The organism is Dyadobacter sp. HNCC25DJ183, from assembly GCF_056895175.1.
In genome coordinates this window covers 230,686-346,028 of record NZ_JBXHAP010000002.1, presented here as the reverse complement: position 1 = coordinate 346,028, position 115,343 = coordinate 230,686, and the positions used below count along the sequence as shown (strand labels likewise).

Here is a 115,343-nt window from a genome sequence, read left to right as displayed (position 1 = left end):
AAAACATTCTTTTTACCCAAGAAAATGGTATTGCGCGACTAAGCCTTAATCGGCCTGAGGTATACCACGCCCTGAATCCGCAGCTCATGCAGGAAATAACAGCGGCGATTTCGATGGTAGCGACCGACGAGCGGATCCGCGTTTTAATCATTACTGCGGAAGGTGAAAAGGCATTTTGCTCCGGCGCGGATTTGAAAGAAACTATGGCAGTAGGCACCACGGCCGAACAGCTGTTGAAAGACTATTACGAACCGATGATAAATGCGATCCGCACACTTTCCAAGCCGGTGATATGCAGATTGAATGGCGTGGCAGTCGGCGCTGGTTGCTCTCTGGTGCTGGCTTGTGACATGGTGATAGCCAGTGAAGAAGCGTATCTGAGTCTCGCATTTGTGCAAATCGGCTTAATGCCCGATGCAGGCGCTACATTCTTTTTGCCGAGACTGATTGGAATGGCCAAAACCTTTGAACTGGCCTCAACGGGCAGGAAAGTAGGAGCAAATGAAGCAGCTGCAATCGGCTTGATCAATAAGGCGGTACCAGCTGCTGAGCTCGATCAAGAAGTAGACAAACTCGCCCGTTTCTACGCCACCGCCCCTACCCTCGCCATTGGCACGATGAAGAAAGTATTGAATGAATCGTCGCATTCGGACCTGGCGCGCATGCAGGAACTCGAGAGAGTTAACCAGGAGATCTTGTTCCAAAGTGCAGATTGCCGAGAAGGAATTTCAGCTTTTTTACAAAAAAGAAAGCCTGATTTTCAGGGCAAATAGCCTTATTATAGAATTTAATGCAAGATTTTTATTACAAATGTGTATTGTATTTTAAGACGCTTTTCTATCTTTGCAGTCCGAATACGGAAGGGTTGCGTAGCTCAATTGGATAGAGCACCTGACTACGGATCAGGAGGTTTGGGGTTCGAATCCCTACGTGACCACTTAGTTCAATACTAAAAAGCATCAAAGGCCTGTAAATCAATGATTTACAGGCCTTTTTGTTTGTCAAAAAACACCAAAAAATACAGGTTTTCGTAGTGTTTTAGTGAGCATTTGGTGAGCAGGGAAAAGCGGCCTAAAAAGTGCTCACCAGAATCGCTGTAAGTGGCTGTTTTATACCTGTTTACAGCGTGAAAATCTTGATTTTTAGGTGGTTGTAATCGTAGTTTTATCCACCATTAAAACAGATTGCTATGTTGACAAACAGGTTTTCGATGCTTTTTTATCTTAAGAAAAGAAGCAACTACGTATCCGGCCCGCTGCCTATCTACATTCGGGTTTCTATTGGAAGTAAAAGATTTGAGCTGGCTACAAAGCGGGAATGCGAGCCAGAGAAGTGGAATGCGGCTGCGGGCAGGAAGAACGGAACGCGAGAAGACACACGATTGCTCAATGCATACCTTGATACCTTCCAGGCAAAAGTTTATGAGGCGCACCGGCAATTAATGGCCACAGGTAAAGAAATTACCATTGAAGCGTTGAAAGCATCAGTCACGGGTGTTGCTGAAAAGAAGATCATGTTTCTCGAACAGTTTGCTAAGCACAATGCACGGCTTGTGGAGTTGAAAGGCACCGACTATGCGCACGGCACCATTTTGCGATACAATACTTCGTACCAGCATACCAAGGAATATATCAAATGGAAATTTAAGTCAGAGGACATTGAGATTGAAAAACTGAATTACGAATTTATTACTGACTTTGAATTCTGGCTTAAAACCCAAAAGAAGTGCGGGCATAACACTACAATGCGCTATTTAGGCTATTGCAAGAAAATTGTTCTCGGTCTGATCAAAACGGGATCGTTGCCCAGAGATCCATTCTTTGGATACAAGGTGCATAAGAAAGAAACGAACCGCGCGGCACTTACAGAAAAGGAACTCAAAGTGATCGCCAACAAAAAATTCCCATCTGCCAGGCTTTCACAAGTGCGGGATATTTTTCTTTTCAGTTGCTACACCGGGCTATCCTACGTGGATGTGCAGAAACTCCCGTTCCGAAATTACGATCGGTCAGGATGGCGAGCAATGGTTGATCATCAACCGGCAGAAAACAGATTCTCAATCCAGAGTACTACTCTTGCCAGTGCCTTTGCAGATTATCGCTAAATACGAGAATGAACCGCAATGCGAGATTAGTGGCAAGCTACTGCCTGTATCGAGCAATCAGAAAATGAATGCTTATTTAAAAGAGATTGCGGCTGTTTGCGGCATTGACAGGAATATTTCATTCCACATTGCGCGGCATACATTCGCGACTACGGTTACGCTCTCAAATGGCGTTCCTATGGAGAGCGTGTCAAAGATGCTGGGGCATTCGAATATTCGGACGACGCAGATTTACGCTAAAATCGTGGATCGGAAGATTAGCGAGGATATGAGGTCGCTGAGGAAAAAATTGTCCAAATGATTTTTCTTGGAAGCCAGGGCATAAGCAATTCATTCAAAGTAGAAAGTGACGGGGTTCACCCCTTGGCTGCAAAGCCGGGAGGCGGTTTAAGGAGCGAGAACCGCGGTAAATAGCCTCTTGGATTTGAAGTCGTCACTTTTTGCTTTGTAACTTTCGTTGCGCTGCAAGCGTATGTACCTTTTAAACCAATGGAAAAAACACTTCAGTTTTCCTTTCGGCGGGCAATCTGAACTACTTCATTCCAATTATTGGAGGTTTCTGCTGATGAAGAGAAAAAGATCTGCTGTTACTTATTTCGTCAAAATCTTTCAAATTAAGCTATGAGCCGTGAGGCGAATAGCAGGGGTCCAGGGGGTTTCCCATGGCCAGCCGCCGGGGAGTCGCTTTTTGCGACGTACCGGCGATAGCTGGCTGTGGAAAAACCACCGGAGTTCTCGAGAATGTTTGAGTTTGTTTGTCTTTGTTTGAAAATGTTCGAGATTCTCTAAAAGATAATTTCATGCGATACATAGGAAAGCATACCGCTCTTCGTTGCGTTTATCATGCCTATTTCTTGTATACACTTAAAACCTATGTCATAGAAGTCTTTCGTGATTTATTCTTCCGATTCTTTCAACATCAATGTAAGATACCCTGGCTATCCTAGCTGAGTAATTTTACTAAAAAGCGTCTCATAAACATCATTAATCCAATGAATAACAATTGGTTTCGATTATGGGTCATTTCTTGCATTATATTTAGGTTATCTTTAGCCTTTCTTATGATATGGCTTCTTATTACCTAAGTAGTGATCTTGAACTGGCTGCATCAGTAGCAAATGACGATGATCAGGCATTTGCCGAAATCTATCGTCGCTATAAGGGTGTGCTCTTTTTGCATGCTTACAAGATGCTGGGGGATCAGGAAGAGGCCAAGGACATTTTGCAGGAGCTTTTCACTACGCTCTGGCTCAACAGAAAAGAGATCAAACCGCATACTTCCTTTTCATCTTATTTATACAAGGCGCTCCGGAATCGTATCTTTGATGTCATTTCCCACAAGAAAGTGGAGCAGAGATACATCAGTTCCCTTGCTGCGTTCATTGATCAAGGTGAATGTGTTACAGATCAGCAGCTAAGAGAAAAGGAACTCACGGCACTCATCGAGCAGGAAGTTTCCTTACTACCTCCCAAAATGCGTGAAGTGTTCGAGATGAGCAGAAACACAGACCTTTCCTACAAGGAAATCGCTCAGGAGCTGCATATATCAGACAAGACTGTCAAAAAACAGGTTAGTAATGCGCTCCATATTCTCAGGCAGAAGCTGGATCTTGCTTTCATTCTAATGTTTATTTCGAGAGACCTTTAAAAAAAATTTTTTTTTTTACGCTAGTCTACTACTTCTGCCAGCGTAGCCCGTCTTATATACATAACCAGAAAACATGTATAATGGACGAACCTCTGGCAAAGGAGCTATTTCAAAAATATAAGGACGGAACATTGACCGAGCAGGAAATGGCGCTGCTGGAAAGCTGGTATATCGCTCACGCAAAATCCTCAACGTTAACCATTAGTACCCAGGAAATGGAAAAGCACCTGGATGAGGTTTGGGAAGCTCTTCCGGTAAATAAGCAGGTAACGGCATCTAACATTAGCCGGGTAAAACCTTTACGCAAATGGTTTGCAGTCGCCGCTTCCATTGCTATCATTGGTACAATCGGCCTGAATTTTTTTCTTAGACAAAAAAATGAGCCGAAGATCAAAACTGTTGCCATCGTTCAGGATGCGGTGCCGGGAGATAACAGGGCGAAGCTTACATTGTCAAACGGGCAAAGTATTATGTTGCATGAAGCAGGCAACGGTAAACTAGCGCAACAGGGACAAACTGCTGTTATTAAAACAAAGCAGGGAGAAATTGTGTATGAATTTGATATGCAGGAAGTGCAAAGCCGTGCACAAAAGTTGACCTACAATACCATTTCCACGCCAAAGGCGGGGCAATATCAGGTAAAGCTGCCCGACGGGACGCGGGTATGGCTTAATGCGGCTTCATCTATACATTTTCCTACTGTTTTTCCGAAAACGGAACGGGTGGTTGAAATTGCCGGCGAAGCCTATTTTGAAGTGGCCAAAGTGACAAAAAATTCAAAGCGCGTTCCATTTAAAGTTAAAGCCGCCAACCAAGTTGTGGAGGTGCTCGGCACGCGCTTTAATGTGAACAGTTATGCCGATGAAGCCATCATTCAAACAACCTTAATGGAAGGCAGTATCAAACTGGAAATAGCAGGGAAAGAAACTCAAGGAGTATTGTTGAGGCCAGGAGAACAGGCTTTATTAGCCAGAGATCTGAGAAAAAATAGTCAAATAGCTGCTGGGTTGTTTAAAGTCAAGCAGGTGGATACCCAAACCGTAATTGCCTGGAAGGAAGGGTATTTTCGCTTCAACAATGTCGGCTTGCCGGAGTTGATGAGACAACTTTCTCGCTGGTATGACATGGAGGTAGTTTATGAAGGGCCCATAAAAGAATACGAGTTTGTTGGGCAGATCCAGCGGAATACCAATTTATCAAAGGTGCTGCAGATACTCGAAATGGGCGATGTGCACTTCCGGATTGAAAATAAGAAAATAGTAGTGACTAATTAACCCTCTGACTTACACCTAAACCTGTCGATTATGGATAAATAAAAATTCGAAACTGATACTGAAATTCCTGAACAAAAAAACCGTCTCAGATCTGACCTGAAACGGCTGATGTCCGGAATGTCCCTAGCCGCAAAGCGGACCAGGAGAGAACTGCCCTTTTTTGATGGAAAAAACAATCTTACAATCCAAACCCAAACAAAAATATGCAAATTATTTTACACAGGAAAGTGACGTGTATTAACATCCGTTACTTCATTAAATCGATTTTGATAATGAAACTGATAGCGCTTTTCATAGCAATCGCTTGTGTTCATGTATCAGCCGACGGCGTTTCACAGAAAATTGTACTTTCTGTCAAAGACGCAACGCTTTCAAACGTGTTTAACCGGATTGAACAACAAAGCGGTTATAAGTTTTTTTATGACAATAAAGTCGTAAAAAGAGCTAAGAACGTGACTGCCTCCCTTCAAAGCATCTCAGTCAAGGAAATCATGGATGAGGTATTGAAAGATCAGCCGCTTATTTATACCGTCGTGGATAAAACCATTGTAGTAAAGAAAAAAGAGGAGAAGCTGCCTGCGCCACAGTCCAGATTATCTCCGGATCTCTTCGCGCCCGCGGAAAGTACCTATGCCGACGTGCAGCAGGATATCGAAAAAAGAATACAGGGAATGCTCATCGATAAGCTGAACCGTGCTCAACAAAAGGATATTGCCGTGCGGGGCATCATTACGAATGTAGCTGGCGAAGGCCTTCCGGGAGTTAGTATCCTGCTGAAAGGCGCACAACTTGGGACAGCCTCGGATGAGAATGGGAAATTTCAGCTGGATGTGCCGGATCAGAATGCAAGATTGGTTTTTAGCTACGTGGGATACGTGTCCCAGGAAATTGCTGTGGGTGCAAGGACTGTTTTTGAGGTCAGGCTGGCAGAAGACGACAAAGCCCTCGAGGAAGTAGTAGTGGTAGGGTACGGTACGCAAAAGAAAACCTCAGTTACAGGAGCCATTGCCACGATGAAATCCGACGACGTAAAAAACAACCCGGTACCCAACCTGTCCAGCTCGCTGGCGGGAAGATTAAGTGGGGTGTATGTAAGCCAGGCATCTGGTGCACCGGGGTATGCGCCGCCGATCAGGATACGGTCTGTTAACACCTGGAAAACTACCGGTAACGACCCGTTATATGTGATCGATGGTGTGATCATGGATAAAAGAATGTTTGACGCCCTGGATTATTCCGAAGTTGAAAATATTACTGTGCTGAAAGATGCGGCGTCCGGCGCGATATACGGTGCAAGGGCTGCCAATGGAGTGGTGCTTGTAACTACTAAAAGAGGGACATCCGGTAAGTTTCAGCTCAATTACAATTATTCGTACAGTTTTGACAATCCATCCAAAATACCTAGTTATGTAGATGCCCGCGACATGGTCAGGCTCAACAATTATGCACGTACAAGCAGAGGCATTGCACCGGCCTATGACGCTGAAGAAGTTGCTTTTTTTGAAAATAATGATCCGGGACGGGGCTGGTATAAACAGGCTTATATAGATCCTGTATTACAAAGGCATTCGCTTTCGGCGAGTGGGGGAAGTGACAAGGTGAAGTACTTTGTAGCTGGCTCTTACTTTGACCAATCGGCGTTCATCAAAAATGCAGATTTTAAGAAGTACAATTTCCGCTCTAATATCGACGTAAATCTTACCAAGAACCTGACGGGGACCTTTAATGTGGCCTACAATGAGGGTAAAAAAACGCGGTTTGCCATGCAGGAAGACCTTGATGGTTTTGATACAAATCCGACTTTTGGCAGTTTGTGGGGAAGGCTGCTCTACTACTTACCCAACACGGGACCAAAAACATCGGACGGCAAGTTCATCAATCCTGGCTGGATAGGCAATCCACTTGCCTTTGTGGAAGAAGGCGGCTCAGTCACCCGTATAGAACGTAACATTGCAATGGTTTTAGGGTTAACCTACAATGTTCCGTTTGTACAAGGGTTGTCTGTGTCGGGTAAATTCAGCCCGAATTATGAGGCCAGGACTATGAAGCTTCATGAGCTGAAAACAACTTTGTATGATGTAGTGAAAAAGGGAACCAATGGTGCCATTTTCACGGACGAGATTATCGGCAGCATAAAATCCTCTTATCCCAATAAAGAGCGGCTGGTGAAAACCCAGGAAGCAACCAACAATTATCAGTTGAACTTCAGCGCCAATTTTACCAAACAGTTTGGTAAACATAACATAGACGCAATCGCCGTTTATGAGCAGAGCGAAGGCAAATACGATTATTTCTACGGTGTAAGAGAAAACTTCCCGCTCGTACAAAAGGACCAGTTCTGGGCAACATCCTCGGCCAGGGCTGACTCCTATGTAGACGGTACAGAATCGGAAACCGGCCGCGCATCCTATATTGGCCGGATCATATACAGTTATGACGACAAATATTTCCTTAATGCAACTGCTCGTCGTGATGGATCCATGCTCTTTGGGCCTGAATATCGTTGGGGTTTATTTCCTTCAATATCGGCTGGGTGGGTATTATCTAAAGAGAATTTTTTCAAAGTACGGCACATTGAATTTCTGAAACTGCGCGGATCATGGGGTTTAGCCGGTAATGATGCTGTCGGTGGATGGAAATGGAGCGAATCGTATGGGGTAAATGGCGACTATCTGTTTGGAACTACGCCCCAGCCGCGAGTAGGTTACAATGGAATTGTGAACGAAAAACTTACCTGGGAGAAAACCAGCGAGCTTAACCTGGGCTTTGATGCACAGATATTTGATCGTTTTTCACTATCCGGGGAATATTTCAAAAGACACAATTACGATATCCTCGATACCCGGATCGCCTCTCTGCCTAACTCTTTCGGAGGAAGTATGCCGCCAGAAAACTACGGGATTGTCGATGGCCACGGCTACGAAATAGAGCTCGGCTACAATGGTAATGCCGGTGATGTAACGTATGGCGTTAAAGGCAGCTTCTCGTATTCTAACAACAAGGTGAAGGTGCGCGATGTTGCTCAGAACGCACAGGACGTAGATAACCCGAACGGGCGCCCAACGGACTATATCAGAATGCTCGTATCCTCTGGCATCATCCGTACAAGCGAACAATTGGACGCATTGCCATCAGGCTATACTATTTATGGAAAGCCGGCTGTTTTGGGTATCATCAATTTTGAGGATGTAAGCGGTGCACAGGGAGTTCCTGATGGTAAGATCGATGATTATGACAGGCAGGTTCTGAAAGGTAAGCATTCTCTTAACCCTTATACATTTGGATTAAACCTTAAAGCCAGTTGGAAAGGCATTGGACTGGACGTGTTCGTGCAGGGGGTAACGGGCGGCTCGAAGCTCTATGACGATGGATATAGCAGAAGATTTTTCGACGGCGCGAGACCGCCATCATTCTGGCTTGACTCATGGTCGCCTGAAAATGTGGATGCGGCCTATCCTCAGCCGGTCACCTGGGACGCATCGAATGACCATTTACCATCCACTTTCTGGTTAAAGAATGGCAGTTTCCTGCGCTTTCAGAACATTAACCTGAATTATTCCATACCCAAAACTTTGACTAAAAAGATCGGGATGTCAGCAGTTAGTTTCTACTTGTCCGGGGCCAACCTGCTTACGCTTTCAAAATATGATTTTCATGACCCAAGCGTCGCCAATATGAATGCATATCCGACGATGAAAACCTACACGATGGGCGTAAACCTTTCATTTTAATCAGTTTGCAACTTTCTTATAGAAATACAGATATGAAAAAAGCATATATATTTTTGTCGAGCTTGTTTTCCTTGATGATGCTGGCCGGCTGCGATCCTTTGGACAAGACCAACCTTGCAGCACTCAGCAGCGAGGATGTTCTAACAAATCCCAAGGTGGCTGAGGCTTATGTGAATGACATGTATGCCAACTTTATGCCGTCCTCTTTTTCAGTTGGGCGACTTACGGATGAAACTATGGTGATTAACGGAGAGTACGCAGCAGGACTCAGTGATTATCTGAAAGGAACCCTGACGGCCGACACTTACAATGATTTTCCTTACGAAAACATCAGGAAAATTAATATTTTTCTTGCTCAGGTGGATAATGCAACCTTTGATGAAAACATCAAAAAATCGTTGAAAGGCGAGGCGCTTTTCTGGCGTGCATTTGCTTATTTCAGAATGGTCAAAGCTTATGGCGGGGTTGAGCTGATTTTAAAGCCCGAAGCGCCGGCTAACAAGGAGGCTATTTTTGTTCCAAGAAGTAAAACCTCCGAGTGTATTGCACAGATTGTAAAAGACCTGGACGAAGCAATCCCGCTGGTAGAATCACTCAGCACGATCGGACGGATTGATAAGGGCGCGGCTATGTCTTTCAAGGGACGCGTTTTACTGTACTGGGCAAGCCCGCAGTTTAACCGTACCAATGACCTTGCACGCTGGACAGCTGCTTATAATGCAAGCAAAGATGCGCTCGCATTTCTGGATGCAAATGGAAAGGGACTTTACGCAAATTATAAAGACCTGTGGACGGACGAGATGAACAAAGAAGTAATCATGGTCAAAAGATTCCAGTATCCCGGGTTTTCAAACGGTTATTCCCAGGCAGGTATGCGCCCATTGCTTTACTCACGAGGTGCAGTAGGTGATAATGTTCCTTCTCTCGAACTGGTAAATGCATATCCAATGAAAGACGGATCGAAATACAATCCGGCTACGATGGATTACAGAACGCTATATAAAGACAGAGACAAGCGCTTTTATGCCTCTATCGCCTACAATGGAGCCGATCCCTACTTGGCAGAAATGTTTGGAAAGGAAAATATGTGGACTTATTACTATGATGCCGATGGTAATGCTGCTACCGGGATTAATGGGAAAGAAGCCAGGGCGGATAACAGCGAAAACCTTTTTTCGCATTCAAGTTTTTATCCTGCTAAAATGCTGGACAGGAACATTACTAGGACAACTGTCGAAGATGGTCAGGTAGACTGGATTGAAATCCGGTATGCAGAAGTACTTATGAACATGGCAGAAGCCGCTAACGAGATTGGAAAAAGTACCGAAGCACTGGCTGCCATGTATAAAATCCGCAGTCGGGCTGGCATTGATCCAGGAGCAAAGGCGAACTATGGCATCACCGCAGGAACACTTCCCGAGATCAGAAAGGCAATTATGGACGAGCGATTGGTCGAATTTGCTTTTGAAGGACAGCGCTTCTGGGACCTGCGCAGATGGAGGGTGTACACTTCGACATTCAACAGCTTCAAGGATAAATTTTTCCATGGACTAAGAGTGGAGTGGAATGGTACCGCAGCCGACCGGCCAAAAGGTCTTGTTGACATCAATACCATCGCTAATAAATTTACAATAACAGAAGTCCGGGATTACCAGCCGATTGTCATGCTGGATGAAGAAAAGTATTCTTTTTTTGGTATTCCAAAATCAACACTGGATCGCAGCAACAAAATCGAGCAAAATAAAAGTTGGGGAGGCACATTTGACCCATTGCAATAGAAACTATCCTAAACCCTTAATGAAATACATTCTTTTAAGTGTGCTGCTGTTTTTGTCAGCGGCCGTAACCGGGCAAGGTACCGGCGAGCAATATATCTCTGTCGAAACTGCCAAGAAGGAGTACGAAAAGCTGGCAAATCAGTCGCATTATATTTTTGCTGAAACCAGGGAAAACCCGATCCGGTGGAATGATTCGCTGAAAATATCGTGGTTAAAAAACGATTTTATCACAAAGAGTTTTGAATTGACTGCCCGACCCGGTGAATACTTTGTGTATCAGATCGGCGTGTGGGCTGGCAGTGGTAAGATTCAGAACCTGGAAATCAAGTTTTCGGATTTGAAAAGCACTAGCGGGAAAGTAATTCATTCCAGAAAGATAAGTTGCTTCAATGCAGGCGGAATTGATTATTTAGGAAAGTCTTTTTCTAAAATAACTAATATCCAGGCGGAGAAAGTACAGGCATTGTGGGTTGGTGCAGATCTCTCCGGTGTTGTTAGAGGAATTTATAATGGTACCGTAACAGTGCTGGTCAAGGGTGAAAAACAATCTATAAAAATACAGCTCACCGTTGACGGCAATGCTGTTGAAAACCACGGCTACAACGAGGGAAAAGGTTTATCGCGCATGAACTGGTTGAACAGTACAGTCGGCATCAATGAGGAAATCGCGAAAGGTTACCAGCCTGTGACCCGCAAAGACAAAACCCTGCATATCCTGGGAAGATCTTTTGTGATCGGAAATGACGGTATGCCAGCAGAAATCAACAGTTTTTTTACGAGTTCCAATCAAAGCATATCTGAAAAAGGCGAGCCGATCACTGGTGGCGCATTTCGTTTTGTAGTGGAAAAAGCAAATGGCGAGATTATAAGGCTAACGCCAGGAGCTGTGAAGTTTATCGAGGAAAAGGAAGGCCATATCAATTGGCAGGTAAAGAACACATCGGCGGAATGCGAGCTGATGTGTTCCGGCAGCCTGAACTACGATGGATTTGTAGATTATAAAGTCTCTTTGAAGGCATTGAAGCAATTAAAAATCAAAGACATCCGTCTTGAAGTGCCGCTAGCCAAGGAAAAATCAACCTACATGATGGGTCTCAACCGGGAAGGTGGCTTGCGGCCTGATTCCTGGAAATGGCAATGGGATACCACTAAAAATCAGGATGCACTCTGGCTGGGTGCGGTAAATGGCGGGCTGCGCCTGAAATGGAAAGCGGAGAACTATAAGCTGCCGCTAGTTAATATTTATTACAAGTTCGAGCCACTGCGTCTTCCTCCCTCCTGGGGAAATGAAAATAAAGGAGGCGTAAATGTGGAGCAGAAAGGCAATTCCGTCGAGGTGATGGCCTACTCCGGCAGCCGGGACATGGCCGCGGGCAGCGTGCTGAATTATGACTTTGAGCTTTTGATCACGCCCTTCAAAACCATCAGCAATGAAAAAAAATACGGCGACCGATACTTCCACGGTGGAGGCACTAATGCGATCAGTAAAATTGACAAAGCCGAAAAGGCCGGGGCCAACATCATCAACATCCACCATGCCGAAGACATTTATCCGTTCATCAATTATCCCTATCTCGATGAAAATACGACCGAACTGAAAACGCTGGTGGATAAGGCCCACAGCCAGGAAAAGCGATTGAAGTTGTATTACACAACCCGCGAGCTCACCAAAAATATTCCCGAATTTCAGGCATTTTACAGTCTGGACGGGGAAGTGCTTTTTCCCGGACCAGGCAATGCGAGCCGGACGGAAGCATTGCACCCCAAAGGCCCCAATGAATGGCTGGTTAAGAATCTAAGGGAAAAATACGTTCCGGCCTGGTATAACCCTGTCAGCGAGGGCAAGTTCAAAGGCTCGTTCGATCTGTCGGTGATCACCACGCCTAACAGCAGGCTCAACAATTTTTACATCGCGGGGCTCGACTGGATGGTTCAGAATTTAAAGATTGACGGCATCTATATCGACGACGCCGCGCTCGACCGCTTTACCTTGCAGCGGGCCCGAAAAGTCATTGACCAGAACCGCCCGGAAGGCCGGATCGACCTGCATAGCTGGAACCATTTCAACAGTTGGGCCGGATTTGCCAGTTGCCTGAACCTCTATATGGAACTACTTCCGTATCTAGATCTGGTGTGGATTGGAGAGGCACGAGACTATAACCGGCCGCCGGACCATTGGCTCGTGGAAGTATCAGGCATTCCTTTCGGCTTGCCGGGACAAATGCTGGAAGGCGGCGGTAATCCATGGCGGGGAATGGTTTATGGCATTACCAACCGGTCGGGCTGGACCGGCAATACGCCCGACGAGCTATGGAAATTTTGGGATGAACACAATTTTAAAGATAAAGAACTGCTCGGCTGCTGGGACAAAAACTGCCCGGTTACGACCAATAACGAGCACATCATGGCTTCGGTTTTCAAAGGAGAAAACGAGAGCATTATTGCTATTGCCAATTGGGATAAAGAAGCGCAAAGTACATCGGTTTTGATCGACTGGAATGCGCTGGGTTACGATGCATCCAAATGCACGATCTCGATGCCATTTATCAAGAACTTCCAGGAAGAGCAGCCTCTCCAATCGCTGAGTTCCGTACATGTTCCCGGAGGTAAAGGGTTCATGATTGTCCTAAAAGAAAATAAATAACAGACTTATCAAGAATCGGTAAATGAGAAATAATATGCGTGCCATTATAACATTTGTGATTGCCATGTGTCATTTGGCAGGCACCCATGCACAGACCATTAATATTGACAACCTGCCTATTTACAATAAGCAAACATTGCGCAGCAAAACCGACTGGCTTATCACCGGCAATGCCCAGAAATCGGTTATGTACAAGACTCGGGAAGGGCACATGGTTTTGAGTAACGGGCTGGTGTCGCGAACATTCACGATTAACCCGAATGGTGCCACCATTGGACTGGACAACTTGATTACTAACGAAGCGCTGGTAAGAGCAGTGTCGCCGGAAGCTGTGATTTGGGTTAACGGACATGAGATTAATGTGGGCGGGCTTACCGGCCAGCCCATTGGAAACTATCTGCTGCCCGAATGGATCCCCGGCATGAAAGCCGACCCGTATAGCCTGAAATTAATGTCTTATACTTCGTCGCCGATCAAAGAACGTTTCGAATGGAACCGCCGTAATGAATGGTCGTCGCAGCAATTGCCCTGGCCGCCGAAAGGGATAGAAGTAGCATTCACTTACAAGGCCGACGAGGACGTGATCAGGAATTTTAAGAATCTGAAAGCACAGGATTCGAAAAGGGAAGTTTTGCTGAAAGACGATTTCATAAAGTTATCACCGGATTGGAATATTGCTTCGTCCCATACTTTGGCCAATGCTTTTAATAATGAAGGTAAGGCGGGAGAAATCCTCGCACCGGCCAACGCGGTGGTTTTCGGAGAACGCGCACTGCCGCAGCAAACCAAAGTGATCATTTGCAAGCTCAATTCGGGAACGGACCAAAGCAGCGGATACGGTCCGGGCGTTGCATTGCAGTTTGAGGGTGACAAATCTTCTAAATTTCATCTGTCACCGGGTAACAAGCGTTTCCGCGTGTATCACGATGGTAAAAGCCAGGATTTTGAAGGTTTTGATACCGGCAAATCCTATTTTCTAAAAGTACTGCTGGCAGAAAAAAAGATGATCTGCTCGGTTTCTGAGGATGGAAAAACTTACCGGGTACTTACAGAGTTGCCGACCAGCACCTTTCCGACGCATATTCGGCTGGGGAAAACTGATCCGCGTGGGGGTAAAGTGAAAGGTAATGGTGCAGACGGGGCGGTGGGAAGAGGCAAAATAGAGCAATTACTTTTGTTAGGTGGAAATCAAGGATCGGATGCCGATTTTGACTTTCTCGAAAGCCTGAAAGTGACGGTACACTACGAGTTATATGACGGACTGCCCATGATCAGCAAATGGGTGAGCGTGGCAAATGAAGGAAAATCAGAATTTATCGTCAACAATATTAAAAGCGAGCACCTGGCTGTGACTGAGGCAGAAAGTGCCGTGGAACACAAACAGCGCTGGGAATTGCCGCCCATATTTGCAGAAAGCGACTTTGCATTTGGCTCTATGTCGCCCAATGCCGCACAAAATGCCTGTGTGGAATGGAAGGTAGACTCGACTTATACGACGCAGGTCAACTATCTTTTGCAAACCCCCTCGCTGCTGGTATGTATGCCCAAAACCGGCATGGGACAGGAAGTTACCGCCGGAGCCTCATTTGAAAGCATGCGGCTCTGGGAACTGATCTATGATAGCTACGACCGGGAACGCAGAGGCCTAAGTGAAAGGAAAATGTACCGAACGATATCGCCCTGGGTGACCGAAAATCCGGTGATCATGCATGTAAGCAGTGCCAAAGATCAACCGGTGAAAACGGCGATCGATCAATGTGCTGAGGTAGGTTTCGAGATGGTGATCATGACATTCGGCAGCGGGTTTGATATCGAGAATACGTCGCCCGAAAACTTGCAGCGAATGAAGGCATTGAAGGACTATGCCAAATCGAAGGGTGTTGCGCTGGGCGGCTATTCGCTGCTGGCAAGCCGGGCCATTAACAAAGAAAATGATGTGGTAATGCCTGCTGGAAAAACGCCTGCATTCGGGAATTCTCCTTGTCTGGAAAGTGAGTGGGGAAAAGATTATTTTAACAAACTCTACAACTTTTACGAAACAACGGGCCAGGATCTGCTCGAACACGACGGCTCCTATCCCGGTGATGTGTGCGCCTCCACCACACATCCTGGCCACCGCGGGCTGGAAGATTCGCGCTGGAAGCAGTTCGGGGAAATTCAAAAGTTTTACCGCTGGTGTAGAAGCAGAGGCATTTACCTGAATGTACCGGACTGGTATTATTTGAACGGCAGTACCAAAGGCGCCATGGGCTACCGTGAAACCAACTGGTCATTGCCGCGTGAACTGCAGGAAATCATTGAACGCCAAAATATTTACGATGGCACCTGGGAAAAAACGCCGTCGATGGGCTGGATGTTTGTTCCATTGGTTCGATATCACGGCGGAGGAGCAGCGGCAACCATTGAACCCCTCAAAGAGCATCTGCCACATTACCAGCAGCGACTAGCCAATTTATTTGGCGCGGGCGTGCAGGCCTGTTATCGCGGCCCGCAATTGTATGACGCCCCACAAACCAAAACAATGGTGAAAAATTGGGTTGATTTTTACAAAAAGCACAGAAGAATACTCGACTCGGATATCATCCACATCCGCAGGCCCGACGGCAGGGACTACGACGCAATTATGCACGTGGATCCGTTTGGAAAAGAGAAGGGTCTGATTATGGTTTATAACCCGCTCGACCAAGCCATCACGCGGGAGATTGATGTAGACCTCTATTATACCGGGCTGCAAAAGCAGGTCAGTATTTCGGAAAATGATGGGGCTGCCAAGACAACGGCATTGAACGGCACCAAAATGACTTTGAAGGTGTCAATCCCGGCCAAAAGCCAGAAATGGTTTTTGCTGACACCTTAGTGCATTTACTTTTACTCACATTATCTCACCGACATGCGATTCTTGATACTTAACACACTGGTTTTAAATGCATTAATTTTATTCTTCACTCCGTACTGCCATGCCCAGCATGACTTTGCTACTGACTATTTTAAAATCCATATCAACAATAAGGGATGGATTACGAGTATGAAGAATGTAACGGGGAAAACTTCTCAGCGGGAATTTAGCCCTGCTGACAAACCTTCGCCATTGCTTTCTCTTTACGATAGTAAAAAAGGGAAATATTACCAGCCAACGAAGGCCACGTATAGTAAGTCAAAAAACACTTTTGCGCTGCAATATCCCAATGGTTCGATTGCCACTGTCGCATTGGTTTCTAACAAGAAGTATTTCAAGTTGACTTTGCAATCGCTTGGTCCCCAAAATGGTATCGACAACATTCAGTGGGGTGCCTATCATACCAATATCACCAACCTTTTTGGAGAAATTATCGGGGTTGTCCGCGATACCAGCGATGCGGTTAATTATGCGATTGGCATGCTGGCGCTGAACGATAATACTCTGGGCGGAACCTCTGAAACAATAGCCGACGCGGCGCCTTTTCAGTATATCATTCATAGTCCCGATAAAAAGCGCTTTCCGCTGCCTTCGCACCTGCAAGAAGGTCAGATTTTTCCCATTGGCGGAGACGGTATTAACGACGTCGCTTTCTACGCGCACAAAGAACCTTATTATCGGATTTTATATGGAAACGCAGCCCAGATCGATAATCAGGGCAGAATCTCCATTGCGTACAGTTCGAGAGACCGGGCCCCGAAGCGGGAGGTTTACTTTTCGCTGATACCGAATATGGAAGTCAACAAACCAAATCACCTGGAAGTACAGCCGTTGCCCGGTATTAATTATAATGGATCTTCGGTTGCGTTTTGGGGAAGTCCGGATAGTACGGCATTGCTGGATGTCGTGCAAAACATTGTGCTGTCAGAAGGCCTGCCTTATCCTACAATCAATGGAAAATGGGTAAAAGATCCGGCCGCATTTGTTCCCGACGTCATCACTGTTGGTGGGGTGTATGATAGCATTGTACCGTATGCTCAGCATTTGGGTTTTAAAGCAATCAGCTTATATGATCAGGGTTTCATCAGGCCTGACCGAGCGAATGCGGGATATCTAGACGGAAAAAACTTTGAAAAGAAACCATTGAAAATGGCGTCCGGTGACAAATCGCATAAAGAATTTGCTGAAATCGCTGCCAAATCCGGATTAATCATAGGCCGCACGCCGATTACGACTGCGTTGGCTCCCGGAACACAGGATGCAAGCCCGGTCCCCGGTGATAGTTTGTGTTATCAGCAAAAACGATTGCTCGTGAAGAGTATAGTGCCTGGCGATACGATTATTCTTGTCAATGATCCTAGATATCTGGACGAAATCGCCAGCTGGGAAGGTCACGCCAAAAGCCTTAATATAATCAAGATCGGCAAGGAGCTGATTCATTATATGGGGGTTTCTGATTCAGCACCATTCCGACTGCTCAATGTGAAACGTGGCTACTGGAAAACCACCGAAGGCAGTCATGCAGCCGGGGATACAATCTACAAATTGCAGGTGACCATCAATTATGGCTACGACGGGCTCATTCCCAACATGCAATTGCAGGACAAAATAGCGGAATACTATGCCGATGTTTGCAAGATCAATGGACTGGCATACTATGATTTTGACGGTCAGGAATTTTTGTTCAACAATGGTCACGGTTATTATTCCGTCAAACGGTTTTTCCATAAGATGTTTGAGCGGACGAATAAGCTTGGTGTGCCGTATATCCGTTTCACTGGATCTACCTTGTCCGAAGGTTCCTGGCATTATCAAAGCATCTGGAATGTGGGCGGCGGTAAAAATCTTTACGACGTTGAAACCAGGGAATGGGGCAGTGCCACCAGCCAGGGCAAAGATCTGAGAGATGTAACTTACGCCAACTTTTTTCCATCCGGAATGGGCGCAAACTTTCCAATCAACGCAAAATCCACCGTCGCCGAATACGAGCATATTCAAGCAATTTCGGTAGGGATCGGCTCTACTTATAGTCTAAAACTTGATCAGAAAGAAGTCGAAAGCTGCCCACAAAAGGACGCCATTTTTAAAGCGATTCGTACCTGGGAAAACGCCCGTGCTGCAAATGCTTTTCCACGCTGGCTCAAAAAGGAACTTGCCGATCCTGTCAATCAATTCCACCTGGAAGAACGTAGTGTTGATAGCTGGCAGCTGTATAAAGTAGACTTTGATGGTAAGAATAGAAAGCAATATCGTATGCTCAAACGAAACTAGAATGACAGGAAAAAAGGTAGGATATCCAGGATCTTATAGTTTTTTCAATCCGGATAGTATGCTGAATGTTCAACCACTGATGCTTGGTGACGAGTCGTAGCGATCAGAAGTCGATTTAATGCTGCCTGGGAGATATCAAAACTAGGTTAAAGGCTTAAGATTACGCGACACTTGTCTGTATTAAAACCCCCAACCGCTCCGAACCCCCAACCTTTCGCATCAAAAAATCAGTCAAATTCTTGTCAACGAGCAACTTAAATTTTATCTTTACCTATCGGTTGCACCAAACCCAAAATCAGGTGAGCAGTCGGTGAGCAGCCCTTTTGAGCTACATTTAGGCGTTGAAAATCAATAAGTTACAGCGTTGGTTCGAATCCCTACGTGACCACAAAAAGTTAAAAAGCATCTGAGAAATCAGGTGCTTTTTTTGTTTTGCTAACTAGTAGCATTCTGGTGAGCACTTTTGTTGACCTCGTTACCTGCTCTCTAGCTGCTTCTGGCGGGCTTGCCGCAACGTTATGGAAAGAGACGATTGCTCTATGGAAGCGCATGTGCTACTTTTCCTAAAAAACTAGTAATTACTAGTCGGATCTGACAAAACTTATTTTTTTGAAGAAATATCACTACAAAGGAGTGGATTTCATTGTCGCGCAGGTTAATGTGTCTGTGCCGGTGAAGGGAATGGCCAAGCGCTTGCTTATTTGATGGTGTTTAATCCCTAACTCCATCATTGTAAGCATCAATTCTATCGTAAAGCTCCCTCATTTCTTTATACATCTTTTCATATTGTTGAACTGTCAGTCTAAGCACTTTTACTAGGGTTTTTCCGGAATTAAGAAATGCTGATTGAATCGGTCGATTAGGGATCCAAATCCAATACTCGCCCGCTAAAATTTTGAGAAAGTCCGGTGTTGGTTCTATGAATTCATACATAATTTCTCCTGAGGTGACTATCTCCGTCATAGGACAATAAAGCATATACGGAGTAAAGAACACATTACTACCATTGTACGTTTTGCATTTGTCCAGAACCTCATTGTAGGCTTTCGATTTAAACGTCAACAAGTTAATTCTTAGTTGTTTTACAATTTCCGAGGTGAAAGTTGTATATGCAAAAGTCGATTTGCTCGCAATATGAATCCGAAAAAGTATTGAATCAATCAATAATTGTGTCATTAAAGGCTGCGCTTTAAAGCACACGAACGCTGTTTGCACCTTAGTAATATTATCCCCAACCTCCTGTATTTGCTGCAATGGAAAAAAATCATCTCCAATTCGATTTTGTTCAACGAATTTTTTAATCGCCTGTCCAAAATGAGTTTCAAGGAACCCAATGTATGTTTCGCAGTCATCACATAAAATGTATCTCTCTTTGCTTACGTCCTGCTCAATTAGCGCTCGTTTATCTCGTCTTGAAGCATCAACCTTCCAGACTTTGCCGCGAGACTTGCGAAGTCTTTTAACCATCGAATCAGGAATAATATGCGATTCTCTACTGCAAGCGGGATTTTGTGCACATAGTAAGCAGGTGTCTTTCTCCGATCTCATAAGTGAAAATTTGGGATTTTTAAGTTATCACCAGGCGCTTAGCTATCCTATTCTCCTAGCAACGCGGCAATCTCCTCTCGCAAAATGGGCAAATGCCGTACTACAATCCCCCAAATAACTTCATCGGAAACTGAATCGTACCCGTGAATGATCCTATTTCGAGCATCAACCAGCTTTCTCGAATTGGTAATCTGAACAGTACTATCCTTTTTGATAATGCGGCTCATCGCCTCACCAATGATTTCGATATTTCTTTCGACCGCTCGTTTTGTCCGTAAATCAGCTTGATAATTGGCAAATTGCATCGGCTGATCCGAAAAGAAACTTTCAATTTCGGCGATCCCATTTAACATGTCGTATAGCCAGGTTTTGATCTCAACGTCCATATACAAGCTGCCGGTGCTGATTTACATTTTCAAGAAAATAAGGGTTCTTGATTGCTTTTTCTTCCAGTAAATCCACTGGCCGTTTAAAAACTTCCTGTAATGAAAATTTTAAATCAAAATAGTTGTCAGCATAATCTTCGACTTCCATCGTCGTGAAATCTACAATCAGATCTATATCACTTTCTCCGTCAAAATTGTCAGTCAGCACAGAACCAAAAGCATATAAGCTTCTCACTTTGTGCGTTCTACAAAGTTTAACAATGGCCTCTTTATATTTTTCCAATATCTCCATTTTGATATTCTATTTATCCCCAATCAACCGCTCCAGCCTCCCCATCATCTCCTCCTTCTCCTTCAACATCCGCTCATAAAGCGCAATCTTCTCATTATGCAGCTGAATTATCTTTTCCATCGGATGTAAATTGAAGGTACCGAAATTGAAAGAGTTTTCAACCTTGTCAAATGTATTGGCGATAATATTCACTGCCTGTTCCTCATCAAAATTCCGGATCGCCTCAGCAGGGATTTTCAAGATCGCGGCTACCTGCTCCAAAATACCAGACTCGATCTTTTCCTTTTGTTCCAGTAAAGAAACTTTCTGCTGGTTCCAGTCTTCACCGAGCTCGAAAGCGAGGAAATCCTGCTTAATTCCGAGCATTTCGCGGAAGCGTTTCAGGTTGCGGCCTTCGTGGATCTTCGGATTGGAGGTAGTATGTGTCATTGCGGAAAGGTTTTTTGTTGAACCGACAATTTATATAAATGCCGCCAAAAGTTTCCAGGTAATTTACAGACTTGCCCGTGTAAGTTAACCGTCTCGCCAACACGCCTTTCCCAATTGATTCCAGAATTGACCTTTAACATTGTATTAAAAAACAATTAAAAGGCATGAAAAACTTCATCATCACAACACTACTGATTGCAACAACAATGCTGCCCGCCGCGGCGCAGGTTGACTCTGTTCAAAAACCAAAACCATTGAAAATCCGCCACGCGGAGCCGCTTTACATGGACCTGATCCGTGACCTCGGTGCACGAAAAGGTGAAAAGGAATGGAATGTCGGTTACGGCATTGAAGGTCACAAGGATTACACCGCCAACCATGCATTTGTTGAATATGAATTTTCGCCTGTCAACCGCCTTGGGCTGGAAGTGGAGGTTCCTTTTGCTTTATACAGATCTGCCCAGCCGCAGGAAGGTGCCTCGCTTCCGCGAAACCGCATCGAAGGCTTGAAACTCGCTGCTCAATATACCTTTCTGGTTTCTGATCAACAGCAAATGTCGATGGCGGCGGGTTATATGCATGAATTTCGCGCGCATTCATTTTATTCGATCAATCGTGGCCGGGGCATGTTAAAAGGCCATTCCGTCAGCCCGTTTTTAATCGTTGCCAAAAAGTGGGGAGAGCGGGTCCATTCCATGATTTACACCGGTCCGGAGTGGGAGTTAACACCTGAGGAATCAAAACGGGAGTTATTTTATCAAACCAATGCGAGTATGCATTACGTGCTTCCAGGTGGGCATTTTGTGGGGGTTGAGGTCAATGATGAATCTTCGGCAACGAGCAGTCACACCGTCATTCGTCCGCAAGTGAAACTGGTACTGGCCTCTAATCTGGCACTCGGCCTTGTTACGGGCATCCCTACCCATTTCAGGGATAATGGTATGAGCTTCATGGCCAGGATTATATTTGAGCCAAAACGAAAGAAGTAATTGTTCTGGTGGAATGGAGCAGCAAATACTCCCGGAATTGCAAGCACCAACTTTTTTCACCCCACATGCAACCTCCCGCAGCAACTATCCTGTCTAACACACAGAACTCAAAATCTCAACTGCTTAACCTTCACAAAGAATGTATCTGCGTAAAAATGTTTTTCAGGCGCTGCTTGCTTGTATGTTTCTGGCTTCCTGCGATCAGGGGCTGATGGATAAACAAGATAACCTATTGGAAGACAAGCCAATTCCTGCTTCTATAGATTATAATGAACAAGGTGGCGCACTGTCGTATTTGGTGTACCGCGCGAAGTTCCGTTACAATCCTGCCAATCAGCTGTTATCAGTAACAGACACCTTGCTCACGCCAATAGCGAAGCCATCTGGAACTGCTCGGCCTTGGGTCAACTTCTACTATCAGGAAGGCAGATTGGCAGAAGTTGTATTGCGATCCGATTATAGCCCTGGCACAAAGTACGATCCTCAAACCGATCAGAAAGCTGCGAGGTTCTATTTTAGCTATGAAGGAGATTCCGTCCACACGCGCCAGGTAATTGGCGGTCAGCAAAAAGGCACATTCAACTTCAAAACAGATGGAAATGGATTTCCGGTCAGGCGAAATGTACGGTACGGGTTGACATACCTGGACGCAGCAGGCCATATTGACTTCGAAGCGGAAAACAAAGCAGCAGAAGCGCGCAATCCGCTCGGTTCATGGGAAACCTTGGAACAAACATATGACCAAAACAAGAATATCTTCGAAAACAGCAAAGAATTCCAAATGCTTGGCGTGTTGCTGGCTGCGTATAATTGGGATATGAACACGAGCTTTGTGCCTTACCTTGGAATATTGCCTTCCAATAACGAATTGAGCAAGACCCTTCGGTATTGCAGCAAATCAGAAGGGTGCCGGGAGGCTGGTACTGTCCTGAGTGAAACTTCGTCTGTCAATGCAAAAGGATATCCTACCCGCCGCCTCACGCAGGTCGGAGCAATGGGGCGTCACCAGTTTCTTATCAAATACAAGGAAAATTAATCCGGTCAGATCAAACCAGAATTACCTTCCACTTATGAAACCTTTATTCATTTTTCTGATATCGACAGTTGTTTTATGCAGCTGTAATAAAGTCGCAGATCCCGTACCTGACGAGCCACAAATTCCGGCGCAGGTCATGCAGCTGGTCGAAAGTACCTACGAAGACCCGCAGAATATGGTTTTTACGGAGATCCTCGACAACAAGATCTGGAATGTTCAGCTGGAATCCCGGGCCAGAAAGTATAGCTCGACATTGAGCCCCAACCACATCCTGGTTACATACAGACTTGCCGGGGCAGACGCACCGGACAGCCTCAAAAACCTGCTTAGTAAAACGGTTATTACAGGCGGTGAATTTTCGAATTTCAAGGAGCAGGAATATACATTATTCGATCAGGGTGGTTTTGAAAAAGTTTATTTAGCCGATTATGTCTGGAAAGGCAATCCTTATTTATTAAAGTGGCGGGCCACGGTTTTGCCTGGCCAAAAGCCGACTTACACCGTAGAGATGGCGCCGGTAACTGCTAAATTCCCGGTGGCCGGGTTAAGCGATTTGCCGGAAGCTTTGCAGCAATACATTCAATCGAGAGACTTTCAATTTTCGCGGGCAATAATCTCTGTTGATGCACATTCCCGGAAATCTTACCAAATCTATCTTCGTAAAAACAACATTGATTTTGACCTTCTGTTTGATCAGGATTGTAAACTTTTAGCTGGCTCTGACAAACCTGCTTACTTGGGGAATGCGGGAGACTTGTCGGAGAAAATAAAAGCGCACCTTGCTGCCGGAGACGAATATAAAGACTTTGGCTTTACAGGACAGTTTTCAGGAATTATCAGAAATGAAATGGATGGTGTGCTGAGCTATATAGTCCGGGCGCAAAAGCACAGTGGGACAATAGCTGGAACCGAGGTCTGGCTAATCACTTTTGGTCAAAATGGAGACCCGGTTTCACGTGACTATTTTGCTCTTTTAAATTGATGTTTCTCAACAAAATGAAGGGTCGGCTGACCAGGATTTAATGCACCCCTGATGAGATTTTTTAAATGGCGTGATTACGCTTCTCTGACACAGCTAGTTGAAGGATGCCAGCGGGAAGAGCGGCGGGCGCAGAATGTTTTTTATGATCGTTACAAGAACAGCTTGAAAGGGGTTTGTCTCAGGTATGCCAAAACAGAAGCAGAAGCAGACGATATCTTACAGGAAGCTTTTATCAAAATTTTCAAAAACATACAACAAATTAAACAACCCGAATCAGTGGACAGCTGGGTCAAGTCTGTTGTGATCAGAACAGCTATCAATTACTATCATAGTACCACTAAGAAAGAGTTACTGCATTCGTCCATTGAAGCCTCCGAAGGCGCAATGGACGTGAGTAACTCTTTCCGAATTATTGAACAGTTAGATACAGATTTTTTACTTGCCGTCATCAGCAGCCTGCCGGATGGATACCGTACGGTGGTTAACCTGCATTTGATCGACGGCTATTCGCATGCGGAAATTGCACAGATGCTATCAGTTGCAGAAGGGACTTCAAAGTCGCAGCTGCAGCGCGGGCGCACATTATTGATAAAAAAGTTACAAGAATTAGGAGTCGAATCTTATGAAGTTACCGGAAGAAGAAGCTGATAACGAGCTTGGGAAAAGACTGCGGGAGAAGTTTGAAGGTTTTAATGCGCCGGTGAAAGACCAGGTGCGTATAAACGTTTTTGCGGCTTTAGGTAAATCTTCCAATATGCTTTACTGGATTTCCAGAGGCGGCGCATTGCTTCTGGTCTTCGCGCTATTAGGTGGTCTACTATATAACCGCTCACTTGATGATAAGGCGCCTGTTTCTGTTGTGAAAAACCATGAAAATGCAGCTGGTAAGTCCAAAGATTTGGCAGCTACTTCAAAGAGCAAAAACAGTGTTACTGATCCATTTGACCAAAAACATTCAAATGGAGACGCTGGCCAGCCAGGTAAGCCGGAAAATGAAACCAAACGACCAACTATTCAAAGCCGGATAGTGGAGAAAGCAAGTATTGAAAGAGATAAAACAAACAGATCAAAACTGTTTGTAAACCGCTCTTCTAAGGATAACCCAAATGTAGTTTTCGGAAAAATGAATAAAGATTTTGATGCAGATAAAAACACGAAATCAGATCCTGAAACTAATAAGAACTCTGCGAATACAGTAGCGGAACATTCCGTGAATCTCGCATTGGTATCTCCCATTGATTCTATCCATTTTGGCACTTTATCAAAAACGCTCACTATACCACGCTTTGTTACAAATACGATTGAAGAAGCGGCTGCAAAGCCAGGAACTGCGCTTGGAATAAAAGGTATTTTTTCGGCTTCCGTCCTTCAAACCTTTCAGATTGTAAACCTGAGCCAATCCGCTTCGGACCGGATTCAGAACTTTCAGTTTGCTCCATTGTTATCTTCCAGATCATTATCGTACAAGCTGACAGCCGGCATTGAAAGAAAACATACGCAGCTTCTTTTGAGCTATGCATATCTCAGAAACTGGAACGAATATGAGATTGGCACCAATCAGGTAATTGTCACGCGCACTGCTGCACAGCAATACAATATGGTGAGGATCGGAGAGAAACATGTGGAAGATGACCGTTCGCATTTGATCGGCATTGGTGTGCGCCAGCGTTTCGATATCCCGCAGGATATTCTAAAAAATTACAGTGTCAATGTCGGTATGGAATATACGCGACTGTTACCAAATGGACAGGACCTGATTTGGGGTAATCTGGGTTTTTATAAGCAGGTATACCAGACAGGCGGAATGCAATTACAAATCGGACCCTATCTGCAATATAGCTTCACAGAGCGCGAAATAACAGGACAAACCTGGAAGTCCAGGCCTTACCAGGTTGGTGTTTCATTAGGGGTTAAAATGAAATAATTGATTCAGCAAAAACAATCTGCGATCCATAAACAAGCCCGTCTCGGTTCATGAGACGGGCTTTTCATTTCACAGCTAATTTATAAATGCATTTTAAAAGTTCTCCCAATCGTAAGTGAGCACTGCGCCTGAGCTTACATTTTTCTTGGTTAATGGAAGCCCTTGTTCATTGTAAGTGTACTCTGTACGTTGCGGCTCACTTCTACTGGTCCTCGCGCTGATGATGTTATTCCGGCTGCAATTCAGCACAGGGTTATACATGTACGTCCACTTATAAAATGGATTCACTTTGTCGTCGTATTCATAGTAAAGGGTACTTTCTACCTGCCCGTATTTATCGGTGGTTTCAGCCTTCACAACGTTGCCGTTTTCGTAAGTATACTTGCGAAGCAATGTGGTTTCACCACCCCAGATAACAGTACCTTCTACAAATTCTTCATAAACAAGCCCCTCCGCATTCAGCCGGTAAGTAACCTTGTAATTGGGTTCCGTGGGATACGGTGATAAATTCCCTTCCGCATCTACACGCGAAACCGTTTCGATTATCGTGCTGTCCGTGTATTTGTAATTTGACTGTGAACCTCTGAAATTATTATCGTCAGGACTTTCACGCAGATACCTGCTGGCAGTTATGCGCCCCTGATCGTCGTAGGTATACAAATAGCTGGTCACGCCTGCATACGTGTCAGTAGGAATAGTTACCTTTTCCAGCTCACGTCCATTCTTGTAAGTGAAATAGGTATTGACGAACATAGGCCCGAGGCCACCATTGTTCCCGCTGACCAGCGTCTGTTTGAGCCGCAGATTGGTTGCGGAAACCCGCTCCGCATTAGCAGTAGATACCCCTTTGGGCAAGAGCGTTTCATTTTCTGTCTGACAGCCAAGTGCTGCTAGCAGCAGCAGGCAGGTCGTGAATCGGTGAGTAAGCTTCATACAAAAACGGTTAGAATGTTGGAAATTAATTGACCGGGGATTATCAGAATGGCAATGTGCTGGCGACCAGCCAAATTGAAGCGCCCCCTCATTCCTACCGACAGGTTTTGAAGCCTTCCAAGTTGCATTGGTGAGGATGATTTTTTATATATGTGGCGGCTTCACCAGCATTTACCGGGATGGATTTGGGCGGCAGGCACAACTTTTCTCCTGAGTAAAATCTAACATCTTAAACCACTTCTGTATATGACCCTCCACAGATACTATATTTTTGCAGTCTTGCTCGCCTTGGGCTTATCGGCCTGCGAGGACAACAAAAAGCAGCAGGAGCTCGATGTACGGGAACAGCGCATTAGTCAGCGGGAAAGGGAGTTTGCCCTGAAAGAAGCCGATTACAAATCACTCCTCGAAATGCGCGACAGTCTGCTTGCCAAAAAAGACACCGCCATTATTCTTCAATGGCCCGATGAAATCGCCGGGCTGTGGAATGCAAAATCGGTATGCCGCGAATCCAACTGTGCCGAGTATGTGATCGGCGACCAGCGTTTTAACTCGTGGGAATTTATCAGCGACTCCACCGGACTGTACACGCGGGTGATGAGCAATGACAATCAGCTCGTTCGGGTTTATAATGCGCGATTCGACAGCACAGGCATCGTACTCAACTTCGCAAGCGACTCTTCCGCCACAAAGAATATGGTGCTCAACGTGGAGCTCGCGCGTGTTAACCAGGCGCTGATGAAGGGGCAGCAAACGATGAATATCAATCAGGCCTGCAACTCCAAATTCTCACTCGAGCTGACCCGCCCGACAACCAAATAGCTTATGCAGCTTCTGAATATTCATATAAGCAGCCTGCCGATCGAAGATCCGGTGCTGAAATTCCTGATCGAGCTGATCATTATCCTGGGCGCTCCGCTTTTGCTTAACAAAATCAAAGTGCCGCATTTGCTCGGGCTCCTCATTGCAGGTGCATTGGTGGGCCCGAACGGACTTAACTTGCTCTCCCGCGACAGCAGCGTGGTCGTGACAGGTACCACCGGATTGCTATATATCATGTTTCTGGCCGGACTGGAAATTGATATGGGCGACTTCAAGAAGAACATGGGCAAAAGTGTGACCTTCACTGCGTATACATTTGCCGTTCCGTTCATTCTGGGAGTTCTTGGCGGCTATTATGTGCTGCATTTTTCCATGCTCACGTCGGTTCTTTTCGCCAGCCTGTTCTCGTCACATACGCTGATTTCCTATCCGCTGGTCAGCAAACTGGGTATCTCAAAAAACCTGTCGGTCAACATCACAGTCGGCGGAACTATGCTCACCGATGTACTTTCGCTGCTTGTACTGGCGGTGGTGGTAGGTATGACGCAGGGCGAGGTGAATGGCGCTTTCTGGTTCCAGCTCGGCTTTTCGGTGCTTGCATTCAGCCTTACAGTACTGCTGGTTTTCCCGATTATCGGCAGGTGGTTTTTTAAAAAAGTGGATGATAAAATCTCGCAGTACATATTCGTGCTGGTGATGATTTATCTCGCCGCAGTCCTTGCAGAACTGGCGGGTATCGAAGCAATTATCGGCGCATTCTTTGCCGGTCTCGCACTCAACAGGCTTATTCCGCATACCTCCGCATTGATGAACCGCGTAGAGTTTGTGGGCAATGCGATCTTCATTCCCTTCTTCCTGATCAGCGTGGGTATGCTCATCGATTTCACCGTTTTCTTTAAAAGTCTTGAAACCCTGGGAGTGGCCGCGGTGATGCTCGTTGCATCCATCGGCGGAAAATACCTTGCTGCGGTGCTGACGCAAAAGACATTCAGGCTGACCAAGGATGAAGGAATGCTCATTTTTGGATTAAGCTCTGCCTCCGCCGCTGCTACACTTGCGGCGGTGATGGTAGGTTACAACATTATCGTTTCTGAAAATGCGAATGGAGAAACGGTCCGCCTGCTGAGTGAGCACGTTTTGAATGGGAGTATCTTACTGATCCTGATTTCATGTACGGTCTCCTCATTTGTTTCAATGGCGAGTGCGCAGAAGATTGCGGCGGTAGACAAGGAAGCTACGGCGTCGGGTATCAATCAGGAAACTGAAAATATACTCCTCGCTGTCAATTATGAGGATACAGTGGAGAAAATGGTGAATCTGAGCCTGCTGATCAAGGCTTCACATAACCGCGACAGACTGTTTGCATTGAATATTATTAATGATGAAAAGAATGAATCTTCTGTCAAGAATGCTGAAAAAACGCTGCACACTGCTGTGACTACTGCCGCGGCGGCCGATGTCCGGATCCAGCCGCTTACGAGATATGACAGCGATGTTGCTTCGGGTATCAGCAATGTGATCAAAGAGCAGAAGATTACCGATCTCGTTCTGGGTTTACAGCCAGGTAAAGGCTTTACGCCCTCGCTGGTTTACAATCTCACCAACGCATACCTGCAAAACGACAATGTCAATACATTGATTTACCATTCGGCACAGCCTATTTCGACCATTAAAAAATACCTTGTACTGATCCCGCCCCGGGCTGATAAGGAGCCGGGATTCTTTCAGGCATTGCTGCGCGTCTGGAACATCGGGAAAACTTCGGGCGCTGTCATGGCATTTTACACCAGCAGCCAGATCATCCGCATTATTGAACGGGTTGCCAAAAAATCAAACATCGAACTGACGCTCCATCCGGTGGAATATTGGGGTGAAGCCGAGCAAATAGCCACGCAAATTGCAGAAGATGAGGGGTTGATCATTTTTATGGCTAAACGCGGAATGGCCTCTTATTTTCCCAGAATGGGCTTGTTACCCGACTTCCTGAACCAGCATGCATTGCAAAACAATTTTTTGCTTATTTATCCATTCTCCCAGCAACCCGAGGATGAAACGGAAAAACGCTCCGTCAGCAACAACGACGATTTTGTCGAAATCAGCCGCATGATCAGCAAGATCTTCCCGTCATAATGTAAAGTTGACCGACAAATATTTCAGCCAGAAAAACGGTAAATGCCCGATTGAAGAAAAAGCATCCGGCCGCAAAATGATGAGGAACAATATTTTTATATTGAACCGCTTCATGCCCTTTTACCCAAACCAAGCGCAATATCGTGTCGTCTGATCACCAGGATTTAATGTATGAATTCGATAATATCATTATCGGGTCTGGAATGGGTGCGCTTTCTGCGGCGATTTGCCTGGTGCGTGAGGGGCAAACAGTGCTCATTCTGGAACAACATAATGTGCTTGGTGGCTGGTGCCACAGTTTTCGGATCGGCGGACAGCGTTTTTCTCCCGGGGTCCATTACATAGGTCAGCTCGGCGAAGGTCAGTCAACCCGGATGTTGTATGAAGGTTTGGGAATTGCCAATGAGCTTACCTTCTTCGAAATGAACCCTGCTGCCTACGAACATTGCTGGATAGGCGAAGAGCGGGTTGATATCCCCGCAAATTTCGACGAGCTGCGTAAAGTGCTTTCCGAACAATTTCCAAAGGAAAAGAAAGGCATTGACGAATACCTGACAGCAGTTCAAAACGTCAGCAGCCAGCTGGACCTGATTTCAGAAATGAACGGATTTATGGATCACCTGACCATTCCCTGGCGCACACGGCATTTGGGAAAATACGGTTTGTTCAGTGTAAAACGTGTAATCGACTGGCATATCAAGGATCCGCTGCTCAAAAAGATACTAAACATTCAATGGGGTAACCACGGACTTCCCCCCGGCAAAGCCAGCTTTCCTTACCATGCAGCGGTAATGGCGCATTATGCAAAAGGCGGATTTTACCCGATGGGCGGCGGTGCGGCCATTGTAAAAGCAATGTCCAATGTGATCAAAAAACATGGGGGCCAATGCAGGACGGGACAAAAGGTGAAACGCATTTTGGTACAGGGTGAAAAAGTAAAGCAGGCGGTGGGTGTAGAGCTTGAAAATGGGGCAACTATGTATGCGAAAAGAATCATTTCCAATGCAGATCCGGCTACAACTTATTCCCGTCTGGTAGGCGAAGAAAATCTCAGTAAGCCACTTTTAAATCAGCTTAAAAACACGAAATACTCCTGTACTTCACTGATCCTGTTTCTAACTGTCGATATGGATCTGCGTAAAGCCGGTCTGGATTCAGGGAATATCTGGCTGGTACCGGATGCAGAAAGTGAAGAAACTTACGGTCAGCATGGAGGTGCGGACATTGCTTCGGAAGCTGAATTCCCGGCGCTTTTTATCAGTTCCAGTACCTTAAAAGACCCCACGAGTTTTGACGGAATCCACCATACGCTGGAAGTGATCACGCTTATCAACAATCAGACATTTAGTCAGTTTGAGGGCGAAACCGGAGCGCATTCCCAGGCATATCTGGACTTTAAGGAGCAGCTGAGCATGAAAATGATCAGAAGTCTTGAAAAAGCATTGCCGGGAATAACGGAATGCATTGTTCAGAAAGAAATGGGCACGCCGCTGACCAACAAGCATTACATTGGCTCAACCGAAGGTTGCGTATATGGAACCGAAAAAAGCTTCTGGCAAATAGGCGCATTTGCTTTTAAAGCGCAGAGCGAAATTGAAAATCTATACCTGTGCGGGGCGAGCATTCTGGCCAATGGAGTCGCCGGCGCCAGTTATTCGGGTGTTCAAACCGCCGCTCGCATCCTCGGCAGCTCCCAGGCCGAGCTGTTGAAACCGGATCCAGCCCAGCAACTCCACGTGTACCCGGCGGAAGACCCGACGCACTATCCTGGATGGATCAAAACGAAAATAAATACGCGGAGGAAGTTGAAAGTAAAGGATACTGCGCGGCCGAATCCTGCCTGAATTATCTGCACCAGCGCGAATACTGCTTTTTTGTGGCATTCTTAACAGGTTTGCTTGTCATCAAGCTTATCACATTGTAAGTTTGCTTAGGATTGCGGCGCTTTCAAAAATGAAGTGCGCTTCCGTCGAACAGCCTGCTTTTCAATACAAAATTTGAAAGCGGGTAATTACAAATCAGAATCAAATCACATATTGCCAAAATGGGACCGCTGCAAATTAAAGAGATATTACAAGCTTCTCCGGAAAACCAATCCGTTACCCTCAAAGGCTGGGTACGGACAAAAAGGGAAAGTAAGAATGCAATATTCATCGCATTAAATGACGGTTCCACCATTCACAATATTCAGGCAGTTGCGCTACCAGGGCAATTTCCCGACGAGCTGATGCAAACTGTCACAACCGGCGCCTGCCTCAAAATCGAAGGCCAGCTTATCGAATCACAGGGTTCTGGTCAGACTGTGGAAGTGAAAGTAGATGATATCTTCGTTTATGGTGCTGCCGATCCGGAGCTTTATCCATTACAACCTAAAAAACACTCGCTGGAATTCTTGCGTGAAATCGCGCATTTGCGTCCACGTACCAATACTTTCAGCGCTATTCTGCGCATTCGCCACGCGCTGGCCTTTGCTGTGCATCAATATTTTAACGATGGTGGCTTCTTTTACCTCCATACACCTGTGATCACCGCCTCTGATGCGGAAGGCGCAGGCGAAATGTTCCGGGTAACTACACTGGACCTCAACAAATTGCCCCGCACTGAAGAAGGAGCGATCAACTTTAAGGAAGATTTCTTCGGAAGAGAGGCTAACCTGACTGTTTCCGGGCAGCTGGAAGGCGAGCTGGGTGCAATGGCACTTTCCAAAATTTACACATTCGGACCTACCTTCCGTGCCGAAAACTCCAACACAACCCGCCACCTTGCGGAGTTCTGGATGATAGAGCCTGAAATGGCATTTTATGAGTTGGAAGACAATATGGACCTTGCTGAGGATTTTGTCAAAAAAGTGATCACTTATGCATTGATCAACTGCAAAGACGATCTCAACTTTTTACAAAACAGGCTGGCAGAAGAAGAAAAGAGCAAGCCGCAAAACGAGCGTTCGCTGCCTTTGCTTGCAAAGCTGAGCTTTGTAGTGGATAACCCATTTGAGCGACTGACTTACACGGAGGCCATTGAGATTCTGTTGAAGTCGAAGCCACATAAAGAGAAGAAATTCCAGTATCCTGTGGGCTGGGGCATCGATCTTTCCAGCGAGCACGAGCGGTATCTGGTAGAAAAACACTTTAAAAAACCGGTTATCCTCACCAACTATCCGAGAGAGATCAAATCCTTCTACATGAAGCTGGACGAAGACGGAAAGACCGTACGTGCAATGGATGTACTTTTCCCGGGAATCGGCGAGATCATTGGCGGAAGTCAGCGTGAAGAAAACTACGAAAAGCTGCTTGGCCGCGTGCATGAAGTGGGCATCGACCCTGAAAACCTCTGGTGGTACCTGGAAACACGCAAATTCGGTACAGCGCCGCATTCCGGTTTCGGCTTAGGCTTTGAACGTTTAGTACAGTTCGTTACAGGAATGGGCAACATCCGCGACGTAATACCTTTCCCAAGATACCCAAAAAGCGCAGAGTTTTAAGTGCATATATTTTTCCAGAAAACCTCCTCTCCGGGAAACAGGTATGTTTCGGAGAGGAGGTTTTTTTTAAGATTTCACCCCACCCTTATCCATATTGATCGTTTTCAGGCACCGGCTGAAAGTGGCGGCGGTGGTACCCAGGTAAGTGGCAATGTAATGGTCAGGAATGCGGCGCAGCAGGGAAGATGGCTGACTAATATAGTGCGCGATCCGTTGTTCTACGGACAAATATTTGAAAACCTTGACGCGATCAGTGAAATTAATGAGGTGCTGTTCCAGGAGCTGCACTGCCAGTCCCGCCATGTAAACGTCTTCCTGCACCAGTTTCCGGTAAGCTTCGTAAGAAAGGGAGTAGCCTGTCGTATCTTCCAGCGTTTCCAGAACATCATTGGAGGGTTTTTGCAAAAGAAAGCTTTCAGCAATGCAAACAATGTCGCCGTCTGAAACAAGCAGCGACGTAATGTCCTCCGAGCCCCGCAGATAGTAGGTCCGCATTGCGCCTTTTTCAATGAAGTAAAGGCATTTACTAACCTGTCCCATATCCACCAACACCCTGCCTTTCGGGATCATAAACCGCGTGAGGTTCTCCTGAAAACGTTCTTTAACCTGCTCCGACAGGATGAACCTGGAAGCGTCAAGGATTCTTTGAAGCGGCTTAATGTCTTCGGAGGGTTTCATAAATTCAATTAGGGGCTTACGATTTCTCAAAACTTTCAATGGGTGACAAAATCTTGTCGGAGCGCAAGACAAATCCGTGTTGCAGAACAACTCAGATCCGTGTCGCAGGACAAGATATAAACTTCTGCCATGTCACTTACTTTGTGCTGTGCAAAAACACACAATCCAGCCTGCCTCACCTAACCTATATTGCCATGCAAAAGCTCAATTCTACCATTCTCTCCTTTGCAGTTGTCGCATTGTTGCTCGCCGCGGGTACGCCGGCACATGCACAGCGGCCTTCCCAGCACGAAGTCCAGCTTAGTTACGGACCTCTGGCCAGGGAGCGGCTGCTGGATGATGCGCTCATCATCTTTCTAGGGTCTGTGTTCAGCGAGCCGCTGCCGCAGATGGACTTTTCAAGCTCATTTGCTATTACTTACCGGTACCAGGTAACCCGCCGCTTTGCCATTGGCGTAACATCCGCAACAAGCAATGGTACCTCCTATAAAGCGGATTACTACGACTATCAACGGGCGTATAAGCACACCAACCTGATCATGGCATTTGAACCCAAAATCACCTACGCCGACACGCCAGATGTTACCTTGTATGCTGCCGCAGGCATAGGCGGGCTCTTTGTCCGGCTCAAAGACCAGCGGCTTGCGACTGACGCTAAACTGTATGCAGTGCCCACTTTCCAGGTTACGCCATTTGGAATCAGGGTCGGGAAAAAGGTTGGTGGCTTTGCTGAGATTGGCTACGGCTACAAAGGCCTTGTCAGTTTTGGGATCAACACGCGCTTCTAGCCAGACTTGCCATTCGTTTTCACCGCCACATTTGGTAATTACAAGACTATCCATTTATCTTTGTCACTAAGATATTTAGTTGATGAGATAATATGAACAAGGACGAACTCAGGCGGATAAGAAAGCTTAGCCAGCAATATGCATTTACCTCCATTCAGCTGCACGAAGCGGTGGCCAGGAAAGCAGGACTCCCGGGTACGGATCATAAGTACCTGGGTTTTCTGATGGAAAAGGGCCAGATGACGGCGGGTGAACTATCGGCGCTTACAGGTCTTACGACCGGCGCTGTGACCGGGCTGGTGGATAGATTTGAAAAGAAAAATCTAGTCAAAAGACGTTTTGCGGCGGACGACAGGCGGAAAGTGATTATAGAGCCGCACACCGAAAACATTATGAAGCTCCTGGTACCGCTTTACGAGGATTTCCGGAGCAAAACAGAAAATCTGATCGCTTCATTTTCAGAGGAGGAAAGCAAAGTCATTGAAGCCTATTTTTCAAAAGCCATTGAAATCATGAACGAGGCCACGAATGCGCTGACTTCCGACACAGACACAACCAGCGGGACTTCCAGCCGGACTGCCAGCCGGGCTTCCAGCGGAGAGAAAAAGTAGTTGTCAAACCTCTAACATTGGATAAGATGGGAAAGTACATACTGGGTTTGGATCAAATTGACAAAACTACAACTGACCTGGCAGGAGGAAAAGGCGCAGGCCTGGGCGAACTCGCACGAATAGGCGGAATTAAGGTACCAACAGGCTTTTGTGTTTCAACAGAAGCTTACAAAACGATTGTTAAAGAAATACCTGGAATAACTGACTTGCTGACTCAGCTTTCGACATTAAAAGCAGAGCAAAGGGAGCAAATCAGTGTATTAGCCAGCGAAATCCGGCGTGTGATTGAAGAGGTTTCTATCCCAAAGAGCATTGAAAATGAAGTAAGCAGGTACCTTTCTGCTTTTGGCGCAGAGAGTGCCTTCGCGGTTCGTTCCAGTGCAACCGCGGAGGATTTACCAACAGCATCCTTCGCAGGGCAGCAGGATACTTACCTGAATGTGGTTGGTGAAAAGGCAATTCTAAAATATATCAGCAAATGCTGGGCTTCCCTTTTTACCGATCGCGCGATTACCTATCGCATTCAAAACGGCTTTGATCATCGGAAAGTCAGTCTTGCCGTAGTTGTTCAGAAAATGATCTTTCCGGAAGCAGCCGGCATTCTGTTCACTGCCGATCCGGTTACGGGCAACAGGAGGACGCCCTGCATTGACGCAAGTTTTGGATTGGGCGAGGCGGTAGTGTCCGGACTGGTGAATGCAGACCATTACAAAGTGTGCAAGAACGGGCGCATTGAAAAGAAGGTATCTTCCAAAAAGCTGGCTGTTTGCCCTGCCGAGCAAGGTGGTACAACGCAAATGGACATTACGCCCGAACGTCAGGATCAGCCGGTGCTTACCGATTCGCAGATCCTGGAACTTGCATCCCTGGGAAAACAAATTGAGGCCCATTTCGGTGGTACCACAGAAGATGCGCCGCAGGATATTGAATGGTGCCTGGCCGACGGCACGTTTTACATTGTCCAGAGCAGACCGATCACTACCCTCTTCCCGGTTCCCGAGTGGAATGCGCAGGATGAAAAAACGCGCGCCTACGTGTCTGTCGGTCATGGACAGATGATGACCGATGCAATGCGACCGCTGGGATTGTCTTTCTTTCTTCACGTAACCCCGGCACGAATGCGGACTGCCGGCGGCCGGTTGTTTGTGGACGTAACGCCACTGCTGGCCTTGCCCTCCAGGAGGGAAACGCTCCTGGATACCATGGGAAAATCGGACCCGCTTATTAAAGATGCGCTGCTGACTGTCATCGAAAGGGGCGATATAGAGACCATACCGGAAGAAAATGCGAACGAAAACGGCAAGACGCCGCCTGCGAAGTCACCCGCGCCCGAAGAAAATGAGCTTGCTGCCTCCATTGTACCTGAATTGATCAGCCGTAGTGAAAGGTCGGTGCAGGAGCTGGAAGAACGCTTTCAGGAAAAATCAGGTGCTGACTTGATCCGGTTTATCCTCGATGATATTGTCGAATTGAAGAAGATACTGTTTGATCCGCAGAGTCACCGCGCGATTATGGCGGGTATGAATGCGGCTGAGTGGATCAATGAGAAAATGTACGATTGGCTGGGTGAGAAGAGCGCAGCGGACACACTTTCACTGTCTGTCCCCAACAACGTCACGTCTGAAATGGGGCTCGCGCTTTTGGATGTTGCGGATGCAGTGCGCCCTTTTCCCGAAGTGATTGCGTACCTGGAAAGTGTGCGCGACGAAAACTGGCCGGACACACTCATTGCATTAAATGGCGGGCAACAAGCCTGGAATGCGATCGATGCATTTCTCAAAAACTATGGAATGCGCTGCCCCGGAGAAATTGACATCACAAGAACCCGCTGGCTCGAACAACCCGCTTTAATAATCCCGCTTATCCTGAGTCACGTCAAAAACTTCGGACCTGGTGCGGGCGGGGACAAGTTTGAGCGTGGATTGCAGGAAGCTTTAAAGAAGGAAGAGGATTTACTATCCCGGCTGAGCCAATTACCCGGAGGAGAAGCGAAAGCAATGGAGGCAAAACGGATGATAGACCAGCTTCGCAATTTTGCAGGCTATCGGGAATACCCAAAATATGGAATGATCAGCCGTTATTTCGTATACAGGAAAGCGTTACTCAGAGAGGCCGAAGCATTTTTAAAAGCAGGTATAATTCGCGATAAAGAAGATATCTACTACTTCTCGATTGAAGAGCTGGCTGAGGTTTTTGAAACGCAAAAAGCAGATCAGCAGCTTATTGAGAATAGAAAGGAGGATTTCAGGAACTTTGAAAAACTTAATCCACCCCGTGTCATTACCTCCGAGGGCGAGATGATTTCAGGCGCATATCAATCAAAAAACCTGCCGGCAGGCGCTATTGCGGGACTGGGGGTTTGTTCCGGCACGATTGAAGGACGCGCGCGGGTTATCCTGAACATGAAAGACGCAGACCTGGAAGAGGGAGATATACTGGTTACCACTTTTACCGATCCCAGCTGGACACCGCTGTTTGTATCTGTTAAAGGTCTTATCACCGAAGTCGGCGGGATGATGACACACGGCGCAGTGATCGCCCGTGAATACGGATTACCGGCGGTGGTTGGTGTTGAAAACGTGACCAAGATAATCAAAGACGGCCAGCGGATCCGCGTGAATGGAACAGAAGGTTATGTGGAAATTTTGTAGGTTACCGCAAAAACACCAACAACTATCCTATACCCTATGATCAGGTACAACCTACTCTTCCTTTTTCTCCTCTGCTGGTTTGTAACACAGGCGCAGAACAAAGCCCCGTTCGAAAATGTGGTAATCACCTCAGAGAAAGGCAAAACGCTGGTTTCCGTGAATGAAAATGGAGACCTCCATGTAAATGTTGCTCCAAAAGATGGGACTAAGTTCAAAGCTGCGCGCCTGGTGCATTACAGCGACTTGGGTGCCCGGGGCGATGGCAAAACCGACGATATCAATGCCATTGCAGCCACCCACGCCTTTGCCAACCTGCACGGACTTGCCGTGAAAGCCGACGATGCAGCTACCTACTACATTGGCGGGAAAGCGCGCACAGCAGTGATCCGGACGGATACTGACTTTGGAAAAGCCGCTTTTATCATTGATGATACGGACGTTGAAAACCGCAATGCTGCTGTGTTCACGGTAAGTTCAGGCCTGAAACCTTTCAAGCTGGAAGGGGTATCATCACTCAAAAGAAACCAGGAGAAAATCAATGCGACATTGCCGGCGTCTTGCCTGGTTACTGTCACAAATGCAAACGTAAAGCAGTATATCCGGTTTGGATTGAATCAGAACAATGGTTCTTCGCAGACTGACATTTTTGTGGTTGATAAAAACGGCAAGGTAGATATGAATGCGCCCATTATCTGGGATTTTGATGAGATCACTGAGATAACTGCACTGCCGATAGACGAAAAGCCGCTGAGCATCAAAGGCGGGCGCTTTACTACAATAGCCAACAAAGCCGAATCAAAATACACTTACTACAACCGGAACATCGCAATTCGTCGCTCAAATGTAACCCTCGAAGGATTGGAACACCGCATTACCGGCGAAGGTGAGCAGGGAGCGCCTTACGGAGGGTTTATCAACATCGGTGAATGCGCCTACGTGACCGTCAGGAACACGGTACTGACCGGGCACAAAACTTACAGCACCATCGGCGCGGCGGGCAAGCCGGTTACAATGGGCACCTACGACCTGTCGGCAAACCGCGCATTGAATGTATCTTTTATCAACTGTACCCAGACGAACGACATCAATGACAATACATACTGGGGTATTCTGGGTTCGAATTTTTGCAAAAACCTGCTCTATGACCATTGTACCCTCTCCCGCTTCGACGCGCACCAGGGAGTGGCCAATGCGACTATCCGCAATTCGACGCTCGGACATATGGGCATCAATGCGATCGGCAGCGGATTGTTACTGATTGAAAATTCCACGATCCGCGGCAGAAGCATCGTCAATCTACGCTCTGATTACGGGAGTACCTGGCAGGGAGAAGTAATCATTCGTGACTGCGTATTCGTGCCTGCCAATGGGAAGCCGGTGAATGCGGCACTGATCAGCGGCTCCAACTCCGGTCAGCACGACTTTGGTTATACCTGCTACATGCCGGAAAAGATTACGGTTCAAAACCTTCGGATCGATGATTCGCAGCATCCTGAAAATTACCAGGGACCTGCGATTTTTACCAACTTCAATCCGGCCATGAAAGACGATTCTTACCAGGAAAAGTATCCTTATGTAAAAACGAGGGAGGTTGTGCTTCAGAATGTCACTACGACCAGCGGCAAACCTGTGCGGGTAAGTGATAATGACTTTATGTTTCGGAACGTGAAGGTGCGCACTGGTCAGTAGCTACGCAATACATTTAACTTATAGCCTTCAAAATCAACTGATCACTGGCATGTTCCGTAACTACTTCAAAATAGCCTGGCGAAATCTGACCGGGAATAAGACCTACTCGGCAATCAACATTGGCGGACTTGCGGTAGGAATGGCTGTGGCGATGCTGATCGGGCTGTGGATTTATGATGAGCTTTCTTTTAACAAAACACATCAGCACTACTCCCGCATTGCGCGGGTAATGCAGCAGCAAACCCTCGACGGAGAGGTAAATACCGGCAATAATGTACCTGCGCCATTGTTCAAGGAACTGCAAACTAGCTACGGCGCAGCTTTTGACCGTGTGGTAATTACCTCCTGGCTGCAAAGGCACGTACTGACTTACAACGGCGCAAGTTTTACGCAACCCGGCAACTTTATGTCCACAGGCGCCGCCGAAATGCTTTCCCTGAAAATGATCAGCGGCAGTACTGCCGGGCTCAAAGATCCTGCGACTATCCTGCTTTCAGCGTCGACCGCCAAAGCAATTTTCGGAGACGCTGACCCGGTGGATAAAACGTTGAGACTGAACAAAGATCTGGATGTGAGAGTAGCTGGGGTCTATGAAAATATCCCCTTTAACTCAGAGTTTCACGAACTTGCCTTCATCGCACCTTTTGACCTGTTTGTCTCTTCTACCAATTGGGTAAAAGCAGCGGTGGAGAACAATGAATGGGAAAGCAGTTCTTTTCAAATACTGGTTCAATTGTCGGCAAACAGCGATTTGCAATCAGTTTCTGACCAAATTAAAAATATCGAGGTCAGGAAAGCGGGAGCAAACGAGCTGAAATTCAACCCGGAGATACTGCTGCATCCTATGAGCCGCTGGCACCTCTATTCTGAATGGGAGAATGGACGCAATGCGGGCGGGCGCATTCAGTTTGTCTGGCTTTTTGGCATTATCGGTGTATTTGTGCTGCTGCTTGCCTGCATTAACTTCATGAACCTGAGTACCGCACGGTCCGAAAAGCGCGCCAAAGAAGTGGGTATCAGAAAGGCGATCGGCTCGGTGCGCCTGCAATTGGTGGGTCAGTTTTTCAGTGAGTCTTTCCTGGTTGTTGGCCCGGCTTTTTTCCTTTCGCTGGTGCTCGCCAGGCTTGCTCTTCCGACATTCAATGAGATTGCAGATAAACAAATGCAAATGCCGTGGCAAGATCCGCTTTTTCTGGTCAGCGGCCTGTTATTTGCGCTTTTCACCGGTTTTGTAGCGGGCAGTTACCCGGCATTTTACTTATCTTCATTTCAGCCCATTAAAGCATTAAAAGGTAAATGGACGCCGCTGGGCTTGCGTGCTACATTGCCCCGGAAGATACTGGTAGTGCTGCAGTTCACCGTTTCGATCACGCTGATCATTGGTACTGTGATTGTGTATAAACAAGTCCTTCACGCCAAAAGCCGGCCGATTGGCTATAACAGGCAGGGGCTTGTAACCATGCTCGTCAATACGCCCGACATTCACAGGCATTTCGATGCTGTTTTGGATGATCTTGTTAAAACAGGAAGCGTGGTTTCGATGGCAGAGTCGGCGGGACCACCTACTGAGGTTTTTTCGGCCAATGTAGGTTTCAACTGGAAAGGGAAAGATCCCGGGCTGCAATCTGAATTTGCGACAATCGGTATCTCACACGATTTTGGAAAAACAGTCGGCTGGGATTTTATTGCCGGGCGGGATTTTACCAAAACCCTGGCCAGTGACTCGGCGGGATTTGTTGTAAATGAAGCCGCTGTGAAGTTCATGGGACTGGCAAAGAAAGACTTGGATGATGCGATCGGAGAAACCGTCACCTGGGACGGTAGGTCTTTTAAAATCATCGGGGTGATCAGGGATATGATCATGGAATCGCCTTACGATCCTGTCAAGAAGTCAATCTTTTTCATTCCTCCGAGAGGCGGCCGGTTTATTACTGCCCGGCTCAATCCCGGCACGAATTCAAGTTCCGCATTGAAAAACATTGAGGCGGTTTTCAAAAAACATGCGCCTGACTCTCCGTTCAGCTACCAGTTTGTGGACCAGGAATATGCATTAAAGTTTGCTGCCGAGGAAAGGATCAGTAAGCTGGCGGCAGTATTTACTATACTGGCCATTTTCATCAGCTGCCTCGGACTTTTTGGAATGGCATCTTTCATGGCAGAGCAGCGCACAAAGGAAATCGGGATCAGAAAAGTGCTCGGAGCTTCCGTCACAAACCTCTGGCGGCTGCTTTCCGTAGATTTCGTCATGCTGGTAGCCGTCTCCTGTCTGCTGGCGATACCCATTGCCTGGTATACCATGGATCAGTGGCTAGAAAAGTACACTTACCACACCCGCATATCCTGGTGGATTTTCGCAGCAGCGGGCATTGGTACACTTGTTATCGCACTGGTAACAGTAAGCTACCAGGCGATAAGGGCAGCTTTGCTTGATCCGGTGAAAAGCTTGCGGGGAGATTAGCGCAGGCTCACTTTCCTTCCGTTACCTGCCGGATCACGCGCAGCCAGTTCAGGCCCAGGATCTTTTTAATCCGCTGATCCGTGTAACCCAGCTTTTGCATTGCGATGGTAATCTGTGGAAAATCGCTGATGTCTTTGATCTCGCGAGGCAGTTCAGGCCCGCCGTCAAGGTCAGATCCCAGCGCGATATGGTCCTCTCCTACCAGCTTCACGCCGTAGTCAATCACCTTTGCAAGCTGGTCCACATGCATCCAGTATTCATCCGGTATGGTTCCATTGAAAGTAAACGGGAGCTCGCGTGCAAACTCTTTGTCCACATCCTCAATGGTCTGCGTGGTAACCTGGGAGGCAAGTATCCTGGGTGTTTTAGGCTGCGGATCAGGCTGCACTCTGACCGGATTATTAGGTTTTTGCCACGCCCAGTATTTGGGATTGTTAAACAAGCTGCCGAAATGGACACCGATCACGCCGCCTTTTGAAGCAATTGCCTTAGCTGCTTCATCGGAGATACAGCGCGGGTGATCCACGATTTTGTGAAAGCCGCCGTGACTGTAAATGACAGGATGCCGACTCGCAGCAACCGATTGCAGAATGGCGTTATTGGAAGCGTGGGCCACATTGATCACCATTCCAAGGTCATTCATTTCTTTGATTACCGCTTTCCCGTGCGCATTGATGCCGCCCCAGGTATACACATCGTTACAGGCATCGATAAACGCATTGGTAGTACTGTGTGCCGTCAGCTGCATGGAGCGCAGTCCAAGTTTGTAAAGCGCCCGCAGCAGGTCGAGATCGCCGTGCAGGTCGTAGCCTCCTTCCAGATCAAGGAAGGCTGCCATTTTTCCTTTTTTGTTGATACGTTCAATGTCGGAAGCGGTAAGTGCCAGCTCAATTACCGCATTGTTCTTTTTGATTTGTTCCAATGCAAGATTTACAACACGGAAGGTATTCTTCATCTCGAACCTTCCCGGGTAATAGTTTTCAGGAGTATAAACCGAAAAGAACATCGCGTCCAATCCACCTTCCTTCGCCCTCGGCAGATCGACGGTACCATCGGGATAACGCTGCCCGATATCCGTCTTGAATATCAGCTCGCGACTCATCACATGCGTATGTCCATCCATAACGAATGCATTGCGATGCAGGTCCGGCATTGGTTTGTCTTCAATACCAGGAGCAGCAGAAAAGGATTGTTTTTCAAAAGCAGCACCTGCTACTGGTAAAAGGGTCAGGGATTTTATAACGTCTCTGCGTTTCATATACAAACATTAATTTTTGCGAAAGTAGCTTACAAACTCCCCTATTCATCGAATCCGCGCACGTAGGGCATTTTGGGCGGGCGTTCGCCTTTGCTGAATTGAGGCCCGCGTGTGGAGCGGTATTTCATGTTCATGAATGGCGTTTCAATGCGGCGGCCAACTGGTGAGTAGCGACCATTTTCCCAATTCGATTCCATATTGAAGGCAGTGATTCCGGTGGATAACAGCAGCCTTTCTGCATTGAATGGCTCCTGCTTTGTTACCATCATTTCGGTAATCCAATGGGGCTGAGAGTTGGAGGCGTGGTATTGGTCAAACGGTCCCGGCCAGCCCAGCATGGAGATCACTACCGGATCCTTTTGTCCATTGATTTCTCCGGCAAATGTCCAGCCTACATCCCGTGCATTGTAAACCGCTGCTTTTGTACCGTCATTATATTCCACAATGCAAACATTCGGCTTTTCAATCTCCTGAAAATGTCCTGCTTTCAAGCCGAAACTGACGCGTACCGCTTCAAGCAACTTCCCGGCCCAGGGATTTTGTCCTGTCCACTTCCAGGTTTCCTGTCCGCGGATGCATTGTACCGACTTAACACCCGTTTCGCCGCCTTTCCGGCGTTCCACAAAAGCCTGCAGCACGTCAACGGAATGAAAAAGAGCCCCTTCGTCCAGTGTGCCGCCAAGTACAATTGAATGTTTCAGAGGTGTATCGACGGCAAGTTCTATCTCAGGCTTTCGGAAGTAGGTTGGAATGGAAGAACCGCCCGTCAACGGAAAATTCAGCTCGCGCGATTTGTCGAACATCCATTTGGCTTCATCCCAGTTGTAAGAAAGGTGTTTATCATTAAAAATCGGCACTGCACGCTTGCTCTGCTCAAATACCCGGATTACTTTTTCGTAAATCCACCAGCGCGGCAAGAGCCACTGCCCTTTCAGATTCGTCGGATACTCTCCATGTTCTCCAACAATCACGACCCCGTCTACGGCTAGCTCCTTCCCTCCCAGCGTAACCGCCTCTCCCGCCGTTTTGAAGATTGGGATGTTTTTCGATTTACAAATCTTCTGCGCCAGCAAACTTGTATCAAACTGATGAATGTAAACCGAAACAACCTCTACCCGCGAAGGCGTATGGGCTCCCTCCCACCAATAACCGTCCAAAAGCTTCGTGATAATCCAGTCCGCATGCGATCTCGTAGCTCCCCAGTAAGTGACCAGACAAGCGATACGCGGTTTTGCCGAAGCACTTTGCGGCGCAGCTGCTGCGTTGCCGGTTAAAGCGGCAAGCCCGGCCAGACCAGTTACACCGAGCATTTCACGCCGCGTCAGTGTTAGCTTATTTTCTGTTTTCATCATGATGGTTAAGGTTCTGTGATTTAGGAATGGAGGATGCTGGAAAATACATAGAATCACAGACATCTTCTTGCCTTTTTGCAGCTCTGACGTATTTAAACCGCATTTTGTTGAAAGTAATCTTGAATGTGAGGGATCACTTGACAGTAACCTTCCTGATTTCTTATTTTTGCATCGCGCTACTCAACCTATCTCCGCGTAGCACAATGCAGGAGGACGACCTCCCCCGTAGTGGGAACCAAATCGGGACGGCCCGGCCTAAAAAGGTCTTGTTATGTCCTGGATTTATTTGGTTGCCGCCGGCCTCCTTGAGGTTGTCTGGGCCTACTTTATGAAGCAGTCGGAAAGTTTCACCCGGCTTGTCCCAACTTCCATTACCATTGTTGCGATGATCGCAAGCTTTTCCCTGCTTGCTTTGGCAATGCGGACTTTACCGCTCAGCACCGCCTATACGGTTTGGACGGGTATCGGTGCGGTCGGCGCTTTTTTGATCGGCACTTTTATCCTCGGGGAGCCAGCAAATGCCATGCGGATCGCCGCCGCCCTGCTTATCATGGCGGGACTGGTACTTATGAAACTTTCGTGAACATGAAACAAACGCATCAAATGGATCAGGTAACCATAGTGAAAGCCGGCGCTGACGATCTGGCGACAGTTCAGCAAATCAGCCGCGAAACCTTTTTTGAAACATTTGCAGAGGCTAATACCGAGGCAGATATGAACAAATACCTCACTGAAAATTTCAGTGAGGCAAAAATGACCGCAGAGCTCAACCATCCCGATTCGCAGTTTTACATTGCCTGGCTTGATGAGAATCCTGTGGGTTATATGAAGTTGAATGCGGGGCAGGCACAAACGGAACTGCAGGATCCCACGTCCCTGGAAATTGAACGCATTTACGTAAAAAGCGCCTTTCACGGGAAAAAAGTAGGTCAGCTATTGTACGACAAAGCACTCAAAGTCGCCCGGGCGACACAGAAGTCCTATCTCTGGCTGGGCGTCTGGGAAGAAAATCTGAAAGCGATCCGGTTTTATGAAAAGAATGGTTTCGTGGCTTTTGATAAACACATTTTCAAATTCGGCGAGGACGAGCAGACTGACATCATGATGAAAAAGCAGCTATCAGCTGCGGATCATTTGCCTGATTCCTTCCGCATAGCTGACGGGCTTATATGAGAACCTTTTCTCGAATTTGCTGCTGTCGAAAACGTAGTCACGGTCATATTGATAGGCCATTTCTTTCAGTTCTCTCAAGATCGGCACAAAAAGCCCGAGCAGCTGCATCATCCATCCCGTAAAAATGTAATAGCGTGGCTGCACATTCATTTCCGTGGCGATCATTTCAATGAATTGCTTTCCGGTCAGCCGCTCCGCCGATGTGGGCAGGTGCCAAACTTCCCCGTAAGCGTCGGGTGTATTACCTAGTAGTGCGAGGGATTTGCCAATGTCAGGCACGTACGTGAATGAATGCACTTTCGACGCGTCTATTTGCCAAAATGCTTTTTTGCCTTTCTTGAACTCATCATTTACTGAAATGCTGAGCGGACTGTTTTTAACATCAGGTCCGTAAAAATCAGCACTTCGGGCTATGAGCATCTGCAATCCCTGTGATTGGGCATCGAGCAGCATATCCTGCACAGCCGCCCGCACCTTCCCTTTTTCACTCGGCGGATTGACACGGGAACGCTCCGTCATGTGCGGAATTTCGTCTGCCGCATACATATATACATTGTCCAGAAATACCAGGCGCGCCTTTGCCTTTGTACATGCATTGATCACATTGCGCATCAAAATGGGCCAGTCACGTCTCCAAACGCGAATGTTATATTCCAAACCTGCTGTAAGATACACCACCTCAGAGCCTGCCACTGCGGCTTCAACTTCCGATGCTTTCAACAGATCAGCCGGAAAAAGCTCGTCGCCGGCATTGACCCGCGCGGGTTTACGGGATACCAGCCGGATATGGTCCGTGTAGTTTTTCAGTTCTTTGGCCAGTACAATGCCGGTTGCACCACCAGCGCCTAGTATCGTTTGCATGATTGCTTTTTTTGATACAAATGTATCGCTGTGAGCCAGATCCAAATGTTGATCTGTGTTAAGATTTTGCCTCCACAAACAATCTTTTTCGAATGCGGCTCAGACTTTCAGGCGCTATGCCGAGGTATTGCGCGATATAACGTTGCGGCACGCGCAGAAAAATGTCCGGACGGGCTTCGGCCAGCATCAGAAAACGTTTTTGAGGGGTGTAAGCAAGCAGGGATTTGGTACGTTCCATACTTTCAGCCGCAATGCGTTCCACCAATATGCGGAAGAACAAAGCAACAGAGGGCACTTCCCGTAAAAGCATGCCCATATCCTTACAGGTCAGGGAAAGTACCGAAGTTTCAGTCAGCGCTTTGATGTGGGACGTGGCAGCGTTCTGTTTGGAGAAGCTGTCCAGGTCTGTGATAAATTCATTTTCAAATGCGAAGTTGCACGACTTTTCAACGCCGGATTCGTCGAGGTAAAACTGGTGCAATGCACCATTCAGCACAAAAAACACCTCAGATGCCTGTTCTCCGGCATTGAGCAGGATAGCGCCGCGTTTGAAGGTGCGCTTTTTGAAGAAGGAAGAAATATATTCCGCCTCGGCATCGTCGAGCTGCACATCTTTCCGCAATATCGAGATCAGTTCCGGCGCCATATTCTACTCTCTTTAAAATGTTGAGTTGTTTTAAAGATTCAATATACATCAAAAGCCCTTACTGTTGTTCCAGCGCCAAAAACCCCGCCCTAAAACCCGACGGCGACTCACCCGTTTTGGACTGGAACAGCCTGCTGAAATACGCCGGATCCTGATATCCCAAGTCATAAGCGATTTCTTTGGCAGTGAGCGAAGTATGCACCAATAAGCGCTTTGCTTCTAGAATAATGCGGTTTTTGATCACCTCGTTGGGTTGTGGTAACCGTAGCCGGTTGAATTTGTGGGTGATCGTTTTTGGCGCCATGCACAAGAAATCGGCGTAATCGGCGACGGTGTGTTTGGATTTATAATGTTCTTCTACGAGCCTGGTAAACTTGCGGAAAAATTCGAGATCGCTTTGCTGCTCGGTGACGTCGTGCGTCAGATGCTGCCTTTTCCAGGAGCGCGTGGCGCGGATGAGGAGTTGTTTGAGATACGTGCGGACCATTTCTTCCAGCGAGCTGTCGTTGAGATTAAATTCCTGGATCATCTCTTGAAATAACCCTCCCAGAAACGCAATTTCTGCATTCGAAAGCTCTACTTTGGGCATATTCCGGATGTTATTAAACAGCAACCCATCGCACGCAACTTCCTGATCGTGAATCTGAATGCAGTAAAAATCGCGGTTGTAAAAAATGAAATATCCGCTGTCTTCGCCTGCTTGTTCCAATTCGAGATATTGATTGGGACTGATAAAAAACAAAGTCGGCTGCTGCGTTTCATAACATGCAAAATCCACTCTAAGCTTGTAGCCGGCAGGCAGATACAGGATTTTGATATATTCCTTATAAGCAGGCCCGTTGATTAGTTCCGTTTGCTCCTGACTTACCTGAAGCAATCCCAGCGTCTTTAAATTATTGTTGAAAACAGTTGAACTCATGGCTATATACGCTTGTGAATTTCGGGATTATTTTTTGTTTCAAAATAGAGAAAAAACCTGTGAAGCAAATCATCGCTTCACAGGTGGAATCGTTTATTTAGTTTCTTGCGAATTTTTCAAGCTCGGTGTTGAATTTATCCATTTCTTCAATGAAAAACCCGTGGCCGCCTTTTTCAAACTTAATGATGTGCGAACCTTTGATGGCTTTTTCAAGCTGCTCAGCACCTTTGAAATCACACAGTTTATCGTTCACACCGTGGAATATCGCCACCGGGATTGTAATTTTCGACAACACCGGGCGCAGGTCCAGATCTCCCAATGCGCTGATTGCCTGAGTGGTAGCGTAAGGTGAAGCATTCAGGTTAATGTTTTCCAACCATCTCATCGTCTCTTCGGAAAGTCCGCCTTCTTGTCCCTGAAATGCTTTTCCGAAACCAGAAATCAATTGTTCGCGGTTGGTTTTGGTCTGCTTGATGAGGTCTTTTGCACCCTGTTCAGTGATTCCAAGCGGATAACCTTCGCGCTGTTTCCACGACGGACCGGTGGCGCCGAATACGGCCAGCTTGCTGATATGCGCGCTATTATATTTGGTCACATAGTGCAGCACCACCGCGCTTCCCATCGAAAATCCGCCGAGTGTTGCATTTTCAATTTTCAGTTTTTCCAAAACCACTTTAATGTCGTCGGAGAAAGTATCGAAGTCATATTTTCCATAAGGCCGGTCCGATTTTCCGAAACCGCGGAGTGAAATGCCGATCACCCTGAACCCTTTTTCAACCAGATATTGGTATTGATATTCGTACATCTCATTATTGAGCGGCCATCCGTGAATGAGGACGACAGGCTGGCCCTCGCCCAGGTCGATCACGTGGAGTTTTACATTTTTTTCTACTTCAATGTATTCTTCTCTTCCGAATGCGGCAGGCTTGCGGGATTGTGCAAATGTCACTTGGCTTAGGATCAATGTGAATGCGAGGGCGATGGTGAAGGCAACAGTTTTCATGTGAGCAGTACGTTTGATGTTTGAGTTAATTTGCTAACCGTTAGCAGATTGTCGTTTTCGTTTCGACATTACAAAGGTTGCCTCTTTAACCCGGCAGAAGAATGGATAAAATGCCAAGCAACTTGTACATTTTTCCCGCGACTCAAAATTATGGCTTGTAAAACGTCGCCAACTGCCCTAACCGCTGCCTTGCCAGCTCATTTTTCATCGGCTCAAACCGCGCTACTTCCGAGTTGTCCTTGGTAACCACGATATAAAACGGCTGCTTCAACTTATTGGTCATGTGGTAAATTGACAAAAGCTCTGCAATGTCCTCAAACCAGGCCGCAGTTGCATATAAAGAAGGGAAAGGCGTTTTCGAAAGCTTTGCATAAACATCAGGCGCCAGGCTGATGGAAACCGGCTTCCCACTTCGAAATCTCGTTTCTAACAATGAATCAATGTATGGCTCGGCGGGCTTGTTCATCAACCGCCAAATGTCTTTGGTAAAAGGCGTCGGTTCCACGACTGCACTGGCATTGTCGGGATGCGGCGTGATGTTCGTCACCGCATCCACAACATGCGTAGCTTCGTGCAAAAGCACATAAATGATAGCATCCATGTTGCCGCCTTCGACGTGAAGGCTATAACTGGAATCCGCAGCGGGAATGAAGCAGGATTTCTCTTTCCAGGTCGCCCACTGCGAAATGTTTTCGTTCAGCAAACTCGCGCGAAATGTAATGTTGAACATTTTCTTTCCGCCAACCGAATCGACTGGTGAGGTCAATGCCGTGTTCGGCATATGGTCCATGAAGCTGATGCTGAGCAAATGTCCTTTCAAAATGTGCTGGTGCAGCGGCGGCAGGAGTTTGAATGCTTTTGTTACCTTTTCTTTCTCAGCCGGGGTGAGTTCGTGGTTGACCGGCTGCATTCCGGCTTCGCGGAACATTTTGAAGACGCTTTCAGGGGCGGGTTTGATGCGCCGAGAAAGCGCGTTAGTATTTAAATGAGTCTTATTTTGCGCCTGGGAGCAGGTTGTAATAAACAGGACAAGTACGGCAGCAATTCCAGTTTTAAGTCGCGGCAGGATCATCGTTTAAAAGGTCAATTACAGATAGTAAAAAGATTAAAAGTTGCTAAAAAGCTTATATATAATTTATTTATATATTTGAGTCAAACATTCACACGGAAATGAAACTACACATTGCTCCGCTTATTTTGATCATAACAGTACTCGAATCTTACGCCTCTGCCCAGCCAGCGCCGCTGAAAGGAACCTGGCTCAGCCCCTTACAGGAGCTGATCGAAATCCACCACCTGGGTCGGGATTCGAGTAATGTTTTGGCTAACAAATTGTTGCAGGAGGATTATTTCCATTTGTTCATTTTCGGCGATACACTGAGTTATCAGCATATTTATACAAGCTCTGAAACTGATTTTAAAATAGAATATACGGATCGCTATGATTTGAAAATTGTCAGCAGTAATGATTCAACATTAATTGTAGAGCCTGTTTCCAAATTGTCAAAAAGCTATTTTCAAAACCGCGCGCTTTTGAAACTCAGCAGAAAAGAGCATTTGATTGACACGACAATTGTTTTTGAAAAGCTGACTTATCACGCTACGCCTGCCTGGTTTAGTCCAACAGTTACCGTGAAATTGGATAACCGCAAGAATTTAGCGCTGGATATTACAAATGATTATCCTCCTGGAAATGGTGAATTGCCGACCGGGAATTATACCGCAGTTCTCGACGACAGTACTTACCGACAGTTTATTGAGATTCTGCAAAAAAGCAGTATCAGAAGCCTGAAATTTGGCACACAGATGGTAAAGGATTCACCGGAAATTACGCTCGATATTTACTTTAACGGCCAGCGCAAATATTTGAAAGCCACAGATGTGCCGAAATTGGCTTCTGATCTTCTTTCATTTATAAGTCGCCGTTTGCAGGCCTATCCCGGCCTCAGGTCAATAGACACCACTGATCTCCCATTGAAGCATTGAAACTTAGCTCGTGGCTATTAGCCGCTATTGATTCCTATTCAAAACACTAACAATCAACTTCTTCACAGTCTCCATTTCCTCTGGCTTGCTGGCGGCGGCGAAAAGTGTCAGGCTTGCGAGTGCTTCGTTGCTGATAATTGGGTTTTCGTTCGCTTTCAATAAGCCATTTACTTCCAGAAAAAGTAGAAAACACGCCGCGGCAATTCGTTTATTCCCGTCGACAAATGAATGGTTTTTGATAACCAAATAAAGCAGGGTAGCCGCTTTTTCCTCGATTGACGGATAAAAATCTATTTCCCCAAACCCTTTACTGATCTGCGCAACTGAGCTTCGGAAACTATCATCTTTTTCCTTTCCAAACACGAAAGAGTCGAAATCGCGCCGCATGGCTTCAATAATATTTTGATAAGATGATAAATCGGGGTATGTCGCTGCTCGCTGGCTGATTCCTTTCTGATCCAATGCTTCATGATCGTAATCATCAAGCAGTTCCAGTCCTTTGGCAAAATGTGCTAGCCAGGGGGTGTCTGCTTCACTAGCCTTGTATTCAATCGCACGGCTCAGAATCCGGATCCCGTCTTTCAGCGTTTGCACTTGCTGGTTTTTCTGAGCAAGTCGCTGCTCGTTAATGGAATAGCCCTGGACAAGATATTCTTTCAGCCGCTGAGTCGCCCAAATGCGGAATTGGGTCGCTTTACCGGAATTGACACGGTAGCCAATTGACAAAATCATATCCAGATTATAGACTTCAAGTTCCCTGGAAACATGCCGTTTACCTTCCACTGCAACTATTTCCATTTTGGAAACAGTTGCTTCTCGCGCCAGTTCGTCACTATTAAATATGTTTCGGATATGCTTGCTAATTGCAGGGACTTCGGTTCCAAACAATGTGGCAATCTGTTTCTGGCTTAGCCAGGCAGTTCCATCTTTTACTGAAACTTCCATCTGAACTCCACCATCGGCACTTTCATATATCTCAATCTGCTTCTCCATCTTTTTAAATCATTTTATTTAGCCCGAATATAGAAGTAAGCCGGGCAAATAATTTGGTGGATTATCCTTCGGTAAAAGAGATGGACGACTTTCTGCGCGTATGGAGCAAGCTTGCACTTTGAAGCTGTAAACAATTATTTAAAAGGTCGCTGTTGTCTCTTTGCAGGCGTTGTATTCCAGCAAATGAATGCATCTGAAATCATTAGCCTGTAATTTTCAGCGAACTGATCAGCTCGCCATCAAACTCTATATGATAATGCATCACCCCCGGTCTGCCGGGAAAATCGCCGCTTGCTTCTACGATCAGCGAACCTTTTGAATCTGTTTGTGTGAAATCAATGATTTTCGATTGCATTTTATATTTCTCTACTGCCTCCTCAATCCACTGTTTGATTTCACCTTTGCCTGTGTGGGTCGCTCCTTCGTCGTGAACAATGGCGTTCTCTGTGAAATAATTGGCAAATGTGGTGCTGTCTGATTCGTTTTGTGCTTTAATTAAGCCTTCTATATTTTCAGGAAGTTTCATGATTCTTGATGGTTTATGCTGATTAAAAAATGGTTTTTACTGATTGAAGCTTTTGACTGAATGTTGACTACACCGTCCGAACTGTGCCTCCGTCGATGATGTATTCAGTGCCCGTGAGGTAACTTGCTCTTGGCGAAACCAGGAAGCCGACCAACTCGGCAACTTCTTCCGGCCGGGCTGCTCTGCCGAATGGAATGCCGCCCAATCCGTCCATGACGCTTTTTTCAGCTTCTTCCATCGTGCCGCCTGTGCTTTCGGCAATGCGTTCCATCATCCGGACCGATGACGTGGTCATGATCCAGCCCGGCGAAACGGTAAGTACGCGGACGCCTTTCGGGGTAACTTCATTCGATAAGCTCTTGCTGTAATTGACCAAAGCCGCTTTCGCTGCTGCATAAGGCAATGTGGATTCGTACAATGGCAGCCTCGCCTGAATCGACGCAATGTGAATGATCACTCCTCCGTGCTGCTCGATCATCCCGGGCAGAAAGCCGCGATCGAGTCGCACGGGTGCCAGCAAATTGGTTTGAAGTGTCTCTTCCCATTGCTCGTCGGTCAGTACTGCAAAGCCGCCGCCGGGCGTTTCCGATGCGCCCAAATTGTTTATCAGAATATCCAGTCGACCGAATTGCTTGTAAATTTCATCCACCACTTTTTGCGTCCCCTCGGGTTTGCTCAGATCGGCCGCTATAAAATGAACGCCATTAATTTCGTCATCGGGCTTGTTTCTTGCGGTAATGATCACTGTTGCGCCTGCTTTTACGAGGCGGTCTGCGATGGCTTTTCCGGCGCCTTTTGTTCCGCCTGTTACCAATGCAATCTTGTCTTTCAGTTCGTTTTCAAAATTAAATTCCATGTCCTTTTTGTTTTTGTGTAGGACAAATTTCAGCACAATGCTTCCTGCTGACAAGTACGGATTTACGATTCAGATAGGGATAAATTTGTCCCTATTGAACTACTGGGGGCATATATTTACCTTTGTAATATGTATGAAAGAAAGACAATGCCCAACCTGAATTGCGGGCTCGACCTGATCGGAGAGGTGCTGTATGGCAAATGGAAAATTCGGCTTTTGTGGTTTATCCACCAGGGCTTTCAACGCCCCAGCGAGCTGCAACGGAAAATTCCGGATGCCTCCCGCCGGGTGTTGAATGTGCAGTTGAAGGAGCTCGAAAATCACGCGCTGGTCGGCAAAATCATTTATCCCGTCGTACCGCCAAAAGTCGAATATTATCTCACCGATTTTGGGAAATCACTCATTCCGGTCATCGGCGCCATCGGGCAATGGGGCGACGAGAATGATCAGCGCTTGCGGGAGCTTATCGAAAAGAACATACTGTCTTCGTAACCACATTTTCCTGACACGCTTTTTCAAGTATTTGCTCCATTTCCAGAAGCAACCCGGGAACTGGCGTGTCGCTGGTGTTGGTGAGGCAGAGCTGGCCATTGGTAGTTAATGCACCAATCGTCTGTTCCATCCCTTTGCCGGAGCGCACCATCGGGCCGTACAATGCTTCCAGTTTCAATGGCCCGAAATCCGTTTTGTATCTTACCCTGACGAGGTTGGTAAACATAATGTGATGGTTAAATGCCTGTTTCAACGCATCCAGCATTTGCTGCATATCATTGTGGCCGAAGACAATGTCACGGAAGAATGACAAATAACCGGTTGTATATTCAGCGGAACTTGTGCCGCCGAGCCCGGCCTTCGCCAATCGGGCCAGATCCCAAAAGGATAGGTAACGCTGGTTTTCGAAAAACACGGATTGCGTGGTAATGTTTAGTCCGAAATTATCATCCAGATCCAGCGCTCCCCGTGTACACACGGGCGAAACCAACTCCATGCGTGTCTCGTCCCACTCCGGGCGTAACTTCCTGGAAACCATAAGTACCGCAGCACAAATGGCGCCATGAACACTTGTGTTTTCCTGCCGCGCACGTTCCAGAATGTCCTTTGTCAGGGTTTCAGAAAAACGGTGTGAGGTAACCAGCGGATGGACCACATCCGTCTTCATTTTCAATTCCAAAACGTGTTCTGCGATCTGTTCTGGCAGATCTTCCGGCATATCGAGCGTCTCGTCATTGGACACTTGCGGCTCCATGAGTGCAAGCTCGTTGCCGGTAACAGCCAGCAAAATGTCCCGCGTTAAACAGCTTAATGATGTGCCGTCGGCGACGGTGTGGTTTGCGGCCAGGATCAGGACGGTGCGATCGGTCTTTTGAACCAAAACAATGCGCAAAAGCGGGCCTTCCTGCGTGTTGAACCTTGTCGAAAGCTCTTTTTCAACCTCCTGTTCCCAGCGGTAATGCTGCTCGGCGTGCACCACGCGAAGCGGAATGTGCAGGTTATCAACGTGCTGCAAGGTTGGTCTCCCCAATTCATCCAGCGCAACGCGCACCGAAAGGTTCGGGTGCCGATGCTGCGCCAGGTCAATGGCTTTTCTCCATTGGTCAACAGGTTGTGTTCCTGAGATGTCGGCGGCCAGACAAAAGTCCTTGGAATCGATCTGATCCAGCAGCCAAAACGTTTTTTCGAATGCACCTAATGTGCGGTTCTGTTGTCTTTGCATTTGCATTTAGTTAAAATGACAGGAGCGGCATTAAACCGCTTCCCTTGAACTGAATGCAAAATTGGAAGACTGAACTGCGGGAGAGAATGGACAAAAGTTGATGAGTCAGGTACATTTCTCCCAAATCGGACACCTTATTCTTGGCAAGCTTTTATAAGCTTTATGAAGAACCAAGCTGCCCCATTAACAAAACTTCATGAAGATTGCCGCGTTGAGTACTTTTGAAAGCCGGAATTACAGATTATTTTTTGCAGGACAAACCATTTCACTTTTAGGAACGTGGATGCAGAAAACGGCTGTCAGCTGGGTGATTTACTCGCTGACGCATTCCAAGTTTATGCTCGGTGTTAGCATTTTTGCAACCCTGTTCCCGTCGGCAATGCTTACTTCGCTGGGCGGCGTGGTTTCAGACCGTTACAACCGGTATCGCGTATTACTGATTACTCAGGTACTATCTATGGTTCAGGCGCTTACACTAACGCTCGTGGTGTTTTTCAAGCATTATGCCGTTTGGGAAATCATTGCGCTGAGTGTGGTACTGGGACTGATTAATGCATTTGATGTGCCCGCGCGGCAGTCCCTGGTGTACGAGCTGGTGGACGATAAAAAGAACCTTCCCAATGCGCTGGCGTTGAATTCTTCCATGGTCAATCTTTCCAAACTGATTGGTCCCGCTATTGCTGGTGTCGCTATCGAGCGTTTTGGCGAGGTGGTCTGTTTCGCGGCCAATACATTCAGCTTCCTTGCCGTGATCGGTTCGCTGCTGTTGCTCAGGTTACCTAAGTTCACACCTATAAAACATACCAAAAATATTCTCAGCGAGCTGGGCGAAGGTTTGACATACATCCGGCAGACACCCGAAATCCGCTACATTATCATTATGCTGGCGATGGTAAGTCTGCTGGTACTTCCTTTCACCAGCCTGATGCCCATTTACGCAAAAGACATTTTCCGGGGCACCGCCTCCACATTCGGTCTGCTCGACAGTGCAATTGGTTTCGGCGCATTATGCGGGGCGTTTTTCCTGGCGACTTTGCCGCCCGGAACCAACCTTAGCCGGATACTCGCGATCAACACATTCGTTTTCGGTACGGGACTGATCCTCTTTTCTTACACCAGTCTGTACGCGCTCGCGCTCGTGTTCATTGCGATTGGCGCATTCGGGATGATGTCGCAAACCACGATCAGCAATACGCTGATTCAAACCCTGGTGGCTCCTGCCATGCGCGGCCGGGTGATCAGCATTTTTGTGATGGCCTACTCGGGCGGCGTTCCCATCGGCAGCCTGATCGTCAGCTATCTATCGCAGCACATCGGCGTGCAGGCCACCGTGCTGGGGCAGGGAATTTTGGCATTGCTCATTGGCATCATGCACGTAAGATATCTGAAAAAGAACAAGCCCAAACAGCGCGTGGTACCTACGAATAGCTTAAATGCGGAAATTCCGCAGGTTTGAACCTGGGTATTACAAAACCCGAAACTTCGTACCTTTCAGCCCGATTTCAACTTCAATTTGACATTTTACTCCCAATATGTTCCTTTTCAAAGCAGCTCCTATTTTTCTATTTTCTTTACTTTTTTCAGTCACATTCGCTCAGCCATCTTCCAAAGGTATATCAGCAAAAGAAGCTGCTGCTGAGGCGGAAAAGGTGATTTTAGATTACAAAACAAAATACCAGTCAACCGCCAAGGCAGATTGGGAAAGTGGTAAGATTCAGATTGGACCCGATAGCCTGTTGTTTACAGTAAAAGTTTTTGGTGAAAAGCCGGCGGATGGCCGCGCTATGTTCATTTCCCTGCATGGCGGCGGCAATGGGCCTGCTTCTATGAATGATCAGCAGTATAAAAATCAGCAAAGACTCTATAAACCGGCCGAGGGCGTCTATTTTGTGCCGCGCGCACCATCGAATACCTGGAATATGTGGCACCAGGAGCCGGTAGATGGTCTGCTCGAAAGGGCTATTCTGGATGCTGTAATAATAGAAGGTGTTAATCCGAATAAGGTATATATCATGGGCTATTCGGCTGGTGGTGACGGTGTATATCAGCTCGCGCCACGTATGGCAGACCATTGGGCCGCAGCAGCGATGATGGCTGGGCACCCGGGCGACGCGGCGATTCTGAACCTGCGGAACGTTCCATTCTTCCTGGCCGTGGGCGAAAAAGATGCTGCTTACAACAGAAATGCATTATTAACCGAATGGTCCAACCGCCTCGACTCACTCCAATCGACCGACAAAGCCGGCTTCGTGCATGATGCGCATTTAATGGCCGGGATGCCACATTGGATGAAGCAGCAGGATACGATCAGCGTGGCGTGGATGGCGAAATTCAAGCGCAATCCTTATCCGCAGAAGATAAACTGGGTTCAGGATGATGCAGTACGGAAACATTTTTACTGGCTCTCTGTTCCGCAGAGCTCTGCCGTGAAAGGCCATACCATTTTTGCATCTTACCAAGGCCAGGAAATTGACATTCAGCGCAATGATACCGATACCTTATACATTCACCTGAATGACAACATGATGAATCTGGACAAACAGATCACGATTAAGCAAAACGGAAAAGTGATTTTTAAAGGAAAAGTAATCCGCAGAAAAGAACTGATGCAACAGTCTTATGCGGATCGAAAAGATGCGGATTATGTGTTCAGCAGCCGCGTAATGGTCGTGAAAGATCAGGCCCGCGCATATTGATGCGCCACGCATCCGTTTTGAAATTGAATGGTATTCACCAATTTTAAAACAAGCTTGTCGCCGAGCAAATCAGTATCGAGCAGCCGCCGGCCCTTTCCCGCTATGACGGGGTGAACAACGATATTGAATTCATCAATCAACCCCGCCGCAATCAAATCCGGAAGCAGACTTACACTATCTACTGAAATCTTCTGTCCGGGAAGTTCTCTTAGTTTCAAAAGCTCTTCCACGGGGTTCGAGCGGATGATGCGCGTGTTATAATCGGCGGATTCTAATGTTTTTGAAATCACCACTTTTTCAATGGCTGTGATTTTTTCACCAAACCGTATTTCGTCCGCAGAACCGGTTTGATTTTTCGCCACATCAGACCAATAGGGAAACATCAGCTCATACATGACCCGCCCGAAAAACAATAGATCCACATCGTCCATCAGGTGTGTGAAATAATCATGTAACTCCGCGCTCGGAATGCCCAGCGTATGATCGCAATATCCGTCGATGGTCACATTCATGCTGAATGATAGCGTTCTCATGGTTTGTTGGTTTGTTGTAGATCAAAAGTAGGGGTTGTCTATGTAAACCAGGGAGGTGATCCGGGACAAAAGTCAGGGCTTATCAGGCCAAATTCGTAGCGGTTTTGACAGCCGAATAATAGTGGTTCTCACCTTCATCCTCAAACTCTTCAGTCACCGTAAGCCCCACCGCTGTCAGCAACTCCTTATACTTTTCCGAGCCAAGCGAAAAGGATTCTTGCAATGTAATCACATCCTCCCAGCGCGCCTTCTGGGCTGGCGCGGTGAACAAAAGTTTTCCGCCCATTTGCAAAGCGTCCGCCATTTTCCGGATTGCTACTTCCTGAATTTCTTCCGGCAATAAAAACAGCAATCCCCATGCAAGGATCGCATTGAACTGCCGGCTGAAAAATGAAGAATCTTCCACCGCTTCGCAAGCAATGGGAACGTGCGGAAAGTTTTGTTTGAAAGCCTGCACCAAAGAAGGCGACGCATCCAGCGCATAGACATTCAAACCTTCGTCTACCAATACCTTGGTAATGGGCAACCCCGGCCCGCATCCAACATCCAATACTGTGGCATCAGCAGGCAAAGTTTTGGCCCAGTGACGGACGGACGTGGTACCAGTAGCATTGCCGGCCCGGGCGCGGTTGGTGATGAAGGTGGCAGCGTTTTCTTCGTAGCCGTTTGCTTTGTGCATATGGTTATTGTATTCAAGATTCGAACTTCGATAGATACTGATTACCAGCTTCATTTTTTCTGTGAGCTTCCGGAAAGCCACGGTTTAAGCAACTTCGTCACCTGTGGCATCACCACCCACGTCAGCAAGCCCACCATACACGCGGCAATGATCAAAGTCCTGAGCACCGGGTGAAGTCCCTGGATGTATTGACCAATGGTGTAAAACAGCAACAGACTGGTAGGAAACACGCCGCAAAGCGTAGCTACCGCCATTTTCCACCTTGGCGGGGGAACCGGTGAACGAAACCAGGCTTCCAGTCCGGTAAGCTCGCGGTACACCGGCTCTTCCGTCAGTGTCGATGCATAAGCCTCCCAATCTCTGAAAAGCTGCGAATTGTAAAAAGCATCCCGCTCGGCTTCATCCGCGAAAGTGCGCAGTATCCCAACTTCCCGGCTTTCGCTGCCCGGAAGCGCCGTCATCATGGATGCGCCATGCACACCGCCATGCAAAAACGAATCGCCCAGAAAACGCCGCAGCGCATCTTTGAATTCCTCTTCTTTTCCGGGAAGTACTTTGCGGGTAATGGCTACGTGAATGGGCATGGGTGGTGTTTTGTTTTGATTAATACGTAAAAATAAACACAAAGAAATGAATCAGATCGTGACAGTACAATGGCGCAGAGCAATGTCCATTATCGAACAGCCTATGTTCCTTGCCGGACAGCCGATAGCGCAAATTTGGACGCTTTCGCAGCTTTTTTAAGTGGTACACATTTGTTCAGCTTCGCGGTAATCTTATCGCGCGAACAATGATCAAAAACTACTTCACCGTCGCTCTCCGCACGCTTGTCCGGAACAGGCTTTACACCGCTCTGAATGTGGCCGGCCTTACTTTCGGGCTGACTTGCTTTCTGCTCATCGGCCTCTATCTTTTTGATGAACTGACATTCGATCAGCAGCATACCCATGCGAATCGCATTTACCGGGTTGTCGAACACAAGAATGTGAAAGGTGAGGAGACCACCATCGCGGCGGCGAGCTTTAAACTCGCGGAAGTGTCCAAGCAAAGTATTCCCGAAGTGGAAAACACAACGCGCATGAGCCGAATCGGGAGAGCGAACCTGGTGAACCCGCAGAACCCGGTCAACTTTCAGGAAACGATTACCATAGCCGATGAAAACTTTCTTGAAATATTTGATTTTCCATTGATTTCCGGTGATAAAAGAACCGCATTGAAAGAGCCGAATTCGATTGTTATCAATGAAGAACTGGCAACGCGGCTTTTCGGGAGCACGCAGGTACTGGGCAAACAGCTTCAATGGAGTTACCTCGACACGCCGCACAGGATCACCGGTATTCTGAAAAATCATCCTAAAAATTCCAGCTTTACATTCAACAGTCTTATTTCCGAAAATACCAACTCGGACGAGTTCAAGAATATAGCCGCCACCGACTGGTTATCCAACGGTTTTTCTGTTTATGCTTTACTGAGAAACGGCGCGATGCCGGAAACTGCCGCCGCTAAGATGACCAATATGGTCCTCGCCAACTTCAAACCCGAACAAGGTACGCGGCTGCATTTCAGCTTGCAGGCTTTGAAAGACATGCACCTGCATTCGGAAAACATCGTCGACGGCGCCAGAAACTCGAATGTCGAGCCGATACCGCAGGGAAATCTGGGCTATGTGAGGATGTTTTCATTTGTGTCGCTGTTTGTGCTGTTCATCGCTGGCATTAACTACATGAACCTTTCCACCGCCCGGGCGTCCAACCGGGCTAAGGAAATCGGTGTGCGTAAGTCGATCGGTGCAGTACGGCATAATCTGGTTTATCAGTTTCTGTTTGAAGCCTTGTTAATTACCAGTCTGGCGTTTGTATTGGCTGTTCTTTTTCTAAACCTGCTGCTGCCGCCATTTAACAATTTTGTAGAAAAACAGCTTTCCTTCGATTTATCCACCAACTATCGTGTCTGGTTGTTGGCCGTCAGCGCGACAGTGTTGATCGGCCTTATTTCGGGCAGTTACCCGGCCCTGCTGCTCTCGGGTTTCAAGCCGGTGGCTTTATTAAAAGGCATGAAAATCAACCAAAGCGGCAGTTTGGGATTACGGAAAGGATTGGTTGTGTTTCAATTTACGGTTTCGATCGTGCTCATTATCGGGACGATCGTGCTTTATCGTCAGGTGAAGTTCATGAACAACACTAACCTTGGCTTTAACAAGGATTTGCTCGTGGTGATCGACGTCAACACGGGCAAGGCCAGAAGCGCTTCCGAAGCGATCAAAGCCGAAATGGCCGCGATACCGACTGTGAAAAGCGTGTCGCTCACTTCCCGGGTGCCCGGCGAATGGAAAATGTACCAGCGCGTAAAGGTCAATGCCCAGGGCAACCGCACCGAGCCGGAGGTGGCTTACTTTTTCGGGGCAGACAGGGATTTCCTGAACACTTTTGACATAAAACTGGCACAGGGCCGCAACTTCGATAACCTTTCCGACTCGTCTTCGGTACTGCTCAACGAAACCGCCGCCAGGCTGCTGAACATCACCAACCCCGCCGGTCAGTTTGTCGAAATACCCGTCGCTTCGTCGAATGGCACTGATTTTGAAGCTGTCTTTTCTAACGGAACGCCATTTAAGGCAAAGGTGGTGGGCATTGTTAAAGACTTCCATTTCCAATCATTGAAGGAAAAAATCGCTCCGCTGGTTTTGGGTTATAATCGAAATCCTGTTCACCCCATTGATTACTATACTGCCCGAATCGAACCGGCCAACATTCCGGCCACGCTGAACAAGTTGAAGTCCGTTTTGCTCCGCGCCGACGCGGACGAACCATTTGAATACCACTTCCTGGACGAGCAGCTCGCCCGGTTTTACATGGAAGACTCCCGCCGCCAGACGCTGATGATCTGGACCGCCCTCGCCGCCATTCTCATCGCCTGCCTCGGACTGTTCGGCCTCGCTACCTATTCCGCCGAGCAGCGCGTCAAAGAAATCGGGATCCGAAAAGTACTCGGCGCCTCCTCATTCAGCCTCGCCACGCTCCTTTCCAAAGATTTCCTGAAACTGGTACTGATCTCCAACCTGATCGCCTTCCCGCTGGCCTGGTGGTCGGTGAACCAATGGCTGCAGGAATACGCCTATCACGTGAATCTTGAATGGTGGGTTTTCGCCCTGGCCGCATTGTTGGCAATTGTAATCGCGGTGCTGACGGTGAGCTACCAGTCGGTGAAGGCTTCGCTGGTGAATCCTTTGGAAAATTTGAAGGGGGATTGAAGGGGGCATTTTGGATAGCGTCGCCTTATAGTGCTCGAATGCAGTTGTTCAAAAATTTCGAATAACTTACATCGCTCACTAGGCACAAACGAGATTAATTCTATTCACACTAGCATTTATGAACAAAGACAAAGTAAGCCCACTTAGCTTTAACGAAGCAGACTACAAGGAAATACTTGACCAGGCAATCAGCCAGATTCGGGCGGCGCGTATACACCTCGCACGTCAGGTTAATAGCAGCAGACAATCTGTTTATTGGAATTTAGGAAAGTTGCTTTCGGAAAGGCAGCTGGAAGAAGGTTATGGCAGTGGAGTTGTCAATCAATTATCTACTGATCTGAAAAACGAATTTCCGGATATGGGGTTGTCCCCGCGGAATTTGTGGAATATGAAACGCTTGTATGTGCGCTATTATCAGGCAGATACAAAACTGCTACAAGCCGTAGCAGTTTTGCCGTGGGGACATAATTTGCTCCTTCTCGATAAATTACAATCTCTCCAAGCCGCAGAATTCTATGCCAGTGAAGCCGCGAGCAAAGGATGGTCGAGAGATTTGTTGCTGAATGCCATTAAAATGGACACTTATAGTCAGGCGCAAAAGCAACTTAAAACACACAATTTCAATCAGACGCTGCCCGAGGCGCACGCCGACTATGCCAACGAAGTTTTCAGAAGCACGTACAATCTCGGATTCCTGGGTGTAACAGAGCCCATAAAAGAGTTAGAGCTGGAAAACAGGCTGATTGCCAAAATCCGAGCGTTTATACTGGAACTGGGCAGAGGATTTAGTTTCATTGGCAACCAATACAGGCTTGAATACAATGGCAAGGAATATTTTGTAGATATGCTCTTCTTCCACCGCGGCCTGCGTTCACTCGTGGCGATTGAATTAAAAATCGGCAGTTTCAAGGCGGAATACGTAGGGAAAATGAATCTATATCTTTCCTTGCTCGACCGTCTGGAAAAAAGTGAGAATGAAAATCCTTCTATCGGCATTCTCCTTTGAGCAGATAAGGATCATCTTGATGTCGAAATAGCTTTGCAAGATATTAACAAACCGATTGGCGTGGCGGAGTATCAGCTTTTGTTGCCGCAGGCTGAGTTGCAGAGGTTGATATTAGACGAGTTCAATTCGTAGACCTATTTCGGCTATTTGTCTCTATAACTGATTCATTGGAGGAATGTCTAGATTAAAATCCTTTTTCATTTCAGTAAAATTCAGTTTCCATTGATCTCCTAACGACCGATGTTTTAGGTAAGCAGAAAAAGATTTGTTTGAAACGTAATAATGATGCATATGATTCTCGACGTCATACTTTTTCCTGTTCTTTCGTGCAAATGAAAAATAATCTGAAATCAAATTTGTAAGCTGTGAGGGGCTCTTTTTGAAAAGTGCAAAGTATTCAATTAAAATATTTACGTTAAGTAACGTCACTGGCTTGACTATGTGCTTTTTTGTATCAATGCCCGAGAGCATTGAACTGGATTTCTGATTTACATAGTAGTTAACACCGCTAACATCAAAAACACTTTCTGAATATATTATCATAGGGAAAATTCTTAACTGGGTATTAGGTTTAATTTTCAGTTTTTTTGTGAGTTCTGAGCCATCCTCAATCAAGTTGTTAATCTGAACTACCAGCTGCGGCACACCTTTATTTTTCGAATCTGTACCTTTTGCCGAAAGTAAATTCTCATCGATAACGGATTGGAATGCAACAAAATCCATGTCTTCCAATGTTTTTGCATGAATCTTCGTATTTTTAACTTCAATTATTAAAACACAATTATTCGACGACTTTATAATAAAATCTTGATACTTTTCTGTACTAACAATAATTTGATTTTGTCGATAAAATGTTTGAGTTAAGTATTCTTTTACTAAATATTTTTCAAAATACATTAGCCCTATGTATCCCTGAAATGTATCGTATGAAGCAAACATACGATCATTCTTTAAGGAAGTTCGTTTATATAGGAGATAAAACAATCCTTGGTCAATAGGGTATTGGAAAAAATTGTAATCTATTATTATGACATCCGAACCAATGCGATAAAAGGGCTTTGGAATTATATCCATATTAACTGATATGTCTTTCTTCCTACTTAGTGTTGACATATTCATTGTAAACTCTGACAATAACTTTGCGGGCATTCCTTCGACGTTTAGTATGTGATTCCCTAATTGCTCCTTGGATGATATAATCCTAAAAATATCCAAGAAAAACCTACCAAATAACCAAGGATTAGCTATCTCATAGTATTCGCAGAATTCAGTGCATGATTTTCTGAAATCTTGACTGTCACTTAAAAACTTTGCGATGAAGGCGAATCTAATCATAGAAAATATTTTGAAAAAATCCGATCTTATGTAATGTTGCTGCTGGATATCTAATTTAAAAATACCTGCAAAGGTATCTAGCTGAGTTCGTGGATTAGTTAGAAAATATCTTTCATTGAAGATTAGTATGGTCTTAAACAGATCGCTGCCAAATTGAATATTATAAAAAGCAAGCTTGGCGTCAACTTCTACAAAATTTTCCAAACAAGCTTTAATTAATTGACTAATTGCGGGCGATGCAAAGTAAGCTCCACCTTTAAGATTTGTAGCTGATGAAAGTTTTGTATGATCCTTGCCCGGAAATATGACATCTAGCACTGCAGCAGTGTGATGCTCTATCCTTGGTTCCTGATATAGCAATGCATTTATTTTAGAAAGGCAGAGTATGAGATAATCAGTGGGGTATTGCCTAACAAATATCAAATCGTCCTCTGGTAAACTTTCTCCCATCTCATCCGTATAGGTCCGGATTAGTATGTATTGGTCAGATAAGTTCATTATAATAAGCAGTTTATTTCAACGCTTTGATACGTTTTTGGGAATACAAGATACGCTGTTTCAAAGTACTTTGATCACAACATGCTCTTGTTAAAGTCATCTACCGATGATAGGCTTATTACTTTTGGAAAGCGGATGTTTGAGTATTGTCGCTCTGATCCGCATTATCTTCCCACAGCTCTTAGGAAGTACTATTTCGTTTAAATCTTTCTCCTATATTTGCCCCGCAAACGTTTACAAAATTTATATGAACAAACAACCAAAACGCAGGCCAGAAATGGCACTGGAGAAGCAAAGGGGTGAAAGTCCCTCGACCTGCCAAAGTTCGCTTTGTAGACGTTTGCGGTGACTTCTCCTTTCTTTTCATCCAATCCATTTTCACAATGCAAACGTCTAATGGAAAAGGAGTTGACTCGAATGCAGATTCAGTCAACCCAACGCACGATGCACGTCACGCATCAAACGCTAGCACTCCGCTGACAGATTCACAAGCCGAGTTTTGGTACCTCATCGAATGTCAGGGCTGCAACGAGCTGGCGCATTCGCTTAAAATGGTGCACGATCTGGCGCTTTATCATTCGGATGTCCCGTTTAATGGGGCCGAAAAGTCGGCGCTGTTTGATGTGAACTTACTGGTGGAAGGGTTTCAGAAAATGGCTGGGAAAATTTAGGAATTGGAGGACTGTTGGCGACAGTCCTTTTTGGTTTTTAGATCATCCGCCGAGCATATAAATCAGCTCATCTTTTTGGTTTACTAAGAAGTCTTTCAAATCTTGCATTCACATGAAAAGACTCTTACTCCTGGTTATCGTAAGCCTTGCACTGTACGCATGCGGCCGGTCTGAACAATATTTTCTCGATGAATCTATTCCTCGGTTGCAGTCGCCAATTAATCAAATTGCTCATTTACGTACCAAATGGCGGGACGGTAACCACATTGAGACGGTTTTTTATGACCATCGGGGCCGGGTCATAGAGGCATTTACTTTTGGACAGTCGTCTTCGAAAGAACTGCATTATTATGAAGGCGATCAGAGGAAGAAAAGCATCTACTATTCACATGGCGAGAGCTCAACACCCGGTTATGTATCCATTGATACCGTGCGCCGTGATTTTGACGCAAACGGCAGGCTGATACTGGAATACCACGCGACGGCTTCATTGCCCGAATCAACAGCAGGCTCTAACCAAAGTTCTTACAAGCGACATTTCAAGTATACTGCGAGCGGAGATACACTAACCAAGCTGGAACCTCAACTGACCGAGATTGATACTCCCTTAGTAAATATTGATCATTGGGAACGGAACATGAAAAGTCAATTGGTGCGCCATTACCAGCTCTATGTACTTCGTGGGCCTGATGCTACACACCCGCATACGGTCAATCATTATTCACAAAGGTTTGCCTACGACCCGAAGGGAAGATTAAAACTTGCGTGGTTTGACAGTATGTACCTTGGCACATTCTACTTAGCCGCGGGTCCGGATACTATTTGGTACTATTATAATGCACAAAATCGGCTAACCGAAGAGCGGCATTTATACTCGACCGATATGCGAAATAAGCGGGAAGTGGACACAACCAAGCTGTCGCGCCGAGATAGTGAAGTGGTTAACTTATATAGAAAGAACTTCATTAACAATGAATATGGATGGAGCAACCGGAAGTATGTGATTAAGTACAAATACGAAAAGTTTGATCCTGCAAAGCACGGGCGGCTCATTATACCTACCAGCTAAATGGAAGACAACACTTCTTCACGGGTCTTTTACCGAAATCGCATACTTTACAGCTTCCTCACAGCCAGCGTCATGCTCGTCGGCTTTTTGTCACGCCGCCTGCTCGGGCAGTATGCATTCGTTAAGCTGTATGTCGGCGATGCATTGTGGGCGATAATGGTGTTTTTTGGCTTTGCATTCGTTTTTCGCAAGTGGCCTACGTGGCAGGTGGCTGCTGCGGCGCTTGGATTTTCGGTGTGCATTGAACTCAGTCAGCTGTACCACGAGCCGTGGATCGATGCGATCCGAAATATGCCGCTGGGCGGATTGATACTCGGTTTTACGTTCGTTTGGAGCGATTTGGTTTGTTATAGTATAGGAGTTGGGCTTGGCGTGATGGTGGAAATTTTAATAATTAAGCCTGTAAAGAAACTTGCCTGAACCAACAATGCGGACCCTCACCGCCTGGGAATGTGCAGATTGATCTGCTTTCCATTTTCGTCATAATCCCAGGACCTGGTAGGGTTACCGTCCCAGTCGTATTCCTGATAGTGGCCTCGTTCCTTGTCGCCTTTGTGGTGCTGGATATTCTGAACCTGCCCGTTTTCGTGGTAAAACACGGATGTATAATTTTTATCTTCCAGGTGATAAATGTTTTCGTGCTGTATCACACCCGATCTCGAATATTCCCGCGACAATACGATCTTGCCATCGTAATCATAAAGTGCCTCCATCCAAACCTGAACACGGCTGTGCGCCTTGCGAAGCGAATCCTCCGTTTTGTAAAATTCCCTAATCAGGAATTCTTTCTCCCGACCGGTGATCGTGGTATCGTAATAGAATCGCGACATGTTGATCAGAAAACCTTTTCGGTAGAAGGCTTGCCCCTTCAACTGGCCTGAAGGATAATACCATTCAGACTTCCCCTGCAAAGAATCGTTCACAAAATTTTGCCTGCCCCATATCTTTCCGCTCGGGTGATATACCGTCTGAATGCCATTTTTAAGGTTATTCTGGTATGTTTCTTCTACTTCAACTTTGCCGTCGGGATAATACGCGCGGCTTATTCCATCGCGCTGCTGCTTTTGGCTGCGACTGTATAATTGCCTCAAATCTTCCAGTTCCTGAATGCCGCGTTTGTAATGCCAGTCGCGAACGCCCGCCTTGTCCCGGTACCGGACATCCCGGTCGCAAGCGGAGATTTTCAGCTTACCGTTATCTGTTTTTGCAAATATCACCCATTCGTCCCCGACCTCAATACCCATGTCACAAGACGATTGCACGTTGCTTTCAATCACATTCGCAATGTCCTTCCCCTTAAATTTCTCTATAATACTGAAACCCAGGATCGCGTTCCGAAAAGGAGTTGAATCCGCGGGCGGATTAATGGTTTCAGAAGTGACTTTTACCAGCGCAACAAACTCGTAGTCTTTTAAATCCTCAACGGACTTAATTCGTTTGAAATCATTGATGCAACTACATGCCATTAAGCTTGTATGCAGGCTGAAAAAGATTAGAGTCAGGGATATGCAGCAGTTTTTTAACATGGTACTTTCGGAATTCTTTTACCAAAAACTAAACGATACATCGAGTTTCACATTAACGCCGATGGAAGGCGCTAATTCAATGAGGCCAGTTTGTTTTTTGGTACAAGTAAAAATTGATTAGAAACTCAGTGAACCGCAGGCTCCAGCATAACGTACAAATGCGCGGCTTGCCATTTTCAATGATGAAGAAATCCATACTCTGCATTATATCCGGCTTTTCTTTTGTACCAATATGTCCATACAAACGCGCTCCATTTTGCGTGAAGTTCATGGGCTGCGCTGCACTGAAAAGAAAATCGGGATCTTGCGCGTAAAGTTTTCCGATGAAATCTGAAACTTCGGCCAGGCTCTGGAAAACAGTATCCTGATCGTACATTTTAATGTCGTCTGCGTAGATCGTTTTCAAAAGTATATCTCTCTTTTCACGATCTCTTTCGTTCCAGGCCGAGACGTGGTTTTCCTGTAATATCTCTGCGAATAGGGTATCCATAAGTGAAGGTTTTTTGTGTCCTCGCCGCACCTTTTGTAATTGCATGGACCAGCTCTGCAAGGTTCTCCGGATCCAGTGCAATAAAGTTAACTACCAATCACAGCTGCTAACACCCAGAATACTCCGGCCGGAACATGCCATTAAGGGCAGCGATTGTTTTTTCTACAATCTTCGTCCCGTCTCTTAGTACAATGTAAGGGTTCGGATCATCAGCGTGGATTTCCTCTATCACTCCCTCAGCCCGTTCCAGCCCATTGATATCCAGGATCATTTCTGCTTTTGCTCCACGGTTTTTGATATCTGTCAGCATTTCCATGAAGCTCTCATTTACTGATAATGTCGTGCGTAAGTCCATATTTTAAGATCGCTGTTTATTTAAAAGAAACATCATATTCCTGTTTAAAAAACATCCTTAAATAACAATTAATTCAATGCAGTTGGTCAATAATCCTATCATCGTACCTTTGCGGCTTCAAAAAATGAGACGATGATTACAGTTGAGAATTTGGCCGTTGAATTTAGCGGTTCTACGCTTTTTAGCGAAGTTTCTTTCGCTATTAATCCTACCGATAAAATTGCCCTGATGGGCAAAAATGGAGCAGGGAAATCTACGATGATGAAGATCATTGCGGGCGAACAAAAAGCCAATCGCGGCCACGTTCGCGCACCCAAGGACGCTGTAATCGCGTATTTGCCGCAACATTTACTGACCGAAGACAACTGTACTGTTTTCGAGGAAGCGGCCAAAGCATTCAAGCAGGTGTTTGAAATGCGTACCGAAATGGAACAACTCAATCACGCGCTCGAAACCCGCACCGATTACGACAGTGACGAGTACATGGCGATCATTGAAAAGGTGACCGAAATCGGTGAGAAATATTACCAGCTCGAAGAAGTCAATTATGACGCAGAGGTAGAGAAAGCATTGAAAGGACTGGGCTTCCGGCCCGAAGATTTTCAGCGGCAGACCAAGGAATTCAGCGGAGGCTGGCGGATGCGCATTGAGCTGGCCAAGATACTCTTGCAAAAGCCAGATTTGATTTTGCTCGATGAGCCTACTAACCACATTGACATTGAATCTGTGATGTGGCTGGAAGATTTTCTGGTGAATAAATCCAATGCAGTAATGGTCATTTCCCACGACCGTGCATTTATCGACAACATTACCAACCGCACCATTGAAGTGACAATGGGACGGATTTTTGACTACAAAGCCAACTATTCGCATTACCTGGTATTGCGTGAAGAACGCCGCTCTCACCAGATCAAGGCATATCAGGAGCAGCAAAAAATGATTGCGGACAACATGCAATTCATCGAACGCTTCCGCGGGACTTACTCCAAAACCAACCAGGTATCTTCCCGCGAACGCATGCTGGAAAAACTGGAAATTATTGAAATCGACGAAATCGATAATTCAGCGCTGAAATTACGTTTCCCGCCTTCGCCACGATCAGGCGATTATCCCGTAACTGTGAAAGATGTTTCCAAATCCTACGGTGATCAGGTGGTGTTCAAAACCGCGAGCATGACGATTTCCAGAGGTGAAAAAGTGTCTTTTGTAGGACGAAATGGAGAGGGTAAATCGACGATGATCAAAGCCATTATGGGGCAGATCGATGTAGAAGGTACCTGCCAGCTGGGGCATAATGTCAAAGTAGGCTACTTCGCACAAAACCAGGCCGCATTGCTGGATCCAAACCTGACCATTTTCCAAACCGTAGACGAAGTCGCAGAAGGCGACGTAAGAACCCAGATCAAAAATATCCTGGGCGCATTCATGTTTCAGGGAGAGGATATTGATAAAAAAGTGAGCGTATTATCAGGAGGAGAAAAAACGCGGCTTGCCATGGTGAAGCTGCTTTTGGAACCTGTAAACCTGCTGATTCTCGATGAGCCTACGAACCATTTGGATCTAAAATCAAAGGATGTTTTAAAAGAAGCACTAAGGAACTTCGACGGCACATTGGTGCTCGTTTCCCACGACAGGGACTTTTTACAAGGCTTATCTCAAAAGGTTTTCGAATTTAAAGACAAACGCGTGATCGAGCATTTTGAGACGATCGATGCGTTTTTGGAAAGGAATAGAATTAAGAGTATTGCGGATTTGCAGTTGGCGAAGTAGCTGATATCAATGGGTTAATCCTTCGTTTCAACAAGGTCCTCCCGGACTCACTGGTAACTTGCCTTTCAAAGCAATGCAAAAACAGGTAGATCCATACTTTTGCAGGCCAGAAGTTGGCTGCACGTTTCTTTCCAGACCAAGTGGGCGCGAGGATGCATTAACCAATGCGAGGTTCAAGCAATGCAATTCGATCTGCACGGGTTTGCGGCCTGCCAGGTTGGGGAGCGCGAATGTGGCATGACCGTCGCCGCCGAATGTCGTGCCCAACAGTTCAAACAAGGCGGGATGCTCCGCGATACGCATTTCCCGGCCGTCGCACCAGGCCCAGCCTTCCGGTGCGACTCGGGAAGAGATGAATTTGATTTCAGCTATAAAAGGCTCTTCCATTTTGAGACTGTAATGTTACTGGAAAGACGTTTTTATTACTGGCTTTTGGGGGAATAGATCCCGTAAAGTGAAATGATGTAATTGACGTACAAATAAGGCTCATCGCTGCTAAATGGCCTTTCTCCATTTCCCGGGCCTTCGTCCTGATGGATTGGCAGGCGACCGCGGAGATCGGGCAAACCGAATGTTTCCCGGCCGTCGCCGCCATAAGTAGTTCCGAGCAGGTTGAAAAGAAAATGGTTTTCAGCAATGGAAAGCAGCGACCCGTCGCAGAACATCCAGCCGTCGGGAGCGGATTTGCCAGCGAACATTTTGATCTCACCCACGTAAGGATAGTTCATCATGAGTCCCCTACTCTTTAACCACTTTCAAAACCGCATTCCCCTCTGTTTTCAAGAAGAACAAGCCGCCCGGCAAGCCTGATATATCCACTTTCTGGACTCCGGACGATTTCTTAATTGTCTTTAAAATCCTCCCGTTGGAATCGATGAATTCGGCGGATTGTGCATTGGTCTTTTTCCAGTCAACCCAGAGCTCATTTTTGGCTGGGACCGGATAAGCGACGATCCCGGCATTGTGCGAAAGTTTCAGGGAAATTAATTTGCTATACCCTGTTTTGCCATCGAATTCGAGGATTTTCAGGCGGTAGTAAGCCCGGTCGCCGGCATGCGTGAGTGAGTCTGTGTAGCTGTATGCTGTGTTCGTCAGGATATTTGCATTTACCTCTCCGATCTTGGCAAAATTTTTGCCATTTGCACTGTACTCGATCTCATATATCTGAATGTTTTCCTGCTCGGCAACCTTCCAGTCGAGCTTTATTTGCTGATCATCCGTCTGTCTTCCTTCAAAACTGATCAGTTTGACAGGCAATGGATTCTGACCAACTGTGCCCCCAAAAAAGCCACTAAATCCTTCAACTGAAAAGGTTACTTCCCAGCGATTAAGCTTCGCATTCCATGTAATATCATTGTCATCCGGGTCGATAACAATCCGCGAGTCTGTATACGACGCAGGACTTCCGCTGCCGTCGGAGCTAGATCCGTGAAACTGGTAAATCCTGAGATTAGCCTTTCTCTCGTCTTCGCCTTCCGGCTGTCCTGTCGGTAAATAGTCGGGCGGGGATAGCTTTGCATTCAGCGCATCAAATTCTGCCTGGGTGAAGTAAACAGTTACGCGCCCCGATGAAGACGCCGGGTTTTCGGAAGGAGTGATATCAAAATGCCTCTGGAGATACACTGCGCCGCCGTATGAATTCACCTGCGCATCAACCCACACAGTGGCCGTTACCTCGCCACTTACATTGTCTGGCATCAATGTCAGAAGGTCTGCGTCACAAGTGGCGCCTGCTGCGGTGAAAGTATGTGGCGCCATAATTTCTTCGTCGAATGTAAAAGAACTGGTTTTTGCATTACCAGCCAATGCATCTGCATTTGGCGGCCTCACACCTTGAAACTCGAATGCGCCAATATCGATTTGATCGTTGAATACCCTGCTGTTGCCGCCCAGATCTGTCTTTGGAAGGATATTCGAAGGATACGGACTTACATCCCCTGCATCAATCGCCCTGCTGCATGCAGCTAGTGAAAAGTCACCTCCATCCATGTCAGCAAACTGCGGATCTGTATCCAGGTTCCCGCCATTGTCATGGTATTCGTCGTCATCGCTAAACAGCCAGTTTGCACTTCCTCCGGTCCCCTCCACAATACTATTGGTAATAGCAACCAATGCGCCGTCAATCGAAAGGCTGCGCTGGTATGGTCCATCGGCACCCCGAGCGATATTTTTAGCTATAATACTGTTGAATATCCCCGTACCTATTCCGTCGATTACCACAACACCAAGCCCATTATAATTCGATTCTGACAGGTTCTGCGTCACGGTCGTACTTAATATTGCAATTCCCTCCGTATTAAACCCGTCCAATATGCCACTCCCGTATCCTTTATCATAATTGTGGTAGATAAGACAATTCATGAACAACGAACCGGCAAGAAACCCCATACACCCTCCGCCTATATTTCCGAGATTGTTCCTGATAATCAGATTTTCCAAATAAACTGGCTTTCGCGTCTGGTAAATAAAAATGCCTGCACCAAAGGCGTTGGGAACTGCTGTTTCAAGTATAAGAGTCGTTTCATCCTCACTGGAAGACATATTATTCGCCCCTTCAATCGTAAATCCATCCAAGAGATGATCCGAGTTCAGGTACAGTCCATAAATCACATGGTGGGCGTTTTCGCTGAATTCATTCCTGGCTCCATTGTTATAGAAGTCCATAAAATCAAAATTGTCATCCTGATTGAAATCGCCGCTCAGAATACTGGCATTTTCTTTAAGCCGGAGGTCCCGATCTGCCAGCGAAGATTCAGTTCCTTTAAACCCACCGTATAACTGAATCTCGCCTGTCAGCAGGAAGCTGTTCAAAGGGCTTTTAGGATCCGCATTCGAAAGATTATCAGGACGGTAAAGTGGATGATAAGTGCCCCCGGCAACCCATATCTGCTTGATATCCTTGATATAGGAAGCAACAATGGCGTCGGCTACTTCGGCGGCTGCATTGTTCCAGTCGCTTCCGTTTTTCGACCCGGAACCACCCTTTTTTACAAACAATATTCCATTTTCGTTTGGTATAAGTGTGGTTGATAAGGTTTCGTACACACTTTCCAGCGCGCCGATATCTACGGTACTTTTTGTAATGCGCGGGGTTCCTCGAGGATCGGTTGTAATGGTTGACAAATTGGGTATCTGGCCGGATTGAAGAAAGAGATTATTGCCTTTGTTGACAGCCGGGCTGCCCGGCCTCAATCCCAAAACGCCCTTGCTTTCGTCAAAAAAGCCGGGATCTACGTCGAGGTTCCCGCCCTGATCTTTTCCATATGCCGCATTCCAGGACCCGCTTCCGCCACTTCCGGGAACGATGCTGTTAGAAAAATAGGGAACTGTTCCGTCACCCACTTCTACCGCAACGCCCGAAGTACTGAGACTGCCGCTGATGATCGTATTGCGGATTTTCGGGGCCGCGCCTTCAAGCACCACGGCGGCGCTGGTCTGTCCTGCGATTGCCGAAATAGTAGTATTGGTAAAAATGGCAGAAGAATTCAAAAGATAAACAGCACCTTGTCCATTTACCGGATTAGCACTGACGATCGCATTCGTTAAAGCCAAACTGGACCCAGAAGCATAAATACCACTGCCGTCAGCCGCATAGTTGCCCGTAATCAGCAGATTGCGCAAGGAGGGTGATGAATAAACGGCGACAATCCCTCCTCCGACATTCCGCGGAATACTGCGTCCATTAATGGAAGCGCTCGATTCACCATTTGCATTTCCACCCCTGATGATAAATCCGTCCAGGATCGCGTCGCCTGCCTCACCGGCATAGGTGACCACGTGATATGATGTATTACGTCCGTCGAGAACGGTGACAATTTCTTCATCACTTTCAAAATCTGCTACCTGGTTACCTTCTGCAATGTTGAGCTCGCGCTCAGCAGGTGATTGTTCATCGCCCCTGAATCCGCCGTAGATCTTGATATCAGGCGGCAACAGGAATGTGCGGTTTACTGCGTCTTCGTCGTATTGAAATTCATAATTGCTATCATAATCCGGGTAGTAGGTTCCGTTAGCGACCCAGATTTGCTCCACACCGGAATTATCATGCACATATTTAAGGGCTTGTGCCAAATCCCAGAATGGATTTTCCCAGCTGGTGCCACTATTGTCTCCACCTGCGTTACTATTTACATACACAATGGGAGGTACTGCCGCCAAAGCTGATTTTCGCGCTGCGTCCTGCGCCCCGTATGTTCTTTTTGGAGCCTCACGCTTCACCAAGCTCCGCTTTCCGGGTGCGACAAGCATCTTTTTAAACAAGCTTCTTGAAAGACTGTCTGACGATAGTAAAACTGCACTGCTTGTCTTCCTCTGTGACCAGCCAGCCGTCATCTGCTTGAAAACATCATTCTGCTCTAAATTACCCGCGGGCTTTTGCGGCAGTTGCACGGCGCCGAATGCTTTGAGCAGGGGTTGGATTGTTAATATTGTACAAAAAAATAGGAAAAGCGCGCCGTTGCCGGAAGTGTAGAGTTTCTTCATTTGTTGAGACTTAGACATTGAGTAAATTCAGGTATCAGACGGGCGACATGCTTTGAAAAATGATCAAAGCCGTACTCGATCCTTACAGATACCGGATTTTGTTTAGGACAAAAGAAGAGAATGCAGCAGCAGTGCGCAATGGCAAATTCCTGCTATACGTTACTGATATTTTAGGTGAAAGTATTTGAATATCAAACTAGTTGGAATACTATTTATAATTCATTTGAAGCGATCTCTTTAATTAAAGTATAGGAGATAGTGCCGGCGCGATAATAGAGGTTTGTTTTTACAGACCAACACAAAGAAGCCTTTGACTAACATTGAAGTTAATTGTAAAAACATGCAGCATTACGAGGAAATAGCAACCACCATTTTATCCACTGCAACACATCGCGGCGCTGAGAAAAGCACCTGTCCGTCCGAAATTGCACGCATGCTATTTCCCGACGACTGGCGAAATCATATGCAGGATGTGCGCGAAGTAGCAATTGATTTGCATAACAAAGGCAGCGTAGTGATAACGCAAAAGGGAGTACCTGTTGATGTGGCGCATATGAAAGGGCCGGTGAGGATTAAGATATTAAAAATTAACTAATTGCAAGATGTACGTTTACTGGCTTCTGATGAGCTTTTTTACACAATTGGGATTTGCCCAATCCACCGCGGGACCTTCACTGACCCCCGTGATGGACAAACGTATAAAACGATCAGCTTTCTCGGTATATTCTGGACGTCGACATCCAGCAAAACTGGCAGCGCCTGGGCCTGGAACTTTCATTACGGCGGTCCTCCGAGTAGCAATAAAAAGAATTTAAAGAAAGCATTCCGCTGGGAATTGGGTTGAAGGATTACCTGACTAGCCTACACCAAATTGTATGTGTTCCTTACAAACCGGGTATTTATCCTCACGCTGCCCGCGGCACGATTATGCTACAGATCAAAGAAACTGACATGGAGACGATTGTCCCTGTCGCTTGCTTCCGATTTTCCGGGAGCGGGCTTTCAAAATTCTATTCGCAACAAAATGAGCCAATTTAAAGTAAAAGTATTGTCTTTCTCACAAATACAGAAGTTGCCGGGATCTTGGGAAAAAACCGATCTGATCAATCTCCTGAATGCTATGGATTACGATAATCCCGCCGAAATCAAGGATTCCGAGCTGAAAGAAATGTGTATGATGTCATTGACGGACTTTGAGCCCGAAGAAGCTGCCAAAATCGTTTTGGATTATACAATTGCTGATCGCCTTACAGACGGCCAGATCCAGAATCTGTCACACGAGATACTGACTGAAAAACTTTGGGAAGAATACCCCGAGCTGCATCTGCATCCCGATCTTTTCCGATCGACCCAATTGCTTTACGAAGCCTTTAACGGCAAGTTCCCGCGTGTCGAGGCGGTCAGGTTCTCCATAGAGATTGAGGGCGATGTGGCTATGTTTGACAAAGACCCCGAAGCTCCGATCCTGAGGATCCTGGCTGCAGGAATGTCGGACCGGAGTTTGGTAAGGCGCCTTTTCCCGGATCAATTAGAGGGCGATCGTTTTGAAGAAGCAAAGGATATTCTCTGGCAGTTGAACCTTGTTTCCAGAAGTGAAACCGCTGTTACCTATGACATTGTAAGCTCAGAATATTGGCTCGGCGACATCAAGTACGCGGATAGCTACGAGGCAGAAGCCCACGCTGACGTGGTGGCAGACGAGGATGCTGACTAGTTGAGGTCACCAACACTCCGACGCTCTAACCGACTGAGTAGAACACACACCTCAGCGGTTAGAGCTAATTAAGGTCAATCGAGAACGTATATTACTTATCGTTCTTAGTTGAGACTTTTGCGGATCTATCCTGATATTAACTAAGTGCTTACGTAGCAAGCAGGGTTTGTGCATATAGTAGTTTTTTGCAACTTTATCGCAATATTCACATATGTAACTACCTTAACAGAAGCTCTTTGAAATCCTCCCAAATTGCTGCGCTACTAGCCGGACCGGCTGCGTTTTTTCTTGTTCTATTTTTTGCTGACTTAAACCCTGGGCATCCCGAGGTTATCAGTATGGCCGCCGTGACATTATGGGTCGCCATTTGGTGGCTCACCGAGGCTACTGACCTGGCAGTGACAGCGTTGCTGCCTTTCATACTGATGCCGACACTGGGCATAGCCGATTCGCAAACGGTGGCGGCGCAATATATGGATCAAACTATTTTTTTGTTCATCGGAGGTGTATTGCTGGCCTTCGCTATTGAGAGGTGGAACCTTCACCAGCGGATTGCATTGTCCATTTTATCGAAACTCGGCGCCAACCCGGCCACCATGCTCGGGGGCGTAATGGTCGCTACTTTTTTTATCTCCATGTGGGTGTCCAATACGGCTACCGTCATGATGATGCTCTCTGCGGTGCTGGGCATTATCGTTCAGGTGGAAAAACACGACATATCTGTTACTCAAAAAAATGCGATCGCTAAGGTAATGCTGTTGGGGCTTGCCTATTCGGCCTCCATCGGTGGCATGTCTACATTGGTGGGAACGGCCACTAATCTTGCTTTCTACAAGATATATTTAGATGCTTACAAAGATGCCGGCGACATGAACTTTGTCAGTTGGTTTGTCCTTGCCTTTCCTGTTGCATTAATGCTGTTGGCGGCGGCGTTTTTTATCCTGAAATTCACATTTCTCCGGCATGCAAAAAATGTCGTATTCGACCGCAGTTACTTCGTTGTCTCCCTGCGGCAATTGGGGAAAATGGCTTTTGAAGAATAGGTCGTATTTGCGGTTTTTGTCATTACCGCATACCTGTGGTTTGGTAGAAAAGATATTGATTTTGGATCTTTTCATTTAAAAGGTTGGGGCCGACTGTTAGGTACACAGGCATCGTTTATTACGGACAGTACGGTGGCCATTGTAATGGCAATTTTGCTGTTTCTTATCCCTTCGAAAAACGAGAAAGGAAAAATGCTGCTGAGCTGGGAAGAAGGAAAGAAACTTCCGATAGGCATTATTCTCTTGCTGGGCAGTGGTTTTGCTTTGGCAAAAGGCTGCGATCAGTCGGGGCTAAGTACCTGGCTGGCGCAGGAACTGCTGTTTTTAAAGGATGCGTCCCCAGTTTTTGTTATCGCGGGCATGTGCGTTATCATTTGTGTTATAAGTGAACTAGCTTCAAATGTGGCATGCATACAATTGGTGCTGCCTATCTTAATAGCCATTCAAAAAGTAACTGGCATGCCCCCGCTGATGCTGATGGTGCCGGCCACGCTGGCGGCGTCGCTAGGGTTTATGCTCCCGGTAGCAACCCCGCCTAATACGATCGTGTTTGGAAGCGGGCGGCTCCGTGTGGCTGATATGCGCAATGCAGGGCTATTGCTCAACATCGCAGGCATTGTGATTATCACAGTTGCATCGTTGATTATCCGGGTGTTTGTTTGGGGATAGAGGCCGGGGGGTTATCAATTGCAAATTGCAGGCCTATCATTAACAGTACTTTTTCGTTTCGTCGACAGTTCACAGCCTTCTGTCGACGGTCAGAACAAAATGGCCATTACCCGAATTATCATACCAAAATGGTTCATTAATCACTAGATAATATGGCGGGTAAGACGATCATACGCAGCGACTGGTACGCTGATCAACAGCTTATTATTACACAAATCAGTGGCGACGTAGCAAAGCAGGATGTGTTACATTGGGAGCAAACATTTCATGCCGCGCTGGATCAGGTGGCTGAGTCGGGCGTTTTCAAGATTTTCGTAAACCTGCATGGTTTTAATGCGGTGGACCTGGAAGTGCACAAGTACTTTCGCAGCATTGTTCCACTCACGCTCGCGCAGTACGGCTGGAAAGTCGGTTACGTAGCGATGTTTCCCGAGGAGGCCGAAAAGTTGGTCATCACCAGGAACAGGAATATTCAATGCATCGCAGCGGCACATTGCCATCAGGATGTTACAAAAATGGAGAAATACGAATCGCTGTACAGCAGTGAGAGTGAGCACTTTTTCGCTGATGCCGGAGAGGCAGAAGCGTGGATACGAGGGGTAAACGAAAGTATTTGTTGAGCAGCAAAAAAGGGCTAATGCGATTATCCAAATCACTGGCATTTGGTATATTTCTCGAATACTATTCTGGATCAGGCATCATTACATTTGACTTTGTGAGAGGATTTGTATAGGCCCGTTTTCCACTTTTTAGCGAAGTTGCGACCGAGTATTTTAAGCGGATTGATGCTTTTTTGGAGTGGAAGCGGATGAAAGTATAGCAAATCTTCAACTTACGAAAGTAGTTAAGGATTATAGCCGAATAATTTCCATCAAATCACCTAACTAAAAATAAAAATCGAAACAATACATAAACCAAATATGAAAACAGATTACATAAAATTTACTTTACTGTTATTAATCTTAGCTTCTTGCTCTAATGGTTTGACGACAACATCTCCTGGAAAAAAAATTGACAATAGACTTGTAGGAGTTTGGACGGGATCAGAGCAAGATCAACAAATTGAAGGAGCTCAAAAAATATGGGAAATGACGAGAAATAGTGATGGCACCTTCTTACTTAATTTTAAAACCATTATTAAAGGCGAATCTGATGAACATACTGAAAAGGGAAACTGGTGGGTAAAAAATGGTAAATTTTACGAATTTCATGATGATTCCGGTGAAACAGATATTTACAAATATGAGGTACTGGATAACAATCGTATAAAGTTTATTTCAAAACAGATCAATGTTGAAATGAATACTGAAAGTTATGAATTCATTGACACAAGAAAATGATTACAGTAGATGTGGGGTCAATTTTTACCAACCCATTTATGATACCCTGGAAAAAAAATACATTGAACGTAGCACCACTACCCAACAGGCAACAGATTTTGGCAGAGACCAAGTAAAACTGGATTCGCTTCACAAGCAGGTAAAGAAGGAAATCAGCGGATTTTTGTAAAACTTGTAAACCGCCGAAACGTAAGAAGCAAAGATCTGCCGAATAATAGTATTGGACTTGTCCAGTCGGCCTCAAAAATGGCCCTAAAAAATCAGTACCTTTAAAACTTGGGAGGGAGACGGGTCTCGAACTTTGCCTTTAATCGGCTCGTATTCAAGGTTTTGTCTCCTATATTTGAAGTAAACTACACGAAAGACTCACTATTTTTTATACATATAGTACAACAGTATATTTGTTATGTATAATTCTTTTAGCGAAAATTGACGTGTTTGATGGTGGATTTTCGCTGATTTTGGGTGAGTTTTCGGGTGGTTTTTGGTGTTCAAAGTTTGGAAAATGCCTGTGGTTTTTGGCGGTGGTAACTGCGATGTCGTCAAGTAAAAATAAGAACTTTCTGTTCCTTTATCAATGGCCTTGTTATATATGTGTGCTCAATTACAGTAGCTACTTTCTTATTCCCATTTCAAAGTATGCGTGCCTTTCGCAAAGGGCGAGTCCATTGAGAGTTGGTTTCGCACAATCCTGCCATATACAAGGTTCTGTTGTAATTCCTCTCGTTTTTCGTAATAACTCAATTTGCATCTCCTGCGAATTGTAGTTAGCCCAATCATCCCTGAAGGGAAGTTTGACAAAAAATTGCTTTTGCAGCTTATCAGATCTATCTAATCTCCAAAAGCTTTGATCATAGTTGTATTGATACAGCGCGTACCAGCCAGCACCTTCGACAAATTTGAAGTCGCCATCAATCGCTGCCAACATGGAAGCATCGGCATAGTAAATGGATTCTGTCAACAAGTTCTCATATTGTTGCATTGTCATGCATCAGCTTTTGTATCAACTATACCAACTTCCTTTCCAAATAACCACAGAACTTGATTGACCTTATCAAGTCGAAGTGTTTTCTTGCCTTGTTCCAAATCGCGAATAAAGCGTAGACCGACACCTGCTTTGAAAGCAAGTTCTTCCTGCGTAAGTCCAACCGCCTTACGCGTTTCTTTCAAAAATGACGAAAAAGTTGACATATTATATACCCGTTATGGTATAAAAATAGGATCGCTTAATCAAATTATACCATATCGGGTATAAATTTTATTGTGTTGTCTTTGCGATACTGAGTCACCCCAATAACAAATTCAATAATGTTGATTATTTTCAACATTATATGTTAAATTGTTTGTAATAGCCAACAGGTGAAAACGAAGAAGCAAATTATCTTGCCGAAATTTTTGAAGATGTTTGAGCAGTTGGGCGAAAATATAAAACTAGCTCGCAAGCGGCGAAAACTTACGACCATTCAAGTATCTGAACGTGCAGGAATCGACCGAACTACACTTTATCACATCGAAAAAGGAAACCCTAGCGTATCGATGGGGGCATATTTCAATGTTTTGAGGGTTCTAAATCTGCACGAAGATTTCCTTAAACTGGCCGCAGATGACAAGCTGGGGAGAAAGTTGCAAGATTTAAAGTTGCTTGGTAAGGCTAACGAATAGGTTGCAATTGAGAGCGTAGTTTTTTTTCCATTCAACAATTTTCAACTCAGCGCAATCGCCTATTCTCACACAAAGTAAAAAGTGACGGGGTATACCCCTTGGCTGCAAATCCAAAGGCGGTTTAAGGAGCGGCGACAGCCGCGGTAAATAGCCTTTAGATTTGCAGTCGTCACTTTTTGCTTTGTACCTTTCGTTGCGCTGAATTTAGCACTAGGACAATCTGATTTATATGCGGAATTGAGTGTATACGATTCACAAGTTAAGTATAATAGAAATAGCTTACTTACAATTAACATTTCTCACAATTTAAAATTAGTAGCGTCAATGACATTTAATTATGAGGATTTACGGTTCAAATATTGGCAGGAAATGGAAGATTTGGAGAAAAGATTTGATATTGAATATCTTGCCTTCCGTGATATCTTAAAAATGGTAGATCAATCGTCAATTTCTCTGGACAATACACTTAGATTGGAATTAGAGAAAGAGACAAGAGAAACTTATGACTCAATTCGATATGATTTTGAGTTTGCCATTTTGGAATCGGTGATCGATCTGCAACGAAAGGCAATCTATTGTTCAATTCTTAGTGTGGCGGAGGCGTATTTAAAGCAAGCTTCTAAACTTGCTAAGCTGTATTTCCCTTCACTAAAATCTGACAGCATTAAGCAGGATGGCGACGCTCAGTACTACTACTCATTTATACAACGTTGCTTGGCGGGACAACCTAATGATCTTAAAGAGAAAAATAGAAATCTTCTCAAATACACAAGAATCAGACATGCAATAATTCACCATAATTCGAGCACTCAGGTCAATAAATACCCTGATTTCATGACAACCCTCGGAGACATACCCTCAATTCAATTTAAACAGACGATGTTTCCTATCCAAACGGAGCAGTTTCTATTTATTAATTCGGATATCTGCTTCCAGCTTTTGGAGCAAACAAAAGAGTATCTATATGAGGTGTTTAAAATGCTTGATCAAAAGTATAACTCGTTTTTACAAGATCTGGGGCTCCATTATTTGCCTTTAATAGACTTGTAGATCTTTGCGTTGCAAAATGGCTGAATTCCTAATTTGAATTCTTCGGGTAGACGAGTGGGTATCAAATGGGCTCTAGTGGCCCATCGAAAACCCTTTCTGCTTTTTCCATTTCGGCTTCTTCAACTGATGCGACGTGTACTCTCCATCCTTGATGGGAGACAACAAAGATTCAAGAGACTTATCATTCTCCAACGAATTACCATTTACAGCATGATAAACATTACCTGTACTAGAAGCTTGCCCAACATCCAGCCCCATCCTTTGAGATTTTTGCTGATGAAGAGAAAATGGATCCTCAACGCATCGCTCGGTAATTCCCTTTGCGCTATACTGCTTCCCCAATGAACTTCCATTGAATACACATTTCGTACGATGGTCAATGTAGGTGATTCCGTAAAGCAGACCTTCGTCATTTTTCCGGGTCACCGTATCGATCCCGTCTTTTTGAAGAATGTTGATTAATCTCGGCAATGTCACATTTTGTTTGCCGTACAATGTGAAGTCAATACTATTTTTAACACGTAATGACTCTTTGGCACGATTAAGATTCGTTTCATTCAGCAGAAACCGAACTCGCAGCTGTCGGTGTGTAGGTTTAAAATGAAAGTCGCTTGCTTTGATGGGCACCCCAATCCGGTTGCCATCTTTATCCAGCACGCGGTATAAGATGCCATTGTTCTTTCTGATCCTCGAACCCTCTGAGCCAATGTCCGCTGCAACATTATATTGGTTGAGCGCTGCATTCAATTCACCCATCGTGGTGAACTTGTATTCGTTTAAAACCTTATTGAGCACATTGGCTATGGCTTTCTTGGTTTCTGATTTTCCATACTCTGCTTTGATGCTAACAGGCTTCAAATTAAACTCCTGCGCTTTTCGATCTTGTGCCTTCACCAATCCAAAATCTATCTCAATCTCTTTTCTGGTTTTCTCCGATTGATTTTTGCCCAGGTTGTGCAGTGAGATCCGGCTGCCATCAGCTTCGATATTGGTCGTCACAATATGCACATGTGGATGACCGGCGTCCCGATGCTCGTATACGAGGGCGGGCTGTTTTTCAAATCCAATACCTTTTAAATAGGCTTTGGAAATCTCCGCGAGCTGTTCTTTGCTCAGCTTTTCCGAGGGATCAAAGTTCAGGGACACGTGAACCGTATTGACCTTCGTCCTTTTGTTCAAAGCCAACTGCCGCTGAATCCGGTTCAGCTTTTGATCAAAACTCAGGGAATCCGCATCCTTAGGATAGTTGATTGCCGAAATGCATTCCGCGCATCCCTGTTCCAGCTTGTTCTCATTGTATAGCAGTACTGACCGAAGTCGGCTGCTGGTGTGGATCACTGCAACCATCGATCTGCCATTTTATCGGTTTGCGATTTGATCTTGTCCAGGACTGAAAACAGAAATGTCTTTTCAGCTTCGTAGCTGACGATCCAGTTTCTGAATTCTGAGATTTGGTTGATCGCGTTGAGGCGTTTGGTCGCCTGGTTGAAGTTGTTGCCAAGCCGGTTTAGCTCTTCCCGCAGCTCTGACAATTCACCGATCATCTGATCTTGCGAACCGTTCCTTTCGATCACAGTTACCGGTCGGTTGAAGATCAAGAGCCTTAAAAATTCACTTAATTTCCGGCATGTGGTGCGGCTGCGTTTGGCTTCCAGATTAGCGTATTCTCTGGGTGTTAACCGGAAGATTACAAGCTTTGTTTTGTTCGGTTTTTCTTCTTTCATCACGATCCTATCTACACTTTCAAACATTAAAAACTCCTTTGCAAACCTAGACCGACTTTGGAGGGGAAGGCCAGATCGGGTGCGCAGCAACCGGCGATTGTATTACAATCGTACATCTGGCCAGACGCGCAAAGCAGGCGGCTCATTTGGATTCCGAAGTCTTCGAAACCATTTGCTGAGCCGATTTGTGAATCTAGTTTATTGAAATGGGATTTACCTATCCTAGGTAAATTTGACTTAGGATCGGAGCCATTGAAGTGAAGTAAACGTTGTTCAAAAATTCTTCAATATGTTTGAAATAGCTTAAAAAAATCCGAAATTATTCGGGTGATTTATTAGATTAATAATCCTGGGATCATTTGCAGTTGATGAAAAAATTGGAAACTGAAATTTAAATATAAAAGTGCCTGATCAACAGTGTGTTGAATATTGAGGGGAGCGATATTAATATTTAATTTCAAACGTTGGAGGCACTAATTGTCGAGTATAGAAATTATAAATTCTTCACTATGATTGTTGTAATAGATAGCTCACATTTTTACCCCAACCAGAGTCTAAATACTGTGCATATTTCACGAATAAAGGCACTAGGGAACAGGAAACTCATACAGTTGTATATCCCATGGCTTGTGTATAAAGAGTGTACAACTAAGAGTGTGCTTGAGATTAAAAAAGAGATATCGCTGGCAATCTCAGCTCTAGTTTCTCTGGAAAAAAAAGGTATTCATGCAGACGATTTAGAAGCCTTAGAAGGCATTATTTATGACCTCGAAACTTTTAGAGATCGCGTTGAAATCTCTAACAATAACCTTTGGGATGATTTTGTTGAGCAGTCTCGAGCTGAATTAATGGCTTTTAGACCGGAGCATTCCCAGCAGGCCTTTGTCGATTACTTCAATGGGGGCCCACCATTCAAGAGACCTAAAAATCGTGACGATATCCCTGATTCCCTTATATATCACTCGATATTAGAACTAAAGAATAGCGGTGCAGTTTATTTTGTATGTGGTGATAAGACGCTACGAAGTGCTTTTAGCGAGATAGCAGACGTAACGACGTTTGAGTCCTTTGATCTGTTGTTCTCTGACGAAAAGATGAAGGAAATACTTGATTACCATGATCAAATAACAGGTGTCACTAAGTATGCGGAGGATGTAATCTTTGAGCTCATCGAATCCAAAAAAAGCTTTATCGATTTAGCTGTAAGTAGTTATATCAAAAAATGGTTGCCGGCAAATCTCAGGAAATATGAATTATCTCCTGGATATATGAACGCGACTATTACTGACTTTACGGACTACCATGTAAGTATCAAACGGGAGGAGATGACTGTTATAGAAAGTGGTATTTTTCTCAAAGTTTCTGTTAAAGGTACAGCAACGATTGTATTTAATGTTTGGCGTGAGGACCTCGATTGGATAAATCCACGCCCGGAAATCATTGCAGAAGATAAATTTTCTTTTACATGCTCTGCTAATCGAACGGTTATTTTAGAGACAACATTTATTGACGACTCATCCCAGTTTGATGAAGACGAACCAAACATTGTTATTGACTCATTTGATGACATAGAAGTTATTTAGTACAGTTTCAGAAATTCAATTTAATATCGAATTCATAAAGTCATAGCCAAGATTGGTTTATCCTGTTGCTCCCTTAAATTCGCTCCGCTCCTTGAAGTTACGTTATCATTTCTAAGTCTTATGAGCCAAGTGCAGTCAGGCAAGAGTAGCCGGTAGCTAATTAAGTCTTTCGAAACCAAGTACCCCAGAAGATCCGCCGCAACACCACAGTGTCGCTTTGGCTATTAGATTTTCTCAATGGGAATTCAGGGGACTTTCGATTGAATCCTGGATGCCAGTAAAAATACTTAACAATAGTGTTATATTCAGGAACCTTAAAATCCAGTAAATTTATCCTCTGACGGCAGTTAGTTAAATAATGCTTGACACTCTTCATACTTTTCAAAAAAGGTATTTTTTACATTTAGGAAGCAGGCAATCTAGTCCTGTAATGGAGTTTTCTGCTGGTCTGGCCCTCCAATATGCCACACAACTGCCGAAAGCTCTACTTGCTGAGCAGTTGCCATTCTACTTATCTGTTCCGGCGAAGGAGAATTTCACAGTTCCTTTTGTGTGTACGCTGTTACTAAATTATCTTTTCGAGGATTACTGTAATCCAGTATTGCCGCAAATATCACCTGGAGACAAAGTTGAAATCTTTGGATCAATTGCAAAATACACAGGGGTGTTTACCGAAAAGGGAAAGCTTCTCCAAAGACTGGTATTTGCAAATTGCACAACCTACAACGCTCCCGAATCTTATCGACAACATATGACCAAAGTCGATAGCCGCCGAGCTCTGAACACAATCGATCACTTCAAAAGAAGGCGTAAGGCTTACATTCATGATAATGATCTTGATAGCCTGTTCAATCTTGATGCTGGGGAAGCAGTGAATCCCAATATTCTCAGGAACAGGCTGTATATGGTAACTGGCAGAGGGCATGTGGTGTCAACACGAGAAAAGCTTAAAAATGCAAGCTGTCTTAACCAAAGCTTGGAGAAAGTTTTTAGGGTTGGGACGAATCTAATCGTTGTGCCGGATTTAGAAGAGTTTGTCCCCATCTTCAGTACGTCTGACGGGGATGACAATTCATATTTTATTGGAGAACTCGTAAGAGATCTAGATGAGCTTCGGGAAGCATATGATGAAAATAGTCATGTTCTTGATTTAATAGATCAGTTGGCTATATATATTTCTACGAAGGATTTTTCGGACAAGTTTAGCCAGCTCTTTGACCAACTAGCAGGTAGTGTTGAAGAATATTATCGCACTCGTTTACAAGGACTGGTGGATTATATACCAGCTAAGAAGGTAGCGTTACCGGACAACATCAAAATGGTCGTGCTGGATAAAATTTCCTTGGCATTAGATTATGCCAAGACCGTTAACGGGCTGATTGCGCGTGGAATTCCTGTGTTAGTGCTGACAGATCAGGCGGAGCTCGTTTCAATGCCAGACGAAGTGGTCGACATTTTAAAAAGCAATTTCCGTTTTTATTGGGATAGGCAACTGGTTAACCAACTGATAGATACTGTTGAGGTAGATTACTGTGATGACCGGTTCTGGAAAAAATGTCAAAGGTACGCAAGTCAGAAAATAGTCATCCAGAGCTATCCAGATCCGGTCGGCGATGGTCTGTTTAACACATTTGAATCCAATTCAACATTCGCTCAGCTTCAGGGGTTTGAGAATTTAAAAAAAGCCTATTACCAAAATCTCAGACCGGCGTTTTATTTGTTGAAAAACACACCAGGAAGTCATAGGGAGATTATTGAAGTGGTTCAGGCACAGGCTCAAATTTTCAAAGAGGCCTTTGAAAATATAGCGACGCAATTACCGGATGACATCGCATCTTCATTCGCCCAGAAACTTGCTCAACTCATGTATTACAGCACTAACCTGAAAGTTTTGCCTGCTAATCAGCCAGTTTTCGTCCAGCATATAGGTTTTCCAGGTCATCCCGGAAAACAGACTGCTTCATCTGCGCTAAAAAATTTACAAATTTATGACTTAGAAAAAGCTGAAAGTGATGCACTGGTTTTTACCGGGTTTCCGTACCGCGAGTGGAATGGAAAGTACCTTTCTGATGCTGTATTTGGCCAAATGGTCCCTTTAATAACGGTATTGACGTGGCAGGCAGAAGCAAAACGAACTATGGGCTACCTTTTGACAAAAATTCGCAGGGCGGGCTTCGATAATTACATGCCTAGCTGGATTAGTCATGGGTTAGCAAACCGGGAAATTCCTTACCGCAAACAACGACCCGATGAATCTGGAATAATTATCCAGATGGGGGAGGCTGGTGATTCTGCATCCGTATTGATAAATCACCAGACAGAAACTTACTTCGAGGATCTGGAGCATTACATTAACAATTTTCGCTTTGCCGGTCTATTGGCGTCTGTCAACCAGGCGAGCAATTATCGAGTACAAGTCGATATATTGTATTTCCAAAATGGGTCATACATGCTACTTCCGCACGGCCGTGCTGGCCGGGTACACTTTCTAAGTAGGGATGGCGAGATAACGGGTGAAATATCGGAGGCCTCCTTTCCTGAACTTTCCGTAGGCGACCTGGTTGTATGTTTTGATATGGATCGGGAGATTGTTCGTAGGCTGTCGCGCGAACAGCTAAATGAAGCTTATAAAAGTCTTGATATCTGGCGTAATAGCCTGCAAAAGCTTTACCATGTCAATAACAGGAACCTTTCAAAGCTTGAACAATATCTGATCGAGCAGAAAGAGTTACTGGGTTTGTCAAGCAGCAGCCCTAGCAAAAATAACATTCTGCGCTGGCTTTATGAATTCGACATGCTCGCGCCACAGAGATCTAACTTAGAACTTATCTTACGGGCTACGGGATTGTCAACTTCAGAGACTGCGTTAATTGTTAATCAAATAAAGGCCGCAAAGAGTGTAATTGTGAAGAACAGCAACGAAGTATCTGAACGAATAAAAGATAAAATAGTGACCTTAGTTCGAAATGGTCAAACGGTCAACGACAAAATCTTGATAGATGTTGATGAGGTGTCTGTTGCAATTCAATGTGGTCGTATCACCGACAAAGAGAAGAGAAGGGATATGGAAGTACCATATGCTTCTACTAAACGATTTATAAAGGACTTATGCTGATTCCAGACGTAATAGATACTGATTCCTCAGCTGGCGAGAAGCTTGTTTTCTATAAATTTCGAAATGACGGCCAGACGAACCACTACTACGTGCTGCACTCGGTTTTCATTAGCAGACACCTGAAAAATGTATCAGGGGAAATAGATTTTCTAGTCCTTGTTCCGGGAGAAGGTATTTTCTGCCTGGAAATAAAGCATGGCCGTGTCAGTCGCAATGGAGGGACTTGGACGTTTGAGAATAGAATGGGGCAGAAGACAACCTCTAATAAAGGGCCATTTCGTCAGGCGGCCGATACAATGCACTCTCTGCGTAAATACTTAATTGAATATTCAATTGCCCAACCTGAGCTTCATAAAGAGATAAGCAGATTAGCCTTTGGATGGGGCGTATTATTTACGTCACTTGACCACTTCAGTGATTATGGGGCAGAAGCTGAGCCTTGGCAGATATGCACAAAGCAACTCATTCATGTCCAAATCTCGAATTTTATTTTGTCGCTCGCACGTGGTTGGCACGACAAGTACAGTGGTCAATTCTGGTATAACGAAACTTCATCCCGACCCACGGCTCGTCTCTGTCAGGATATTCTGCGATTATTGCGCGGTGACTTCTCATACAACTATCGTGAGATAAATCGTATTAATGACCAGGAAACCATAATTAATGAATTCACCCGGGAACAGTTTGATGTTCTAGAGTTCACCAGCTATAATGAACGCTGTCTTATTGAAGGAGCGGCTGGTACGGGCAAAACCTTATTGGCTGAGGAATTGCTTCGGCGTAAGCTCATAGAAGGAAAAAGCACCGCGTTTTTTTGTTATAACAGGCTGCTTGGTCAGAAGATTGCTTCCAATGCCGAAATTCTGGCACCAGATTCCAAGATGCCTTATTTTGCGGGTACGCTTCATTCGTACATGCTTAAGGTGACCAAAACTGAGGCGCAGCAAACGGATGAATATTTTTCGGAGATGCTGCCATTAGAATTCTTAGTGCAAACCGAGGGTTTGCCGGAAATCAGCCGATTCGATTACCTGATTATTGACGAGGCGCAGGACTTGCTAACCGAGAATTACCTGGAAGTTCTTGACACTTTACTAAAGGGTGGGATGAAAGACGGTGCTTGGTGTTGTTTTGGAGATTTCACTGGGCAGGCTATCTACCTCAATGATCCAATAAAATCAATAGCCTCGCTGAATCGTCGGGCATCATTCATGCGTCATCCCCCTTTGAGAGTCAATTGCCGTAATACCCGGCGGATTGCTGATCAGAATACACTCCTAACTGGTGTAGAGCGGGCGAGACTCAATACCCCTCTACTTGATGGCGAACCGGTGGATATACATTTTGTTAGGCGAGAATCTGTTTCGGGCGAAATTACGGACATCATTAGAACGCTTGCTGGCCAGAAAGTACCTTTAACCAAAATTACAATTCTCTCTGCTCATCGGTGGGAAGGCTCTCACCTTGACTGCCAGTACCTGAACCAGAAACGTAAGGAGGGGCTTGATTTTCACACCGTTCATGCGTTTAAGGGGCTCGAAAATTCAATCATCATTCTAACTGGATTTACCAATCTAACAGACGAGGGGTTTCGGCGGCTTCTCTACATTGGAATATCGAGAGCTCGAGTGAAACTGTACATTATTTTTGACGAAGAGCAGGCGACGGCATTTAAGCAGTTGATCGCAATAAACCACACTTTACTAAATTTTTAGGATTATGCGTGACGAACTTATACAAGCACTGTACAGGGAGGTTATCGGTCCTGATCCAAATAAACCATACCTGGACCCCGACACGAACGAGGAGCTTTTACTGGACAAAGTGCATGGTGCCCCTTGGATCAGATATGGAGCTGGTATGCTGTATCCGCAACAAAGCAGCTATGAAAATGAACCAGACAGTGGCAGTACCGCCGTTGAGGAGACAGGCAATGCTCCTACTGTTGAGCTGCACAGGAGTGTTACTGGAACGGGCAGTGGTATGGAGACTGACTCAACCGAGGAACCTGTCGGCCTTGCTTATCAATACAAGCCCTCAGCAATGGGTTTCACAGCTAGTTTCAATATTAATAACACGGAGACTATGATCCGTGTTACCGTTCAATCTGCTTGGTACGAGGAAATTATAAATCACCAATTTGGCGAAAAATATCGGACAAAAGAAGGTGAAATCACTGACAGGCAGAGTCATGGTACTCCCGTTACAAGAAAATACTGGGTTCGGCGGCCGATCCCCAAGCATTCAGTAACATATTATATAAATGACCTACTGAATTTTGGTAGCGTTGCCGAAGAGTTAATACCTACACCCGGGAATAGCGGCGAATGGCTGAAGCTTCGTGTTTTTAACAGAACGACACCGAATGACAAATCGGATGGAGTGGTAACGCTGACGTTTACTCTAACTAACTGTCGATATTATCAGGAAAACTTTGATAATGGCGCTATTTTATATCAAAATGAGCTGGATATTGAGACAGAGAAAGGAGTTATTCAACCTTATCGTGAAAAAGTGTCGTTGGTTGATACCAGCGAAGAAAAAGAACTACGTTTGCTATACCGAAAAAAGCGAATGTACGGTATCGGCCACGGCTGTTCGGTCGAATGGAAAACTGACGCTGATGGCGATGTGACCCGAATCGGTTCAGCATTCCTACCTGTGTACGAGATTCCTCCTGTCGATCCAACTCAGCACGTTGAACTTAGTATGTACGAATTTTCAGACTTAGGCAATTGGGATCGGGCGAAATACAGTCTCAGCCAACTGCGCGATCAATACAGTGACTGGATTGTCGGTCTGGAAACAGAGGCTGTTTCGCTGAATGCCACGTATCAGGAAGCTGCTAGCCGAAATATTGTAAAATGTCGGGAAACGCTCAGGCGAATCAGCCGAGGAATACAATTGCTAACAGATTCCTCTGAAACGGATAAACTTGTAAGGTGTTTTCGATGGATGAACCGCGCGATGCTGTGGCAGCAGCAACGGTCGAAAACAGCGCAAAGGAAGTGGATTACGAATAATAACCAAATAGAACTGCCGCTTATCCCAGGGGGCAAGGCGCGTCACGAAAGTCTTGAGGCCTTCCATCAATCTGGCAAAGGTCGGTGGCGCCCGTTTCAGTTGGCATTCGTGCTAATGAATCTTGAAGGCATTTGGGATCAATCGTCCGATGAGCGGGGTTTAGTTGACCTGATCTGGTTTCCGACAGGGGGGGGCAAAACCGAGGCTTACCTTGGTCTAACCGCCTTTACTATTTTTGCCCGGCGAATTCGTGGCGAAGCTACACGTAATTTCGTATCATGCTCCGGTACAGCTATCCTAATGCGGTACACGCTACGTCTACTGACAACTCAGCAGTATGAACGAGCGGCGTCACTGATTTGTGCTTGTGAACTGATCAGGAAGGAAAACCGTAGGTTTCTAGGGCCGGACCAGCTTGGTCCAGACCAGAAACCGAACAGGATATCAATTGGACTTTGGGTTGGTAGTAATTCAACTCCGAATGACCGATTAAATGCCGTTAACCAGTACAGAGACATCACGGGCCCCAATTTTCGCAGTGCCGAGTATAATTTCATTGTTATGAAATGCCCGTGTTGTGGAGCACAAATTGGAAGTATTGAGAAACCGACGAAGATGGCTAAAGTTCGGGGACTCCACGTAACTGATGGCACTGGCGCGCGGGTATTTTTTCAGTGTGACAATCATGAATGTGAGTTTCATACACAAGAGCTACCGCTGTATGTCGTGGACGAAGACATTTATGACTGGTCGCCAACTTTGCTTCTCGGAACAGTTGATAAGTTCGCTATGATTCCATGGAAAGGGAAGGCCGGCACCATCTTCGGCTTTCGGGAAAATAATCACGCAGTTAGCCGTGTAACTCCGCCAGAACTAATCATTCAGGACGAACTGCACCTCATATCAGGGCCACTTGGTACTATAGTAGGTCTTTATGAAACGCTGATTCAAACGCTATGCACCAACTACGGAAGGCCCAATGGGCCATTCTTTCCTCAGTCTGAAACGGACCTTTGCCGTCCGCCAAAAATAGTGGCGTCGTCAGCTACAATCAGCCGGGCTGCTGAACAAGTTAAAGCATTGTATGCATCTGACAGGCTAAATATTTTTCCGTCACAGGGACTAAATTTTGGTGACACTTGGTTTTCAGAGGAAAAAAAAATTGATTCATCTAATCCCGGCCGTCGATACGTGGGTGTACTTGCTCCTGGCTATCAGTCAGGCCAGACAACCGTTGTTCGGACATACTCGCCTATTCTTCAGGCAGTAAAATCCATTGATACCAATTCCAACTTGAAAGATTACTACTGGACACTACTTGGTTTCTTTAATAGTATCCGGGAACTTGGTATGGCCTCATCACTGATCTTTGCTGACGTATCTGATTACCTGACGGTTCTGCAAAACCGAAATCTGATCGCTTATTCCAGTCGCAGGAGATACCTTCAATTTAAAGAATTGACAAGTAGGATAAACAGCAGTCAAATTCCCGAAGCTCTTAAGGAGCTCGAAAAGTCATATGTTGGAGAAAACCATAAAGCAATTGACGTATGCCTCGCTACAAATATGATTGCAACTGGCCTGGATGTTTCCAGACTTGGGCTGATGTATATACACGGACAACCCAAGACAACAGCAGAATATATTCAGGCCAGTTCACGTGTTGGACGCACGAAAGAGGGGCCAGGTCTCGTAGTGATGTTATATAGTCCTAACAAGCCCCGTGACAAGTCTGTATATGAGCAGTTTCAGGCATATCATAGCCGTATTTACGCTCACGTCGAACCGAGTTCTGTTACTCCCTTCTCGATTAACGCTCGTAAACGGGCGTTGCATGCTGTTCTGATTGGCTTAGTGCGTCACTTTGCTAATGATGAACTGAGAAACAGGCCAATACTTGACCTGCCAGATAACTCAGACCACAATAACCTGTGCGACTGGGTCTCAAAAGTTATTAAGCAACGAGTGAGTAGCCTGGACGTTGGCGAGCTAACTAGTACAGCAAAACAAATTGAACAGATATTCGCAAGATGGCAAAATGGCTTTCAGCATTATGGCGACGCGGCCAATACCAAGGTGAATCTCAATAAGATTGTTCCACTGATGTACGCACCTGGTATTGATGTTCCCGAAGTGGTCATTAACAAGGCGTTGTTAACGCCTACCACAATGCGGGGTGTTGATGAAGAAGTGCATGTTTCCATTTATAACCCAAATTGAACCCGCCGATGGTAAGAAATATAAGGTCCGGCCAGCTACTAAGTCCATTTGGAATCGGCCAGATGATTAACTTTCCAGGGGATGAATCCCTAATGATTTGCGGCCTCGATATATGGGATAAAGTAATCTCTGATAGACGTTTACAGGCTGGATTCGGCGCTGTTGATATTACAAAACTCAGCGTTAAAGAAAATCGTCTACAGGCCTTACTGAATGTGTCTGAATTCAGAAGGCCATATCCCTACATCAGCCAAAATGGGACAGGTGTTAATACGAACCTGATGATACCGGCGGTTCGTTTTCCTCAGTGGCATTACTGCACTGTCTGTCATAGAATGCACAAGGTACAGCTCGAGCTACATGACAAACCGGAATGCAGTACAAGAGATTGCCGGGGAAGCATGCTCCCTGTTCGCTTTATTGCTGTTTGTCCTGACGGGCATATTCAGGATGTTCCGTTTATGGAATGGACTCATCGTGGTCCACATCCAGAAGACGGCCAGAATCATATTCTCAGCTATCATGCCGGTTCAGGTTCGGGCGATTTGAGTGGCATCTGGATAAACTGCAGCTGTGGAGCTAAGCGTAATCTTGCGGGTATTATGGGTGAGTGGGCACTAGCGCGATTGAATGCACGCGATGATCAGGAGGATACTGATCATAATGGAGGCAACAATTTTTACACGTGTCATGGGTACAGGCCCTGGCTAGGTCGTAACGGTATAGATTATCCCCAAGCATGCGCGAACAACCTTCGGGTATTAATTCGTGGTGGTTCGAACATTCACTACCCAATAATACGATCAGCACTATATCTACCAGGCTTCGATGAGCAAATCAATCCCATTTCCGGTGTCATAATCGAAAGACACGGGCGAAGTAAATTGGAAACCCTTAAAAACCAAGATACAGGGGGAAATATGCTTAAAATAATCTTAAATTTTGAGCCTGAGATCATTGGTGGGCAAATCACCCTAGAGGAATTGATGAATGATGTAAACGACTACCTAGGAAATAACGATAAGCCGCAACAAGAGGTCAACGAAGATACAATCCGCAGTGAAGAGTACAAATACATATTGGGTGGCAGAGAAGGTGAAAACGCTGATTTCAAAGCACTGGTGAAGACGATTGCTGGATATAGTGATTCGAGCTTTCTTCAGTACTACTTTGAACGAGTTGTCCTCATTGAGAGACTTCGCGAAACCCGGGTTTTTGCCGGTTTTACACGAATAAATCCGGAAGATAACCGTGACCATCAGCGAACAATTTCTGATCTGAGTATGAATTCTGTTACATGGCTGCCCGCACATGTAGTGTATGGTGAAGGTATTTTTCTGCAATTTAGGAATGACAAAATAGCTCATTGGTTGCAATCCGGGTCGTTGCAAGAACATGCCCAGCAGATCATTGACCGTTATCATGACGCCCGGCGCAAACGATGGCCGGACTACACTGAACGTAGCTTAAACCCAACTTTTATTATGATGCATACATTTGCCCATCTATTAATTAACAGGCTATGTTTTAATTGTGGTTATGGCTCCTCATCGCTACGAGAGCGAATATATTTCAGTACAGACGCCGAAAAGCAAATGAATGGTATTTTGATATACACCTCTTCTGGCGATTCTGAAGGATCAATGGGTGGCTTAGTGAGACAGGGCAGGGAGGAAAACCTGGGAAAATTAATTAGGGAAGCAATTGAAGATGCACAATGGTGCTCATCTGATCCAGTTTGCTCGGATGTCGGGGGGAAAACCGGGCAGGGACCGGACAGGATCAATGGAGCCGCATGTCATAATTGCTCTATTGTACCTGAGACAAGCTGTGAAGAGTTTAATATGCTGCTTGATCGGGCTCTTGTGGTAAATACCGCTCGACGTACCAATTTCGGATACTTTTCATAAAAATATAGTAATGTTCGGGTGTTTGAGGAAAAGGACATCACTGTTTTTTCAAGTTCATTAATGCGCAACTGAGATCTGACCTGTTGCCCCGGAAAGCACATGTCTATAATCTGACTTAATAGTTTCTTATAGCAGGTAGTGTCACTATACTATCAACGCGCGGTAACACCTGATTCGTGGTATCGAAATATGTCTTCAAATTTACAGTTATGCGGGACGTTGTCGAGGATTATTTAGCATTCTATTACAAAGGCTTGCAATAATAGATTCCATCACTGGTGGGCAAACTCCATTGCCCATCAACTTAATTTTTTCCCGCCTTGTTACTCCAATATCCAAACTGTAATCCGCTCCAAATCCCATTGCTAGCTTCAATTCTTCCGGTTGCAACATCCTCATTTGATGTCCAGTGTTGGAAGGAACCACCAAGCCAAATCTATCTAATGTTGTTATAGTTCGGAGGGGGCGATCGATACTCTGCCATCCATCCCCAGAACCATAATAAACCATCAGAAACGGTTTGTCATCACCAAGGAAATCAATAGCATTTTTTGCTCGCTTCAACGTATTTTCTGCCCTATTATTTCTAAATAGAGGCGTAAATTTGTATCGATCGCTCCAGTCTATGATACTTGACACAGGAGCTTCCACCGTTGAATTCGGAACTGGGGTCTTGACATCATCTGCCCTTGAGCAAAGCAAAAATAGACGCCTTCTGGCTTGAGGGACGCCGAAGTGCGCAGAATTTAATCTAACCTCCTTTACGAAATAGTCAAGTTGCCATAGAGCCTCCAATAACTTTGAATGTTCACTCCATGAGGCCATTTCAATCACATTTTCAATTACAATCCATTTGGGTGTGAAAACTTCAGCATATCTAATAACCTGAAAAGCAGTCATTTTGCTTTCTTCGCTGCGTTCGCGGGAACCCTTGGCTACGGAATGGTTTGTACATTCAGGTGAAGCGAGCATTAAATCAACGTCTCCGATTTGAGATTTAATTTCACGAGGGTTAAGATTCCGCAAGTCCGATGTAAAAACTTTCGCATCTGGAAAGTTCTTCTGATAAGCCATAGTAGCCGAATTCCACAAGTCAAAGCCAGCAACTATCTCTGCTCCCGCGCTTCTTGCGCCATAGCTACTTCCGCCAGCACCACAGAAAAGATCAATTGTTTTAATCAAATTTCTACTTGTCATATATTACTTCACCAATGTTCAATGCCTTAGTCGTTTTGCCGATGTACCAGGCATTCATAGTTTTATCCCATTGTCTCGCGGCCATGAATTGCTGCCAAGAAAAGCGGTGCAAAGATTTTAGTTCGTAATTTTCATCAATTTGTACAATCAGCAAAAATTCAAAAAGTTGCTTATTGCTATCGGTTGGATCAGGATAGACCGTTCCTGTTTTGGCACCATCTTTTATGGTTTTTATAGAATATCTTTCTCCACTCCTTGATAAAGCATCAACATTTTTTGTTCCCGTTGGTGCTTTTTGCAAATTACTCAAACCTGGGGTTGTATTGAAGTAGTCAATGGAAATTGTCTCGCCAATTTCTCCAACAGTAAACTTTATATTTCGTTTTCTAAATTCCTTTTCAATCTGGATTCGCATCGAGATGATTTCACTATCAGGCTTTTCAGAAAAATCAAGCTTCACTGGATTTATGACATGCGACCGGGTCGATTTCATGAGTTAGCCTAGTTATTTGATTTATTAAATTTTCCAGTGTGCAAGACAGATTTTTAGATTTCAACTCGCACTCCCATATAATAATTACTCTGTAACCCAGTCTCTTAAGGTTAAATTCGGCGCTTTGATCATTTAATCGGTTTCTGTTAATTTTCTCAGTCCACCAATGTTCTCTTGTACTTGGTATGCGAAAATATTTGCAGTTTTCGTGGCCATGCCAAAAACATCCATTAATAAAGATTGCTATTTTGCGTTTTGAGAAGACTAGATCCGGTTTGCCTGGTAGACTTTTAACATGCAACCGATATCGAAACCCGTTTTTGAACAAGAACTTCCTGACTGCTAATTCGGGCTTCGTATCCTTTGATCGGATTTTACTCATATTATAACTTCGGACTTCCTTCGAATGTACATCGCTCATAGTCAACCCATCATAGTTAAAAAACCCTCCATGCGCTAAAAAATCAGAAACCGAATAATCTGATAATATACCAATAAATCTATTTTTCCAGCAATCGTATTTTTCTACTGTACTAAGCAGACGCACTTGTTCGATCTTGAACCTTCAATCTTGCTATTCCGACAGCCGCGTTAATTGTTAAAGGAATTGTATTTACCCACCCTTCAACCGCTCCCTTAACCCTTTCATATCCTCACTAATCTTCACATCCAAGATCTTCGCATAAATCATAGTCTGCTTCAAAGACCGATGCCCCAGCATTTTAGAAACCGTCTCGATCGGCACCTTATTACTCAGCGTCACCGTAGTTGCGAACGTATGCCGCGCAATATGAAAAGTCAGCGTCTTGGGAATCCCGCACATGTTGGCGATTTCCTTCAAGTAAGCATTCATCTTCTGATTACTCAGCACCGGCAGCACAACGCCAGCCGCACAGCACTGCGGATGATCCTTGTACTTCTCAATAATTTCCAGCGCCGTATCGAGCAGGGGAATGCGTGTAGGCGCGTCCGTTTTCTGGCGGGTGGTGTCAATCCATGGCACACCATCCATGCCGATGACAATGTCCGTCGTCTTCAATTGTTTCACATCCACATAAGCAAGTCCCGTGTAGCAGCAAAATAGAAAGATGTCCCGCACTTGGCTGATCCGCGCGACTTCAAATACTTTTTCAGTGAGTCTTTTTAGTTCGTCCCTGGATAGCGGGTTCTTCACAACCTCCTTCTTCGTGAGCTTAAAACCCTGAAACGGATCCTTTTTCAGCCACTTATTATTGACGCAGATCAGCACAACCTTTTTTAGATTGCTCATGTACTTGATCGCTGAGTTATGATTGCAGCCTCGCGCGCTACGGAGCCAGAAGTTAAATTCTGTGATGAACTCAAAGTTCAGGTCTTTGATCTCCATATCATCCTTCTTGTACTTCCACTTGATAAAGGAGGCGGTATGCTCCTTAGCGGTCTTGTACCGCTTTAACGTGAGCGGTGCGAACTCCTGGCCGACCAACGCTTCCATTTGTTCGTTATGGCGCTCGAAGACTTCAAGGATTGTGCGGGTCTCATTGCTCTTGCCGAGCAGGATGTTTTTCAACCCTTCGGCGGAGATTTCTTTGTCGTCCTCGGTGAGAATCTTCTTCGCTTGGTAAACTTTGGCGGTGAGCATGTCCAAATAGGCATTGAGCGTCTTGGCGTCTTCCTTGTTTCCGGCCGGTCGTCCGACTGAGGAATTCCATCTTTCGGTGTTCCATAACTTCTTGGTGGATAGCTCGGCGACCTTGCCGTCGACGGTAATTCGCAGGTAAACGTAGCGAACTGTTCCTTTTTGATTTCTGGCGGGCTTTAAATAGAAAAGCAGACCAAATGTCTTCTCCAACATAATACAAGCGTTTAAAAGTGGATAAAGATCGAATTACCACGCTTGCCAATCAAGATGTTTACGGCGTAAACAGGTTGTGTATCAATTTGTTATGCCGTTTCCAGTGAGTCTTTTTCTCAAAGTGAGTGAACTACACGAAAGACTCACTGGAAACATGGGAATTTTTGCATTTTTTGACATAGTCTGAAAAACAAAAATGCCCGCAAATCATTGATTTACAGGCATTTTGTTTGACTTTGAACTTATTTCAAGGGAGGGAGACGGGTCTCGAACCCGCGACCTCTAGAACCACAATCTAGCGCTCTAACCGACTGAGCTACAACCTCCGTTTTTCGAGGAGACAAAAGTAGCAAAAGGTTTACAGCTTGCAAGAGATTTTATCGAAAAATTTACCAGCTGCAAACCCTTTGCCTATATATCAGGCGATTAATTACGCTGAGTAAAGTGCGTCAGCGGCCTTCCAGTCTACAACGTTCCAGTATGCGTCGATGTAGTCAGGACGTTTGTTTTGGTATTTCAGGTAGTATGCGTGTTCCCACACGTCCAGACCAATGATTGGTGTGCCTTTTACTTCGGCAATGTCCATCAATGGGTTATCCTGGTTGGGAGTCGAAGTGATTGCTACGCCGTCGCCTGATTTGATCAACCAGGCCCAGCCTGAACCGAAACGGCCCGTAGCTGCTTTTTTGAACTCGTCTTTGAAAGCGGCAAATGATCCGAATTTCGCGTTGATTGCTTCCGCCAATTTACCAGTTGGTTCGCCGCCGCCATTTGGAGAAAGTGATTTCCAGAAAAACGCGTGGTTCCAGTGACCGCCGCCATTGTTGCGTACAGGTGCCGGAGCTTTGCTGATATTCGAGATAATTTCTTCTATGCTTTTGCCTTCCAGCTCAGTGCCTGCTACGGCTGCATTCAGGTTCGTAACGTATGCCTGGTGGTGACGGTCGTGGTGAATTTCCATGGTCAACGCATCGAAATGTGGTTCCAATGCATTGTTTGCGTAAGGTAAGGGATCAAGTGTAAAAGCCATTTTCAGTGTAGTTTAATGATTAAATATTAATGTTGCACTAGAAGACTAACAGCATAAAAATGCTTTATGTTCTTAATTGCCTAAAAAATTTGAGTAATAGCTCCTGGGATTCCGATGCGAGAATTCCGCTTGTCAATTGCGTTTTAGGGTGTAAAACAGGTTTTCCCAGCTTCAAAAATCCGCGCTTTTCGTCGCTTGCTCCAATTACTACCCGCTTCATCTGAGACCAGTACAGTGCCCCCGCGCACATCACGCAAGGTTCAAGTGTCACATATAAGGTACAATCCGAAAGGTATTTCGATCCCAGGTGGTCTGCTGCGGCCGTAATCGCGATCATTTCTGCGTGTGCGGTCACATCGTTGAGGCGCTCTGTCTGGTTATAGCCTTTGCCGATAACGCGCTCTCCCAGCACCACAATTGCGCCCACCGGGATTTCCCCTTCGTCGTAAGCCTTCTCCGCCATTCGCATTGCCTCGGCCATAAAATAGCTGTCGAGTATATCCGCGTGTATGTCCATATCGTACAAAAAAATGGGACATCCATTTTGTCAATGAATGTCCCGGTTTTAATTATTAATCCAAAATCAAGGTTTCATCACCCGCTGAACTGTACTGAGGTTTCCGTTTTGAATTCTCAGTAAATACAATCCCGAAGGATAGTTTGCGAAGTTCACCTCCGTGGTTTTTTGCTCGATCTGCTGGATTGCTCTTGACCTTCCATTCAAATCAATCACTTCCACGCGCGCCTGCTTGGGTTTGATGTTACCCGAAACTTCCACGGTCACCGAAGACTGGATCAATGTCGGGTACACTTTCACCCAGTTCGAAGGCTGCTGTGGCTCAACTCCCAGGATCGGGTCTACCTGCACCCGTGCCGAACCTGCTCCGGTACCTGTTCCGCAGCTGTTGGTCACCTTCGTAATGTTGTAGGTAACCGTAGCAGTTGGGGCTATTTTAAAGGTAAATGGCGTTGTATTGGCTGTGATCAGTGTATCTTTTGTTCCGGTACTCAGCGTAAAAGTCCACGGCGCTTTGCCTGTGGTTTCCACTTTCAATGTAGCGCTTTCGCCTACCAGAATAGTCTGTGCACCGGATAGTGTCGCTACTGGCAGCGGACTCGCCATGATCGTGATCGCACTTACGCTTCCTTTTACCAAGAACGCCGGGTTTGTGCCCGAACTGATCACGCGTGAAAAGTAGCGTCCGCCTTTTGTTGTATCCGGCAACGTTGCTGTCACTGAATTGCTCGTTGCAACAGAAGGAATCGTGTAGAATTTGCTATCGTCATTTTCCGTCGCGATCTGAACTTTGAATGTATTCTCAGCAGGGAAATCACCGGACTGCTGGAAAGGCACATTGAATGTTTTACCGGCACAAGCCTCCGATACCGAAGGGTTACCCGAGCTGATCGTGGGAATCTTTACATTAACAACTGCTTGTCCGATCGGTGTGCCTTTTCCGCACGCATTGGCAACTTCTGTCAGCAGGTAAACTGTGGTTGTGCTTGGTTTCACTGGCACCTGGATACTCGCCTGATCAGTATTGCCCTTGGAACCGTCAGACAAAATGTAGCTCCACGGTCCCTCGCCGGTGAATTTGATATTTACAGTAGCAGTCTCACCCAGGTCAATGGTAGAAGTACCCGTGATCGTTGCAGAAGGCAGTGATTTAATGTGGATCTTGATCTCTTCTTTCGGACTTTCACATTTGTTTTCAACACCTGTTTGGGTTACATAAAATGAGTAATCCTGAACCTTATCTGTAAATGGCGTGAATGGGAAACCCTGCCACTCGCCGTCAACGGTCCGGTACCATTTCAATATTGTTCCTGTTGCATCCAGAATCGGCGCAGTTGCACCCTGGCAGTATTCAAGGTATGTATCAGTAGTTGGCTTTGGTGTTGTGTTTACTTTAACTTCAATTTTCGCCCGATCTCCCAAACAACCTTCCAGCGTTTGTCCCACATAATAGGAAGTGGTACCTCCCTCGGCAGTGGAAGGAACCGGCGCGGTAGTACTAGGATCGCCGCCTGTTGCATTGGTACCAAACCAGCTTAGCGTCGCATTGGCCATTGGAGTAGCTTTCAACGGATCTGCTTTGATAAACTGACAGTATTCGAGTGTTGGAGTAGTTACTGTTGGTACCGCCGGAAGTGGTTTTACGCGTACTTTCTGAGCGACCCGAGTTGTGCTTTCACACTTTTTATCGTTCACTTGAGTAACGTAAAAGGTTGTTTCTCCCGAAGTTTTTAGATTAACAGTAGGTGTACTAGTTGTAGCGGTTCCACCAGTGCTCGCGCTATACCACTTTAATGTATTTCCGTCTAAGGCCTTTGTAGGGAAAGAATAAGTTTTGTCCTCACGTTCCTGACAGATAGCTTCTGATAAAGTCTGTAACGTAGCAGGTCTTGCATTCACTACAACATCAATTTTGACACGTGAACTTTCACACACTAAGGGGCCGTACGTCGTAGATTGTGTAACATAATACGCTGTCGGTGTTGTTGTCGGTGCAGTTGTCACTGGCTTTGGCGCGGTGGTAGTCCCAGTTCCGCCAGTAGCCGCAGTATACCACTTGAAAGTCGAACCAGATGGAGTGAGAGCCGTTGATGTCTCACCCACGCAATATTCCACCGGAGTAACGACAGTTGGCTTCGCAGCTTCTCTTACATTAACAACAATCTCAACACGTGCACTTTCGCAATTTGTTGTTTGATTGACTTGGCTGACAAAATAGGAATAGGACTTCGCTTCACTATTAGAAGGTATCGGTGCATCAGGTGCGCCAACACCACCTGTTGCTGAGGTGTACCACAGCAGTGAATGGTTAGCCAGCGCAGTCGCTTTTAACGCGGTCGCATTCGTTGGAGCTTGGCAAATGGATAGTGGTGATATAACCGCAGGTCCTACGAAAGTTTTACAATTTACAGTTACAACAATTGCTGCTCTCTCGCTCTCGCAACCTTTCGCGTTAGTTTGTGACACAAAATAGCTTGTCTTCCCAGGGCTAGTAGTCGCTGGTTTGGGAGCCGTTGGCAATGCAGTTCCACCCGTAGCAGCCGAGTACCATTTCAAGTTTGTACCAACAGCTGTAAGTACCGGCGCATTATCTCCTACTTCGTAGGTCTTATTAGTAACCCCGGGAGCAGCAGGAGGCGTGCAATTTGTTACCGTCACAACAATTTGAGCCCTTTCGCTTTCACAACCGCTTGCATTGGTTTGTGAAACATAATAGCTCGTTGTGCCTGGTGTGGTAGTTGCTGGTTTCGGAGCTGATGGTAATGCAGTTCCACCCGTAGCAGCCGAGTACCATTTCAAATTTGTACCAACGGCTGTAAGTACCGGCGCATTATCTCCCACTTCGTAGGTCTTATTAGTAACCCCGGGAGCAGCAGGAGGCGTGCAATTTGTTACCGTCACAACAATTTGAGCCCTTTCGCTTTCACAACCGCTTGCATTAGTTTGTGAAACATAATAGCTCGTTGTGCCGGGTGTGGTAGTTGAAGGTTTTGGAGCTGACGGCAATGCACTTCCGCCAGTAGCAGCAGAGTACCATTTCAAATTTGTACCAACGGCTGTAAGTACCGGCGCATTATCTCCCACTTCGTAGGTCTTATTAGTAACCCCGGGAGCAGCAGGAGGCGTGCAATTTGTTACAGTCACAACAATTTCAGCCCTTTCACTTTCACAACCGCTTGCATTGGTTTGTGAAACATAATAGCTCGTTGTGCCTGGCGTAGTAGTTGAAGGTTTGGGAGCCGATGGTAATGCAGTTCCACCCGTAGCAGCCGAGTACCATTTCAAATTTGTACCAACCGCCGTAAGTACCGGAGCATTGTCACCCACTTCGTAAGTCTTATTAGAAACCCCGGGAGCCGCAGGCGGTGTACAAGCTGAAACAGTTACAACGATTTCAGCTCTGTCACTTTCGCATCCGTCAACTGTGCGGGAAACATAAAACTTCTGTGTTCCGGCAGCAGTAGTAGTGGGAGTTGGCGCAGTGGCCTCTCCTGTTCCGCCGGTTGCGTTTGTATACCAAAGTAATCCGGATGCGGGTGTTGCAGTAAGTGCGTCTGCTTTGTCGCCAACTGTATAACTTACATTGGCAACATTCGGCTTTGCAGGCGGTGTACAGGCTGTTACATTCACAACAATTTCAGCACGCGGACTTTCACAGCCGCCGGCTGTCTGGCTTACGAAAAAGCTTTGTGCTCCTGCCGCATCCGTATTAGGCACCGGGGCCGTAGCTGCGCCGGTGCCTCCGGTAGCTGCTGCATACCACAGCAGGCCCGTACCAGTTGCTTCCAATGCAGTCGCTTTTTTACCCTGCGTTAATGCCACCGGAGATGTTACAGCAGGTGCAGCAGGAATTGCATTGATTTTCAATGCAGCACTTTCGGTACCCTCGGTAACCGGAACAAGCGCCAGAATGGAGACTACCCTGATCTTGTAAGCTGCACCCGGCTTTGCGTCAGCCTTTATCGTTGCAGTGATCGGACTGGCTGTTGCAGAACCAATTGTTTCAGGACTCGCACCGAACGCACCTGTTTCGTCAGAAAGCTGCGCAACGTAGCTTGTGAGGGGTAATGCAGTACCTGTAATTGTGAATGGAACGGAGACTTCCCCACCTGCGCAAACAGTGGTCGGGCTTAGTACTCCTGTTGTGATTGTGGTTTGTCCAAAAGCTGTTGCCGCGTAGAAAAATGTGGCTAAAAACGTGAATAGGGCACTTTGAAGGGTAAATGGTTTTTTCATGTATCAATCTGAATATCTTTCCGCTAACCTTTTTTAATTGGTAAAGTTAGAGATATTTTTCAAATACACTTCCACCACTTTAAGGAAGCTGACTTTTCCTTTCCAGCAACGAACGGTATACCACATCCTGGATTTTCCGGCGGGTCCGATGCGTCGTTATTCCCGTATTTTCAGGATCAGGATTGACTCTGTTTGACAAAAAAACGAACAGCAGATCCTCTTCCGGATCCACCCAAACCATTGTTCCCGTAAAGCCGGTGTGGCCAAATGAATTGACAGATGCGAGGGGCGAAACATAGGAACTGTTCCCATCAAGCGGGGCTTTATCCCAGCCCAATCCGCGGTGATAGGATTCATCATAAACCCTTGAAAAAAGCGGGACTGTTGCCTGTTCGAAATACCGCTTGCCTGCGTAGCTGCCTTTCCAGAGGTTCATTTGAAACAAAACCGCCAGGTCACGCGCGGTACCAAACAAGCCAGCGTGCCCAGCCACCCCGCCCATGATCGCCGCCATTTGATCGTGAACTGTCCCTTGCAATAACTGCCCGCGGAACCGATAATCCTGTTCTGTCGGCGCAATCTGCTTTTCCGAGAAGCGACGAAGTGGATTGAAGCCAAGGTAACCCAGTCCCAGCGGCTCGTAAATATTGGCCGCCACGAATATATCCAGCGGCTGGCCGGTAACGCGCTCCACGATTTTCTGAAGTGTCAGAAAACCCAGGTCGCTATACAGATAACCGTAGCTGCCCGAGCGCTCGCGGCGGTTGTTCATCGGAGATTCGATCACCCATTTCCAAACCGAATCGCGTAATGCAGGTTTTGCAAACAATTTAGGCGCTACCTGCAGATAATAGGCGGTATCTGCTTTGGAACTATAATACTCCGGCAGCAAGCCTCCCCCATTGGTTTTGGTACGGTCCCAAAGCGGCGGATAAAAGGATACGAGACCAGAGCGGTGCAGCAACAGCTCCCTGATCGTGAAATTTTGCTTGTTGGTACCCACCAGTTCAGGCAGGTAAGCCGAAGCTTTTTCATCCAGATTGATCTGCTTGCGGTCATAAAGCAGCATAATAGCCTGCAATGTGGCCGACACCTTAGTCAATGAAGCCAGATCATAAATGGTCTCGGACGTCACTCTCTCGCCGGCCCGGTAATTCAGCCCGCCAAACTGTTTGTCATAAACGATCTTGCCTTTTCTCGCCACCAGCACTTCGCAGCCGGGAAAAATGTGGTCATTCAATGCAGCAGTAGCGATTTCATCGATTCTTTTTAAAGAAGCCGCGTCCATTCCCACACTCTCCGGCGTACCAAATGCAATGCGGTTAATGGCCGTGGTAAAAACACCCGTACCCGCTTTGTAGGCAAGTACTGAAACTGGCAGCGTGCCTTTTGAGCTCAATGCACCGAAAATGATCTGCGGAACGATCTCCTGCTGGTCTTTTCCATCCTGATTGGCACAAACCAATGCATCCGTTTCCGGGAAGAAGCCTATACTGTAAGGTGTACCAAAAATGCAGAGGATTACCTTCTTGTTTTGCTGTTTCAGCTGACTAACAAAGTCGGTCATGCTTTTGGTGACGCCGTAATTTTTTGCCGGATTGGAGGAAATGCCGTGAATGTCGACCACCACCGTATGATAAGGATTGAGGTAATTCAGCATTTCACTGATCTGCTCCTGCGAAGCCTGACTATCGTAGAAAGAATAAGAGCGCATCGGCTTGTAAGTTGAGAGCATTTTCTGAAATGCCACGCTGCTGCCTTCTCCAATACTTACCGACGCGATCCCGTTATCCAGCACAGATCCGATCGGAAGAATATGATTATCGTTTTTAACAACCGTAACAGCCGCTTCGCTCAATGCGCGGTAAAGCTCTTTGCTGCTTTCCTTGTTGAGATCGGCGTACAGATTATTAATGTCAACCGGTGTATAATTGCTTAATCCTGCCCAATACTTGGCCTGTAATACGCGCTTAACCTTATCGTCGATGATCTTCTCGCTGATTACTTTCTGGTTAATCGCATCTTTGATCCTCGTGATCGTTTCCGCGATGTTTTCAGGGTAAAGAAGAATATCGTTTCCTGCGACAAGTGCTTTCAGGTTTACGTCCGCTGCTTTGCCGTTTTTCAGAACACCTTTCATGTTCATTGCATCGGTAAACACCAGCCCGCGGAAACCCAGGTCTTTTCTCAACAACCCTGTAATCACCTTTTCAGAAAGTGAACTCGCCTGGTTTGAGTTGTTATCAAGCGCAGGAATATTCAAATGTCCGCTCAGCACACCCATTAAACTGTCCGCGATCATGGCGCGGTAAGGATAAATATCCGTCTCCTGCAATTGTTCGGCAGAGTGGTTGAGTACAGGCAATGTAAAATGCGAATCTGCATCTGTATCGCCGTGGCCAGGGAAATGCTTGGCTGTTGCGATGACCTGGTTGTGCTGCAAACCTTTCATGTAGGCAATCGCCTTGCGGGTTACATTCTCCCTGTCCTCGCCAAAAGAGCGGATACCGATCACCGGGTTGGCGGGATTGTTGTTAATGTCGGATACAGGCGCAAAATTGATATGGATACCCATTCTGCGGCATTGCTTGGCAATGTCGCGGCCCATTAAATAGATCAGCTCATCGTTCTGGATCGAGCCGAGTACCATTTGTTTAGGGAAAGAAATTGTGCTGTCCAGGCGCATTCCCAGGCCCCATTCTCCATCAATACCAATGAACAATGGAATTTTTGAATGTGACTGGTACCTGTTGGTCAGAGAAGCCTGCGCAACGGGTCCGCCCTGGAAGAATATCAATCCGCCGAGGTGGTACTCGTCTATCAGCTTGTCAATATATTTATAATGAGATTCGTCGCGGTTGGAGAATGTAGCAACCATCAGCAGCTGTCCGATCTTTTCCTCGGTGCTCATCGAGCGCAGCGTACTGTCTACCCATTCGTTTTCGGGCAGGACCAAAACGGGATCGGCTCTCCTTTTTGGCGCTTTGGCAGCAGTCTTTTCAAGCTTTTCGGGAGCAGCGACAGCATTGGTTTTCCGCGCACCCATGAATTTCCATGCAACGGAAACCATTGTGCTTAGAAAAACGAGAATGACAATGCTTATTACAACACGAAACCGGTCTAAAAACCATTTCTTCATACCTGAAATCACTGACTTTAAAGAGGGAATGTTAGGTTATCTGACTTCAAAAACGACATTGTAGTTTTTCGATAGTTACAATAATACAATTTTAGATCTCAATAAATGCAACAAACATCGCGTTTTAATGCAATTCTAATAATTGCTTTCCCGATTATCGTTAAAGCAACTATCTAGTGATTTCCAGTGGTTTGTGTAAGGTTCCGGAACGTTTCTTCCAGCGAGCTCCCGCTTTGCCGCAACGCTTCCAACGAGCTGTCATTGACAACCTTACCCTTATTGATGATGATCACGCGGTCGCAAAGTGCCTCTACTTCCTGCATGATATGGGTTGAAAAAAGTACTGTTTTGTCCTGCCCCGCCGTTCTGATCACCTCCCTGATCTCCTGTAACTGATTAGGGTCAAGACCCGTGGTAGGTTCGTCGAGGATAAGTACCTGGGGATCGTGCAAAAAGGATTGTGCAAGCCCCACGCGCTGGCGGTAACCTTTGGATAGCTGCCCGATCTTCTTGCGTTTTTCTGCTTCCAGTCCGCACATCGCTACTACTTCTTCCACCCGCGCATTCAATGCGGCTCCGTGCATTCCGTAAAGCTTCCCCGAAAAAAGCAGCAATTCGGTTACATACATATCCAGGTACAGCGGGTTATGCTCAGGCAGGTAACCGATCGACCGGCGCGCGGGCATGGGCTGGCTCACCACATCATAATCCGAAACCTTCGCAATCCCGTCGGAAGGTTTCAGGTATCCTGTCAATATCTTCATAGTAGTAGACTTCCCTGCGCCGTTAGGCCCAAGAAAACCCACGATCTCCCCCTTTTTCAAAGAGAAGGAAATCCCATCAACAGCCCGCTGGCTTCCGTACACTTTGCTGAGATTCGTTACCTGGATTGACATTTTTTTTCAATTTTGAATGAGTGAATAGTCTGCTTTGTCACCCTGAGCGGAGTCGAAGGGTAACATGGTGCCTGCCCTTCGACTCCGCTCAGGGTGACAAAGCCAGTTCCTACACCTTTCCTCCTTCCTACCCCTTCCTCCATCCTCCTTCTTCTATACTTTCAAAAACAACTTATTTCTGAACAATAAATACATAAATGCCCATTGAACTGCAATGAAGGCGATAATCTCTCCTACTGCTTCAACCGGTTCGGGGAAGTAGCTCAGGATACCGCCGAACAGCGCTTCTGCTGTGTAGCCAAACGAGATAAACCTCCCTACCATGTAGATCACAATCGAATTCATGCCGATTACGACAAAAAACAAAGTCCAGCGGCGATAGTTCAGTACATCTACGATCCAATAAAACAATGCGAGCAGCAACACGCTGAAACCGCCGGCGCAAAGCACGAACGAGCTTGTCCACAAATTCTTGTTAATCGGGAAAAAGTAATCCCAGACCACACAAACAAGCAAACTGATAATTCCTGCGAAAACAAGATAGCTAACTTTGGTGTTCTTGCTCATCGTTTCTTCACTTGTTCTTAGCAGCTCGCCCGCGAAAATACCCATTAAACCCGTTGCAATAGCAGGAATAGTCGAAACAAGTCCCTCCGGATCATGGATAGTCAGGTGCAGCCTGCCCGGGATCAGCATTCTGTCGAAGTAGCTGGCCGGGTTGCATTCCATTGTCATCAATCCTGCACCACAGGCAGGTACCGGATAAAACGTCATGAAAAGATAGTAGCCGATCAACAAGCTTGCAAACCAGATCCACCTTGCTTTTTTATCTGTATATAAATAAATGATCTGGGCGAACATACCGGCCAGACCAATGCGCGCGAGCACGCTCGGGTACCGCATATTTTCCCATTCGGTCTGAAAAATGCCATTGTTATAAATGATTCCGAGTAAAACCAGCAATAGTCCCCGCTGCACTACTTTGCGCAGGAGCTCTTTTGCAGGTACCCCTTTTTCGAGCCTGCTGCCCAGTGAAAAAGGTGTCGATACTCCCGCCATAAAAAGGAAGGTCGGGAAGATCAGATCGTAGGCGCGGAACCCGTTCCAATCGGGGTGTGTAAACTGATGCGCCAGGAAAACAGCCCATGACCAGCCTGTTACTTTCGCCAGTACATGAAAAATCTCTTCGCCGCCTGATATCCAGAACATGTCAAAACCGCGCAATGTGTCCAGGGACAAAAGTCTTTGCGGAGGAGTACTCTCTTTCATTTTAATTAAAGAAGAAGGAAATAAAATTTGGTCAAAGGGGTGAACTTTGAAATAAAACTAATAATGTTTACTGTAAAGATGTTAAATAATACCACCTATACTCTGTTACAAAACATATTTATTTCGATCGGATTGGGAAATTCCTGCCATAACCAGCCTGCGAGCTGAACGGTACCTGCGCCTTAACACATCAAAAATCGAATTTTTATATTTCCTGAATGCATGCTGTCGTTATTAGCTGCAACATTCTAATCCGTTATTTGCTCATGAAAAAAGTCATTTTGCTTTGTCTTATTGCATTGTCAGTTTGGTCGGCGGGCTACGTTACTCCGGTACACGCACAGGTTTTTGGTAAAAAAGAAAGCATACGAACCGACGACGAAGTAACAAACAGCAAGCTCAACAACAAGCGGCTCGAAAAGAACCTGGACCGCTTTGCAAGCGAGCTTGAACTAAGTAAGAGGCAACAAAAGCAGTTGAAGAAAATTGACCGCAGATACGCCCGAATGGAAAGAAAGCTGTCGAGACGCGACGATACAAAGCGGCGCGACAAGAAAATGCTGGCGCAGGAGAAACGAAATGAGATGATTGAAGTACTCACACCGGAGCAACAGCAGCGACTCGAAGCATTGTCGAAGAAGGGCAGATTCAGCCTGGATCAGCTGTTTGGCAGATAAACTTTCAACGCGGAATTATGCTATTACCGGGTAACTGTTTCGAGCCAGGCTTCAATGGTCGGGCCGGTCATATCAAACACGATCCCGGGCAAAATCCCGATTAAGATCGTCAAAACCACCAGCGGCAGCAGCAAGCCTTTTTCCCTTGCTGTAAGATCGGTCAGAACGGAAATGTTTCCGTTCTGATACCAGAACGAGCCGAAGAACATACGCTGGTAAGTCCACAAAAAGTAACCCGCCGCCAGTACAATCCCCAAAGTGGAGAGTGCCGGAATCCAGGCAGGTAGCAGGTCGGACTGGAATGCGCCCATTAATGTAAATAGCTCCCCTACAAAACCCGAGAACCCAGGCAAGCCGAGCGACGCAAAGAATGCAATGCCGGTGATAATTGTATAATGCGGCATGACGCCGATCAGCCCGCGATAATTGTCAATCTTGCGGTCGTGCGTACGATCATAAACCACACCGGCCAGTAAAAAGAGCATCGCCGAAAGTACACCGTGACTTACCATCTGGTAAATCGCGCCATTGATTCCCTCGGCTGTAAATGCAGCAATGCCGAGCAGCACAAACCCCATGTGCGAGACCGAAGAGTAGGCGATCATCTTTTTCAGGTCTGTTTGACCCAATGCATTAAAGCCGCCGTAAACGATCGAGATCATGCCCAGGATACCAAGCGGAATGGCGCTGTACTGAGCTTCCAATGGAAAAAACCCATCTACGATCCTGATAAACCCGTATCCTCCTATTTTAAGCAGAATTCCCGCAAGTACGACCGAAATCGGCGTGGGCGCTTCTACGTGCGCGTCGGGAAGCCAGGTATGAACAGGTACTACTGGCAGCTTCACAGCGAAACCGATGAAAAGGAACCAGAATGCGAGCAGGCGGAGCGGAATGTCGCCAATGTAATATTGGGAGGCCAGATGCAGCAGCGAACCGGGCAGGTAATTGCCGGGATCAGCTAGAAACTGGAAGCGGAATGTATGTACGATTTGCTCTGGCGCAATTTTTCCGTCGATCAGCCACTGCTGGATTTGCGGGATCAGATCAGGATGGATTACATCATCGGCTCCCATAATGCCGACCATCCGCGCAGTTTCAAGCGGATCGATTACGGACAGATAGAGCCCGATCATCACGATCAGGATCAGCAGCGAACCGAAAAATGTGTAAATGAAGAATTTAAGCGCAGCATATTCCCGCCGCGGACCGCCCCATAATCCGATCAGGAAGTACATCGGCAGCAGCATGAATTCAAAAAACAGGTAAAAGAGAAAGAAATCCTGCGCCAGGAAGCAACCTACCACACTGCCCGACAACAACAGGTAGAGTGCGAAGTAAGCGCGTGTTTTTTGTGCGATATTCCAGGAACTGATCACCCCAACCAGCAGAACGATCACTGCCAGCAAAACCAATGGAAAGCTGATCCCGTCTACCGCAAGCGCATAATCAATGGAAACGATCCCCAGTGAGCCGATAGGCAGCGTAATCCAGTCTTTTGTCTCGGAAAGTTGAAACCCGGGATTCTGATTGTCAAAACTGATGTACAGGACTACTGCAACGAGCATTTCAAGCAGCAGCGCGACCAATGCAATGATTCTGAAATGGCTGGTATTCTGCGTTGGCCACACAGCCACAGCAGCGGCGCCCAGGAGCGGAATTGCAATGAGTAAGGAAAGTATATGGTCAATCATCAAAATTGAGTTAAAGCTCCGCCGGCGCTATCAAGCCAGTACGAGCCACAATATCAGAAAAAATAAGCCTGCCACAGTCACGAGGTAATACGATTGGATCCTGCCGTTTTGCAGACTTCGGGCCGCATTCCCGGCTGAGCGGATCGAAAACACAGTGAGGTTAACCCCGCCATCTACCACATTCCTGTCAATCCAGCTGATCACGTGCGCAGCTACTACACTACCTTTTGCTATCCAATCAACAACCGAGTCGATAATGCCTTTTTCAAACCTTTTGAATGTATTCGTAACAAACTCAAAGGGTATAATAAAGTAGCGCTCCTGCGAGTAGTCCCGGAGCCAGTTGAATGCGAATTTTTTTTCGGTTTCAGTTTCCAACCTATTTGATTCCAAACGGAATGGATTGGCGGCTTTTGTTTCGCGGTAAGCCAGGAAAATGAACAGGAAAGTAGTGGCGCTGGCCACAAACGGAACCCAGCTTAAATGCGCTGAATGCTCCGGTTGAAGGAAATGCAGGAACCAACCGTTTGCATCGAAAGGATTCCAAGAAAACCAGATAAACAAGGATAGTACCGACAGCAATAGCATCGGCGGCCACATCAAAGCAGGAGATTCGTGCGGGTGGACAGCCGCTGATGCTGTATATCTTTTCTCACCAAAAAACACCAGCCAAACCTGACGGGTCATGTAATAGGCAGTGAGCCCGGCCGAGAAAATGACGATCAACGGGAATATATATCCAACCGGACCAGCCAGTTTGGCCCAGAGAAATCCTTCGGTAATAATCGCATCTTTTGATAAAAACCCGGAGAAAAAAGGCAATCCTGCCAGCGCCGCCGCACAAACAGAAAAGCATATGAATGTGATCGGCAGGCTTCTTCTCAAACCACCCATAGTCCGCATATTTTGCGCGTCAAATACGGTATCTGTTTCTGAGGGAGTGACTGCGTGGATAACGGATCCGGCAGAGAGAAACAATCCGGCTTTAAAGAATGCGTGTGTGGCAAGGTGGAACATCGCAGTTTGCCAGCTACCAAAACCGATCGCCACGACCATCAGGCCCAGCTGCGACATGGTACTGTAAGCCAGCACCCGCTTGATATCCCATTCATTGAGCGCCTTCACTGCGCCGATCAGCATGGTGATCGTTCCGATGATCAGAATAACCACTTCTGCTTTAAAAGTGAGCATGAAAGAAATTCTCGCCATCAGGAAAATCCCCGCTGCAACCATGGTAGCTGCGTGAATCAATGCAGAAACGGGAGTGGGCCCTTCCATGGCGTCGGGCAGCCAGCCCGAGAGCGGGAATTGCGCCGATTTACCAACACAACCGCCAAAAAGACAAAGTCCGATTACGGTCAGCAGCCCAGGCGAAAGGTCGGCAATGGCGGTGGGAAGTACCTCAAAGTCGGTAGAACCAGTATAGTAGAATAGCATTAAAATACCCGTCAAAAAGGCTGCATCCCCTATCCTGTTCAGTACAAATG

The 115,343-nt window shown here is 46.0% G+C and carries 92 protein-coding genes, 2 tRNA genes and 1 pseudogene (2 of these 95 only partly in view); 51 read left to right on the top strand and 44 right to left on the bottom strand.

Features of this window, described 5'->3' with window-relative positions:
* The 11 genes from AC1XTG_RS05465 to AC1XTG_RS05415 form a co-directional block, all read left to right on the top strand.
* Positions 1-773 carry the 3' portion of an enoyl-CoA hydratase/isomerase family protein gene (locus AC1XTG_RS05465; RefSeq protein WP_056279823.1) on the top strand. 7 nt of this gene lie to the left of the window's left edge, so the window shows 773 of its 780 coding nt (coding positions 8-780); its start codon lies off the left edge, out of view; it ends in the stop codon at positions 771-773.
* Positions 774-863: 90 nt separating this feature from the next.
* Positions 864-937: transfer RNA gene (locus AC1XTG_RS05460), tRNA-Arg, on the top strand.
* A gap of 273 nt (positions 938-1,210) precedes the next feature.
* Positions 1,211-2,104 (top strand): phage integrase SAM-like domain and Arm DNA-binding domain-containing protein, encoded by an 894-nt coding sequence (locus tag AC1XTG_RS05455; RefSeq protein WP_484841300.1) that lies wholly within the window; start codon positions 1,211-1,213, stop codon positions 2,102-2,104.
* Between the two features lie 64 nt (positions 2,105-2,168).
* Positions 2,169-2,405, top strand: a complete 237-nt coding sequence (locus tag AC1XTG_RS05450) for a tyrosine-type recombinase/integrase (protein WP_484841299.1) — start codon at positions 2,169-2,171, stop codon at positions 2,403-2,405.
* A 765-nt stretch (positions 2,406-3,170) separates the two neighbouring features.
* Positions 3,171-3,752, top strand: coding sequence for an RNA polymerase sigma-70 factor (locus AC1XTG_RS05445; RefSeq protein WP_484841298.1), 582 nt, complete (start codon positions 3,171-3,173; stop codon positions 3,750-3,752).
* 80 nt (positions 3,753-3,832) lie between these two features.
* Positions 3,833-5,026, top strand: coding sequence for a FecR family protein (locus AC1XTG_RS05440; RefSeq protein WP_484841297.1), 1,194 nt, complete (start codon positions 3,833-3,835; stop codon positions 5,024-5,026).
* Positions 5,027-5,298: 272 nt separating this feature from the next.
* On the top strand, positions 5,299-8,757 hold the full coding sequence (locus tag AC1XTG_RS05435; protein WP_484841296.1) for a TonB-dependent receptor: 3,459 nt from the start codon (positions 5,299-5,301) through the stop codon (positions 8,755-8,757).
* Between the two features lie 32 nt (positions 8,758-8,789).
* A complete protein-coding gene (locus AC1XTG_RS05430; RefSeq protein WP_484841295.1) occupies positions 8,790-10,535 on the top strand; it encodes a RagB/SusD family nutrient uptake outer membrane protein in 1,746 nt (581 codons plus the stop codon).
* A 19-nt stretch (positions 10,536-10,554) separates the two neighbouring features.
* Positions 10,555-13,179, top strand: a complete 2,625-nt coding sequence (locus AC1XTG_RS05425; RefSeq protein WP_484841294.1) for a glycoside hydrolase domain-containing protein — start codon at positions 10,555-10,557, stop codon at positions 13,177-13,179.
* 34 nt (positions 13,180-13,213) lie between these two features.
* Positions 13,214-16,036 carry a hypothetical protein gene (locus tag AC1XTG_RS05420; protein WP_484841293.1) on the top strand — a complete coding sequence of 941 codons (2,823 nt, stop codon included), beginning with the start codon at positions 13,214-13,216 and terminating at the stop codon, positions 16,034-16,036.
* A 33-nt stretch (positions 16,037-16,069) separates the two neighbouring features.
* Positions 16,070-18,346: a hypothetical protein gene (locus AC1XTG_RS05415; protein WP_484841292.1), complete on the top strand. Its 2,277-nt coding sequence runs from the start codon at positions 16,070-16,072 to the stop codon at positions 18,344-18,346.
* A gap of 711 nt (positions 18,347-19,057) precedes the next feature.
* On the opposite strand, the gene AC1XTG_RS05410 is transcribed toward AC1XTG_RS05415, so the two are convergent.
* The 4 genes from AC1XTG_RS05410 to AC1XTG_RS05395 are packed head-to-tail and all read right to left on the bottom strand — an operon-like array spanning position 19,058 to position 21,001.
* Positions 19,058-19,894: a hypothetical protein gene (locus AC1XTG_RS05410; RefSeq protein WP_157474531.1), complete on the bottom strand. Its 837-nt coding sequence runs from the start codon at positions 19,892-19,894 to the stop codon at positions 19,058-19,060.
* A gap of 47 nt (positions 19,895-19,941) precedes the next feature.
* A complete protein-coding gene (locus tag AC1XTG_RS05405; protein ID WP_056279819.1) occupies positions 19,942-20,280 on the bottom strand; it encodes a HepT-like ribonuclease domain-containing protein in 339 nt (112 codons plus the stop codon).
* Positions 20,270-20,572: a nucleotidyltransferase family protein gene (locus AC1XTG_RS05400; RefSeq protein ID WP_056279817.1), complete on the bottom strand. Its 303-nt coding sequence runs from the start codon at positions 20,570-20,572 to the stop codon at positions 20,270-20,272. Before AC1XTG_RS05400 ends, AC1XTG_RS05405 begins: the two co-directional genes overlap by 11 nt.
* A gap of 9 nt (positions 20,573-20,581) precedes the next feature.
* Positions 20,582-21,001 carry an XRE family transcriptional regulator gene (locus AC1XTG_RS05395; RefSeq protein WP_484841291.1) on the bottom strand — a complete coding sequence of 140 codons (420 nt, stop codon included), beginning with the start codon at positions 20,999-21,001 and terminating at the stop codon, positions 20,582-20,584.
* 164 nt (positions 21,002-21,165) lie between these two features.
* On the opposite strand from AC1XTG_RS05395, the gene AC1XTG_RS05390 reads away from it, so the two are divergent.
* From AC1XTG_RS05390 to AC1XTG_RS05370, 5 genes are all read left to right on the top strand, one after another.
* The gene (locus AC1XTG_RS05390) at positions 21,166-21,990 is read left to right on the top strand and encodes an HAEPLYID family protein (protein WP_484841290.1); all 825 of its coding nucleotides are present in this window, start codon (positions 21,166-21,168) and stop codon (positions 21,988-21,990) included.
* 139 nt (positions 21,991-22,129) lie between these two features.
* A complete protein-coding gene (locus AC1XTG_RS05385; protein ID WP_484841289.1) occupies positions 22,130-23,026 on the top strand; it encodes a hypothetical protein in 897 nt (298 codons plus the stop codon).
* A gap of 34 nt (positions 23,027-23,060) precedes the next feature.
* A complete protein-coding gene (locus tag AC1XTG_RS05380) occupies positions 23,061-24,008 on the top strand; it encodes a hypothetical protein (protein ID WP_484841288.1) in 948 nt (315 codons plus the stop codon).
* A 51-nt stretch (positions 24,009-24,059) separates the two neighbouring features.
* A complete protein-coding gene (locus AC1XTG_RS05375) occupies positions 24,060-24,656 on the top strand; it encodes an RNA polymerase sigma factor (protein ID WP_484841287.1) in 597 nt (198 codons plus the stop codon).
* Entirely contained in the window at positions 24,631-25,932 is a 1,302-nt protein-coding gene (locus AC1XTG_RS05370; protein ID WP_484841286.1) for a hypothetical protein, read from the top strand. Before AC1XTG_RS05375 ends, AC1XTG_RS05370 begins: the two co-directional genes overlap by 26 nt.
* A 93-nt stretch (positions 25,933-26,025) precedes the next feature.
* Here AC1XTG_RS05370 and AC1XTG_RS05365 read toward each other — a convergent pair whose 3' ends face one another.
* Positions 26,026-26,865 carry a hypothetical protein gene (locus AC1XTG_RS05365; protein ID WP_484841285.1) on the bottom strand — a complete coding sequence of 280 codons (840 nt, stop codon included), beginning with the start codon at positions 26,863-26,865 and terminating at the stop codon, positions 26,026-26,028.
* Positions 26,866-27,111: 246 nt separating this feature from the next.
* On the opposite strand from AC1XTG_RS05365, the gene AC1XTG_RS05360 reads away from it, so the two are divergent.
* The 4 genes from AC1XTG_RS05360 (at position 27,112) to asnS (ending at position 33,298) form a co-directional block, all read left to right on the top strand.
* On the top strand, positions 27,112-27,687 hold the full coding sequence (locus AC1XTG_RS05360) for a hypothetical protein (protein WP_484841284.1): 576 nt from the start codon (positions 27,112-27,114) through the stop codon (positions 27,685-27,687).
* 3 nt (positions 27,688-27,690) lie between these two features.
* The gene (locus AC1XTG_RS05355) at positions 27,691-29,817 is read left to right on the top strand and encodes a cation:proton antiporter (RefSeq protein WP_056279808.1); all 2,127 of its coding nucleotides are present in this window, start codon (positions 27,691-27,693) and stop codon (positions 29,815-29,817) included.
* A 167-nt stretch (positions 29,818-29,984) separates the two neighbouring features.
* Positions 29,985-31,661 (top strand): phytoene desaturase family protein, encoded by a 1,677-nt coding sequence (locus AC1XTG_RS05350; RefSeq protein WP_484841283.1) that lies wholly within the window; start codon positions 29,985-29,987, stop codon positions 31,659-31,661.
* A gap of 200 nt (positions 31,662-31,861) precedes the next feature.
* Positions 31,862-33,298 carry an asparagine--tRNA ligase gene (gene asnS / locus AC1XTG_RS05345; RefSeq protein WP_484841282.1) on the top strand — a complete coding sequence of 479 codons (1,437 nt, stop codon included), beginning with the start codon at positions 31,862-31,864 and terminating at the stop codon, positions 33,296-33,298.
* 66 nt (positions 33,299-33,364) lie between these two features.
* Here asnS and AC1XTG_RS05340 read toward each other — a convergent pair whose 3' ends face one another.
* Positions 33,365-33,976 (bottom strand): Crp/Fnr family transcriptional regulator, encoded by a 612-nt coding sequence (locus AC1XTG_RS05340; protein ID WP_484841281.1) that lies wholly within the window; start codon positions 33,974-33,976, stop codon positions 33,365-33,367.
* 194 nt (positions 33,977-34,170) lie between these two features.
* Here AC1XTG_RS05340 and AC1XTG_RS05335 point away from each other — a divergent pair, with 194 nt between their 5' ends.
* The 5 genes from AC1XTG_RS05335 (at position 34,171) to AC1XTG_RS05315 (ending at position 42,173) form a co-directional block, all read left to right on the top strand.
* Positions 34,171-34,764 (top strand): hypothetical protein, encoded by a 594-nt coding sequence (locus AC1XTG_RS05335; protein WP_056279799.1) that lies wholly within the window; start codon positions 34,171-34,173, stop codon positions 34,762-34,764.
* A 92-nt stretch (positions 34,765-34,856) separates the two neighbouring features.
* Positions 34,857-35,375, top strand: a complete 519-nt coding sequence (locus AC1XTG_RS05330; RefSeq protein WP_082489064.1) for a MarR family winged helix-turn-helix transcriptional regulator — start codon at positions 34,857-34,859, stop codon at positions 35,373-35,375.
* 26 nt (positions 35,376-35,401) lie between these two features.
* Positions 35,402-38,026 (top strand): phosphoenolpyruvate synthase, encoded by a 2,625-nt coding sequence (gene ppsA / locus AC1XTG_RS05325; protein WP_484841280.1) that lies wholly within the window; start codon positions 35,402-35,404, stop codon positions 38,024-38,026.
* Between the two features lie 36 nt (positions 38,027-38,062).
* A complete protein-coding gene (locus AC1XTG_RS05320) occupies positions 38,063-39,715 on the top strand; it encodes a hypothetical protein (RefSeq protein ID WP_484841279.1) in 1,653 nt (550 codons plus the stop codon).
* 49 nt (positions 39,716-39,764) lie between these two features.
* Positions 39,765-42,173, top strand: a complete 2,409-nt coding sequence (locus tag AC1XTG_RS05315; RefSeq protein ID WP_484841278.1) for an ABC transporter permease — start codon at positions 39,765-39,767, stop codon at positions 42,171-42,173.
* 7 nt (positions 42,174-42,180) lie between these two features.
* Here AC1XTG_RS05315 and AC1XTG_RS05310 read toward each other — a convergent pair whose 3' ends face one another.
* Both AC1XTG_RS05310 and AC1XTG_RS05305 read right to left on the bottom strand, forming a co-directional pair.
* Positions 42,181-43,431 carry a dipeptidase gene (locus tag AC1XTG_RS05310; RefSeq protein WP_056279793.1) on the bottom strand — a complete coding sequence of 417 codons (1,251 nt, stop codon included), beginning with the start codon at positions 43,429-43,431 and terminating at the stop codon, positions 42,181-42,183.
* 41 nt (positions 43,432-43,472) lie between these two features.
* The gene (locus AC1XTG_RS05305) at positions 43,473-44,783 is read right to left on the bottom strand and encodes a hypothetical protein (RefSeq protein WP_484841277.1); all 1,311 of its coding nucleotides are present in this window, start codon (positions 44,781-44,783) and stop codon (positions 43,473-43,475) included.
* A gap of 271 nt (positions 44,784-45,054) precedes the next feature.
* On the opposite strand from AC1XTG_RS05305, the gene AC1XTG_RS05300 reads away from it, so the two are divergent.
* Together AC1XTG_RS05300 and AC1XTG_RS05295 are read left to right on the top strand one after the other, a co-directional pair.
* On the top strand, positions 45,055-45,366 hold the full coding sequence (locus tag AC1XTG_RS05300) for a DMT family transporter (protein ID WP_484841276.1): 312 nt from the start codon (positions 45,055-45,057) through the stop codon (positions 45,364-45,366).
* Positions 45,367-45,368: 2 nt separating this feature from the next.
* The gene (locus AC1XTG_RS05295) at positions 45,369-45,956 is read left to right on the top strand and encodes a GNAT family N-acetyltransferase (RefSeq protein WP_484841275.1); all 588 of its coding nucleotides are present in this window, start codon (positions 45,369-45,371) and stop codon (positions 45,954-45,956) included.
* Here AC1XTG_RS05295 and AC1XTG_RS05290 read toward each other — a convergent pair.
* The 5 genes from AC1XTG_RS05290 to AC1XTG_RS05270 form a co-directional block, all read right to left on the bottom strand.
* Positions 45,903-46,817: an NAD-dependent epimerase/dehydratase family protein gene (locus AC1XTG_RS05290; protein ID WP_056283159.1), complete on the bottom strand. Its 915-nt coding sequence runs from the start codon at positions 46,815-46,817 to the stop codon at positions 45,903-45,905. The two genes, AC1XTG_RS05295 and AC1XTG_RS05290, sit on opposite strands and share 54 nt — an antisense overlap.
* 58 nt (positions 46,818-46,875) lie before the next feature.
* Positions 46,876-47,463 carry a Crp/Fnr family transcriptional regulator gene (locus tag AC1XTG_RS05285; RefSeq protein ID WP_484841274.1) on the bottom strand — a complete coding sequence of 196 codons (588 nt, stop codon included), beginning with the start codon at positions 47,461-47,463 and terminating at the stop codon, positions 46,876-46,878.
* 58 nt (positions 47,464-47,521) lie between these two features.
* Complete coding sequence (locus AC1XTG_RS05280; RefSeq protein ID WP_484841273.1) at positions 47,522-48,382, bottom strand: helix-turn-helix domain-containing protein; 861 nt, start codon at positions 48,380-48,382, stop codon at positions 47,522-47,524.
* A 97-nt stretch (positions 48,383-48,479) separates the two neighbouring features.
* Complete coding sequence (locus AC1XTG_RS05275) at positions 48,480-49,385, bottom strand: alpha/beta fold hydrolase (RefSeq protein ID WP_056279783.1); 906 nt, start codon at positions 49,383-49,385, stop codon at positions 48,480-48,482.
* A gap of 148 nt (positions 49,386-49,533) precedes the next feature.
* On the bottom strand, positions 49,534-50,313 hold the full coding sequence (locus tag AC1XTG_RS05270) for a hypothetical protein (RefSeq protein ID WP_484841272.1): 780 nt from the start codon (positions 50,311-50,313) through the stop codon (positions 49,534-49,536).
* A gap of 242 nt (positions 50,314-50,555) precedes the next feature.
* Between AC1XTG_RS05270 and AC1XTG_RS05265 the strand changes: the two genes are divergently transcribed.
* Complete coding sequence (locus tag AC1XTG_RS05265) at positions 50,556-51,371, top strand: hypothetical protein (RefSeq protein WP_056279781.1); 816 nt, start codon at positions 50,556-50,558, stop codon at positions 51,369-51,371.
* A gap of 24 nt (positions 51,372-51,395) precedes the next feature.
* On the opposite strand, the gene AC1XTG_RS05260 is transcribed toward AC1XTG_RS05265, so the two are convergent.
* From AC1XTG_RS05260 to AC1XTG_RS05250, 3 genes are all read right to left on the bottom strand, one after another.
* Positions 51,396-52,364: a virulence RhuM family protein/type II toxin-antitoxin system death-on-curing family toxin gene (locus AC1XTG_RS05260; protein ID WP_484841271.1), complete on the bottom strand. Its 969-nt coding sequence runs from the start codon at positions 52,362-52,364 to the stop codon at positions 51,396-51,398.
* A 202-nt stretch (positions 52,365-52,566) separates the two neighbouring features.
* Positions 52,567-52,890 (bottom strand): nuclear transport factor 2 family protein, encoded by a 324-nt coding sequence (locus AC1XTG_RS05255; protein ID WP_056279778.1) that lies wholly within the window; start codon positions 52,888-52,890, stop codon positions 52,567-52,569.
* Positions 52,891-52,957: 67 nt separating this feature from the next.
* Positions 52,958-53,746 (bottom strand): SDR family oxidoreductase, encoded by a 789-nt coding sequence (locus AC1XTG_RS05250; RefSeq protein ID WP_484841270.1) that lies wholly within the window; start codon positions 53,744-53,746, stop codon positions 52,958-52,960.
* 129 nt (positions 53,747-53,875) lie between these two features.
* Between AC1XTG_RS05250 and AC1XTG_RS05245 the strand changes: the two genes are divergently transcribed.
* Positions 53,876-54,238: a winged helix-turn-helix transcriptional regulator gene (locus AC1XTG_RS05245; protein WP_484841269.1), complete on the top strand. Its 363-nt coding sequence runs from the start codon at positions 53,876-53,878 to the stop codon at positions 54,236-54,238.
* On the opposite strand, the gene AC1XTG_RS05240 is transcribed toward AC1XTG_RS05245, so the two are convergent.
* Entirely contained in the window at positions 54,210-55,460 is a 1,251-nt protein-coding gene (locus AC1XTG_RS05240) for a condensation domain-containing protein (RefSeq protein WP_484841268.1), read from the bottom strand. The genes AC1XTG_RS05245 and AC1XTG_RS05240 overlap by 29 nt on opposite strands.
* 196 nt (positions 55,461-55,656) lie before the next feature.
* Between AC1XTG_RS05240 and AC1XTG_RS05235 the strand changes: the two genes are divergently transcribed.
* Both AC1XTG_RS05235 and AC1XTG_RS05230 read left to right on the top strand, forming a co-directional pair.
* Positions 55,657-56,916: an MFS transporter gene (locus tag AC1XTG_RS05235; RefSeq protein WP_484841267.1), complete on the top strand. Its 1,260-nt coding sequence runs from the start codon at positions 55,657-55,659 to the stop codon at positions 56,914-56,916.
* 76 nt (positions 56,917-56,992) lie between these two features.
* Positions 56,993-58,156 (top strand): hypothetical protein, encoded by a 1,164-nt coding sequence (locus AC1XTG_RS05230; RefSeq protein WP_484841266.1) that lies wholly within the window; start codon positions 56,993-56,995, stop codon positions 58,154-58,156.
* On the opposite strand, the gene AC1XTG_RS05225 is transcribed toward AC1XTG_RS05230, so the two are convergent.
* From AC1XTG_RS05225 to AC1XTG_RS05215, 3 genes are all read right to left on the bottom strand, one after another.
* Entirely contained in the window at positions 58,138-58,689 is a 552-nt protein-coding gene (locus tag AC1XTG_RS05225) for a dihydrofolate reductase family protein (RefSeq protein ID WP_056279771.1), read from the bottom strand. The genes AC1XTG_RS05230 and AC1XTG_RS05225 overlap by 19 nt on opposite strands.
* Before the next feature lie 82 nt (positions 58,690-58,771).
* The gene (locus tag AC1XTG_RS05220; protein WP_484841265.1) at positions 58,772-59,368 is read right to left on the bottom strand and encodes a class I SAM-dependent methyltransferase; all 597 of its coding nucleotides are present in this window, start codon (positions 59,366-59,368) and stop codon (positions 58,772-58,774) included.
* A gap of 50 nt (positions 59,369-59,418) precedes the next feature.
* Positions 59,419-59,952 carry an antibiotic biosynthesis monooxygenase gene (locus AC1XTG_RS05215; protein WP_484841264.1) on the bottom strand — a complete coding sequence of 178 codons (534 nt, stop codon included), beginning with the start codon at positions 59,950-59,952 and terminating at the stop codon, positions 59,419-59,421.
* Positions 59,953-60,158: 206 nt separating this feature from the next.
* Between AC1XTG_RS05215 and AC1XTG_RS05210 the strand changes: the two genes are divergently transcribed.
* Positions 60,159-62,618 (top strand): ABC transporter permease, encoded by a 2,460-nt coding sequence (locus AC1XTG_RS05210; protein ID WP_484841263.1) that lies wholly within the window; start codon positions 60,159-60,161, stop codon positions 62,616-62,618.
* 118 nt (positions 62,619-62,736) lie between these two features.
* Positions 62,737-63,624 (top strand): PDDEXK nuclease domain-containing protein, encoded by an 888-nt coding sequence (locus tag AC1XTG_RS05205; RefSeq protein ID WP_484841262.1) that lies wholly within the window; start codon positions 62,737-62,739, stop codon positions 63,622-63,624.
* A 153-nt stretch (positions 63,625-63,777) separates the two neighbouring features.
* On the opposite strand, the gene AC1XTG_RS05200 is transcribed toward AC1XTG_RS05205, so the two are convergent.
* A complete protein-coding gene (locus tag AC1XTG_RS05200; RefSeq protein WP_484841261.1) occupies positions 63,778-65,457 on the bottom strand; it encodes a hypothetical protein in 1,680 nt (559 codons plus the stop codon).
* A gap of 383 nt (positions 65,458-65,840) precedes the next feature.
* On the opposite strand from AC1XTG_RS05200, the gene AC1XTG_RS05195 reads away from it, so the two are divergent.
* From AC1XTG_RS05195 to AC1XTG_RS05185, 3 genes are all read left to right on the top strand, one after another.
* Positions 65,841-66,128: a hypothetical protein gene (locus AC1XTG_RS05195; RefSeq protein ID WP_484841260.1), complete on the top strand. Its 288-nt coding sequence runs from the start codon at positions 65,841-65,843 to the stop codon at positions 66,126-66,128.
* A gap of 112 nt (positions 66,129-66,240) precedes the next feature.
* Entirely contained in the window at positions 66,241-67,197 is a 957-nt protein-coding gene (locus tag AC1XTG_RS05190; protein ID WP_484841259.1) for a hypothetical protein, read from the top strand.
* Complete coding sequence (locus tag AC1XTG_RS05185; RefSeq protein WP_484841258.1) at positions 67,198-67,617, top strand: ribosomal maturation YjgA family protein; 420 nt, start codon at positions 67,198-67,200, stop codon at positions 67,615-67,617.
* 17 nt (positions 67,618-67,634) lie between these two features.
* On the opposite strand, the gene AC1XTG_RS05180 is transcribed toward AC1XTG_RS05185, so the two are convergent.
* From AC1XTG_RS05180 to AC1XTG_RS05170, 3 genes are all read right to left on the bottom strand, one after another.
* Entirely contained in the window at positions 67,635-68,663 is a 1,029-nt protein-coding gene (locus tag AC1XTG_RS05180) for a toxin-antitoxin system YwqK family antitoxin (RefSeq protein WP_484841257.1), read from the bottom strand.
* Between the two features lie 136 nt (positions 68,664-68,799).
* The gene (locus AC1XTG_RS05175) at positions 68,800-69,213 is read right to left on the bottom strand and encodes a nuclear transport factor 2 family protein (RefSeq protein ID WP_484841256.1); all 414 of its coding nucleotides are present in this window, start codon (positions 69,211-69,213) and stop codon (positions 68,800-68,802) included.
* A gap of 106 nt (positions 69,214-69,319) precedes the next feature.
* Complete coding sequence (locus AC1XTG_RS05170) at positions 69,320-69,568, bottom strand: hypothetical protein (protein WP_056279755.1); 249 nt, start codon at positions 69,566-69,568, stop codon at positions 69,320-69,322.
* 132 nt (positions 69,569-69,700) lie between these two features.
* On the opposite strand from AC1XTG_RS05170, the gene AC1XTG_RS05165 reads away from it, so the two are divergent.
* Entirely contained in the window at positions 69,701-71,338 is a 1,638-nt protein-coding gene (locus AC1XTG_RS05165) for an ABC-F family ATP-binding cassette domain-containing protein (protein WP_484841255.1), read from the top strand.
* 27 nt (positions 71,339-71,365) lie between these two features.
* Here the strand turns inward: AC1XTG_RS05165 and AC1XTG_RS05160 are convergent, their stop codons facing one another.
* Genes AC1XTG_RS05160 through AC1XTG_RS05150 form a run of 3 tightly spaced genes read right to left on the bottom strand, consistent with a single transcriptional unit; the run spans position 71,366 to position 75,820 of the window.
* Positions 71,366-71,725: a phage tail protein gene (locus tag AC1XTG_RS05160; RefSeq protein ID WP_484841254.1), complete on the bottom strand. Its 360-nt coding sequence runs from the start codon at positions 71,723-71,725 to the stop codon at positions 71,366-71,368.
* Between the two features lie 35 nt (positions 71,726-71,760).
* Complete coding sequence (locus AC1XTG_RS05155) at positions 71,761-72,069, bottom strand: phage tail protein (RefSeq protein WP_484841253.1); 309 nt, start codon at positions 72,067-72,069, stop codon at positions 71,761-71,763.
* 7 nt (positions 72,070-72,076) lie between these two features.
* Entirely contained in the window at positions 72,077-75,820 is a 3,744-nt protein-coding gene (locus tag AC1XTG_RS05150) for a choice-of-anchor Q domain-containing protein (protein ID WP_484841252.1), read from the bottom strand.
* Between the two features lie 59 nt (positions 75,821-75,879).
* Here AC1XTG_RS05150 and AC1XTG_RS05145 point away from each other — a divergent pair, with 59 nt between their 5' ends.
* The 6 genes and pseudogenes from AC1XTG_RS05145 (at position 75,880) to AC1XTG_RS05120 (ending at position 80,586) form a co-directional block, all read left to right on the top strand.
* Complete coding sequence (locus tag AC1XTG_RS05145) at positions 75,880-76,008, top strand: hypothetical protein (RefSeq protein ID WP_484841251.1); 129 nt, start codon at positions 75,880-75,882, stop codon at positions 76,006-76,008.
* Positions 76,009-76,160: 152 nt separating this feature from the next.
* On the top strand, positions 76,161-76,415 hold the full coding sequence (locus tag AC1XTG_RS05140; protein WP_484841250.1) for a DUF3253 domain-containing protein: 255 nt from the start codon (positions 76,161-76,163) through the stop codon (positions 76,413-76,415).
* Positions 76,416-76,844: 429 nt separating this feature from the next.
* A complete protein-coding gene (locus AC1XTG_RS05135) occupies positions 76,845-77,534 on the top strand; it encodes a hypothetical protein (RefSeq protein ID WP_484841249.1) in 690 nt (229 codons plus the stop codon).
* A gap of 185 nt (positions 77,535-77,719) precedes the next feature.
* Positions 77,720-79,246, top strand: a pseudogene (locus AC1XTG_RS05130) (SLC13 family permease).
* Between the two features lie 152 nt (positions 79,247-79,398).
* On the top strand, positions 79,399-79,866 hold the full coding sequence (locus AC1XTG_RS05125; RefSeq protein ID WP_484841248.1) for a hypothetical protein: 468 nt from the start codon (positions 79,399-79,401) through the stop codon (positions 79,864-79,866).
* 300 nt (positions 79,867-80,166) lie between these two features.
* Positions 80,167-80,586, top strand: coding sequence for a lipocalin family protein (locus AC1XTG_RS05120; RefSeq protein WP_157474522.1), 420 nt, complete (start codon positions 80,167-80,169; stop codon positions 80,584-80,586).
* A 613-nt stretch (positions 80,587-81,199) separates the two neighbouring features.
* Here the strand turns inward: AC1XTG_RS05120 and AC1XTG_RS05115 are convergent.
* Positions 81,200-81,574, bottom strand: a complete 375-nt coding sequence (locus AC1XTG_RS05115) for a hypothetical protein (protein WP_484841247.1) — start codon at positions 81,572-81,574, stop codon at positions 81,200-81,202.
* Positions 81,571-81,777, bottom strand: a complete 207-nt coding sequence (locus AC1XTG_RS05110) for a helix-turn-helix transcriptional regulator (protein ID WP_484841246.1) — start codon at positions 81,775-81,777, stop codon at positions 81,571-81,573. Before AC1XTG_RS05110 ends, AC1XTG_RS05115 begins: the two co-directional genes overlap by 4 nt.
* Positions 81,778-81,945: 168 nt before the next feature.
* Here AC1XTG_RS05110 and AC1XTG_RS05105 point away from each other — a divergent pair, with 168 nt between their 5' ends.
* Both AC1XTG_RS05105 and AC1XTG_RS05100 read left to right on the top strand, forming a co-directional pair.
* Positions 81,946-82,248: a helix-turn-helix domain-containing protein gene (locus AC1XTG_RS05105; RefSeq protein WP_484841245.1), complete on the top strand. Its 303-nt coding sequence runs from the start codon at positions 81,946-81,948 to the stop codon at positions 82,246-82,248.
* A 324-nt stretch (positions 82,249-82,572) separates the two neighbouring features.
* Positions 82,573-83,298 (top strand): hypothetical protein, encoded by a 726-nt coding sequence (locus AC1XTG_RS05100; RefSeq protein WP_484841244.1) that lies wholly within the window; start codon positions 82,573-82,575, stop codon positions 83,296-83,298.
* A 72-nt stretch (positions 83,299-83,370) separates the two neighbouring features.
* Here AC1XTG_RS05100 and AC1XTG_RS05095 read toward each other — a convergent pair whose 3' ends face one another.
* On the bottom strand, positions 83,371-84,645 hold the full coding sequence (locus tag AC1XTG_RS05095) for a relaxase/mobilization nuclease domain-containing protein (RefSeq protein WP_484841243.1): 1,275 nt from the start codon (positions 84,643-84,645) through the stop codon (positions 83,371-83,373).
* The gene (locus tag AC1XTG_RS05090) at positions 84,633-85,049 is read right to left on the bottom strand and encodes a plasmid mobilization protein (protein ID WP_484841242.1); all 417 of its coding nucleotides are present in this window, start codon (positions 85,047-85,049) and stop codon (positions 84,633-84,635) included. The genes AC1XTG_RS05095 and AC1XTG_RS05090 overlap by 13 nt, the downstream gene beginning before the upstream one ends.
* 482 nt (positions 85,050-85,531) lie before the next feature.
* Here AC1XTG_RS05090 and AC1XTG_RS05085 point away from each other — a divergent pair, with 482 nt between their 5' ends.
* From AC1XTG_RS05085 to drmB, 5 genes are all read left to right on the top strand, one after another.
* A complete protein-coding gene (locus AC1XTG_RS05085; RefSeq protein ID WP_484841241.1) occupies positions 85,532-86,605 on the top strand; it encodes a PIN domain-containing protein in 1,074 nt (357 codons plus the stop codon).
* Between the two features lie 358 nt (positions 86,606-86,963).
* On the top strand, positions 86,964-89,720 hold the full coding sequence (locus AC1XTG_RS05080) for a hypothetical protein (RefSeq protein ID WP_484841240.1): 2,757 nt from the start codon (positions 86,964-86,966) through the stop codon (positions 89,718-89,720).
* Positions 89,714-91,435 (top strand): nuclease-related domain-containing DEAD/DEAH box helicase, encoded by a 1,722-nt coding sequence (locus AC1XTG_RS05075; RefSeq protein WP_484841239.1) that lies wholly within the window; start codon positions 89,714-89,716, stop codon positions 91,433-91,435. Before AC1XTG_RS05080 ends, AC1XTG_RS05075 begins: the two co-directional genes overlap by 7 nt.
* Positions 91,436-91,439: 4 nt before the next feature.
* Positions 91,440-94,964 carry a helicase-related protein gene (locus AC1XTG_RS05070; protein WP_484841238.1) on the top strand — a complete coding sequence of 1,175 codons (3,525 nt, stop codon included), beginning with the start codon at positions 91,440-91,442 and terminating at the stop codon, positions 94,962-94,964.
* Between the two features lie 8 nt (positions 94,965-94,972).
* Positions 94,973-96,874 (top strand): DrmB family protein, encoded by a 1,902-nt coding sequence (gene drmB, locus AC1XTG_RS05065; protein ID WP_484841237.1) that lies wholly within the window; start codon positions 94,973-94,975, stop codon positions 96,872-96,874.
* Between the two features lie 207 nt (positions 96,875-97,081).
* On the opposite strand, the gene AC1XTG_RS05060 is transcribed toward drmB, so the two are convergent.
* From AC1XTG_RS05060 to AC1XTG_RS05010, 11 genes are all read right to left on the bottom strand, one after another.
* On the bottom strand, positions 97,082-98,056 hold the full coding sequence (locus AC1XTG_RS05060) for a DNA cytosine methyltransferase (protein ID WP_484841236.1): 975 nt from the start codon (positions 98,054-98,056) through the stop codon (positions 97,082-97,084).
* A gap of 4 nt (positions 98,057-98,060) precedes the next feature.
* The gene (locus AC1XTG_RS05055; protein ID WP_484841523.1) at positions 98,061-98,564 is read right to left on the bottom strand and encodes a hypothetical protein; all 504 of its coding nucleotides are present in this window, start codon (positions 98,562-98,564) and stop codon (positions 98,061-98,063) included.
* Positions 98,521-98,985: a very short patch repair endonuclease gene (locus tag AC1XTG_RS05050; protein WP_484841517.1), complete on the bottom strand. Its 465-nt coding sequence runs from the start codon at positions 98,983-98,985 to the stop codon at positions 98,521-98,523. The genes AC1XTG_RS05055 and AC1XTG_RS05050 overlap by 44 nt, the downstream gene beginning before the upstream one ends.
* A 192-nt stretch (positions 98,986-99,177) precedes the next feature.
* On the bottom strand, positions 99,178-100,398 hold the full coding sequence (locus AC1XTG_RS05045) for a site-specific integrase (protein ID WP_484841235.1): 1,221 nt from the start codon (positions 100,396-100,398) through the stop codon (positions 99,178-99,180).
* Between the two features lie 251 nt (positions 100,399-100,649).
* Positions 100,650-100,725, bottom strand: a tRNA-His gene (locus tag AC1XTG_RS05040).
* A 103-nt stretch (positions 100,726-100,828) separates the two neighbouring features.
* Entirely contained in the window at positions 100,829-101,428 is a 600-nt protein-coding gene (locus AC1XTG_RS05035) for a superoxide dismutase (RefSeq protein ID WP_056279734.1), read from the bottom strand.
* 64 nt (positions 101,429-101,492) lie between these two features.
* Positions 101,493-101,945, bottom strand: a complete 453-nt coding sequence (locus AC1XTG_RS05030; protein WP_484841234.1) for a nucleoside deaminase — start codon at positions 101,943-101,945, stop codon at positions 101,493-101,495.
* A 66-nt stretch (positions 101,946-102,011) separates the two neighbouring features.
* Positions 102,012-106,181: an Ig-like domain-containing protein gene (locus AC1XTG_RS05025; protein ID WP_484841233.1), complete on the bottom strand. Its 4,170-nt coding sequence runs from the start codon at positions 106,179-106,181 to the stop codon at positions 102,012-102,014.
* 79 nt (positions 106,182-106,260) lie between these two features.
* A complete protein-coding gene (locus AC1XTG_RS05020; protein WP_484841232.1) occupies positions 106,261-109,320 on the bottom strand; it encodes a serine hydrolase domain-containing protein in 3,060 nt (1,019 codons plus the stop codon).
* A 173-nt stretch (positions 109,321-109,493) separates the two neighbouring features.
* Complete coding sequence (locus tag AC1XTG_RS05015) at positions 109,494-110,216, bottom strand: ATP-binding cassette domain-containing protein (RefSeq protein WP_056279728.1); 723 nt, start codon at positions 110,214-110,216, stop codon at positions 109,494-109,496.
* A 153-nt stretch (positions 110,217-110,369) separates the two neighbouring features.
* Complete coding sequence (locus AC1XTG_RS05010; RefSeq protein ID WP_484841231.1) at positions 110,370-111,485, bottom strand: acyltransferase family protein; 1,116 nt, start codon at positions 111,483-111,485, stop codon at positions 110,370-110,372.
* A gap of 266 nt (positions 111,486-111,751) precedes the next feature.
* Here AC1XTG_RS05010 and AC1XTG_RS05005 point away from each other — a divergent pair, with 266 nt between their 5' ends.
* Positions 111,752-112,162, top strand: a complete 411-nt coding sequence (locus tag AC1XTG_RS05005; protein WP_484841230.1) for a hypothetical protein — start codon at positions 111,752-111,754, stop codon at positions 112,160-112,162.
* Positions 112,163-112,185: 23 nt separating this feature from the next.
* On the opposite strand, the gene AC1XTG_RS05000 is transcribed toward AC1XTG_RS05005, so the two are convergent.
* Entirely contained in the window at positions 112,186-113,856 is a 1,671-nt protein-coding gene (locus AC1XTG_RS05000) for a complex I subunit 4 family protein (protein ID WP_484841229.1), read from the bottom strand.
* Positions 113,857-113,886: 30 nt separating this feature from the next.
* Positions 113,887-115,343: the 3' portion of an NADH-quinone oxidoreductase subunit L gene (gene nuoL / locus AC1XTG_RS04995; protein WP_484841228.1), read on the bottom strand. The gene runs 505 nt beyond the window's last position; only the last 1,457 of its 1,962 coding nucleotides appear in the window; its start codon lies beyond the right edge, outside the window — the gene reads right to left on this strand; its stop codon occupies positions 113,887-113,889.

What these genes read in the sequence shown, in the direction of transcription:
- AC1XTG_RS05190 (WP_484841259.1), top strand. Translation starts at nt 66,241, where the DNA reads ATGAAAAGACTCTTACTCCTGGTTATCGTAAGCCTTGCACTGTACGCA.
- AC1XTG_RS05370 (WP_484841286.1), top strand. Translation starts at nt 24,631, where the DNA reads ATGAAGTTACCGGAAGAAGAAGCTGATAACGAGCTTGGGAAAAGACTG.
- AC1XTG_RS05320 (WP_484841279.1), top strand. Translation starts at nt 38,063, where the DNA reads ATGATCAGGTACAACCTACTCTTCCTTTTTCTCCTCTGCTGGTTTGTA.
- AC1XTG_RS05390 (WP_484841290.1), top strand. Translation starts at nt 21,166, where the DNA reads ATGAAAAACTTCATCATCACAACACTACTGATTGCAACAACAATGCTG.
- AC1XTG_RS05380 (WP_484841288.1), top strand. Translation starts at nt 23,061, where the DNA reads ATGAAACCTTTATTCATTTTTCTGATATCGACAGTTGTTTTATGCAGC.
- AC1XTG_RS05095 (WP_484841243.1), bottom strand. Translation starts at nt 84,645, where the DNA reads ATGGTTGCAGTGATCCACACCAGCAGCCGACTTCGGTCAGTACTGCTA.
- AC1XTG_RS05010 (WP_484841231.1), bottom strand. Translation starts at nt 111,485, where the DNA reads ATGAAAGAGAGTACTCCTCCGCAAAGACTTTTGTCCCTGGACACATTG.
- AC1XTG_RS05335 (WP_056279799.1), top strand. Translation starts at nt 34,171, where the DNA reads ATGCAAAAGCTCAATTCTACCATTCTCTCCTTTGCAGTTGTCGCATTG.
- AC1XTG_RS05230 (WP_484841266.1), top strand. Translation starts at nt 56,993, where the DNA reads ATGTTCCTTTTCAAAGCAGCTCCTATTTTTCTATTTTCTTTACTTTTT.
- AC1XTG_RS05145 (WP_484841251.1), top strand. Translation starts at nt 75,880, where the DNA reads ATGATCAAAGCCGTACTCGATCCTTACAGATACCGGATTTTGTTTAGG.
- AC1XTG_RS05055 (WP_484841523.1), bottom strand. Translation starts at nt 98,564, where the DNA reads ATGAAATCGACCCGGTCGCATGTCATAAATCCAGTGAAGCTTGATTTT.
- AC1XTG_RS05025 (WP_484841233.1), bottom strand. Translation starts at nt 106,181, where the DNA reads ATGAAAAAACCATTTACCCTTCAAAGTGCCCTATTCACGTTTTTAGCC.
- AC1XTG_RS05275 (WP_056279783.1), bottom strand. Translation starts at nt 49,385, where the DNA reads ATGAAAACTGTTGCCTTCACCATCGCCCTCGCATTCACATTGATCCTA.
- AC1XTG_RS05435 (WP_484841296.1), top strand. Translation starts at nt 5,299, where the DNA reads ATGAAACTGATAGCGCTTTTCATAGCAATCGCTTGTGTTCATGTATCA.
- AC1XTG_RS05415 (WP_484841292.1), top strand. Translation starts at nt 16,070, where the DNA reads ATGCGATTCTTGATACTTAACACACTGGTTTTAAATGCATTAATTTTA.
- AC1XTG_RS05170 (WP_056279755.1), bottom strand. Translation starts at nt 69,568, where the DNA reads ATGGACTTACGCACGACATTATCAGTAAATGAGAGCTTCATGGAAATG.
- AC1XTG_RS05205 (WP_484841262.1), top strand. Translation starts at nt 62,737, where the DNA reads ATGAACAAAGACAAAGTAAGCCCACTTAGCTTTAACGAAGCAGACTAC.
- AC1XTG_RS05365 (WP_484841285.1), bottom strand. Translation starts at nt 26,865, where the DNA reads ATGAAGCTTACTCACCGATTCACGACCTGCCTGCTGCTGCTAGCAGCA.
- AC1XTG_RS05045 (WP_484841235.1), bottom strand. Translation starts at nt 100,398, where the DNA reads ATGTTGGAGAAGACATTTGGTCTGCTTTTCTATTTAAAGCCCGCCAGA.
- AC1XTG_RS05450 (WP_484841299.1), top strand. Translation starts at nt 2,169, where the DNA reads ATGAATGCTTATTTAAAAGAGATTGCGGCTGTTTGCGGCATTGACAGG.
- AC1XTG_RS05355 (WP_056279808.1), top strand. Translation starts at nt 27,691, where the DNA reads ATGCAGCTTCTGAATATTCATATAAGCAGCCTGCCGATCGAAGATCCG.
- AC1XTG_RS05020 (WP_484841232.1), bottom strand. Translation starts at nt 109,320, where the DNA reads ATGAAGAAATGGTTTTTAGACCGGTTTCGTGTTGTAATAAGCATTGTC.
- AC1XTG_RS05340 (WP_484841281.1), bottom strand. Translation starts at nt 33,976, where the DNA reads ATGAAACCCTCCGAAGACATTAAGCCGCTTCAAAGAATCCTTGACGCT.
- AC1XTG_RS05255 (WP_056279778.1), bottom strand. Translation starts at nt 52,890, where the DNA reads ATGAAACTTCCTGAAAATATAGAAGGCTTAATTAAAGCACAAAACGAA.
- ppsA (WP_484841280.1), top strand. Translation starts at nt 35,402, where the DNA reads ATGGGAAAGTACATACTGGGTTTGGATCAAATTGACAAAACTACAACT.
- AC1XTG_RS05160 (WP_484841254.1), bottom strand. Translation starts at nt 71,725, where the DNA reads ATGGAAGAGCCTTTTATAGCTGAAATCAAATTCATCTCTTCCCGAGTC.
- AC1XTG_RS05330 (WP_082489064.1), top strand. Translation starts at nt 34,857, where the DNA reads ATGAACAAGGACGAACTCAGGCGGATAAGAAAGCTTAGCCAGCAATAT.
- AC1XTG_RS05140 (WP_484841250.1), top strand. Translation starts at nt 76,161, where the DNA reads ATGCAGCATTACGAGGAAATAGCAACCACCATTTTATCCACTGCAACA.
- AC1XTG_RS05070 (WP_484841238.1), top strand. Translation starts at nt 91,440, where the DNA reads ATGCGTGACGAACTTATACAAGCACTGTACAGGGAGGTTATCGGTCCT.
- AC1XTG_RS05225 (WP_056279771.1), bottom strand. Translation starts at nt 58,689, where the DNA reads ATGAGAACGCTATCATTCAGCATGAATGTGACCATCGACGGATATTGC.
- AC1XTG_RS05005 (WP_484841230.1), top strand. Translation starts at nt 111,752, where the DNA reads ATGAAAAAAGTCATTTTGCTTTGTCTTATTGCATTGTCAGTTTGGTCG.
- AC1XTG_RS05155 (WP_484841253.1), bottom strand. Translation starts at nt 72,069, where the DNA reads ATGATGAACTATCCTTACGTGGGTGAGATCAAAATGTTCGCTGGCAAA.
- AC1XTG_RS05175 (WP_484841256.1), bottom strand. Translation starts at nt 69,213, where the DNA reads ATGGATACCCTATTCGCAGAGATATTACAGGAAAACCACGTCTCGGCC.
- AC1XTG_RS05265 (WP_056279781.1), top strand. Translation starts at nt 50,556, where the DNA reads ATGAAACTACACATTGCTCCGCTTATTTTGATCATAACAGTACTCGAA.
- asnS (WP_484841282.1), top strand. Translation starts at nt 31,862, where the DNA reads ATGGGACCGCTGCAAATTAAAGAGATATTACAAGCTTCTCCGGAAAAC.
- AC1XTG_RS05120 (WP_157474522.1), top strand. Translation starts at nt 80,167, where the DNA reads ATGAAAACAGATTACATAAAATTTACTTTACTGTTATTAATCTTAGCT.
- AC1XTG_RS05315 (WP_484841278.1), top strand. Translation starts at nt 39,765, where the DNA reads ATGTTCCGTAACTACTTCAAAATAGCCTGGCGAAATCTGACCGGGAAT.
- AC1XTG_RS05030 (WP_484841234.1), bottom strand. Translation starts at nt 101,945, where the DNA reads ATGGACATACACGCGGATATACTCGACAGCTATTTTATGGCCGAGGCA.
- AC1XTG_RS05305 (WP_484841277.1), bottom strand. Translation starts at nt 44,783, where the DNA reads ATGATGAAAACAGAAAATAAGCTAACACTGACGCGGCGTGAAATGCTC.
- AC1XTG_RS05400 (WP_056279817.1), bottom strand. Translation starts at nt 20,572, where the DNA reads ATGGAGATATTGGAAAAATATAAAGAGGCCATTGTTAAACTTTGTAGA.
- AC1XTG_RS05090 (WP_484841242.1), bottom strand. Translation starts at nt 85,049, where the DNA reads ATGTTTGAAAGTGTAGATAGGATCGTGATGAAAGAAGAAAAACCGAAC.
- AC1XTG_RS05300 (WP_484841276.1), top strand. Translation starts at nt 45,055, where the DNA reads ATGTCCTGGATTTATTTGGTTGCCGCCGGCCTCCTTGAGGTTGTCTGG.
- AC1XTG_RS05290 (WP_056283159.1), bottom strand. Translation starts at nt 46,817, where the DNA reads ATGCAAACGATACTAGGCGCTGGTGGTGCAACCGGCATTGTACTGGCC.
- AC1XTG_RS05150 (WP_484841252.1), bottom strand. Translation starts at nt 75,820, where the DNA reads ATGAAGAAACTCTACACTTCCGGCAACGGCGCGCTTTTCCTATTTTTT.
- AC1XTG_RS05115 (WP_484841247.1), bottom strand. Translation starts at nt 81,574, where the DNA reads ATGACAATGCAACAATATGAGAACTTGTTGACAGAATCCATTTACTAT.
- AC1XTG_RS05080 (WP_484841240.1), top strand. Translation starts at nt 86,964, where the DNA reads ATGCTTGACACTCTTCATACTTTTCAAAAAAGGTATTTTTTACATTTA.
- AC1XTG_RS05135 (WP_484841249.1), top strand. Translation starts at nt 76,845, where the DNA reads ATGAGCCAATTTAAAGTAAAAGTATTGTCTTTCTCACAAATACAGAAG.
- AC1XTG_RS05075 (WP_484841239.1), top strand. Translation starts at nt 89,714, where the DNA reads ATGCTGATTCCAGACGTAATAGATACTGATTCCTCAGCTGGCGAGAAG.
- AC1XTG_RS05405 (WP_056279819.1), bottom strand. Translation starts at nt 20,280, where the DNA reads ATGGACGTTGAGATCAAAACCTGGCTATACGACATGTTAAATGGGATC.
- AC1XTG_RS05245 (WP_484841269.1), top strand. Translation starts at nt 53,876, where the DNA reads ATGTATGAAAGAAAGACAATGCCCAACCTGAATTGCGGGCTCGACCTG.
- AC1XTG_RS05000 (WP_484841229.1), bottom strand. Translation starts at nt 113,856, where the DNA reads ATGATTGACCATATACTTTCCTTACTCATTGCAATTCCGCTCCTGGGC.
- AC1XTG_RS05250 (WP_484841270.1), bottom strand. Translation starts at nt 53,746, where the DNA reads ATGGAATTTAATTTTGAAAACGAACTGAAAGACAAGATTGCATTGGTA.
- AC1XTG_RS05430 (WP_484841295.1), top strand. Translation starts at nt 8,790, where the DNA reads ATGAAAAAAGCATATATATTTTTGTCGAGCTTGTTTTCCTTGATGATG.
- AC1XTG_RS05395 (WP_484841291.1), bottom strand. Translation starts at nt 21,001, where the DNA reads ATGACACATACTACCTCCAATCCGAAGATCCACGAAGGCCGCAACCTG.
- drmB (WP_484841237.1), top strand. Translation starts at nt 94,973, where the DNA reads ATGGTAAGAAATATAAGGTCCGGCCAGCTACTAAGTCCATTTGGAATC.
- AC1XTG_RS05375 (WP_484841287.1), top strand. Translation starts at nt 24,060, where the DNA reads ATGAGATTTTTTAAATGGCGTGATTACGCTTCTCTGACACAGCTAGTT.
- AC1XTG_RS05195 (WP_484841260.1), top strand. Translation starts at nt 65,841, where the DNA reads ATGCAAACGTCTAATGGAAAAGGAGTTGACTCGAATGCAGATTCAGTC.
- AC1XTG_RS05420 (WP_484841293.1), top strand. Translation starts at nt 13,214, where the DNA reads ATGCGTGCCATTATAACATTTGTGATTGCCATGTGTCATTTGGCAGGC.
- AC1XTG_RS05210 (WP_484841263.1), top strand. Translation starts at nt 60,159, where the DNA reads ATGATCAAAAACTACTTCACCGTCGCTCTCCGCACGCTTGTCCGGAAC.
- AC1XTG_RS05285 (WP_484841274.1), bottom strand. Translation starts at nt 47,463, where the DNA reads ATGGCGCCGGAACTGATCTCGATATTGCGGAAAGATGTGCAGCTCGAC.
- AC1XTG_RS05200 (WP_484841261.1), bottom strand. Translation starts at nt 65,457, where the DNA reads ATGAACTTATCTGACCAATACATACTAATCCGGACCTATACGGATGAG.
- AC1XTG_RS05360 (WP_484841284.1), top strand. Translation starts at nt 27,112, where the DNA reads ATGACCCTCCACAGATACTATATTTTTGCAGTCTTGCTCGCCTTGGGC.
- AC1XTG_RS05015 (WP_056279728.1), bottom strand. Translation starts at nt 110,216, where the DNA reads ATGTCAATCCAGGTAACGAATCTCAGCAAAGTGTACGGAAGCCAGCGG.
- AC1XTG_RS05240 (WP_484841268.1), bottom strand. Translation starts at nt 55,460, where the DNA reads ATGCAAAGACAACAGAACCGCACATTAGGTGCATTCGAAAAAACGTTT.
- AC1XTG_RS05100 (WP_484841244.1), top strand. Translation starts at nt 82,573, where the DNA reads ATGACATTTAATTATGAGGATTTACGGTTCAAATATTGGCAGGAAATG.
- AC1XTG_RS05425 (WP_484841294.1), top strand. Translation starts at nt 10,555, where the DNA reads ATGAAATACATTCTTTTAAGTGTGCTGCTGTTTTTGTCAGCGGCCGTA.
- AC1XTG_RS05050 (WP_484841517.1), bottom strand. Translation starts at nt 98,985, where the DNA reads ATGAGCGATGTACATTCGAAGGAAGTCCGAAGTTATAATATGAGTAAA.
- AC1XTG_RS05410 (WP_157474531.1), bottom strand. Translation starts at nt 19,894, where the DNA reads ATGAGATCGGAGAAAGACACCTGCTTACTATGTGCACAAAATCCCGCT.
- AC1XTG_RS05085 (WP_484841241.1), top strand. Translation starts at nt 85,532, where the DNA reads ATGATTGTTGTAATAGATAGCTCACATTTTTACCCCAACCAGAGTCTA.
- AC1XTG_RS05260 (WP_484841271.1), bottom strand. Translation starts at nt 52,364, where the DNA reads ATGGAGAAGCAGATTGAGATATATGAAAGTGCCGATGGTGGAGTTCAG.
- AC1XTG_RS05035 (WP_056279734.1), bottom strand. Translation starts at nt 101,428, where the DNA reads ATGGCTTTTACACTTGATCCCTTACCTTACGCAAACAATGCATTGGAA.
- AC1XTG_RS05270 (WP_484841272.1), bottom strand. Translation starts at nt 50,313, where the DNA reads ATGTTCCGCGAAGCCGGAATGCAGCCGGTCAACCACGAACTCACCCCG.
- AC1XTG_RS05215 (WP_484841264.1), bottom strand. Translation starts at nt 59,952, where the DNA reads ATGCCCATTCACGTAGCCATTACCCGCAAAGTACTTCCCGGAAAAGAA.
- AC1XTG_RS05165 (WP_484841255.1), top strand. Translation starts at nt 69,701, where the DNA reads ATGATTACAGTTGAGAATTTGGCCGTTGAATTTAGCGGTTCTACGCTT.
- AC1XTG_RS05185 (WP_484841258.1), top strand. Translation starts at nt 67,198, where the DNA reads ATGGAAGACAACACTTCTTCACGGGTCTTTTACCGAAATCGCATACTT.
- AC1XTG_RS05440 (WP_484841297.1), top strand. Translation starts at nt 3,833, where the DNA reads ATGGACGAACCTCTGGCAAAGGAGCTATTTCAAAAATATAAGGACGGA.
- AC1XTG_RS05280 (WP_484841273.1), bottom strand. Translation starts at nt 48,382, where the DNA reads ATGAGTTCAACTGTTTTCAACAATAATTTAAAGACGCTGGGATTGCTT.
- AC1XTG_RS05220 (WP_484841265.1), bottom strand. Translation starts at nt 59,368, where the DNA reads ATGCACAAAGCAAACGGCTACGAAGAAAACGCTGCCACCTTCATCACC.
- AC1XTG_RS05445 (WP_484841298.1), top strand. Translation starts at nt 3,171, where the DNA reads ATGGCTTCTTATTACCTAAGTAGTGATCTTGAACTGGCTGCATCAGTA.
- AC1XTG_RS05125 (WP_484841248.1), top strand. Translation starts at nt 79,399, where the DNA reads ATGGCGGGTAAGACGATCATACGCAGCGACTGGTACGCTGATCAACAG.
- AC1XTG_RS05455 (WP_484841300.1), top strand. Translation starts at nt 1,211, where the DNA reads ATGCTTTTTTATCTTAAGAAAAGAAGCAACTACGTATCCGGCCCGCTG.
- AC1XTG_RS05235 (WP_484841267.1), top strand. Translation starts at nt 55,657, where the DNA reads ATGAAGATTGCCGCGTTGAGTACTTTTGAAAGCCGGAATTACAGATTA.
- AC1XTG_RS05310 (WP_056279793.1), bottom strand. Translation starts at nt 43,431, where the DNA reads ATGAAACGCAGAGACGTTATAAAATCCCTGACCCTTTTACCAGTAGCA.
- AC1XTG_RS05350 (WP_484841283.1), top strand. Translation starts at nt 29,985, where the DNA reads ATGTATGAATTCGATAATATCATTATCGGGTCTGGAATGGGTGCGCTT.
- AC1XTG_RS05180 (WP_484841257.1), bottom strand. Translation starts at nt 68,663, where the DNA reads ATGGCATGTAGTTGCATCAATGATTTCAAACGAATTAAGTCCGTTGAG.
- AC1XTG_RS05385 (WP_484841289.1), top strand. Translation starts at nt 22,130, where the DNA reads ATGTATCTGCGTAAAAATGTTTTTCAGGCGCTGCTTGCTTGTATGTTT.
- AC1XTG_RS05295 (WP_484841275.1), top strand. Translation starts at nt 45,369, where the DNA reads ATGAAACAAACGCATCAAATGGATCAGGTAACCATAGTGAAAGCCGGC.
- AC1XTG_RS05110 (WP_484841246.1), bottom strand. Translation starts at nt 81,777, where the DNA reads ATGTCAACTTTTTCGTCATTTTTGAAAGAAACGCGTAAGGCGGTTGGA.